Annotated in this window: 106 protein-coding genes and 4 pseudogenes (2 of these 110 only partly in view); 59 read left to right on the top strand and 51 right to left on the bottom strand. The window is 67.0% G+C overall.

Annotation, left to right across the window (positions count from 1 at the left end; all coding sequences use genetic code 11):
- Both R9B84_RS28990 and R9B84_RS28985 read right to left on the bottom strand, forming a co-directional pair.
- Positions 1–378, bottom strand: partial view of a phytoene desaturase family protein gene (locus tag R9B84_RS28990; RefSeq protein ID WP_423763389.1) — the 5' portion only. 1,137 nt of this gene lie to the left of the window's left edge; the window shows 378 of its 1,515 coding nt (coding positions 1–378); its start codon is at positions 376–378; its stop codon lies beyond the left edge, outside the window.
- A gap of 152 nt (positions 379–530) precedes the next feature.
- A complete protein-coding gene (locus tag R9B84_RS28985) occupies positions 531–1,040 on the bottom strand; it encodes a pyridoxamine 5'-phosphate oxidase family protein (protein WP_423763388.1) in 510 nt (169 codons plus the stop codon).
- Positions 1,041–1,154: 114 nt separating this feature from the next.
- On the opposite strand from R9B84_RS28985, the gene R9B84_RS28980 reads away from it, so the two are divergent.
- Positions 1,155–2,060 (top strand): HAD family hydrolase, encoded by a 906-nt coding sequence (locus R9B84_RS28980; protein WP_423763387.1) that lies wholly within the window; start codon positions 1,155–1,157, stop codon positions 2,058–2,060.
- Positions 2,061–2,145: 85 nt separating this feature from the next.
- Positions 2,146–3,300: an alpha/beta hydrolase gene (locus R9B84_RS28975; protein WP_423763386.1), complete on the top strand. Its 1,155-nt coding sequence runs from the start codon at positions 2,146–2,148 to the stop codon at positions 3,298–3,300.
- A gap of 39 nt (positions 3,301–3,339) precedes the next feature.
- Here the strand turns inward: R9B84_RS28975 and R9B84_RS28970 are convergent, their stop codons facing one another.
- The 4 genes from R9B84_RS28970 to R9B84_RS28955 all read right to left on the bottom strand — a co-directional run bounded on the left by R9B84_RS28970 (position 3,340) and on the right by R9B84_RS28955 (position 6,461).
- Positions 3,340–4,479, bottom strand: coding sequence for a patatin-like phospholipase family protein (locus tag R9B84_RS28970; protein ID WP_423763385.1), 1,140 nt, complete (start codon positions 4,477–4,479; stop codon positions 3,340–3,342).
- A 120-nt stretch (positions 4,480–4,599) separates the two neighbouring features.
- Complete coding sequence (locus tag R9B84_RS28965; protein WP_423763384.1) at positions 4,600–5,061, bottom strand: cupin domain-containing protein; 462 nt, start codon at positions 5,059–5,061, stop codon at positions 4,600–4,602.
- A gap of 94 nt (positions 5,062–5,155) precedes the next feature.
- Positions 5,156–5,497: a cupredoxin domain-containing protein gene (locus tag R9B84_RS28960; RefSeq protein WP_423763383.1), complete on the bottom strand. Its 342-nt coding sequence runs from the start codon at positions 5,495–5,497 to the stop codon at positions 5,156–5,158.
- A gap of 19 nt (positions 5,498–5,516) precedes the next feature.
- Entirely contained in the window at positions 5,517–6,461 is a 945-nt protein-coding gene (locus R9B84_RS28955) for a metallophosphoesterase family protein (RefSeq protein ID WP_423763382.1), read from the bottom strand.
- A 253-nt stretch (positions 6,462–6,714) separates the two neighbouring features.
- Here R9B84_RS28955 and R9B84_RS28950 point away from each other — a divergent pair, with 253 nt between their 5' ends.
- The 3 genes from R9B84_RS28950 to R9B84_RS28940 all read left to right on the top strand — a co-directional run bounded on the left by R9B84_RS28950 (position 6,715) and on the right by R9B84_RS28940 (position 11,498).
- Positions 6,715–8,304: an inorganic phosphate transporter gene (locus R9B84_RS28950; RefSeq protein WP_423763381.1), complete on the top strand. Its 1,590-nt coding sequence runs from the start codon at positions 6,715–6,717 to the stop codon at positions 8,302–8,304.
- An 81-nt stretch (positions 8,305–8,385) separates the two neighbouring features.
- The gene (locus R9B84_RS28945; RefSeq protein ID WP_423763380.1) at positions 8,386–10,140 is read left to right on the top strand and encodes an ABC transporter permease; all 1,755 of its coding nucleotides are present in this window, start codon (positions 8,386–8,388) and stop codon (positions 10,138–10,140) included.
- 11 nt (positions 10,141–10,151) lie between these two features.
- A complete protein-coding gene (locus R9B84_RS28940) occupies positions 10,152–11,498 on the top strand; it encodes an AAA-associated domain-containing protein (RefSeq protein ID WP_423763379.1) in 1,347 nt (448 codons plus the stop codon).
- Positions 11,499–11,525: 27 nt separating this feature from the next.
- On the opposite strand, the gene R9B84_RS28935 is transcribed toward R9B84_RS28940, so the two are convergent.
- A complete protein-coding gene (locus R9B84_RS28935; protein WP_423763378.1) occupies positions 11,526–12,404 on the bottom strand; it encodes a MurR/RpiR family transcriptional regulator in 879 nt (292 codons plus the stop codon).
- 360 nt (positions 12,405–12,764) lie between these two features.
- Between R9B84_RS28935 and ggt the strand changes: the two genes are divergently transcribed.
- Positions 12,765–14,516, top strand: coding sequence for a gamma-glutamyltransferase (ggt, locus tag R9B84_RS28930; RefSeq protein ID WP_423763377.1), 1,752 nt, complete (start codon positions 12,765–12,767; stop codon positions 14,514–14,516).
- Between the two features lie 223 nt (positions 14,517–14,739).
- Positions 14,740–16,068 (top strand): dicarboxylate/amino acid:cation symporter, encoded by a 1,329-nt coding sequence (locus R9B84_RS28925; protein ID WP_423763376.1) that lies wholly within the window; start codon positions 14,740–14,742, stop codon positions 16,066–16,068.
- A 2-nt stretch (positions 16,069–16,070) separates the two neighbouring features.
- Here the strand turns inward: R9B84_RS28925 and R9B84_RS28920 are convergent, their stop codons facing one another.
- Both R9B84_RS28920 and R9B84_RS28915 read right to left on the bottom strand, forming a co-directional pair.
- On the bottom strand, positions 16,071–16,460 hold the full coding sequence (locus tag R9B84_RS28920; RefSeq protein WP_423763375.1) for a DUF3331 domain-containing protein: 390 nt from the start codon (positions 16,458–16,460) through the stop codon (positions 16,071–16,073).
- Positions 16,461–16,504: 44 nt separating this feature from the next.
- Complete coding sequence (locus R9B84_RS28915; RefSeq protein WP_423763374.1) at positions 16,505–17,797, bottom strand: NAD(P)/FAD-dependent oxidoreductase; 1,293 nt, start codon at positions 17,795–17,797, stop codon at positions 16,505–16,507.
- Positions 17,798–17,945: 148 nt separating this feature from the next.
- On the opposite strand from R9B84_RS28915, the gene R9B84_RS28910 reads away from it, so the two are divergent.
- Positions 17,946–18,599: a TetR/AcrR family transcriptional regulator gene (locus R9B84_RS28910; RefSeq protein WP_423763373.1), complete on the top strand. Its 654-nt coding sequence runs from the start codon at positions 17,946–17,948 to the stop codon at positions 18,597–18,599.
- Positions 18,600–18,623: 24 nt separating this feature from the next.
- Here the strand turns inward: R9B84_RS28910 and R9B84_RS28905 are convergent.
- Positions 18,624–18,875 (bottom strand): annotated as a pseudogene (locus R9B84_RS28905) (LysR family transcriptional regulator); the annotation flags it as partial.
- Here R9B84_RS28905 and R9B84_RS28900 point away from each other — a divergent pair.
- A pseudogene (locus tag R9B84_RS28900) lies at positions 18,870–18,968 on the top strand (3-oxoacyl-ACP reductase); the annotation flags it as partial. The pseudogenes R9B84_RS28905 and R9B84_RS28900 sit on opposite strands and share 6 nt — an antisense overlap.
- Positions 18,969–19,004: 36 nt before the next feature.
- On the opposite strand, the gene soxR reads toward R9B84_RS28900, so the two are convergent.
- The gene (gene soxR, locus R9B84_RS28895) at positions 19,005–19,484 is read right to left on the bottom strand and encodes a redox-sensitive transcriptional activator SoxR (RefSeq protein WP_423763372.1); all 480 of its coding nucleotides are present in this window, start codon (positions 19,482–19,484) and stop codon (positions 19,005–19,007) included.
- Positions 19,485–19,564: 80 nt separating this feature from the next.
- Between soxR and R9B84_RS28890 the strand changes: the two genes are divergently transcribed.
- Genes R9B84_RS28890 through R9B84_RS28880 form a run of 3 tightly spaced genes read left to right on the top strand, consistent with a single transcriptional unit; the run spans position 19,565 to position 25,492 of the window.
- Positions 19,565–20,785: an efflux RND transporter periplasmic adaptor subunit gene (locus R9B84_RS28890; protein ID WP_423763371.1), complete on the top strand. Its 1,221-nt coding sequence runs from the start codon at positions 19,565–19,567 to the stop codon at positions 20,783–20,785.
- A gap of 13 nt (positions 20,786–20,798) precedes the next feature.
- Complete coding sequence (locus tag R9B84_RS28885) at positions 20,799–23,972, top strand: efflux RND transporter permease subunit (RefSeq protein WP_423763370.1); 3,174 nt, start codon at positions 20,799–20,801, stop codon at positions 23,970–23,972.
- A complete protein-coding gene (locus tag R9B84_RS28880; RefSeq protein WP_423763369.1) occupies positions 23,969–25,492 on the top strand; it encodes an efflux transporter outer membrane subunit in 1,524 nt (507 codons plus the stop codon). Before R9B84_RS28885 ends, R9B84_RS28880 begins: the two co-directional genes overlap by 4 nt.
- A 52-nt stretch (positions 25,493–25,544) precedes the next feature.
- Here R9B84_RS28880 and R9B84_RS28875 read toward each other — a convergent pair.
- A pseudogene (locus R9B84_RS28875) lies at positions 25,545–25,772 on the bottom strand (hypothetical protein); the annotation flags it as partial.
- Positions 25,773–25,880: 108 nt separating this feature from the next.
- Here R9B84_RS28875 and R9B84_RS28870 point away from each other — a divergent pair.
- From R9B84_RS28870 to R9B84_RS28860, 3 genes are all read left to right on the top strand, one after another.
- A complete protein-coding gene (locus tag R9B84_RS28870) occupies positions 25,881–26,336 on the top strand; it encodes a MarR family winged helix-turn-helix transcriptional regulator (protein ID WP_423763368.1) in 456 nt (151 codons plus the stop codon).
- Between the two features lie 424 nt (positions 26,337–26,760).
- Complete coding sequence (locus R9B84_RS28865) at positions 26,761–27,408, top strand: glutathione S-transferase family protein (protein ID WP_423763367.1); 648 nt, start codon at positions 26,761–26,763, stop codon at positions 27,406–27,408.
- 202 nt (positions 27,409–27,610) lie between these two features.
- Positions 27,611–29,125, top strand: a complete 1,515-nt coding sequence (locus R9B84_RS28860) for a purine-cytosine permease family protein (protein WP_423763366.1) — start codon at positions 27,611–27,613, stop codon at positions 29,123–29,125.
- A 107-nt stretch (positions 29,126–29,232) separates the two neighbouring features.
- On the opposite strand, the gene R9B84_RS28855 is transcribed toward R9B84_RS28860, so the two are convergent.
- From R9B84_RS28855 to R9B84_RS28845, 3 genes are all read right to left on the bottom strand, one after another.
- Positions 29,233–29,988, bottom strand: coding sequence for a glucose 1-dehydrogenase (locus tag R9B84_RS28855; protein ID WP_423763365.1), 756 nt, complete (start codon positions 29,986–29,988; stop codon positions 29,233–29,235).
- Positions 29,989–30,029: 41 nt separating this feature from the next.
- Complete coding sequence (locus R9B84_RS28850) at positions 30,030–30,566, bottom strand: VOC family protein (RefSeq protein ID WP_423763364.1); 537 nt, start codon at positions 30,564–30,566, stop codon at positions 30,030–30,032.
- 234 nt (positions 30,567–30,800) lie between these two features.
- Entirely contained in the window at positions 30,801–31,718 is a 918-nt protein-coding gene (locus R9B84_RS28845) for a LysR family transcriptional regulator (RefSeq protein ID WP_423763363.1), read from the bottom strand.
- Between the two features lie 317 nt (positions 31,719–32,035).
- Between R9B84_RS28845 and R9B84_RS28840 the strand changes: the two genes are divergently transcribed.
- From R9B84_RS28840 to R9B84_RS28830, 3 genes are all read left to right on the top strand, one after another.
- Entirely contained in the window at positions 32,036–33,352 is a 1,317-nt protein-coding gene (locus R9B84_RS28840; protein ID WP_423763362.1) for an MFS transporter, read from the top strand.
- Between the two features lie 157 nt (positions 33,353–33,509).
- Positions 33,510–34,760, top strand: a complete 1,251-nt coding sequence (locus R9B84_RS28835) for an MFS transporter (RefSeq protein ID WP_423763361.1) — start codon at positions 33,510–33,512, stop codon at positions 34,758–34,760.
- 177 nt (positions 34,761–34,937) lie between these two features.
- The gene (locus tag R9B84_RS28830; protein WP_423763360.1) at positions 34,938–35,549 is read left to right on the top strand and encodes a cysteine hydrolase family protein; all 612 of its coding nucleotides are present in this window, start codon (positions 34,938–34,940) and stop codon (positions 35,547–35,549) included.
- A 19-nt stretch (positions 35,550–35,568) separates the two neighbouring features.
- Here R9B84_RS28830 and R9B84_RS28825 read toward each other — a convergent pair whose 3' ends face one another.
- The 3 genes from R9B84_RS28825 to R9B84_RS28815 form a co-directional block, all read right to left on the bottom strand.
- Positions 35,569–37,194, bottom strand: coding sequence for an amidohydrolase (locus R9B84_RS28825; protein ID WP_423763359.1), 1,626 nt, complete (start codon positions 37,192–37,194; stop codon positions 35,569–35,571).
- 418 nt (positions 37,195–37,612) lie between these two features.
- On the bottom strand, positions 37,613–38,428 hold the full coding sequence (locus R9B84_RS28820; RefSeq protein ID WP_423763358.1) for a helix-turn-helix transcriptional regulator: 816 nt from the start codon (positions 38,426–38,428) through the stop codon (positions 37,613–37,615).
- Positions 38,429–38,661: 233 nt separating this feature from the next.
- The gene (locus R9B84_RS28815; protein ID WP_423763357.1) at positions 38,662–39,138 is read right to left on the bottom strand and encodes a nuclear transport factor 2 family protein; all 477 of its coding nucleotides are present in this window, start codon (positions 39,136–39,138) and stop codon (positions 38,662–38,664) included.
- A gap of 335 nt (positions 39,139–39,473) precedes the next feature.
- Here R9B84_RS28815 and R9B84_RS28810 point away from each other — a divergent pair, with 335 nt between their 5' ends.
- Positions 39,474–39,860 carry a winged helix-turn-helix transcriptional regulator gene (locus R9B84_RS28810; RefSeq protein ID WP_423763356.1) on the top strand — a complete coding sequence of 129 codons (387 nt, stop codon included), beginning with the start codon at positions 39,474–39,476 and terminating at the stop codon, positions 39,858–39,860.
- Positions 39,861–40,352: 492 nt separating this feature from the next.
- On the opposite strand, the gene R9B84_RS28805 is transcribed toward R9B84_RS28810, so the two are convergent.
- Positions 40,353–40,724: a hypothetical protein gene (locus R9B84_RS28805; RefSeq protein WP_423763355.1), complete on the bottom strand. Its 372-nt coding sequence runs from the start codon at positions 40,722–40,724 to the stop codon at positions 40,353–40,355.
- Positions 40,725–41,331: 607 nt separating this feature from the next.
- On the opposite strand from R9B84_RS28805, the gene R9B84_RS28800 reads away from it, so the two are divergent.
- Positions 41,332–42,426 carry a porin gene (locus R9B84_RS28800; protein WP_423763354.1) on the top strand — a complete coding sequence of 365 codons (1,095 nt, stop codon included), beginning with the start codon at positions 41,332–41,334 and terminating at the stop codon, positions 42,424–42,426.
- A 185-nt stretch (positions 42,427–42,611) separates the two neighbouring features.
- Here R9B84_RS28800 and R9B84_RS28795 read toward each other — a convergent pair whose 3' ends face one another.
- A complete protein-coding gene (locus R9B84_RS28795; protein ID WP_006486027.1) occupies positions 42,612–43,010 on the bottom strand; it encodes a GreA/GreB family elongation factor in 399 nt (132 codons plus the stop codon).
- 513 nt (positions 43,011–43,523) lie between these two features.
- Here R9B84_RS28795 and R9B84_RS28790 point away from each other — a divergent pair.
- Complete coding sequence (locus R9B84_RS28790; RefSeq protein ID WP_423763353.1) at positions 43,524–43,853, top strand: DUF4148 domain-containing protein; 330 nt, start codon at positions 43,524–43,526, stop codon at positions 43,851–43,853.
- A 157-nt stretch (positions 43,854–44,010) separates the two neighbouring features.
- On the opposite strand, the gene R9B84_RS28785 is transcribed toward R9B84_RS28790, so the two are convergent.
- The gene (locus tag R9B84_RS28785) at positions 44,011–44,472 is read right to left on the bottom strand and encodes a CBS domain-containing protein (RefSeq protein WP_423763352.1); all 462 of its coding nucleotides are present in this window, start codon (positions 44,470–44,472) and stop codon (positions 44,011–44,013) included.
- Positions 44,473–44,648: 176 nt separating this feature from the next.
- Between R9B84_RS28785 and ribA the strand changes: the two genes are divergently transcribed.
- Positions 44,649–45,299: a GTP cyclohydrolase II gene (gene ribA, locus R9B84_RS28780; protein ID WP_006480964.1), complete on the top strand. Its 651-nt coding sequence runs from the start codon at positions 44,649–44,651 to the stop codon at positions 45,297–45,299.
- Positions 45,300–45,451: 152 nt separating this feature from the next.
- Positions 45,452–46,018 (top strand): GNAT family N-acetyltransferase, encoded by a 567-nt coding sequence (locus tag R9B84_RS28775; RefSeq protein WP_423763351.1) that lies wholly within the window; start codon positions 45,452–45,454, stop codon positions 46,016–46,018.
- Between the two features lie 21 nt (positions 46,019–46,039).
- Here the strand turns inward: R9B84_RS28775 and R9B84_RS28770 are convergent, their stop codons facing one another.
- The 4 genes from R9B84_RS28770 to R9B84_RS28755 all read right to left on the bottom strand — a co-directional run bounded on the left by R9B84_RS28770 (position 46,040) and on the right by R9B84_RS28755 (position 48,795).
- Entirely contained in the window at positions 46,040–46,426 is a 387-nt protein-coding gene (locus R9B84_RS28770; RefSeq protein ID WP_338640184.1) for a VOC family protein, read from the bottom strand.
- Positions 46,427–46,716: 290 nt separating this feature from the next.
- A complete protein-coding gene (locus tag R9B84_RS28765; protein ID WP_423763350.1) occupies positions 46,717–47,481 on the bottom strand; it encodes a hypothetical protein in 765 nt (254 codons plus the stop codon).
- Positions 47,482–47,532: 51 nt separating this feature from the next.
- A complete protein-coding gene (locus tag R9B84_RS28760; RefSeq protein WP_096473950.1) occupies positions 47,533–48,141 on the bottom strand; it encodes an acyl-homoserine-lactone synthase in 609 nt (202 codons plus the stop codon).
- Positions 48,142–48,351: 210 nt separating this feature from the next.
- Positions 48,352–48,795, bottom strand: a complete 444-nt coding sequence (locus R9B84_RS28755) for a DUF4902 domain-containing protein (RefSeq protein ID WP_423763349.1) — start codon at positions 48,793–48,795, stop codon at positions 48,352–48,354.
- Between the two features lie 73 nt (positions 48,796–48,868).
- Here R9B84_RS28755 and R9B84_RS28750 point away from each other — a divergent pair, with 73 nt between their 5' ends.
- Positions 48,869–49,588 (top strand): autoinducer binding domain-containing protein, encoded by a 720-nt coding sequence (locus tag R9B84_RS28750; RefSeq protein WP_065501629.1) that lies wholly within the window; start codon positions 48,869–48,871, stop codon positions 49,586–49,588.
- A gap of 42 nt (positions 49,589–49,630) precedes the next feature.
- On the opposite strand, the gene R9B84_RS28745 is transcribed toward R9B84_RS28750, so the two are convergent.
- The 6 genes from R9B84_RS28745 to R9B84_RS28720 all read right to left on the bottom strand — a co-directional run bounded on the left by R9B84_RS28745 (position 49,631) and on the right by R9B84_RS28720 (position 56,140).
- Positions 49,631–50,338: an MgtC/SapB family protein gene (locus R9B84_RS28745; protein WP_060236863.1), complete on the bottom strand. Its 708-nt coding sequence runs from the start codon at positions 50,336–50,338 to the stop codon at positions 49,631–49,633.
- Between the two features lie 309 nt (positions 50,339–50,647).
- Positions 50,648–52,192, bottom strand: coding sequence for a TolC family protein (locus R9B84_RS28740; RefSeq protein ID WP_423763348.1), 1,545 nt, complete (start codon positions 52,190–52,192; stop codon positions 50,648–50,650).
- Complete coding sequence (locus tag R9B84_RS28735; RefSeq protein ID WP_423763347.1) at positions 52,179–54,248, bottom strand: FUSC family protein; 2,070 nt, start codon at positions 54,246–54,248, stop codon at positions 52,179–52,181. The genes R9B84_RS28740 and R9B84_RS28735 overlap by 14 nt, the downstream gene beginning before the upstream one ends.
- The gene (gene mdtN / locus R9B84_RS28730) at positions 54,229–55,278 is read right to left on the bottom strand and encodes a multidrug transporter subunit MdtN (RefSeq protein WP_423763346.1); all 1,050 of its coding nucleotides are present in this window, start codon (positions 55,276–55,278) and stop codon (positions 54,229–54,231) included. The genes R9B84_RS28735 and mdtN overlap by 20 nt, the downstream gene beginning before the upstream one ends.
- A complete protein-coding gene (locus R9B84_RS28725; protein WP_060268182.1) occupies positions 55,275–55,568 on the bottom strand; it encodes a hypothetical protein in 294 nt (97 codons plus the stop codon). The genes mdtN and R9B84_RS28725 overlap by 4 nt, the downstream gene beginning before the upstream one ends.
- A 368-nt stretch (positions 55,569–55,936) precedes the next feature.
- The gene (locus tag R9B84_RS28720; RefSeq protein WP_423763345.1) at positions 55,937–56,140 is read right to left on the bottom strand and encodes a hypothetical protein; all 204 of its coding nucleotides are present in this window, start codon (positions 56,138–56,140) and stop codon (positions 55,937–55,939) included.
- Positions 56,141–56,455: 315 nt separating this feature from the next.
- Between R9B84_RS28720 and R9B84_RS28715 the strand changes: the two genes are divergently transcribed.
- Positions 56,456–57,604: a metallophosphoesterase gene (locus R9B84_RS28715; protein WP_423763344.1), complete on the top strand. Its 1,149-nt coding sequence runs from the start codon at positions 56,456–56,458 to the stop codon at positions 57,602–57,604.
- 7 nt (positions 57,605–57,611) lie between these two features.
- Here R9B84_RS28715 and R9B84_RS28710 read toward each other — a convergent pair whose 3' ends face one another.
- Entirely contained in the window at positions 57,612–58,199 is a 588-nt protein-coding gene (locus tag R9B84_RS28710; protein WP_423763343.1) for a malonic semialdehyde reductase, read from the bottom strand.
- A 238-nt stretch (positions 58,200–58,437) separates the two neighbouring features.
- Here R9B84_RS28710 and R9B84_RS28705 point away from each other — a divergent pair, with 238 nt between their 5' ends.
- The 5 genes and pseudogenes from R9B84_RS28705 to R9B84_RS28685 all read left to right on the top strand — a co-directional run bounded on the left by R9B84_RS28705 (position 58,438) and on the right by R9B84_RS28685 (position 61,741).
- The gene (locus R9B84_RS28705) at positions 58,438–59,043 is read left to right on the top strand and encodes an alpha-ketoglutarate-dependent dioxygenase AlkB family protein (RefSeq protein ID WP_423763509.1); all 606 of its coding nucleotides are present in this window, start codon (positions 58,438–58,440) and stop codon (positions 59,041–59,043) included.
- Between the two features lie 344 nt (positions 59,044–59,387).
- A complete protein-coding gene (locus R9B84_RS28700; protein WP_423763342.1) occupies positions 59,388–59,594 on the top strand; it encodes a hypothetical protein in 207 nt (68 codons plus the stop codon).
- Between the two features lie 136 nt (positions 59,595–59,730).
- Positions 59,731–59,982: pseudogene (locus tag R9B84_RS28695) on the top strand (YbaB/EbfC family DNA-binding protein); the annotation flags it as partial.
- Positions 59,983–60,079: 97 nt separating this feature from the next.
- Positions 60,080–60,559 (top strand): type 6 secretion system effector deamidase TecA, encoded by a 480-nt coding sequence (gene tecA / locus R9B84_RS28690; protein ID WP_423763341.1) that lies wholly within the window; start codon positions 60,080–60,082, stop codon positions 60,557–60,559.
- Positions 60,560–60,847: 288 nt separating this feature from the next.
- Positions 60,848–61,741, top strand: coding sequence for an IclR family transcriptional regulator (locus R9B84_RS28685; RefSeq protein WP_423763340.1), 894 nt, complete (start codon positions 60,848–60,850; stop codon positions 61,739–61,741).
- Between the two features lie 88 nt (positions 61,742–61,829).
- Here the strand turns inward: R9B84_RS28685 and R9B84_RS28680 are convergent, their stop codons facing one another.
- Entirely contained in the window at positions 61,830–62,909 is a 1,080-nt protein-coding gene (locus R9B84_RS28680; RefSeq protein WP_423763339.1) for a porin, read from the bottom strand.
- 446 nt (positions 62,910–63,355) lie between these two features.
- Here R9B84_RS28680 and R9B84_RS28675 point away from each other — a divergent pair, with 446 nt between their 5' ends.
- From R9B84_RS28675 to R9B84_RS28605, 15 genes are all read left to right on the top strand, one after another.
- Entirely contained in the window at positions 63,356–63,673 is a 318-nt protein-coding gene (locus tag R9B84_RS28675) for a non-heme iron oxygenase ferredoxin subunit (protein ID WP_027789384.1), read from the top strand.
- Positions 63,674–63,676: 3 nt separating this feature from the next.
- The gene (locus R9B84_RS28670) at positions 63,677–63,988 is read left to right on the top strand and encodes a recombinase-like helix-turn-helix domain-containing protein (RefSeq protein ID WP_175996230.1); all 312 of its coding nucleotides are present in this window, start codon (positions 63,677–63,679) and stop codon (positions 63,986–63,988) included.
- Positions 63,989–64,043: 55 nt separating this feature from the next.
- Complete coding sequence (locus R9B84_RS28665) at positions 64,044–65,114, top strand: Rieske 2Fe-2S domain-containing protein (protein WP_423763338.1); 1,071 nt, start codon at positions 64,044–64,046, stop codon at positions 65,112–65,114.
- Entirely contained in the window at positions 65,107–65,877 is a 771-nt protein-coding gene (locus tag R9B84_RS28660; protein ID WP_423763337.1) for an SDR family oxidoreductase, read from the top strand. The genes R9B84_RS28665 and R9B84_RS28660 overlap by 8 nt, the downstream gene beginning before the upstream one ends.
- A 29-nt stretch (positions 65,878–65,906) precedes the next feature.
- On the top strand, positions 65,907–66,434 hold the full coding sequence (locus R9B84_RS28655; RefSeq protein WP_006489904.1) for a cupin domain-containing protein: 528 nt from the start codon (positions 65,907–65,909) through the stop codon (positions 66,432–66,434).
- A gap of 18 nt (positions 66,435–66,452) precedes the next feature.
- Positions 66,453–67,349 (top strand): alpha/beta fold hydrolase, encoded by an 897-nt coding sequence (locus R9B84_RS28650; protein ID WP_423763336.1) that lies wholly within the window; start codon positions 66,453–66,455, stop codon positions 67,347–67,349.
- Positions 67,346–68,203: an IclR family transcriptional regulator gene (locus R9B84_RS28645; protein ID WP_423763335.1), complete on the top strand. Its 858-nt coding sequence runs from the start codon at positions 67,346–67,348 to the stop codon at positions 68,201–68,203. The genes R9B84_RS28650 and R9B84_RS28645 overlap by 4 nt, the downstream gene beginning before the upstream one ends.
- Positions 68,200–68,997, top strand: coding sequence for an SDR family oxidoreductase (locus tag R9B84_RS28640; protein ID WP_423763334.1), 798 nt, complete (start codon positions 68,200–68,202; stop codon positions 68,995–68,997). The genes R9B84_RS28645 and R9B84_RS28640 overlap by 4 nt, the downstream gene beginning before the upstream one ends.
- The gene (locus R9B84_RS28635) at positions 68,990–70,657 is read left to right on the top strand and encodes a thiamine pyrophosphate-binding protein (RefSeq protein ID WP_423763333.1); all 1,668 of its coding nucleotides are present in this window, start codon (positions 68,990–68,992) and stop codon (positions 70,655–70,657) included. Before R9B84_RS28640 ends, R9B84_RS28635 begins: the two co-directional genes overlap by 8 nt.
- Entirely contained in the window at positions 70,650–71,465 is an 816-nt protein-coding gene (locus tag R9B84_RS28630; RefSeq protein ID WP_423763332.1) for an aspartate dehydrogenase, read from the top strand. The genes R9B84_RS28635 and R9B84_RS28630 overlap by 8 nt, the downstream gene beginning before the upstream one ends.
- An 89-nt stretch (positions 71,466–71,554) precedes the next feature.
- Positions 71,555–73,045: an aldehyde dehydrogenase gene (locus R9B84_RS28625; protein WP_423763331.1), complete on the top strand. Its 1,491-nt coding sequence runs from the start codon at positions 71,555–71,557 to the stop codon at positions 73,043–73,045.
- A gap of 18 nt (positions 73,046–73,063) precedes the next feature.
- Complete coding sequence (locus R9B84_RS28620) at positions 73,064–74,026, top strand: VOC family protein (protein ID WP_423763330.1); 963 nt, start codon at positions 73,064–73,066, stop codon at positions 74,024–74,026.
- Entirely contained in the window at positions 74,023–75,267 is a 1,245-nt protein-coding gene (locus tag R9B84_RS28615) for an NAD(P)/FAD-dependent oxidoreductase (RefSeq protein WP_423763329.1), read from the top strand. The genes R9B84_RS28620 and R9B84_RS28615 overlap by 4 nt, the downstream gene beginning before the upstream one ends.
- Positions 75,268–75,297: 30 nt before the next feature.
- Positions 75,298–76,698 carry an MFS transporter gene (locus tag R9B84_RS28610; protein WP_423763328.1) on the top strand — a complete coding sequence of 467 codons (1,401 nt, stop codon included), beginning with the start codon at positions 75,298–75,300 and terminating at the stop codon, positions 76,696–76,698.
- A 168-nt stretch (positions 76,699–76,866) separates the two neighbouring features.
- On the top strand, positions 76,867–77,418 hold the full coding sequence (locus R9B84_RS28605; protein ID WP_423763508.1) for a GNAT family N-acetyltransferase: 552 nt from the start codon (positions 76,867–76,869) through the stop codon (positions 77,416–77,418).
- A 15-nt stretch (positions 77,419–77,433) separates the two neighbouring features.
- Here R9B84_RS28605 and R9B84_RS28600 read toward each other — a convergent pair whose 3' ends face one another.
- A complete protein-coding gene (locus R9B84_RS28600) occupies positions 77,434–77,568 on the bottom strand; it encodes a RidA family protein (RefSeq protein WP_423763507.1) in 135 nt (44 codons plus the stop codon).
- 168 nt (positions 77,569–77,736) lie between these two features.
- On the opposite strand from R9B84_RS28600, the gene R9B84_RS28595 reads away from it, so the two are divergent.
- The 4 genes from R9B84_RS28595 (at position 77,737) to R9B84_RS28580 (ending at position 81,391) form a co-directional block, all read left to right on the top strand.
- A complete protein-coding gene (locus R9B84_RS28595; protein WP_423763327.1) occupies positions 77,737–77,949 on the top strand; it encodes a DUF3079 domain-containing protein in 213 nt (70 codons plus the stop codon).
- 196 nt (positions 77,950–78,145) lie between these two features.
- Positions 78,146–79,813, top strand: a complete 1,668-nt coding sequence (hcp, locus tag R9B84_RS28590) for a hydroxylamine reductase (RefSeq protein WP_423763326.1) — start codon at positions 78,146–78,148, stop codon at positions 79,811–79,813.
- A gap of 13 nt (positions 79,814–79,826) precedes the next feature.
- On the top strand, positions 79,827–80,849 hold the full coding sequence (locus R9B84_RS28585; protein WP_423763325.1) for a 2Fe-2S iron-sulfur cluster-binding protein: 1,023 nt from the start codon (positions 79,827–79,829) through the stop codon (positions 80,847–80,849).
- A 128-nt stretch (positions 80,850–80,977) separates the two neighbouring features.
- Complete coding sequence (locus R9B84_RS28580) at positions 80,978–81,391, top strand: PPC domain-containing DNA-binding protein (protein WP_423763324.1); 414 nt, start codon at positions 80,978–80,980, stop codon at positions 81,389–81,391.
- A 117-nt stretch (positions 81,392–81,508) separates the two neighbouring features.
- Here the strand turns inward: R9B84_RS28580 and acnB are convergent, their stop codons facing one another.
- A complete protein-coding gene (acnB, locus tag R9B84_RS28575) occupies positions 81,509–84,094 on the bottom strand; it encodes a bifunctional aconitate hydratase 2/2-methylisocitrate dehydratase (RefSeq protein WP_423763323.1) in 2,586 nt (861 codons plus the stop codon).
- A gap of 392 nt (positions 84,095–84,486) precedes the next feature.
- Between acnB and R9B84_RS28570 the strand changes: the two genes are divergently transcribed.
- Positions 84,487–84,759, top strand: a complete 273-nt coding sequence (locus R9B84_RS28570) for a hypothetical protein (protein WP_423763322.1) — start codon at positions 84,487–84,489, stop codon at positions 84,757–84,759.
- Positions 84,760–84,845: 86 nt separating this feature from the next.
- Here R9B84_RS28570 and R9B84_RS28565 read toward each other — a convergent pair whose 3' ends face one another.
- Positions 84,846–85,319 carry a nuclear transport factor 2 family protein gene (locus R9B84_RS28565; RefSeq protein ID WP_423763506.1) on the bottom strand — a complete coding sequence of 158 codons (474 nt, stop codon included), beginning with the start codon at positions 85,317–85,319 and terminating at the stop codon, positions 84,846–84,848.
- 191 nt (positions 85,320–85,510) lie between these two features.
- Between R9B84_RS28565 and R9B84_RS28560 the strand changes: the two genes are divergently transcribed.
- Positions 85,511–85,753, top strand: coding sequence for a hypothetical protein (locus tag R9B84_RS28560; protein WP_423763321.1), 243 nt, complete (start codon positions 85,511–85,513; stop codon positions 85,751–85,753).
- Between the two features lie 68 nt (positions 85,754–85,821).
- On the opposite strand, the gene R9B84_RS28555 is transcribed toward R9B84_RS28560, so the two are convergent.
- Together R9B84_RS28555 and R9B84_RS28550 are read right to left on the bottom strand one after the other, a co-directional pair.
- Entirely contained in the window at positions 85,822–86,070 is a 249-nt protein-coding gene (locus R9B84_RS28555; protein ID WP_423763320.1) for an adhesin, read from the bottom strand.
- A gap of 650 nt (positions 86,071–86,720) precedes the next feature.
- Positions 86,721–87,155 (bottom strand): universal stress protein, encoded by a 435-nt coding sequence (locus tag R9B84_RS28550; protein WP_423763319.1) that lies wholly within the window; start codon positions 87,153–87,155, stop codon positions 86,721–86,723.
- Positions 87,156–87,526: 371 nt separating this feature from the next.
- Between R9B84_RS28550 and R9B84_RS28545 the strand changes: the two genes are divergently transcribed.
- From R9B84_RS28545 to R9B84_RS28530, 4 genes are all read left to right on the top strand, one after another.
- Positions 87,527–89,011 (top strand): amidase, encoded by a 1,485-nt coding sequence (locus R9B84_RS28545; protein WP_423763318.1) that lies wholly within the window; start codon positions 87,527–87,529, stop codon positions 89,009–89,011.
- Between the two features lie 486 nt (positions 89,012–89,497).
- Positions 89,498–90,184: a hypothetical protein gene (locus tag R9B84_RS28540; RefSeq protein WP_423763317.1), complete on the top strand. Its 687-nt coding sequence runs from the start codon at positions 89,498–89,500 to the stop codon at positions 90,182–90,184.
- 123 nt (positions 90,185–90,307) lie between these two features.
- Positions 90,308–91,177 (top strand): arylamine N-acetyltransferase family protein, encoded by an 870-nt coding sequence (locus tag R9B84_RS28535; RefSeq protein ID WP_423763316.1) that lies wholly within the window; start codon positions 90,308–90,310, stop codon positions 91,175–91,177.
- A gap of 65 nt (positions 91,178–91,242) precedes the next feature.
- Positions 91,243–92,109, top strand: a complete 867-nt coding sequence (locus R9B84_RS28530; protein ID WP_423763315.1) for a class I SAM-dependent methyltransferase — start codon at positions 91,243–91,245, stop codon at positions 92,107–92,109.
- A gap of 93 nt (positions 92,110–92,202) precedes the next feature.
- Here R9B84_RS28530 and R9B84_RS28525 read toward each other — a convergent pair whose 3' ends face one another.
- The 4 genes from R9B84_RS28525 to R9B84_RS28510 all read right to left on the bottom strand — a co-directional run bounded on the left by R9B84_RS28525 (position 92,203) and on the right by R9B84_RS28510 (position 99,127).
- Positions 92,203–97,044: an NAD-glutamate dehydrogenase gene (locus R9B84_RS28525; RefSeq protein ID WP_423763314.1), complete on the bottom strand. Its 4,842-nt coding sequence runs from the start codon at positions 97,042–97,044 to the stop codon at positions 92,203–92,205.
- Between the two features lie 190 nt (positions 97,045–97,234).
- Positions 97,235–97,423, bottom strand: a complete 189-nt coding sequence (locus tag R9B84_RS28520) for a 4-oxalocrotonate tautomerase (protein ID WP_011354745.1) — start codon at positions 97,421–97,423, stop codon at positions 97,235–97,237.
- A 59-nt stretch (positions 97,424–97,482) separates the two neighbouring features.
- Positions 97,483–98,259 carry a class II aldolase/adducin family protein gene (locus R9B84_RS28515; protein WP_423763313.1) on the bottom strand — a complete coding sequence of 259 codons (777 nt, stop codon included), beginning with the start codon at positions 98,257–98,259 and terminating at the stop codon, positions 97,483–97,485.
- Positions 98,234–99,127, bottom strand: coding sequence for an urea transporter (locus R9B84_RS28510; RefSeq protein WP_423763312.1), 894 nt, complete (start codon positions 99,125–99,127; stop codon positions 98,234–98,236). Before R9B84_RS28510 ends, R9B84_RS28515 begins: the two co-directional genes overlap by 26 nt.
- A gap of 272 nt (positions 99,128–99,399) precedes the next feature.
- Between R9B84_RS28510 and R9B84_RS28505 the strand changes: the two genes are divergently transcribed.
- Complete coding sequence (locus R9B84_RS28505; protein ID WP_423763311.1) at positions 99,400–99,960, top strand: putative glycolipid-binding domain-containing protein; 561 nt, start codon at positions 99,400–99,402, stop codon at positions 99,958–99,960.
- On the opposite strand, the gene R9B84_RS28500 is transcribed toward R9B84_RS28505, so the two are convergent.
- From R9B84_RS28500 to R9B84_RS28480, 5 genes are all read right to left on the bottom strand, one after another.
- The gene (locus R9B84_RS28500; RefSeq protein ID WP_423763310.1) at positions 99,915–100,826 is read right to left on the bottom strand and encodes an alpha/beta fold hydrolase; all 912 of its coding nucleotides are present in this window, start codon (positions 100,824–100,826) and stop codon (positions 99,915–99,917) included. The genes R9B84_RS28505 and R9B84_RS28500 overlap by 46 nt on opposite strands.
- Before the next feature lie 4 nt (positions 100,827–100,830).
- Complete coding sequence (locus R9B84_RS28495; RefSeq protein WP_174416939.1) at positions 100,831–101,736, bottom strand: metal-dependent hydrolase; 906 nt, start codon at positions 101,734–101,736, stop codon at positions 100,831–100,833.
- Positions 101,733–102,668: an SDR family NAD(P)-dependent oxidoreductase gene (locus R9B84_RS28490; protein ID WP_423763309.1), complete on the bottom strand. Its 936-nt coding sequence runs from the start codon at positions 102,666–102,668 to the stop codon at positions 101,733–101,735. Before R9B84_RS28490 ends, R9B84_RS28495 begins: the two co-directional genes overlap by 4 nt.
- Before the next feature lie 21 nt (positions 102,669–102,689).
- Positions 102,690–104,273 (bottom strand): flavin-containing monooxygenase, encoded by a 1,584-nt coding sequence (locus R9B84_RS28485; protein ID WP_423763308.1) that lies wholly within the window; start codon positions 104,271–104,273, stop codon positions 102,690–102,692.
- A 246-nt stretch (positions 104,274–104,519) separates the two neighbouring features.
- Positions 104,520–105,191: a lysoplasmalogenase gene (locus R9B84_RS28480; RefSeq protein WP_423763307.1), complete on the bottom strand. Its 672-nt coding sequence runs from the start codon at positions 105,189–105,191 to the stop codon at positions 104,520–104,522.
- A gap of 409 nt (positions 105,192–105,600) precedes the next feature.
- Between R9B84_RS28480 and speB the strand changes: the two genes are divergently transcribed.
- From speB to R9B84_RS28465, 3 genes are all read left to right on the top strand, one after another.
- The gene (speB, locus tag R9B84_RS28475) at positions 105,601–106,569 is read left to right on the top strand and encodes an agmatinase (RefSeq protein ID WP_423763306.1); all 969 of its coding nucleotides are present in this window, start codon (positions 105,601–105,603) and stop codon (positions 106,567–106,569) included.
- A 296-nt stretch (positions 106,570–106,865) separates the two neighbouring features.
- Positions 106,866–107,789 (top strand): recombination-associated protein RdgC, encoded by a 924-nt coding sequence (locus R9B84_RS28470; protein ID WP_423763305.1) that lies wholly within the window; start codon positions 106,866–106,868, stop codon positions 107,787–107,789.
- A 249-nt stretch (positions 107,790–108,038) separates the two neighbouring features.
- Positions 108,039–108,608, top strand: a complete 570-nt coding sequence (locus R9B84_RS28465; protein ID WP_423763304.1) for a YdeI/OmpD-associated family protein — start codon at positions 108,039–108,041, stop codon at positions 108,606–108,608.
- Between the two features lie 299 nt (positions 108,609–108,907).
- On the opposite strand, the gene R9B84_RS28460 is transcribed toward R9B84_RS28465, so the two are convergent.
- The 4 genes from R9B84_RS28460 to R9B84_RS28445 all read right to left on the bottom strand — a co-directional run.
- Complete coding sequence (locus tag R9B84_RS28460) at positions 108,908–109,120, bottom strand: DUF1059 domain-containing protein (RefSeq protein WP_423763303.1); 213 nt, start codon at positions 109,118–109,120, stop codon at positions 108,908–108,910.
- Positions 109,121–109,579: 459 nt separating this feature from the next.
- Positions 109,580–110,560, bottom strand: coding sequence for a sulfonate ABC transporter substrate-binding protein (locus tag R9B84_RS28455; protein ID WP_423763302.1), 981 nt, complete (start codon positions 110,558–110,560; stop codon positions 109,580–109,582).
- Between the two features lie 124 nt (positions 110,561–110,684).
- Entirely contained in the window at positions 110,685–111,524 is an 840-nt protein-coding gene (locus tag R9B84_RS28450; RefSeq protein ID WP_423763301.1) for a MerR family transcriptional regulator, read from the bottom strand.
- A 9-nt stretch (positions 111,525–111,533) separates the two neighbouring features.
- Positions 111,534–111,741 carry the 3' portion of a GNAT family N-acetyltransferase gene (locus R9B84_RS28445; RefSeq protein ID WP_423763300.1) on the bottom strand. It continues 356 nt past the right edge of the window, so 208 of the gene's 564 nt are visible here — the last part of the coding sequence; the start codon falls outside the window, past its right edge; it ends in the stop codon at positions 111,534–111,536.

The raw sequence follows: 111,741 nt of genomic DNA, 5'->3' as shown, positions 1-111,741 counted from the left end.
GTCACGCAGTTGCTGTGTCCGTGAAGCCTCCCTGTCGCCTTCCACATATGACGTGCCGGCACTGGACAGATGGACGGCCGTTCCATTCTCCAGATGCGTCACGTGAGGCCGTTCGATGGCCACCATCGGAACCTCGCGATCGAAGTCGAGACCAAGGCGCCGGAACGACGCACGAATGAGCGAGGGCACCGCGACATACATCGCGCCGTTATTGAAGGTGAACCCGTTGGCCGTCGTGGTGGAACAGCAGCCGCCGGCTTCGTCCGAGGCCTCCAGTACGACGACGGGTCGGTCATTGCGCGCCAGCGTCAGCGCGGCAGCCAGGCCGGCCAGGCCTGCGCCGATCACGACGACGGGTTCCTCGCCATTGCTCGTCATACGATCCCTCATTATTTGCACGATGAGCAATATTGCGTATCGTGCATAAAAGGTGAATTCGTGACAAGTCTCGACCGCATCGCATGCCGGCGAACAAGACTTGCCATCACAGGGCAGCGCTCGACGCGTAGCTCGCCGCGTCGAGCGGGCGGTCAAGGATGCAATGGTTCGCCATTGGCCGGGAACGTATGCCGGGCGTGCCAGTCGCCATCCTTCCGAGTCAGCCGAACCGAGTTGAGGCCCAGCGGATCAGGCGCAATCCCCCGCATCTGCGACCACAGTTCAACCCACGCGGGCTCACAGGTAACGGTCACCACATAAGGATCGTCCGGCCCGTTCGGGAACCAGGTGCGCAGCGATTCTTTCCAGACGCGTTGCTTCAGCGCAGTTTCCGCGGAGACTGTCGGGATGGTCCCGATCGTCACGTATCCTCGGTCAGCCATGCTGAGGAAGGAAAGACTGATCGCCTGCCCCTGGCGAATCTCCAGCGCCTTGCGCGTTCTCGAATCGGTCATGAAACGAATCGTGAGGTCCTCCCCGATCTCCAGCACCTCGACGACCCTGGAGTTGATCTGACCGGACGCATCGTTCGAAGCTACAAAACAGAAGGCGCAATTGCTGACGATTTCAGTTGCTTGTTGAAAGAGTTGGCTTGCAGTCATGATGATGTGCGATAGCGTTTCAGTGGTGAGCCTTGAACATCGAAGGCTTCGCGTGACGTCAGGCCTGCCGTAGACGTCAAATTGCTCGGGAGACAATGCTATTTAATGCACTAAATGCAACTGTATACGTCGTGCATTATTTTGACAACATGCGCTGGAGGTGTCCACGTGATGTTCCGCACGTGCTGCAGTACGGACGTCTGCACCTCGATATGCACCGTTCGATGCCTTCTTTGCCTATGCTGTGAAACGGTCTGCGCGTCGCGCACGGGCCTGTCTTGTTTGAGGAGATCTTTCATGTCTGTTCGGGCCGTCATATTCGACTTCGATCTGACGCTGGCGGATTCGTCCGCCGCGATCATCGAATGCACGGACTACGCGCTGCATCGGCTTGGCACCGCCGGCGCGACGCCTGCGCGGATCGGCGCCGTGATCGGGCTGCCGCTGCACGAGATGTTCCGTTCGTTGACAGGCGAACCCGACCCGGCGCGGGCCGACGCGTTCGCGCGGCACTTCGTGGCGCGGGCCGACGAGATCATGGTGCACGGCACGCGCATTTATCCCGAAGTGCCGCCGCTGCTCGCGCGTCTGCGCGAGCAGGGTCTCGCAGTCGCGATCGTTTCGTCGAAGTTTCGTTACCGGATCGACGCGATCCTAGCGTTGAACGGATTGCAGTCGCTGGTCGACGTGCTGATCGGCGGAGAAGACGTGCAGCGTCACAAACCGGATCCGGAAGGGCTCGAGCTGGCGCTGGCGCGGCTTGGCTTGCCGGCCGCCGCGGCGATCTACGTGGGCGACCATGCGGTGGACGCGCAGGCGGCCGAGCGCGCCGGCGTGCCGTTCGTCGGCGCGGTGAGCGGGATGACGTCGTTCGACGCATGGGCGCGCGCGGGCAAGCAGGCGGTGACCGCGCATATCGGCGAACTGGCCGCGATCGTGCGGCGGATGCAGCGTGCTTCGGGTGAAGCCCGCGTCGATGCCGAACGTGGTGCCGAACCGGCCGACCGAACCGCAGACTGAACCGCTTTCCGCAACCGGCCGGCAGTGCGCGACGGATTCTGCGACCATCGCCGTTAAAGTCATACCCGCAACCCGGTCCGTCGCCATGTCACTCATTTCCTTCGCCTTTGCAAGAAACCGGCTGTCGCGCGTGCTGCCGACCGCCCGAACCCTGTCATACGCGATTCCGTTCGCGGCAGCGTGTACCGCAATCGGTGTACTGGGCGGCGCGCGTCCGGCCGATGCCGCCACGCAGCGCGAACGTCTCGAGGCACCGGTCAAGGCCGTCGCCGACCAGCGCGTGGCCGTCGCTACGCCGCAGGGCAGCGCGATGCTGCCCGTCTACGCCGACCATCCGCTCGACAAGGCCGCGCCCGACGTCACGCGCGTCTTCATCGTGATTCACGGCACGCTCCGGAATGCCGACGCGTACTATGCGTCGGGGCTCAAGGTCGTCGGGAAGGCCGGCGCGGCCGGGCAGGGCACGATGGTCGTCGCCCCGCAGTTCCTGACGCGCGCCGATACGCGTGCGTTCTCGCTGCCCGCGCAAACGCTGGCCTGGACCCAGGAAGGATGGAAGGGCGGCGAACCGGCGCGCCAGCCGGGCCCGGTCAGTTCGTTCGCCGCGCTCGACGCGTTGCTCGCGCATTTCGCCGATCGCAGCCTGTACCCGGCGTTGTCGACCGTGGTCGTGATCGGTCATTCCGCCGGCGCGCAGTTGCTGCAGCGCTACGCGGTGGCCGGGCACGAAGGCGACGCGCTGGCGCAGGCCGGCATTGCCGTGCGCTACGTGGTCGCGAACCCGTCGAGCTACCTGTATTTCGACGACGAACGGCCGGACGCCGGCGCAATCGCGGGCGGTGCCTGCCCGCGCGCGACGGAATGGAAATACGGGCTGAAGTCGGCGCCGCCTTACGTCGCGTCGCAGGACGTGCGCGACCTCGAAACGCGCTACGCCGCGCGCCATGTCGTGTACCTGCTCGGGCAGGCCGACACGAACCCTTACACGCATTTCATCGACCGCTCGTGCGCGGCGATGGCGCAGGGCCCGTACCGGCTCGCACGCGGGCTCGCGTATTTCGATTACCTGAAGAAGCGGCATCCGGACGATCTCGCGCAGCAGGTCGTCGAAGTGCCGGGCGTCGGACACGACAATCTCGGCATGTTCACGTCGGCTTGCGGGCTGGCCGTGCTGTTCGGCCAGGCGTTGCCGCAGTCGTGTCCGGTCGTTGCCGGAACCGCGCCGGCCGCGCCCACCTGATCGCACAGGTACGATCGGCGCACGATGCGCCGCCGCGCATCACGCCGGTTTTTCAGCGACCGGCGGTGCATCCGGGTCGAATACCGTCAATCCTTCCGTCGGGTCCGTCGGCCTGTCCCACGGACGTGCGGCGATGGCCCGTTTCGCGGCGTCGTAGCCGGCCTGCCGGCGGGCCGCGATGCCGGCCGGCGTGAAATCGATGTCCTTCAACTGATTGTCGCCGTCGAGTCGCGGTGCCGCGAGCTTGATCAGGTGCATCGTGGTCTCGCATCCCCATGCGGCGAGCCGGCGCACGGCAGGCGACGCACGTTCGGCTTCCGGCACGTGCCGGGCCAGTTCGCGGATCACGTGGCGCAGCCGGTGGATCTGCTGCTGGCGCGCGATATGGCTGTCGGTGCGGCTCGCGTACTGGATGTCCTTCTGCCGTTCCGACACCTGCCAGATGCTTTCGGGCTCGGGGCCGGCCGGATTCCACATCTGCACCGAGAAGATGATCGAACTCCGGCGCGGGTTGTCGTCGAGCACGACCTCGACCGGCGTATTCGAATACACGCCGCCGTCCCAGTACGGCTCGCCGTCGATCCGTATCGCCGGGAACGCGGGCGGCAGCGCGCCCGAACTCATGATGTGGTCGATGCCCAGATGCGTATCGCGCGAATCGAAATAGCGCATCGCGCCCGTGCACGCATTGACCGCACTGACGGTCAGGCGCGGGTGGCCCGCGTTCAGCAGGTCGGGATCGATGAGCGACGCGAGCGTGTCGCGCAGCGGCGCGATCCGGTAATACGATGCGCGATCGACGCCGAGGCGGACCATCGGCCCGAGCCACGACGCCGGATTGGGCTGGAAGAATCCCGTAATGCCGCCGCCGATGATCATCAGCTCGGCCAGCGTCTTGTCCCAGCCGGGCAGCAGCGGCGAGACGTCGAAACGGGTCCGTTCGGTCACGCGCTGCCAGAACGCCAGCAGCTTCTCGTAGCGCCGTTCCGGCGGATTTCCGGCGATCAGCGCCGCGTTGATCGCGCCGATCGACGTGCCGACCACCCAGTCGGGCCGGATACCGGCTTCGTCCATCGCCTGGAAGACGCCGAGCTGGTACGCGCCCAGCGCGCCGCCGCCCTGGAGCACGAGTACGACTTGCCCGGGGAGGTCCATTCGTGCCGGCTGGCTCGCGGTCATGGCTTGCCTCGCTGCGTGTGACGGTGGGTCGGATCCGAACAGTTCGATTCAGTGTAGGCGATCGGCGGCGCGGGATCGCCAGACGCGCGTCTGCAGGCATGCGCCGCCGGGCGGCCGGCGTTACGCGTCCGGGTACGGCGTACCGTCCTTGTGCAGGAACCGGCCGTCGCGGCTCGGGCTCATCATGTCGATGTCGGGGCAGGTGATCACATCGTCGGGCGAGCGCGACCCCACTTCGAGATAGACGGCAACCGCGTCCGACCGGTTGACGAGGTGATGGCCGTTGCCCGAGCCTTTCGGAAACGCCGCGCAGTCGCCCGCGCGCAGCACGGTCTCGCCGCCGTCCTCGATCATCACGAGTTCGCCTTCGAGCACATAGACGAATTCGTCTTCGTCGGAATGCCAGTGGCGCTGGCTCGACCAGCCGCCCGGCGGCACGCGCATCAGGTTGACGCCGAAATCGCGCAGCCCGCCGGCGTCGCCGAGGCGCTGGCGGATGCGCTGCGCGCACGGCGCGTCGAACGGCCGCGGATAGCCGCTGCCGCGGCGTTCGGGCACGGTGCTGAGGTCGATCCTGGGCATGGGCGGCTCCGTTTGCCACGCGGGCGAATGGGACGGTGGTCATTGTAGGCCGCCACCGCCCGCCGTTCGCCCGCGCGTTTCGTGGCGGGCCGCGTCATTCGACGGTGATCGTCTCCTTCATGTACGGATGAATCCCGCAGAACACCTTGTAGACGCCCGGCTTGTCGAAGCGGAACGAGTACGTCTCGTCCTGGTCGAGCGCCTTCGAATGAAAGATGCCGGCGTCGTTGACGACGGTGTGCGGTTCCCCGTCGAGGTTCTTCCACGTGACCGTCGTGCCGGCCTTGATCGTGGTCGACATCGGCGAAAACATGAAGTTGTGGATCGTGACCAGCGGGCCGTCCGGGCCCTGCGCGAACGCGGCGAGCGGCGTGCCGGCGGCGGCCGCGCACAGGATCAGCGCCGCGATGATTTTTGGTTGCTTGAAGCGGGTCATGTCGGTCTCCTTATGACTATCAGGCCAGCGTCGCGTCGTGCAGCGCCGACGCGGTCGGGTGGCCGGCGAACTCCACGGTCGTCACGCCGAGCATCTTCGGCAACTGGTCGCGCGGCACCGTGAGTGGCACGGGGCCCGGGCCGTTGCCGGCCGTCGGCTGCGGGAACGCGGTCGAGCGCGCCGTATGGAACGTGATGTTGCCCTCGACCTTCGACACGATCTGGTGGATGTGCCCGTTCAGCACGGTGACCGAGCCGAAACGGCGCAGCAGCGCCATCGTCTGCGGCGCGTCGCCGGTGCCCCAGCCCCACGGCTCGTAGATGGTCCACATCGGCATGTGCGAGAACACGACGATCGGCGTGCTCGACGAGCGGCCCTTCAGATCCTGCGCGAGCCACGCGAGCTGGTCGTCGCCGAAGCTGCCGAGCCCGTTCGGCTTGAAATGCATCACGTTGACGAGGCCGATGAAGTGCACGCCCGCGTGATCGAAGCTGTAATAACCGCGGTTGTCCGACGCCTTGCCGAACCGGCTGAAATATTCGGCGCCCGAACCGTCGGTGACGTCGTGCTCGCCGGGTACCGTGTGCAGTTCCGGCACGCGCAGCGCGGACAGCAGTTGCGACGCGTGGTCGAATTCCTCCGGCTTGGACAGGTGCGTGATGTCGCCGGTATGGATGGTGAGCGCGGGCATCGAGGACATTCCGTTGACGAGGTCGATCGTCTGCCGCAGCGTGGCCGACACGTCGGGATTCGCGTCCTTGTTGAAGCCGATGTGCGTGTCGCTGATCTGTACGAACAGCGGCCGGCCCGCATCGGCCGGGCGTGCGTCGCCGGTCTGCGCGAGCGCGAGGTCGAACGGCGTCAGGATGCCGCCCGACAGCGTAAACAGCGTGCCGAGGCCGCCGAAGGCCATGCACTGCAGTGCTTTGCGGCGCGACGGACGGGTGGGGTTTGAGGAAGACATGGGAGCCTCGCAATCGTATGACGAAACGGGACGGCCGGATCGTCCTGGAATAAACCGGCGCCTTCGTGTGCCATACCGGTGCAACGACGGTTTTATTCCCGCCATGTGCGAATTCGGGCACCGGTGGCGGCCCGCAAGGCGGCTGTCGGGATGCCGAACGATGACTTGTTAATGTCCTGTAATCGATACGTCATATTTGCGTCATGGCCGCCCGATAGCCTGCGACACCGAGTCACCTCTCCGGAGCCCCTTCATGCCGAATCTCGCGGCAACGGAAACCAGCGGCGCGGCAAGCCAGCGTACCCGCACCCTCAGCTTCGCGCTGTTTTTTCTGATCATTGCCTGCGGCATCGTCTATATCGCGATTCACCTGAGCGCCGACCTCAGCCCGGTCACGGAAAGTTCGGTCCTGCCGTTCGTGCTGCTCGTCGTCGCGCTGCTGATCGCGCTCGGCTTTGAATTCGTGAACGGCTTTCACGACACCGCGAACGCGGTCGCGACCGTCATCTACACGCATTCGCTCGACCCGCACCTGGCCGTCGTCTGGTCGGGCCTCTGGAACCTGTTCGGCGTGCTCGTGTCGAGCGGCGCCGTCGCATTCGGCATCGTGCAGTTGCTGCCCGTCGAGCTGATCCTGCAGGTCGGCAGCGGCGCCGGTTTCGCGATGGTGTTCGCGCTGCTGATCGCAGCCGTCACGTGGAACCTCGCGACCTGGTATTTCGGACTGCCGTCGTCGAGCTCGCACACGCTCGTCGGCTCGATCATCGGCGTCGGCCTGATGAACCAGATCGTCAGCGGCCCGTCGGGCACGAGCGGTGTCGACTGGAACCAGGCGCTCGGCGTCGGCAAGGCGCTGCTGCTGTCGCCGCTGATCGGCTTCGTGCTGTCCGCACTCGTGTTGCTGCTGCTGAAGGCGCTGGTGCGCGTGCCGGCGCTGTACCAGGAGCCGAAAGGCAACAAGCCGCCGCCGTTCTGGATCCGCCTGCTGCTGATCCTCACCTGCACGGGCGTGTCGTTCGCGCACGGCTCGAACGACGGGCAGAAGGGCATGGGGCTGATCATGCTGATCCTGATCGGCGTGATGCCCACCGCATACGCGCTGAACAAGGCCGTGACGCCCGACCAGACGAGCACGTTCGTCGCGGTCGCGCGCCACGCGTCGACGACGCTCGTCAAGTACGCGGATCCGGCCGCACAGTCCGCCGACCCGCGCGCCGACGTCGAGGCATACGTGCGCACGCACAAGCTGACGCCCGCGACGATTCCCGCGCTGGGCAAGCTTACCGACACGATCGCCGACCAGGTCGCGCAGGCCGGCGGTATCTCGAGCGTGCCGCAGAACCTCGTCGACAACGTGCGCAACAACATGTACGTCGCGTCCGAGGCGATCCGCCTGATGGAGAAAGCGAAGGCGCCGGCGTTCCCGGTCGAGGACGCGAGCGCGCTCGATGCGTTCAAGAAGCAGATGGACCGCGCGACGAAATTCATCCCGACGTGGGTCAAGGTTGCGGTCGCGATCGCGCTTGGCCTCGGCACGATGGTCGGCTGGAAGCGGATCGTCGTGACGGTCGGCGAGAAGATCGGCAAGTCGCATCTCACGTACGGGCAGGGCGCGTCGGCCGAGGCCGTCGCGATGCTGACGATCGGGATGGCCGACGCGTACGGGCTGCCGGTATCGACGACGCACGTGCTCGCGTCGGGCGTGGCCGGCACGATGACCGCGAGCGGCGCGGGCCTGCGCTGGGACACGGTGCGCAACCTCGTGCTCGCGTGGGTGCTGACGCTGCCCGCGTCGATCGCGCTGTCGGCCGCCCTGTACTGGGCGCTGCACGGGCTGTTCTGACCGGCGCCGACGGATGCGCCGCCCGGCCGCGCGGCATGCGGCCGGTCCCATCGATTTTCAATTCAACACAAGACGCTACCGATGGATATCAGGTTCTTCGATCCGAATCGCACCGCGAACGCTTCGGCGTGGCGCGTGCTCCCCAACCGCTGGGATGCCATCGCGTTTCCGCTGATCATCTGCCTGCTTGCCATGGCGATCGTCGGCTTCCATCAGACGATGGCGCCGATCGGCGTGCTGCAAACGCAGAAGATCGCGCTCGACCCGTCGAACCTGCCCGAATACGCGTTGCGGACCACGCTGCGGATGCTTGCCGCGATGGTCGCGTCGCTCGTGTTCACGCTCGTCTACGGCACGCTTGCGGCCAAGAGCCGTCGCGCGGGCATGGTGCTGATCCCGATCCTCGACATCCTGCAGTCGGTGCCGGTGCTCGGCTACATCTCGTTTACGGTCACGTTCTTCCTCGCGCTGTTCCCGGGCCGCGTGCTCGGCGCGGAGCTTGCGGCGATCTTCGCGATCTTCACGAGCCAGGCATGGAACATGACGTTCAGCTTCTACCAGTCGCTGCGCACGGTGCCGCGCGACCTGAGCGAAGTGTCGCGCGGCTTTCACCTGACGCCGTGGCAGCGCTTCTGGAAGCTCGAGGTGCCGTTCTCGATGCCGGGGCTGATCTGGAACATGATGATGTCGATGTCGGGCGGCTGGTTCTTCGTCGTCGCGTCGGAGGCGATCACCGTCGGCAACCAGACCATCACGCTGCCGGGGGTCGGCGCGTATCTCGCGCAGGCGATCTCGGACAAGAACATCGGCGCGATCGGCTGGGTGATCGTTGCAATGTCGGTCGTGATCCTGGCTTATGACCAGTTCCTGTTCCGCCCGCTCGTCGCGTGGGCCGACAAGTTCCGGATGGAGAACACCGCGTCGGGCGATGCGCCGCAATCCTGGCTGCTCGACATGATGCGCCGCACGCACCTGATCCATCAGTTGCTCGTGCCGGCCGGCTGGCTGCTGTCGCAGGCCGCGCGGATTCCGCTGCGCCTGCCGTCGCTGAAGGGCACGCGCTCGCGCGGCGCGTCGGCGCGCGCCTCGTCGCGCATCGGCGACATCGTGTGGGGCGCGTTCGTGATCCTGCTGACGGTGTACGTCGTGTGGCGCGTCGTCAGCTTCGTCGCGACCGGCGTGACGATGGCCGAGGTCGGCCACGTGCTGGTGCTCGGGCTCATTACGCTGCTGCGCGTGTTGGTGCTGATCGCGATCGCATCGGTGATCTGGGTGCCACTCGGCGTGCTGATCGGGCTGCGCCCGGCGCTCGCCGAGAAGATCCAGCCGCTCGCGCAGTTCCTCGCCGCGTTCCCGGCGAACCTGCTGTTCCCGGTGTTCGTGATCGTGATCGTCCACTTCCACCTGAATGCGGACATCTGGCTGTCGCCGCTGATCGTGCTCGGCACGCAGTGGTACATCCTGTTCAACGTGATCGCCGGTGCGATGTCCTATCCGAACGACTACAAGGAAGCGACGAAGAATTTCCGCATCCGCGGCTGGCAGTGGTGGCGGCAGGCGATCCTGCCCGGCATCTTCCCGTACTACGTGACTGGTGCCATCACCGCGTCGGGCGGCGCGTGGAACGCGAGCATCGTGTCCGAGTTCGTGCAGTGGGGCGACACCAAGGTCGTCGCGCACGGCCTCGGCGCGTACATCGCGCAGATGACCGCCGCCGGCGATTTCCCGAAGATCATCCTGGGCATCGCGGTGATGTCCCTGTTCGTTACCTTGTTCAACCGTCTGCTGTGGCGTCCGATGTACGCCTATGCGGAATCCCGGCTCCGTCTCGATTGAGAGTAAGCGCGATGCAAAATTCGACCGTTATCAACGCCCCTGTCAAGCCATCCCAGCCGCTGCAGCCGCCGCGCCTCGGCGAAGAAATCCTCCGCGTCGAGCATGTGAATCGCGGCTTCAACAAGTCGCAGGGCGAACTGCTCGTGCTCGACGACGCGAACCTGTCGCTGCGCGAAGGCGAGATCGTCGGGCTGCTCGGCCGTTCCGGCTCGGGCAAGTCGACGCTGCTGCGGATCATCGCCGGCCTGATCGAGCCGACCGGCGGTGAAGTGACCTACCTCGGCCAGCCGCTGCGCGGCCCGGCCGAAGGCGTCGCGATGGTGTTCCAGACCTTCGCGCTGTTCCCGTGGCTCACCGTGCTGCAGAACGTGGAGGCCGGCCTCGAAGCGCTTGGCGTCGGCGCGCGTGAGCGGCGCGAGCGTGCGCTCGCCGCGATCGACCTGATCGGTCTCGACGGTTTCGAGAACGCGTACCCGCGCGAGTTGTCGGGCGGCATGCGCCAGCGCGTGGGCTTTGCGCGCGCGCTCGTCGTCGATCCGACGATCCTGCTGATGGACGAGCCGTTCTCGGCGCTCGACGTGCTGACGGCCGAGACGCTGCGTACCGACCTGCTCGACCTGTGGACGCAAGGGCGGATGCCGATCAAGTCGGTGCTGATCGTCACGCACAACATCGAGGAAGCCGTGTTCATGTGCGACCGGATCCTCGTGCTGTCGTCGAATCCGGGCCGCGTGATCGCCGAGATCAAGGTGCCGTTCAAGCATCCGCGCAACCGGCTCGACACCGATTTCCGCAAGCTCGTCGACGACATCTACGCGAAGATGACGGCCCGCCAGACCAACGAGGCGACGAAGAAGGGGCTCGAGCTCGGCAGCTGGATGCCGCGCGTGTCGACCAACCTGATGGCCGGCCTGATCGAAACGCTCGCGATGGCGCCGTACCACGGCCGTGCCGACATGCCGGAAATCGCGCGCACGCTGCATCTGGAAGTCGACGAGTTGTTCCCGATCGCCGAAGTGCTGCAGCACCTCGGCTTCGCGGACGTGCGGGAAGGCGATGTGTTCCTGACGCCGCCCGCGCGCGTGTTTGCCGAGTTCGGCACGCAGGAGCGCAAGCTGATGTTCGCGGATCACCTGCTGAAGCACGTGCCGCTCGCCGCACGGATCAGGAAGGTGCTGAACGAGCGTCCGGGCCATCGTGCGCCGCGCGTGCGCTTCGAGCAGGAGCTGGAGGATTTCCTGTCGGACGAAGCGGCCGAGGAAACGCTTGACGCGGTGATCGACTGGGGGCGTTACGGCGAAGTGTTTTCGTATAACGACAAGACCGAGGTGTTCAGTCTCGAGGATGTCGAGAGCTGATGCCTGAGCCCGAATGGCGAGCGATCGTCATTCGGGCAAATCGCGCTGGTTGGCGTCCAGTTCGATCCCCCCGGTATTGAGATGCTCGATCTTCTCCATCCGCTGCCGCGCCAGTTCCGGCAACTGGTTCGTCACGCCGATCACGAGCGCTTCGGCGAGCGCCAGCGCCGGCACGTTGGTCTGCAGCATCGCGAAAGGGCGCCCCTGGATCCGCAGCACGATCTCCGCGAACTTGCCGATCGGCGACATCCATTCGTCGGTGATCAGCAGAATCCGCGTGCCGAGCCGGTGCGCGGCCTGCGCGAAGCGGATGCTGTCCTTCTGGTAGCGGCGAAAGTCGAAGATGACGAGCACGTCGTCGCGCCCCATGTCGGTCAGTGCGACCGACGCGAGATTCACGTTCGGTTCGACGTACTGCACGTTCGGACGCGCATAGGCCAGCGTGAACGAAAACAACGACGCGAGCGGTGCCGTGTAGCGCCCGCCGCCGCAGAAGATACGGACATCCGGATCGGCCAGCAGCGCCACGGCTGCGTCGAACGCGGCCGCGTCGAGCCCTTCGATCGTGGTCGCGAGCGACTCGGACAGCCGCTGGAAAATCGCCGAATGGCTGTCGCGCATGCCCGTTTCCGAATGGAACGCATCCATTCGCGCGAGCGGCGAATTCATCGCGGTGTCGATCTCGTCGTACAGCGCCTGCTGGAACGACGAGTAATTCGGAAAGCCGATCCGGACGACAAAGCGGAACACGGTCGGGTCGCTGACTTCAGCCTGCTTGGCGACGCTCGCGATCGGCCCGAGGCCGAGGCTCGGATAGCGATCCAGCAACGCATGCGCAACCTTCTGTTCCGACGGCGTGAAGCTATCCATCTGGGATAACAGCAACGCCCTGATGCTCGTCCCCATCGGGCACTCCAGCTCTCTTATCTGAATGACAAACGGCAGACGTGCGTCTGCCGGGACCCCACGCATGTTAGCCGATCGACGTGCGGCGGGCCGCGGATGCTCCGAAATTAGAGGGACGTATCACACAGTCCGATGTCCGCTCATCAATGTAATGAAACGAACATTTCTCGGGAAGTGTTTCCGCGGGCATTCGCTTGTATTTCAGTACTAACCCTAGGTTTTGGTGCAAAAAAGCGAGTGATATGATCGCGACCTCGCCGGAATGTACTGTTTATTACATGCCGGATTGGCAGCGTTGACCCGTGATGACGCGGCGGCGCATCCCGGCCTGGCCCGGTCATTTGTCTGGAGGATTCCGTCATGAGGCGGCTCGTCGTACTCACCCTGTTGTCGGCATTGAGCGTGTCCGCGTTCGCCGCTTCGGAACCCGCGGTAGAAGCGAAGAACGGTATGGTCGTGTCGTCGCAGCACTTCGCGTCGCAGATCGGCGTCGACATCCTGAAGGAAGGCGGCAACGCGGTGGACGCGGCGGTGGCGGTCGGTTACGCGCAGGCGGTGACCAATTCGTGCTGCGGCAACATCGGCGGCGGCGGCTTCATGACCGTGCACCTGGCCGACGGCCGCGACCGCTTCATCAATTTCCGCGAGACCGCGCCGGCCGCGGCGACGGCGAACATGTATCTCGACGCGTCGGGCAACGTGCGTCCGGGCGAAAGCCTGTACGGCTATCGCGCCGTCGGCGTGCCGGGCACGGTCGCCGGCCTCGATCTCGCGCAGCGCAAATACGGGAAGCTGACGCGCAAGCAGGTGATGGCGCCGGCGATCCGGCTCGCGCGCGACGGCTTCGTGCTGACGCGCGGCGATACGGACATCCTCGACACGACGATCGAGCGCTTCAAGAAGGACCCGGACGCGGCCCGCATCTTCCTGCGGCCGGACGGCACGCCGCTGCAGCCGGGCGACCGCCTGGTGCAGAAGGACCTGGCCCGTACGCTCGAGCGGATCGCGGAGCAGGGGCCCGACGCGTTCTATCACGGCGAGATTCCGAAGATCGTCGAGGCGGCCGCGAAGCGCGGCGGCGGGCTGATCACGGCGGCCGATTTCGCGTCGTATCGCGCGCAGGACACGGCGCCGCTGACCTGCACGTATCGCGGCTACGAGTTCGTGTCGGCGCCGCCGCCGAGCTCGGGCGGCGTGACGATGTGCGAGACGCTGAACGTCCTCGAAGGGTATGACCTGCGCAAGTTCGGCTACCAGTCGGCTTCGGTGGTCCACTACATGACCGAGGCGATGCGCCACGCGTACGAGGATCGCAACACGCTGCTGGGCGACCCGAACTTCATCGACAATCCGGTCGCGAAGCTGACGAGCAAGGAGTATGCGGCGGAGATCCGCAAGCAGATCAGCGGCGAGATGGCGACTGCGTCGGTCGACGTGCAGCCGGGTGTCGGCGTGCACGAGAAGCCGGAGACGACCCACTACTCGATCATCGACCGTGACGGCAACGCGGTGTCGACCACGTACACCGTCAACGGCCGCTTCGGCGCCGTGGTGATCGCGCCGGGCACGGGCTTCTTCCTGAACGACGAGATGGACGACTTCACGGTCAAGGTCGGCGCGCAGAACCTGTTCGGCCTCGTGCAGGGCACGCGCAACTCGATCGCGCCGGGCAAGCGTCCGCTGTCGTCGATGGCGCCGACGATCGTGAAGAAGGACGGCAAGGTGTTCATGGTGGTCGGTTCGCCGGGCGGCTCGCGCATCATCACGATCACGCTGCAGACCGTACTGAACGTGATCGACTACGGGATGACGCCGCAGGATGCGGTCAGTGCGCCGCGCGTCCATCATCAATGGCTGCCGGACGAGGTCTATTACGAGACCCGCGGCCTGTCGCCCGACACGCTCGCGATCCTGCGCAACATGGGTTACAAGATGGTCGAGCAGACGCCGTGGGGCGCCGCCGAGCTGATCATGGTCGGCCTGCCCGGCACCGAGGCGGTGAGCCGCCAGAGTTCCGGCAACGACTCGTCGGTGTCCGGCAACGTGCGCGTCGGCTACATCTATGGCGTCAACGATCCACGCCGCCCGGCCGGTTCGGCGATCGGCTACTGACCTGATCTGACTGGGTCGCACCAAGCTGAACGGCTGCCCCGGCGTTCGTCATCGCGCGAACGCCGGGGCAGCGACAGCGCGTCCGTTCGCGGACTTCCGCAGTATCGAGCGTGGCGGGTGCCCGGAATGCCGGGCACGGCCGGCCCGCAACGCGCACCGTGGCACGGCACCGGCGCGCGCGCATTTCCTTCTTCCATCCCTTCACCGTGCGTCGAGTTCCGTTATGAACAAACGAATGTCTGCGGCAGGCTGGATCCTGCTCGCGATGGCGGCCGGCATCTTCATCGGCTATATGATCTTCACGCAGCTTCCGGACAAGCAGTCGGCCGCGGAAATTGCCGGTTACATCTCGCTCGTGTCCGACGTGTTCCTGCGGCTGATCAAGATGGTGATCGGCCCGCTGGTGTTCTCGACGCTCGTCGTCGGCATTGCGCACATGGGCGATGCGTCGTCCGTCGGGCGCGTGTTCGTGAAGGCGTTCGGCTGGTTCGTCACCGCGTCGCTGATCTCGCTGCTGCTCGGGTTGCTGATGGCGAACCTGCTGCGCCCCGGCGAGAACCTCGGCCTGCCGCTGCCGGACATCGGCGCATCCGCGCATCTCGCGACCTCCAAGTTCACGCTGAAGGATTTCGTCAGTCACATGGTGCCGAAGTCGATCGCCGAGGCGATGGCGAACAACGAGATCCTGCAGATCGTCGTGTTCTCGATGTTCTTCGGCGTCGCGCTGTCGGCGCTCGGCGAGCGCGGCAAGATTCTCGTCGCCGCGATCGACCAGCTGGCGCATGTGATGCTGAAGATCACCGGCTACGTGATGAAGCTCGCGCCGCTCGCGGTGATGGCGGCGATGGCATCGACCGTCGCGATCAACGGGCTGTCGATCCTGCTGAAGTTCGCGGTGTTCATGGGCGACTTCTACGCGAGCCTCATGCTGCTGTGGGCCACGCTCGTCGCCGCCGGGCTGCTGTTCCTCGGTCGCCGGGTGTTCAAGCTGCTGGTGCTGATCAAGGAAGCGTTCATGCTGTCGTTCGCGACCGCAAGCTCCGAGGCCGCGTATCCGAAGATCCTCGACGCGCTCGATCGTTTCGGCGTGCGACGCAAGATTTCGAGCTTCGTGATGCCGATGGGCTATTCGTTCAACCTCGACGGCTCGATGATGTACTGCACGTTCGCGTCGCTGTTTATCGCGCAGGCCTACAACATCCACCTGTCGCTCGGCACGCAGGTCACGATGCTGCTGGTCCTGATGCTGACGTCGAAGGGGATGGCCGGCGTGCCGCGCGCATCGCTCGTCGTGATCGCGGCGACGCTGCACCAGTTCAACATCCCGGAAGCCGGGCTGCTGCTGATTCTCGGCGTCGACACGTTCCTCGACATGGGCCGCTCGGCCACGAACGCGGTGGGCAACTCGATCGCCAGCGCGGTGGTCGCGAAGTGGGAAGGCGAGCTGATGTCGGAAGCCGAGGCGAAGGTGCATGCCGCGCATCTCGATGCCGAACTGGAACGGCAGAACAACGATCCGGCCTACGGCGCCGGTCAGGCCACGTCGACCTGACGTCAGGCGGCCAGCGCCTCGTCGATGCACGCCGCCAGCACCATCGCGGCGGCGTTGCCCGGCGCCGAGCCGAGCAACTGCGGCGCATAGACGCTGTCGCCGATCCCGATCGGCCGTCCCGACAGCGCGCAGACGCCGCGCTTGCGTGTCGTGAACAGCCGCCACTTCTGGTAGCCGTAGTGCCCGGTGCATGCGTCGCACCACGAAATCATCACGGTGTCGGCCGTGGGCCGCTCGAGCACGCTGATGGTCGGCCGGCTCGACGCGTCCCACGACGGCAGCCGATCGCGCGTGACGCTGCGCCGCCGCGGCACGCCCCACGATACGGACGGCATGTCGAAGCTGCCGATCGCGGCAACGGTCATGAGCCAGGGCGCTGCACTGTCGTTCATGTCAGTTTTCCCAGAAACGTTACGCGACACCGCGACGCGCGGCATCACGACAGGCGGATGCGCGGCTGCACGCAGCCGTTGATCCGTTCGGCGATCCACAGCAGGGTCGCCTTGGAGAAACCGTGCAGCGCCTGCTGGTGCCGCCGGTAGAGCATCAGGTGGCTGAACTGCGCAAAGCGCCCCTGGATGAAGCCGCCGCGAAAAAACCCGAACTGCCCGAGCGTGCCGAACGCGTCGTAGTCGCTGATCGATACGAGCGCGCCGAAATCGTGGAACGCGAACGGCGGAATCGGCTGGCCGTCGAGCCATGCGGGCAGGTGCTTCGCGAGATGCTCGGCCTGCTGCGTCGCGACCTGCGCGGTCGGCGGCAGCGGCCGTTCGTGGCCGTCGGGCAACAGGCTCGCGCAATCGCCGATCGCGAACACGTGCTCGTCGCTCGTGGCCTGCAGCGTCGGCCCGACGACGATCTGGTTCGCGCGGTTCGTGTCGAGCCCGCCCAGCGCCTGCATGAAATCGGGCGCCTTCACGCCGGCCGCCCAGACCATCAGGTCTGCTTCGGCGTACGAACCGTCGCCGTAGTGAAAGCCGTTCGCGTCGGCCGACGTGACGCGCGTCGACGTCAGCACGTGAAAGCCGATCTGTTCGAGCCGCCGCTGCGCCGACGCGGAAATCCTCGGCGGAAACGCAGCGAGGATGCGCGGGCCGCTTTCGAGCAGCGTGAGCTGCAGCCGCTCGCGCACCGTCGCGTCGCCATACGCCTGCGCCACTTCGAGCAACCGGCTCAATTCCGCCGCAAGTTCCACGCCCGTCGCGCCCGCGCCGACGATCGCAACGCGAAACGGCTCGTCGCGCGCGATGCTGCGGAACACGCGCATCCGAAGCGCTTCGTTGAAGGTCTCGGCTTGCTGCTGGCTGTCGATGAAGTAGCAGTGCTCGCGCACGCCCGGCACGCCGAAATCGTTGGCCTGGCTGCCGAGCGCGACGATCAGCACGTCGTAGTCGAGTTCGCGGGCCTCGATCACCACGTCGCCTTCCTGCGAGCGAATCTCGCCGAGCTGCACGCGGCGGCGCGCACGATCGAGCCCCTTCAGTTCGCCGGGCTGGTACGTGTAGCCATGGTCGCGTGCATGGGCGAGAAAGATCACCTGTTGCTGCTGGACGTCGCGCGTGCCGGCCGCGATCGTGTGCAGCATCGGCTTCCAGATGTGGGTGGGACTGCGGTCGACGACGGTGACCTGCGCACGCCCGGACCGGCCGAGGCGCTCGCCCAGGCGGGTCGCGAGCTGCAATCCGGCGATCCCGCCGCCGACGATGACGATGCGTGTAGGGGTTGTCATGAATAAATCATCACGTGATGAATAATGTATGATCCTAGCGCTTCCCGGCTTCGCGTGTCAACGGAGCGGGGCAGGCAGCCCGGTTCCGGCGACATGGAACCGGGGCCCGAACACGGGCATTCGAACCATTCAAGGGGAGCAGGAAAACGTGGCTGAAGTCACTGAGCGCGCGCCGTCGAAGCGGCGTACGCGCGGGCGGCCGCTGGCGGATGCGTCCGTCGGTCCGGACGTGATATTGCGGGCCGCGCGCCGCACGTTCGCAAAGCGGGGCTACGACGCGACGAGCGTGCGCGAAGTCGCGCGCGAACTGGGCGTCGACGCGGCGCTGATCGCCCATCATTTCGGGGCGAAGGAAACGTTGTGGCTGGCCGTCGTCGAGCAGATCGTCGATCTCGCCAAGCCGATGTTCGACGCGCTGCGTGCGTTGCGCACGTCGTCATTGCCGCATCGCGATCGTGTGCGGCGCGCACTCGAGCTGTGCGTCGATCACGAGTTCGACGAGCCCGACATGGGCATGTTCTTCTCGACCGCGGCGACCGAAGTGGGCGCGCGGCTCGACCGGCTGCAGGAGCGGCTCGTGCGGCCGTATCACGACGTGATGTTCCCGCTGCTGTCGGACGCCGTGGAGGCCGGCGCGATTCGCGCGGTCGATCCGAACGTGCTGTTCTTCATGCTCGCGAGCGCGATCGGCACGACGGTGTCGTACAGCCACATGATGCTGGAGTTCACGTCGCTGCCGACGCAGCGGGACGCTTTCCGGCAGGCCGTGCTCGACGCAGCGCTCAACATCATCGGCGACTGAGTGCCGCGCGCGCGATGCGCACGGTCACGTCGCGGCAACCCGCCCCGGTTCGCTCTCCGCATTCCGCGCGGTTTCGCGCAGTGCGCCGACGAGCCGCGACGGTGTCCGGCATGCGATCGCCAGCTCGTACGCGAGCGGGCTGCCCGCGTCCGTCAGTTCGCAGAACGTAATGCCTTGCGGCTGCATCGGCACGACCAGGCGCGGCATCGGTGCGACGTCGATGCCACCCTCGACGAGCCCGGCTGCGCCGGGCATCAGGACGACATCGCGGACGACATCGCGGACGCGGCCGCGTGGCTCGCCGGGCCGCGCGCGTCGTTCGTCACGATCGCGACGATCGCGGTGAACGGCGGCTGGCGCGTCGGGTGATGCAATCCGCGCCGATGGCGGGCGCGGAGTCGCACATCATTCGACGTCCGTCGGCGGCTTGTCGCCGAGCCAGCGCCGTGCGCCGGGCCCGTTGCGGCCCGCGCGGTCTTCCGGATTGGTCAGCTTGCAGCGCTTCAGCGACAGGCAACCGCAGCCGATGCACTCGTCGAGGTTGATGTAGAGCCGCTGCAACTCCTCGATCCGGCTCGCGACGCGCTGCTTCCAGCCGCGCGACAGCCGCTGCCAGTCCTTGTTGCTCGGCGCGGTGTCCTCGGGCAGGCTGACGAGTTGCTCGGCGATCTCGTCGAGCGAATAGCCGATCTTCTGCGCGAACACGATGAACGCGATCAGCCGCAGCACCGCGCGCGAATAGTGACGATGGCTCGAGCCGTTCCGGTGCGACTTGATGAGCCCGCGCGTCTCGTAGAACCGCAGCGTCGACGCCGGCACGCCGCTGCGCGCGGCCACTTCGCGGATCGACATCAACGGCCAATTCGGTTCTTCCGGGGTACCCATGACGTTCTCCGGGAAAAGCTTGACTTGAAGTTAACTTCAACTTTTATGCTACGCGGCAGTTTAACCCGTCGCGAGGCATCATGTTCTCCTTATCCCTACGCAGGACGTCGCCTTTGGGCGCCGCCTGCGCACTGCTGCTGGCGTTGTCGGGCTGTCACGACGGCAAAGGCGCAGCGTCAGCCTATCCCCTTCCCGAAGTCGGCGTGGCAACCGTCGCGCCGCGCACGGTCCGCCTTGCCGACGAATTCAACGGACGCGTCGAAGCGGTCGACGCGGTCGAACTACGGCCGCGCGTGAGCGGCTATCTGCAGCGCGTCGCGTACAAGGAGGGCGATCTCGTCGCGCAGGGCACGCTGCTGTTCGAGATCGACCCGCGCCCGTACCGGATCGCGCTCGACCGCGCGAATGCGCAGCAGCAGCGGGCCCGCGCGGCCGCGAGCCTCGCGAACGTGCAGCTCAAGCGCGTGCAGACGCTGATCGATGCGCATGCGACGTCGCAGGAAGAGCTCGACAACGCCCGAGCCACCGCCGAGCAGGCGCGTGCGGACCTGCAGGCGGCCGACGCGGCCGTTGCCGATGCGAAGCTCAACCTCGGCTTCACCGGAGTGCGCGCCCCGATCGCGGGCCGCGTCGGCCGTGCGGTCGCGACCGTCGGCAATCTCGCGCGCGCGGACGACACGCTGCTGACGACCGTCGTGTCGCAGGATCCGGTCTACGTGTATTTCGACTGCGACGAGCAGAGCTACCTGCGCTACAACGCGCGTCGCGCCGATCCGAAGCATCGTGCGATCGGCGCCGATCCGGTGCGCGTGGGCCTCGCGAACGAGACGGGCTTCCCGCATGCAGGCACCGTCGATTTCCTCGACAACCGGCTCGACCCGCAAACCGGCACGATCCGCGCGCGTGTGCGGCTGCCGAACGCGGACCACACGTTCACGCCGGGGCTGTATGCGCGCGTGCAGCTCGTCAGCGGCCGCGACCAGGATGCGCTGCTCGTCGACGACAAGGCCGTGCTCACCGACCAGGACCGCAAGTACGTGTACGTGATCGGCCCCGGCGACAAGGCGCTGCGGCGCGACGTGACGATCGGCCGCGAACTCGAGGGCGAGCGGATCGTCGAGAAGGGGCTGCAGGCGGGCGACCGCGTGGTGGTCGACGGCGTACAGCGGATCTACTATCCGGGTGCGCAGGTGAAGCCGAAGGCGTTGCCCGTGCGTGCCGATACCGGTGCCGGCAATGGCAACGGCACGGGCGGCGGCACCCAGGCGGTAGCCGACGCCGGCGCGCCGGCCGCGCAATGACGGGAGACATGTGATGGATTTCTCCCGATTCTTCATCGACCGGCCGATCTTCGCGGTCGTGCTGTCGATCGTCATCTTCGCGATCGGCCTGATCTCGATTCCGATGCTGCCGGCCGGCGAATATCCGGAAGTCGTGCCGCCGAGCGTCGTCGTGCGTGCGACGTACCCGGGCGCGAACCCGAAGGAAATCGCCGAATCGGTCGCCGAACCGCTGGAAGAGGCGATCAACGGCGTCGAAGGCATCATGTACATGAAGTCGGTCGCCGGGTCGGACGGCAGCCTGCAGGTCGTCGTCACGTTCCTGCAGGGCGTCGATCCCGACACGGCCGCCGTGCGCGTGCAGAACCGCGTGAGCCAGGCGCTGTCGCGCCTGCCCGACGAGGTGCGCCAGTACGGCGTGACCACCCAGAAGCAGTCGCCGACACCGCTGATGTACGTGAGCCTCTACTCGCCGGACAACAGCCGCGATTCGCTGTATCTGCGCAACTACCTGACGCTGAACGTGAAGGACGAGCTGTCGCGGCTCACCGGCATCGGCGACGTCGGCGTGTACGGCTCGGGCGACTACGCGATGCGGCTGTGGCTCGACCCGAACCGGCTCGCATCGCGCGGGCTGACCGCGAGCGACGTGATCGCGGCCGTGCGCGAGCAGAACGTGCAGGTGTCGGCCGGCCAGCTCGGCGCGGAGCCGTCGCCGAAGGCGAACGACTTCCTCGTGTCGATCAACGTGCGCGGCCGCCTGCGCACGGTGCAGGAATTCAGCGACATCGTGCTGCGCAACGGCGACGACGGCCAGGTCGTGAAGCTGTCCGACGTCGCGCGCATCGAGCTCGGCGCGGGCGACTACACGCTGCGCTCGTATTTCAACGACAAGCATTCGGCCGTGGTCGGCATCTTCCTGTCGCCGGGCGCGAACGCGCTCGACGTCGCGAAGGCCGTGTATGCGAAGCTCGACGAACTGTCGAAGCGTTTCCCGCCCGGCGTCGCGTATCGCCCCGTGTGGGACCCGACCGTGTTCGTGCGCGAATCGATCCGCGCGGTGCAGCACACGCTGATCGAGGCCGTCGTGCTGGTCGTGCTCGTCGTGATCCTGTTCCTGCAGACCTGGCGCGCGTCGATCATTCCGCTCGTCGCGGTGCCCGTATCGGTGGTCGGCACGTTCGCGTTTCTCCATCTGCTCGGCTACTCGATCAACACGCTGACGCTGTTCGGGCTCGTGCTCGCGATCGGCATCGTCGTCGACGATGCGATCGTCGTCGTCGAGAACGTCGAGCGCAACATCGCGCAGGGGCTGAGCCCGCGCGATGCCGCGCACCAGGCGATGCGCGAGGTGTCGGGGCCGATCGTCGCGATCGCACTGGTGCTGTGCGCGGTGTTCGTGCCGATGGCGTTCATGTCGGGCGTCACGGGCCAGTTCTACCGGCAGTTCGCGGTGACGATCGCGATCTCGACGGTGATCTCCGCGATCAACTCGCTGACGCTGTCTCCCGCGCTCGCCGCGAAGCTGCTGCGCCCGCACGGCGCGCCGAAGGATGCGCTCACGCGCGCGCTCGACCGCGCATTCGGCTGGCTGTTCCGTCCGTTCAATCGCTTCTTCGAGCGCAGTTCCGACCGCTATCACGGTGTCGTCGCGCGCACGCTGAAACGGCGCGGCGTGGTGTTCGCGGTCTATGCGGCGCTGCTCGCGGCGACTGCGCTGCTGTTCAACGCGGTGCCGGGCGGCTTCATTCCCGTGCAGGACAAGCTGTACCTGTTCGCGGGCGCGAAGCTGCCGGAAGGCGCGTCGCTCTCGCGCACCAGCGCGGTGACCGAGCAGATGACGAAGATCGCGCTCGGCACCGACGGCGTCGAGATGGTGCCGGCGTTTGCGGGGCTGAATGCGCTGCAGGGCGTGAACACGCCGAACATCACGAACTCGTACGTGATCCTGAAGCCGTTCGACCAGCGTCACCGCAGCGCCGCGCAGATCAACGCGGACCTGAACGCGCGCTTCGCGGCCATCGGCGGCGGCATCACCTATGCGCTGATGCCGCCGCCGATCCAGGGCCTCGGCAACGGCTCGGGCTACTCGCTGTACCTGGAAGATCGCGGCGGGCTCGGCTACGGCGCATTGCAGAATGCGCTCACCGCGTTCCAGGCCGCGGTCGCGAAGACGCCGGGGATGAGCTATCCCGTCAGCTCGTACCAGGCGAACATCCCGCAGCTCGAGGTGAAGGTCGACCGGCTGAAGGCGAAGGCGCAGGGCGTTGCGCTGACCGACCTGTTCAACACGCTGCAGGTCTATCTCGGCTCGATGTACGTGAACGACTTCAACGTGTTCGGCCGCGTGTACCGCGTGATGGCGCAGGCCGATGCCGGTCACCGGCAGACGGCCGCCGACATCGCGAACCTGCGCACGCGCAACGCGAAGGGCGAGATGGTGCCGATCGGCTCGATGGTGACGGTGGGGCCCGCGTACGGGCCCGACCCGGTCGTCCGCTACAACGGCTATCCGGCCGCGGACCTGATCGGCGACGCCGATCCGAAAGCGATGTCGTCGTCGCAGGCGATCGCGAAGCTCCAGCAGATCGCGAAGGAGGTGCTGCCGCCCGGCATCACGCTCGAATGGACCGACCTCAGCTACCAGCAGGTCACGCAGAGCAACGCGGCGATCGTCGTGTTCCCGCTCGCGGTGATGCTCGTGTTTCTCGTGCTCGCGTCGCTGTACGAGAGCTGGACGCTGCCGCTCGCGGTGATCCTGATCGTGCCCGTGTGCATGTGCGCGGCGCTGTTCGGCGTGTGGCTGTCGGGCGGCGACAACAACGTGTTCGTGCAGGTCGGTCTCGTCGTGCTGATGGGGCTCGCGTGCAAGAACGCGATCCTGATCGTCGAGTTCGCGCGCGAGCTCGAAATCCAGGGCAAGGGCGTGATCGAGGCGGCGCTCGAGGCATGCAAGCTGCGGTTGCGCCCGATCGTGATGACGTCGGTCGCGTTCATCGCCGGTTCGGTGCCGTTGCTGATCGGCGGCGGCGCGGGCAGCGAAGTGCGCGCGGCCACCGGCGTCACCGTATTCGCGGGGATGCTGGGCGTCACGCTGTTCGGGCTGTTCCTGACACCCGTGTTCTATGTCGCGATCCGCAAGCTCGCGGGCGGCACGCCGGCCGTCTGGAGCGAACAGCACGGCACCCTTGAAGGAGAAAACCGATGAGCGCCGCTTTCCGTCTTTCCGCGCTCGCGATGTCGGTGACGCTGGCCGCGTGCGCGGTCGGCCCCGATTTCAAGCGGCCCGATACGGCCACGGCCGCGCGGTTCGCGCGCGACGCGCAGCCGGCCACGCAGCGCGATGCATTGCCGTCCAATACGCCGTCCGATATACCGCCCGACGCGTCGGCCGATGCCGATGCCGCGTTCTGGCGCGGCTTCGGCGATCCGGCGCTGACGCGGCTGATCGACACGGCGCTCGCGGCGAACCAGGACCTGCAGGTTGCGGTGTCGCGCTACGACGCGTCGAACGCGCTGCTGTCGCAGGCGACCTTCGACCGCTATCCGACGATCACCGCGAGCGGCCAGATCGGTCATCAACTGATGAGCAAGGACCAGGCGTTCGGCGCGCCGCGCAGCCAGCGCGATACGCCGACGTCCAGCATCGGGATCAATGCTGCGTGGGAGCTCGACCTGTTCGGCCGGGTGCGCCGCTCGATCGAGTCGCAGCGCGCGGAAACGGCCGCGAGCGCGGCGGACGTGCGCGCGGTGCGCGTCGCGATCGCCGGCGAGGTCGCGAGTACGTACGTCGATCTGCGCGGCGCGCAGGAGCGGTTGCGGATCGCGCGCGAAAACGCCGACAACCAGAAGCAGACGCTCGTGCTGATCAATGCGCGCGTCGGCGCGGGGCGCGGCTCCGAGCTCGATGCGGCGCGGGCGCGGGCGCAGTACGAATCGACGACGTCGCGGATTGCCGTGTACGAAGCCGCGATCGGCGTCGACGAGCACCGGCTCGCGGTGCTGACCGGGCAGACGCCGGATGCGCTGATCGGCCGGTTCGATCTCCCGACGGCCGTCGTTTCGGCGGGCACGCCCGTGCCGCTGCCGGCGCTTGCCGCCGATATCGATCCCGGCACGCCGGGCGACCTGCTGCGCCGGCGTCCCGATGTCGCGGCCGCCGAGGCGCGGCTGCACGCGGCGACCGCACGTGTCGGCGTCGCGACGGCCGACCTGTTTCCGCGCTTCACGCTGTCGGGGTTGCTCGGCAGCGCGACGAGCAGCTACGGGTTCTTTCGCGCGGGCAGCGACACGAACCTGATCGCGCTCGGCATCGACTGGTCGTTCCTCGACGTTGGCCGCGTGCGCGCACGGATCGCCGCGAGCGACGCGGAAGCGGCTGGCCAGCTCGCGCAGTATCGGCAGACCGTGCTCGGTGCGCTGGAGGAAACGGAGAACGCGCTGCTGCGCGTCGCACGCACGCGTGACGAGACAACGCACCTCGTGCGCGCGGCGGACGACAGCGCGCGTGCCGCGCAGCTCGCGCAGACGCGCTTCTCGGCCGGCGCGATCGACTACTACGAAGTGCTCGACGCGCAACGGACGCTGCTGCAGGCGCAGGATGCGGCGGCCGACGCGCGAACGCGCAGCGCGGCATCGACGGTCGCGTTGTACAAGGCGCTCGCGGGCGGCTGGCCGTCGGGAACGGCGCAGCGTGCGCAAGGCCCGCTCGCGCAGTCGGGGCAGTAGCGCGGGCGGTGCTGCGCGGCAGGCCGGAACGGCCGTGCCTGCCGCGCGACAACACGGTTGCGGGATCGACCTTGTCGACGTCGATGCTGTACCGCCGGATTGCTTCGCCGACTCGCGTGCACGGAATTGCACCGTCGTCGGCGAGCGCCTTCAACGCTGCGATCACGATGACGTGCCGATCGACCTCGAAGAACGTACGCAGCGCTTCACGGGTATCCGAGCCCCCGAGGCTGTCGGTGCCTGGCAACACAAAGTGCCGGGCATCGACGAACGCGCGGATATCCCGCCGATGGGCGAGGGCGCAATTGCAATTGCCACCCTATGGAAGGGAACTGTATCGAGGTAAGATTTAATTGCAACTGCAATTAAACGAAAGGAACGACCTGACATGAGCGTACCCGAACCCGATCTGTGGTTCTCGTTCGTCCGCGCGCACCGGACGATGATTCGCGAGATCGAGCGCCGCCTCGCGGATGCCGGCCTGCCCGCATATGCGTGGTACGACGCGTTGTGGGGGCTCGAAAGCGGGCCGGACGGCACGCGCCGCATGCACGAACTGGCCGACGTGCTCGCGATCGAGCGCTACAACCTCACGCGGCTCGTCGACCGGCTCGAGCAGGAGAGGCTCGTCACGCGTTCCCGTTCGGCAGACGACGGTCGCGCCGCTTATGCAAGCATCACCGACAAGGGGCGGACCCTGCGCAAGAAGATGTGGAAGGTGTACCAGTCGACGGTCACGGAGCTCTTTCTCGGCCAGTTCTCCGGCAAGGAGCAGGCGGCGATGGCCGCCGCGCTCGATCGCGCGACCGCCGCGGCGCGTGAAGCGTCGGCCGACGCGAAGTAGCGGCGGCCGATTCGCGCGTCGGCCGCGAGCATGCCGATGCATCGCCTGCGCGGCCCAGTCGGCCGGCGTGCGGCCGCTGGCGGTCGGCAGGGGATCGCTACCTCGGCGATCCAGCAGGCGTTTGACGCGCGTGTGCAGGGCGGGCCAAATCTGTGCCGGGCGCACTGAGGCGGGCCGGAACGACTGCGCCCGTATGCGCGGCGCCGTGCCGCGCCGCGCATGGTCCGTCACCGCGAGCGTGCTGTCCGCGCCGCTCAGCCGGATTTTCGCGATCATGCTCGCCATCGCGCGCCGGCCGGCCCGGATCGCGCAGCCTGCATGTCCCTCCTTCGAGTACTGGCATGTGACGGAGCGGTCCGTTTCGGCATAGGATTGCAATTGCAACGATTGTAGTTGCAACGATAACCGGATGAAAAGGACCGACATGACATCGACGCACTCCCTCACGTTCTATACGGCCGACACACCGAACGGCCACAAGATCGCGATCTATCTGGAAGAGGCCGGGCTCGCGCACGACCTGGTGCACGTGAACCTGTCCGCCGGCGAGCAGCGCAGCCCGGCGTTTCTCGCGATCAACCCGAACGGCAAGATTCCGGCCATCGTCGACCACGACACCGGGCTGGCCGTGTTCGAATCGGGCGCGATCCTCGGCTATCTCGCCGCGAAGACGGGCTGTCTGCATCCCGAAACGCTGGCCGAGCGCACGGCGGTCCAGCAATGGCTGCATTTCCAGATCGGCGGGATCGGGCCGATGCTCGGCCAGCTCTGGTGGTTCCTGCATGCATCGAAGACGGTCAATGCGGAAGCGATCGACCGCTATCGGAACGAAGCACGGCGTCTCTATGGGGTCGTGAACGGCCGATTGTCGGAATCGGTGTATCTCGCATCGTCGCGATACTCGATCGCCGATATCGCCGCGTTTCCGTGGCTGCGCTCGGCAGACGAGCTCGATCTTGACGTTGCCGACTACCCGCACGTCGAGCGCTGGCTCGCCGACATCGCCGCGCGGCCGGCCGTTCAGCGAGGCCTGGCCGCATGCCGCGCGCCGGCCGCAGCGCCGGCGCACTGACGATGCATCGCCCGCGTCGCACGGGCGGCGCGGGAACCGGCCGCTCGCCCGCCGGGAAACATTGTTCTCCTTCGTCGTAAACGTCTCGAATGCGTGATATTTGCGCCGCTCGATCCGGTTTAGAGTGGCCGTGAATCGAAGACGATGTGTCGTATAGCCGCAGCCCCGGGCCGTACAGGCGCACCAGAGGAGTTGGAGACAAATGGGTGAAGGCAGGATTACGCAGGTCGAGTCGTTCAGTTTCGAGCGCATTCCCGATGCATCGCGCCATGCGCGGCCGATCGATCTGTTCCGGTTGCTGTTCGGCGGCTGCAATACATTTTCCACATCGGTGCTCGGCAGCTTTCCCGTGCTGGTCGGGCTGTCGTTCAAGGCGGGCGTCGCCGCGATCGTGCTCGGCGTGCTCGCCGGTACCTGCATCCTCGCGCCGATGAGCCTGTTCGGCCCGCGCAACGGCACGAGCGACCCTGTGTCGTCCGGCGCGCATTTCGGCATCCACGGCCGGATCGTCGGCTCGTTCCTCGCGCTGCTCACATCGATCGCGTTCTTCTCGCTGGCCGTGTGGAGTTCGGGCGACGCGCTCGTCGGCGGCGCGCACAACATGGTCGGCGTGCCCGTCAACGGCTTCACGCTCGGCGCGGCGTACATGGTGTTCGCGGTGCTCGTGCTGATCGTCTGCATCTACGGCTTCCGCTTCATGCTGTGGGTCAACAAGATCGCCGTGTGGGCCGCGAGCGTACTGTTCGTCGCGGGCCTGTTCGCGTTCGCCGGCCTGTTCGACATGAACTACGCCGGTACGCTGCAGCAGGGCAGCGCAGGTTTCTGGGCCGCGTTCGTCGGCGCGGTGCTGGTTGCGCTGAGCAACCCGGTGTCGTTCGCATCGACGCTCGGCGACTGGGCGCGCTACATCCCGCAGCGCACGCCGAAGCATCGCGTGATAGGCGCCGTGTTCGCCGCGCAGATCGCGACCTTCGTACCGTTCTTCTTCGGCCTCGCGACCGCGACGATCATCGCGTCGAAGGCGCCCGCGTTCATCGCGTCGAACGACTACGTCGGCGGGCTGCTCGCGATCTCGCCGCGCTGGTTCCTGCTGCCGATGTGCCTGATCGCGATCATCGGCGGGATGTCGACCGGCACGACCGCGCTGTACGGCACGGGTCTCGACGTATCGAGCATGTTCCCGCGCCTCCTGAACCGCGTGCGTGCGACGCTGCTGATCGGCACGATCGCGATCGCGTTCATTTTCGTCGGTCGCTTCTGGTTCAACCTCGTCGAAAGCGTCGCGACGTTCTCGACGCTGATCGACACGTTCAGCTGCCCGTGGATGGCGATCATGGTGATCGGCTACGTGACGCGCCGCGGCTACTATCTCGCGGACGACCTGCAGGTATTCAACCGCGGTCTGCGCGGCGGCCACTACTGGTTCACGCATGGCTGGAACGTGCGCGCGATGGGCGCATGGCTGCCGGCCGCGTTCGTCGGGCTGTCGTTCGTGAACCTGCCGGGCCAGTTCGTCGGGCCGCTCGGCAACCTCGCGGGCGGGCTCGACCTGAGCGTGCCGCTGTCGCTGGCGGTCGGCGGGATGCTGTACTTCGTGCTGCTGACGCTGTATCCGGAACCGGACGGCGTGTACGGTCCGCATGGGCGCCGTTTCGTGCGCGGCGGCAAGCACGCGGCGCGCGGCGTCGGCGCACCGGCGATCCAGCCGAAGGGATAAGAGTCAGAGGCGCGTTGCGCCTGGCTTCGGAACGACAACGCCTCCGTGCGGGCATAGCCGCCGGCGGCGTTGTCGTTTCCGTTTGCGTTGCCGGCAGGAGCAGGGTGTCAGTGGAACGTGCTGCCCGCGAGCATCCCGCCGTCGACGATGAATTCCGATCCCGTGCAATACGCGGATTCGTCGGACGCGAGGAACAGCACGAGATTGGCCACTTCGTCGGGCTTGCCGATGCGTGCGATCGGCAGGCCGCTATAGATGGATGACGGATCGAAGTCCGCGAACTCGGGCGGGCGCGCCATCACCGTATCGATGCCGCCCGGATGCACCGAGTTCACGCGAATGCCGTGGCGGCCGAATTCGAGTGCGGCGGCCTTCGTCATCCCGCGCACCGCGAACTTGCTCGACACGTACGCGCTGCCGCCCGCGACGCCTTCCATCCCGGCCGTCGACGACACGTTGACGATCGAGCCGCCGCCCGCATCCTTCAGCGCGGCAAGTGCCGACTTCATGCCGAGCCAGCAGCCGACCTGGTTGACTTCGATCACCTTGCGATAGTCGTCGAGCGAACACGATTCGATCGGCACGAGTTTCAGGATCGCCGCGTTGTTCACGAGGATGTCCAGCCGGCCGAAATGCGCGAGCGTCGCTTGAACGGCCGCCTGCCAGTCGCCTTCGTTCGTCACGTCGAGATGCTGGAATCGCGCGGCGTCGCCGAGTTCGGCCGCGACGCGCCGGCCGGCTTCGTCCAGCACGTCGGCGATCACCACGCGTGCGCCTTCGGCGGCGAACCGGCGCGCTTCCGCTTCGCCCTGGCCGCGCGCACCGCCCGTGATCAGCGCCACCTTGCCTTCGAGTCGTTTCATGCTGCTTGCTCCTGTGAGTGAGAGGGGACGCGCGGGTCCGCTCACGCGGAGGCGGCCGGCGCGTCGATGATGCGAACCGGATCGGTGCCGTCCCAGGCGCGCGCTGCGGCGATGCCTTGCGCGATCATGTCGCGCATGCCGGTGCCTTCGATCACTTCGACGCGCACGCCGGGATCGTCGGCGTCGTCGAGATACGCGACGCGCGTCGCCGGGTTGCGCGCTTCGAACACGACGCGCAGGCCGCGGGCCGTGAGCCGTGCCACCGCGGTATCGAGATCGTCGACGACCCACGCGACGTGATGCAAGCCGACGAGCGGTTGCCCGCGCGCATCGCGGTACGGCGACGGCGTGTCGTTCGTCACGTGGATCAGTTCGATCTGCAGATCGCCGCGATACGCGAGCCCGACGTCCATCGTGACCGTTACCGGTTCGCCGAAATGACGGCCGTCGAGGCGTACGTTGCGGAACACGGTCCACGGGCCGACCTCGTGGCGTGCGCGCCAGCGCGCGATGCTGCGATCGAGGTCGGCGACCACGTAGCCGATCTGGTCGATGGGGCCGAGGACTGGGTCGTTCATGTCGCCTCCGTGGCGGGCGCACGCGTGCGTGCCGCGCATTGAATGACGGCCATGATCGCAACAAAGCGCGCGTTTCGTGCCGTCCGAACGGACTAGTACGCGTTGTTTGCATCGTTGAGAACCGCGGTTTTCACTGCCGCGTTACGCGGCGTTGCGACGACGCGGATGCGGATGTGGATCCGTGAGACGAAAAGGGGAGTGGGGGAAGGCGAGCGCTGCGGATCGACCCGCGCATCAGCGCGCGTTTGGCCCCTTGACCGTCAGCCGGCACACGGTCGCGAGCGCGAGCAGGTTCGGGTCGCGTTCGCGCCGGTGCAGGAAGCTCAGGCCGATCGTCTGGCGGATCGTGGGCCCGGCGAGCGGCACGAGCGCGATCTTGTGCGCGAACAGGTCGCGCACGCGTCCGGGCAACAGCGAACAGCCGACGCCGCCCGACACGAGGTTGATCAGCGAGAAGATGTCGCCCACCCGCATCACGATGTTCGGCGTGACGCCGGCCGCACGGAACGCCTCCGTGAAGCCGTGATGTGTCGCGAAGCCTTCGCCGAGCGACACGAGCGGCTCGTCGCGACACGCGCCAAGATCGATCGCGTCGCGTTGCGCATACGGCGAATCGATCGGCGCGGCGAAAAACATCTCGTCCTCGAACAGCGCGATCGACTCGATCTCGGCGTCCGGTTCGGGCAGCGCCATCAGCGTCGCGTCGATCGCGCCCTGCCTGAGCTTGTCGAGCAGGTCGGCGTTCGAGCCGAGCACGAGCTCGGCCTGCAGCTCGGGGCGCCGCGCCTTCAGTGCGATCACGACTTCGGGCACGGTGCGGATCGTCAGCGAATAGAGCGAACCGATCTTCAACTGGCCGGCGCCGTAGCCGGCCGCCTCGCGCGTCGCGTGGATCCCGTCCGTCATCGTCTTCAGCACTTCGCCCGCGACTTCGGCGAGCACTTGCGCGGCTTCGGTCGGAATCAGGTTGCGCCCCTCGTGGCGGAACAGCGCGCAGTGCATCCCTTCCTCGAGCGTATGCAGCGCGCGATGCACGCTGACCGTGCTGACGCCCAGCGCCTCGGCCGCCTTCGCGAGGCTGCCGGCTTCCATGAACGCGAGGAGCACCTCGAGCTTGCGGAACGTGATCTCTTCGTTGATGCGGTTGCGCATGATGCGGGCGACGAGAGGAGGCAGCCGACGATTCTGCCGCAGAACCCGGGCCGCAACAATGCGCGAATCACCGGGTTTGTCGCGCGGCGGGGCCGGTTCGGGAAACATTTAATCTCCGGCTAATCATCTACCGCCGGCATTAATTGATGCGGGTTTTCGGCGTCCCTATGATCGTTTCACGCCGGTCGTGCGCGCGGGGCGACAGGTTTCGTCGTTCCGCCGCGAACCGTCGACGATGCGAACGGCCGATTCGTCGATGCCTGCCACGGAACGCGGCACGCATGCGGCGCGGCACCATGGGACTGCAGGAGAAAAGCATGCACGACTCACGTCGGAACACGCGGCATCGGCAGGTGGTTGCCGCTGTCGTCGGCAATACCCTCGAGTGGTACGACTTCATCGTTTACGGGTTCTTCTCCGGCATCATCGCGCGGCTGTTCTTCCCCGCCGAGAGCCAGTACGCGTCGCTGCTGATGTCGCTCGCGACGTTCGGCGTCGGTTTCTTCATGCGTCCGGTGGGCGGCATCCTGCTCGGGCTCTATGCGGATCGCAAGGGCCGCAAGGCCGCGATGCAGCTCATCATCTTCCTGATGACGCTGTCGATCGCGCTGATCACGTTCGCGCCGTCGTACGCGGCGATCGGCCCGGCGGCGCCGATCCTGATCGTCGTCGCGCGGTTGCTGCAGGGGTTCGCGACGGGCGGCGAATATGCGAGCGCCACCGCGTTCCTCGTCGAGAGCGCGCCCGCGAACCGGCGCGGACTGTACGGGTCGTGGCAACTGATCGGCCAGTGCCTCGCGGTGTTCTCGGGCGCGGCGATGGGCGCGTGGGCCACGCAGTCGCTGTCGGATGCCGCGCTGCACAGCTGGGGCTGGCGCGTGCCGTTCGCGCTCGGGCTGCTGATCGGGCCGGTTGGCCTGTGGATCCGCCGGCACATGGAGGAGACCGAGGCGTTCCTCGACGCGAGCAAGTCGACGGTCGAGCCGCCGGCGAGCGTGTCGCGTGTGCTGCGCGACAACCTGCGCGGCGTGCTGGTGTCGATGGGGCAGACGATCACCGGAATGGCCGTGTTCTACGTGATGCTCGTCAACATGCCGACGTTCGTGCACAAGACCTTCGGGCTGCCGCTCGACCAGGTATTCAAGGTGCAGATGGCGGCGGTCGCGCTGCTGACGGTGACGATTCCGTTCGCCGCGATCGTGTCCGACCGCATCGGCCGGCGGCCCGTGCTGATCGCCGGCACGCTGGCACTGCTGACGGTCACCTATCCGCTGTTCTCGTGGCTGGCCGCGGCGCCGGGCATCGGGCGCCTGCTGGTGATGCAGCTCGTGATCTGCACGATCATCGGCATCTGCTACGGCCCCGCGCCGACCACGCTCGCCGAACAGTTCGCGACGCGCTCGCGTTCGACCGGCATCGCGCTCGCGTACAACGTCGCGGTGATGATCTTCGGCGGCTTCGCGCCGTTCATCGTCACGTGGCTGACGCACGCGAGCGGGTCGCCGGTCGCGCCCGCGTGGTACGTGCTGTTCGCGGCGTCGTTCGGGCTGCTCGCGAGCGTGTTCATGCACGACAGCGCGCCGTGCGTGCTCGCGCGCCGGCAGTTTCAGGGCGAGCCGCTGAGCGCCAGGTAGCGGCCGGCGGTCCGTTGCCCGCGCCGGCTAGCCATCGGCGCAGGCGGCATGCAGGGTATCGGCACAGCCGATGGTCAGCATCGCAGGCGGCGGCCTACCGCGGCCGCCGCGCGGTCATTACGCTTGGGCGATCATCCACTCTGTCCGGAAGGTCGCCATGTCCCGGCTCGACTACAAGCTGCTCGGCCCCTGCCTGCTCGCCATCGCGATCGACGCGATGGGGTTCGGGCTCGTCTATCCGATGATGTCCGCGATTTTCAGCGATCCGCACGCGGGCATCCTGCCGGCCGACGCCGGCGCGCATGCGCGCAATTTCTACCTCGGTCTCGGCTACGGGATCTACCCGCTGTGCATGTTCTTCGGCTCGTCGCTGATGGGCGAGCTGTCGGATCGCTACGGACGCCGCAGGATCCTGCTGCTGTGCGTGCTCGGGCTCGCGGCCGGCTACGCGATGATGGCGGCCGGCGCATGGCACGCGAGCGTCGCGCTGCTGCTGGCCGGCCGCGGGCTCACCGGCCTGATGGCCGGCTGCCAGGGCATCGCGCAGGCGGCGATCACCGACCTGAGCACGCCCGAGAACAAGGCGGTCAACATGAGCATCATGTCGCTCGCGTTCAGCGCGGGCGTGATCGTCGGCCCCGTACTCGGCGGCGTCACGTCCGACCGGACGATCTCGCCGCTGTTCGACTACGGCACGCCGTTCGTGCTGGTCGCCGCGCTGTCGCTTGCGTGCGCATGCTGGACCTGGGCGTCGTATCGCGACTCGGCCGCGCCGCGCGGCGACACGGGCATCGATCCGCTGCTGCCGCTGCGGATCATCGGGGAGGCCGCGCGCCAGCCCAACGTCGCGTTCCTGTCCGTGGTGTTCTTCCTGATGCAGGTCGGTTATGGCCTCTACCTGCAGACCATCATGCTGCTGCTGCAGGCGAAATTCGGCTACACGAGCGCGCGGCTCGGGCTGTTCAGCGGCGTGATCGGCATTTGCTTCGTGTTCGGCCTGCTGTGCGTCGTGCGGCTGATGCTGCGCGTGTGGCGGGTGATCGACATCGCGAAGACGGGCCTGCTCGTCGCCGGCATCGGCCAGATCCTGTCCGCGCTGTTCCCGCACGAGCCCGTGTTGTGGGCGCTCGCGATGGTCGTCGGCTGCTTCGACATGGTTGCGTACACGACGATGTATACGGCGTTCTCCGACGCAGTCAGCGAGGACCGGCAGGGCTGGGCACTCGGCGTCGCGGGGTCGGTGATGGCCGTCGCGTGGGTCGTCACGGGCGCGCTGACGAACCTGCTGCCCGTGTTCGGCGAGACCGGCCTGCTGCTGATCGGCGGCGCAGGCTTCCTGCTCAGCTTCGTGATGATGGTCGCGTACGGGCGTACGCGGCCGGGCGCGCGGGCGGCCGCGCTGTCGTAGGCGGTCGCGCGCACGTTGGCCCGATCCTGTCGGACGTTGTCCCATGGGCCGCTGTCGTGCAAAGCCGCGCGGCCCGACACTGGCGTCTCGCGGCCGGGGAGGCCCCAGGCCGCGTCCGGCGGCGCCGGCAGGCCCGGCACGCCGTTCCGTTCAATGTGCCAACCGAGAGAGCGATCCATGCAACATCCGACCATTCGTACCCTGGCCGGCGCAACGGCGCCGACGTCGATCGTCGCCGCCCGCACCGCGCTGCTGGTGATCGATTTCCAGAATGAATATTTCAGCGGCCGCCTGCCGATTCCGGAAGGGCCGCGCGCGCTGGGCAACGCGCAGCGCGTGATCGCGTTCGCCGATCGCGCTGGCATTCCGGTGTTTCATGTCCAGCACGTCGATACGGCCGACAGCCCGATCTTCGCCGACGGCAGCGATGGCTTCCGCTTTCACGCGGACCTGCAGCCGGCGCCGCACCACACGGTCGTGACGAAGACGTCGGTGAGCGTGTTCCCGACCACGGACATCGATGCGCGCCTGAAGGCGGCCGGTATCGATACGCTGATCGTCACGGGCCTGATGACGCATGCCTGTGTCGCCGGCGCGGCACGCGATGCGGTGCCGCTCGGCTATGCGGTGATCGTCGTCGACGACGCATGCGCGACGCGCGATCTCGACGTCGCGGACGGCGGCACGGTGCCGCACCGCGACCTCCATCGCGCGACGCTGGCTGCGCTGTCGGACACGTTCGGCGACGTGCTGACGACCGGGCAGGTGCTGGCGCTCGACGTCGCCTGACGGCCGCCCGGTTCGTGTTTCAGCCGGCCCAGCCCGGCGCGGCGTACACGACTTCGCCGCGGAAGCACGTCTCGATCACGCGGGTTTGCGCGAAGGTCTCGACCGGGTGCGCGAACGGATTGCGGTCGAGGATCGCGAAGCTCGCGTCCTTGCCCGCTTCGAGCGAACCCGTGCAGTCGTCGAAACGCAGCGCGTACGCGGTGTTCACCGTATAAGCCTCGAGCATCGTGAGCAGGTCGAGGCGTTCGTGCGGATTCCACGGCGGGCTGTCGGGCTGGTCGATCAGCCGGTGCGTGACGCCCGTCTGGATGATCTGCATCGGGTCCATCGTGCTGACCGACCAGTCGGAACCGGCCGCGAGCATCACGCCCGCATTGCGCATGCTGCGGAACGGGTAATTGCGCGCGGCGCGCTCGTCGCCGAGCAGGTCGCGGTAGAACTGTTGCTGCTCCTCGCGAGCGGCCGTCCACAGCGTCTGCACGCTCGCGATCGCGCCGAGCCGGTTGAAACGGCTCATGTCGGCCGGATCGACGAGCTGCAGGTGCGCGAGCTGCGCGCGCCGGTCGCGCATTCCGTTGCGGCGCTGCACGTGTTCGAGCGCGTCGAGCGTCATGCGCACCGCGCGGTCGGCGAGCGTATGGAAATGCAGGTCGAAGCCGGCCGTATCGGCGAGCAGGCAGATCTCGTTCAGCGCGTCCTGGCTCCACAGTGCGAGGCCGCAGTCGTCGGTGCCGGCGTACGGTTCGAGCAGTGCGGCAGTTTTCGATTCGGGTACGCCGTCGACGAAGATCTTCACCGTATGCAGGCGCAGGTTGTCGCGTTCGTATTCGCGACGCCATGCGACGAAGCGCTCGACCTGCTCGCGCGGATCGCGGCGCGGGTTCGCATAGAGGCCCGCGCTCATGTAGGCCTTCAGTTCGCCGGCGCGTTGCGCGTTGGCGTATGCGTTGAGCTCGGCTTCCTCGACGCGTGCGTCGAACCAGCCCGTGATGCCGAAGCCGTGCGCCATCGCGTGCGCCTTCGCGAGCGACTTCGGGTAGCCGGCCGGGCTCAGTTGCGGAATGATCGGGCAGATGCGGTAGAACGCCGCTTCGTGCACAACGCCGTTCGGCGCGCCCGACGCATCGCGCTCGTACACGCCGCCGGTCGGATCGGGCGTGTCGGCCTTGATGCCGGCCGCTTCGAGCCCCTTCGTGTTGAGGCAGCCGCTGTGCACGTCGAAGCCGACCACGAGCAGCGGCCGGTCGGGCACGATCCGGTCGAGCAGCTCGCGGGTCGGATACGCGCCGAACGCGGCGAGGTTGGCGCCGCCGAGATAGACCCACGGTTCGTTCGGCGTCGCATCGGCGCACGCGCGGATGCGCTGCAGGATCGCGTCGGGATCGTTGATGCCGGACAGGTCGAAGTCGCCGAGGATCTGATGGCCTTCGAGCGGGTGCACGTGACCGTCGATGAGGCCCGGCAGCATCAGCCTGCCGGCCAGGTCGACCGTGCGCGTCGCGGGGCCGGCCAGCGGGCGGATGTCGTCGTCGCGGCCGACCGCCACGATCTTGCCGTCCTTCGTGGCGAGCGCCTGGGCAAAGCGGCGCTGCGCGTCGCCCGTGTAAAGCAGGCCGTTCAGATAGACGGTATCGGCGTATTGCATGTGTCTCCTCCGGATAGGGGGCTTGTCGACGGGCGCACGTGTCCTGCGGGCGGGCCGACTGGCTCGTCCGGTCACGTGAACCCGGTCGGGTTGGAATGGTGTGGGCGTTATGTGCCGGCGCTGCGTGGCACGGGCGGCGACGCGTCGCGGCGAAGGCCGGGCGCCGCCGGCGGCGCGTCATGCCGAGTTCGCCGATCGGTTCGTATCGGCGACGCGATGGGCGACGCACTCGCGGCCGTGCGGGCCGGCGTCCATCCGGTATTGGGCATTCCGTGTCTCCGTGGCATCCGACGCGTTCCTGGCGTCGGGTGAGTCAGATACTAGGAGCGGGAGAGCCGGCTGTCTGTCATCGTTTTGAGGACAACGCGCGACAAAGGCGGTGGGGGCGGGCGCTGCTGCGGTGATGCGGTGGCGTCATCTAGCGACCGCGGTCATCCGGTGTTTCGTCTTCGGTCACGCACCACGCGAAGAGCCCGGCGCGGTTCGCGACGCCGAGCTTTGCGAGCGCGCGCCCGAGATAGGTGCGCACGCTGCTCGGCTTGAGCGCGAGCGTGTCGGCGATCTGCGGGACGGGCTGGCCTTGCAGCACGGCGCGGCACACGAGCCGTTCGCGTTGCGACAGCGCCGCGCCGCTGGCCGACAGCCGTTGTTCGAAGCGCTGCAGCAGCGCGCCGTCGTCCGAACGTGGCGTCAGGCGTGCGAGCCGCGCGTGCTGGATCAGCAGCGGCAGCACGAAATCGCCGAGTTGCCGCAGCAGCGCCAGTTCGGCCAGCGTGTACGAAGGCTGGCCGCGCCGGCGGAACAGCGAGAACGCATAGACATAGTCGCGCTCGCTGCCGAGCAGCGTGCAGTCCTCGCCGAGTTCGCCGAGCGCGAATTGGCGGCCGTATTCGGTCGCGGTGTCGATTTCCTCGTTGCACGAGAACACGAGCTGCGAATCGGTGACGCGTTCGATATGCGGAAGCAGCGTGTCCGTGCGCCAGTCGCCCTGTGTATACAGATCGAGCGCATGGCGCGTGCCGTCGGGATCGTCGCCGCCGGCGAAGAACAGCACGTCGACGCTGTCGATCGATTGCGACGGCGCATCGCGGCGGTAACGCGTCGCGACGCTGTAATGGGACTGCGGGTCGACGGTTTCGCGCAGCCACGCCCAAAGGCGGGCGGGAAACTGCGGACTGCCGAGGCTGGCGACCAGGTCGCCGGCGTTGCTCAGGGAAATATGGGCGGGGCTCATCGTTGACACCGTCTGCGCGAACGGCCGCCCGCGCCGGCCGTACGTCGCGTGCGGCGGCGCGCCGGCGGGGCGGCGGCTTGCGGTGCGGTCATGCGAGCCGGCGGCCGGCGTGGCGGCGAAGCTCGATTGTAGGGGACTTCGCCGGCGCGGGGCAGCCGTGCGTTCCGGTCGGGTGTCCGGTCGTCCATCGACGGGCGGCGCGCATCGTTGCGCGCCGCAGGCCGGCCCGCGCGTCAGAACATCGTGTTCTGGTTCGCGGTCGTTTCGGGCACCGGCTGGATCACGTCCCAGTGTTCGACGATCTTGCCGTTCTTCACGCGGAAGATGTCGACCACTGCTTCGCCGCGATCGCCCGAACGCTCGGTCGCATGCACGTGCAGGTAAACGAGATCGCCGTCGGTCGCGCTGCGGACGATGTGCGCACGCGATGCCGGGTTTTTCTGGAATGCGCCGACGAAGTACGACACGAATGGCTTCTTGCCGTCCGGCACGTGCGGGTTGTGCTGCTTGTAGTCGTCCGCGACGACGGTGGCGGCTTCGACCGCTTCGTGCTTGTTGAAGAAGCGGTCGTAGAACGTCAGCACGAGCTGGCGGTTGGCTTCCTCGGCGGGCAGGTCGCGCGTGGCCGGGCCGGCGGCGAGTGCGGCCGCCGATGCTGCCAGCAGGGCGAGCGCGGCAACGGCGCGAACGGGGGAGCGGAGCGATGACATGATGCGTTTTCCTTGTCTGGCGATTCGTCGGTTGGCGCGCGATGCGCGACTGCGGGTTGTGCCGATCGTGACGATCGGCGGGCGATGGGGGCGTGGCCGCAAGCACGCATGCCGTATCGACACGCAGGGTGCGACGCGAATCCGGTGCCGTCATGGCCGGCGACGTTGCGACGACGGGCTGCGTCGTCATGCTTCGTTGAACTGCCCAATTCGTACGTGCGGCTTCCGGGCCGATCGAATGGTACAGTTGCCGGGAACCCGTCACAAGAAGTCACCGCGGTGTGAACAGGTCACACCGCGGTGACCGTGCGTTGCCCGTGAAAGAGAGTCCAGTCATGCCGTTCCCGTCCGCCGACGAAATCGTCGAACTCGATCAGCCGTGCCCGATCCGCGATGTGCTCGACCGCATCGGCGACCAGTGGAGCCTGCTCGTGCTCGAAGTGCTGTCCGGAGGGACGATGCGCTTCAACGAACTCGGCCGCGCGATCGGCGATGTGTCGAACCAGATGCTGTCGCGCACGCTCAAGCGGCTCGAGCAGGACGGCTTCGTCAGCCGCACGCTGTTCGCCGAAGTGCCGCCGCGCGTCGAATATGCGCTGACCGACCTCGGGCGTTCATTCCTGACGCCGATGCAGGCGATGATCCGGTGGGCAGATGAGCATCATCGCGCGATCTGCGCCGCGCGCCGTCGGGCGCGGGAGCAGGAGGGCGGTGGGCGCTGAGGGGTACGCACCGGTCTGGCGATTGGCGGTGTGTTGCAGACGGAGAGAGGCTCGATGCGCAGCATCGGCATCACGTGATTTCGTTATCCGAAGGAACGCGTCAGGATGGAAGGCCTGACGATACGTTGCCGTGTTCGTTGCGAATGCGGCAATGTGCTTGCGACTCGACGTCCGAATCGCGGGCCTTGCATCCGCGCGAGCGAAACATGCAGTCTTCTGTGGGGTGGCGTGCAATGCGCAAGCCAGGAGACCGGAAGGAATCCGGTTGATGCACGATTACGCGCCGGAGATCGGCGGGTTGGTCGGTTATCGACGTTGGCAGATTGAACGCCCGGGCATCGGTTTGGCTGGTCGGGATCGTTCCCGAGCGGGGCAACCTGCGCAGCAGTCACAAGCGCACCTGCCGGGCACGATGATTCCGTACCCGAACGGCATCGGTTCGCACGCGTCGCCCGGCCCCGGGCCTGCCACGGGCCTGAGCCGGGCAACCGCCTATCGCCACGAACCGTCGACGTAGATCCACACCTGCCCCTGGCGACGCCAGTAGCCGGGCACCCAGCGCCGCCCGGGGCGCCGTGCGACCCAGCGGCCGGACACCCATATATAGCGGCCGCGCTGCCAGCGCCAGTAACCGTCCGTCCATATATAGCCGTGCGGCCGTGGCGGCGGCGGGCGGCGATCGTGCCGGGCCGCCGGCGGCCCGAAGCCCGGGCGGTCGGCATAAGGTGGCCCGCCGGGCACGCGGTGCGGGCCGGACGGCCGGTACACGGGCGGCGCGGGCTGGGCCGAGGCCGCGCGGAGCCAGCCGGTGCCGACAAAGGCGGCGGTCAATCCGATGGCGCGCAACAACGAGCGTCGATTCATGGCGTGTCCTGTTCTTAAATCGGGTTCGCCTTACATTAGCCTGCCGGTCGGCGGGCCGGGTTACGCAGGCGGTTAAGCCTGTTACCGCATGTCACGGCTGGTGGCCGGGCCGGCCGCTGCCGCCGCACGGGGCCGTTTGGGCATGCCGCGCAGCTGCGTGACGTTGGCTGTATCCGACCGACCGGATGTTTATCCGCTGGCCGACCCGTTTTAGGGATCGGGAACCCGGAATTCGAGGTTGGATTGGGTAACAATTACCGATTTATGGGGTTTGCGCGAACCCGTTTGTTGTTTCTATGCAACCGTCAAGACGATGACATGAAGGAATGGTGCGATGAATGCCTCCAAAAAGCCGTCGTCAAGAAGTCAAAAAAAGTCATCAAAACAAATACTTATAACGCGGCCCCACTTTCATTATTTCTAGTTCTGGAAAAGCTTATTTCTTTATTCGCGGATCGCGCCCCTAGGGTACACCCCTAAACTCACGGTTCCCAAACGGGCAACTATCCGGGCGCGGCCAGCAGGACCGATGGCGTTCCCGGGCGGTTGAGACCGTTTATGAAACAAGGTCGCGAGACCTGCCTCTTTTTAGAAGGGAGCTCCACGAATGAACAAGACTCTGATCGTTGCAGCAGCTGCAGCATCGTTCGCAACCGTCGCTCACGCGCAAAGCAGCGTCACGCTGTACGGCGTGCTGGACGCAGGCATCACCTATAAGAGCAACGTCGCAACCGCAAATGGTGGCAAGTCGCTGTTCTCGATGGGCAGCGGCGTCGACCAAAGCCGCTTCGGCCTGCGTGGTTCGGAAGACCTCGGTGGCGGCCTGAAGGCAGTCTTCACGTTGGAAAGCGGCTTCAACATCGGTAACGGCAAGTTCGCGAACGGCAACAACGGCATGTTCAACCGCCAAGCGTTCGTCGGCCTGTCGAGCCAGTACGGCACGGTTACGCTGGGCAAGCAGTACGATGCAACGCAAGACTACCTGGCGCCGCTGACGGCAACGGGTACGTGGGGCGGCACGTACTTCGCGCACCGCGGCAACAATGACCGCCTGAGCACGAACGGCGACGTCGCGCTGAACAACACGGTCAAGTTCACGAGCGCGAACTACGCGGGCCTGCAATTCGGCGGCACGTACTCGTTCTCGAACAACACGAACTTCGGCAACAACCGCGCGTACAGCGCTGGTGCAGCGTACCAGTTCCAAGGCCTGAAGCTGGCTGCGGCGTACTCGCAAGCGAACATCGGTGACAACACCGCAGGCGCAAGCTCGATCGGCGTTCAAGGTCGTAACCGTACGTACGGTGCTGCTGCTGGCTACGCATTCGGCCCGGCACAAGTCGGTGCTGCATGGACGCAGTCGCGCATTGACAACCAAGCCAGCGGCGCTCCGACGCAGCGCACCGATAACTACGAAGTCAACGCAAAGTACAACCTGACGCCGGCTCTCGGCCTGGGCGCAGCTTACACGTACACGAACACGAAGGTTGACGGTGGCAGCTCGCACTGGAACCAGTTCGGCGTGCAGGCTGATTACGCACTGTCGAAGCGCACGGACGTGTACGCACAAGCTGTGTACCAACGCGGCGCGAAGGGTAACAAGTTCGGCACGTCGATCTACGACGGTGACAACACCGGTAACGCAGCAAGCTCGTCGATCAACCAAACCGCAGCAACGGTTGGTCTGCGTCACCGCTTCTAAGCGTGACGGCGGGGTAACCCGCTTCGCAGCATCGAAAAAGGCGCCTTCGGGCGCCTTTTTTTCGTCGGCGAATTGCGATGACGACAATCCGGATTGTCCGGACGCAAAAAAGCGAGGCCTGTGCCTCGCTTTTTCCGTTCTGCGCTCGTTGCGACGCGGTGCCGGCGTGCTGGCCGGCCGGCGGCTCAGCGTGTGTATTCGCCGTTGGCTTCTGGCTGGAATACGATTGCGGCCACTTTCATCAGCTTTTCTGCACCGCTCGGCTGCATTACCTTGACCATCTGGCCGCGCTGCGTACCCAGCAGCGCCATGCCGACGGGCGAGAAGACGTTCAGGCGGCCGAGTTCGAGATTGGCGGCGTCCGGATAAACAATCGTCCAGGTGGCCTGTTCCTGGGTCGCTTCGTCGAGCAGCGTGATCTGCGAGTTCATCGTGACGACGTTCGCCTTGATGGCGTCGGGCTGAACGATGTCGGCGCGCTCGAGCAGCGTGTCGAGCATCGTCTGGAAGCGCGGGTTGTGCTCGGCGTGCTTCTCGAGGCGAGCGACGTCGAGTTCGGTCAACTGATAAAGGCGTTGTTTCATGGCAGTTCTCCAAATGATCGGCAGGGGGCAGGCGTGGCGTGCCTATGGGGATCGCCCGGAGCCTGTCTGACCTGGCTCCGGGAGGAGACCGAGCCGTCAGATCAGGCGCCGGGCAGGGGCGAGCGGCGCCTGGGCCGTGCGTCGTGCGAATGGGTGCGCCGGATGGCCGGCGCGCGCGCGCACGCCGGCCGGGCCGGACGGCGAAACCGAAAGGGGCGTGAGCGCGTACATGGTGGATGGAATATCGACTGGCGAATAAAACCTTACGATTTTACAACACAACCTTCGGGATATGTGATTCGGCTGTTGGCGTTTCGTCAGCGATTGTTGTGCGGATGAAGCAAGTGGTCGCAGCTCCATTCGGAAATGGTCGATGATTCTTTCCAAAATCACAACGCTGTATGTTTAAACTAAGGGTTTCCCCTTGGATGGACGAGAACTACACTGATCTCAATCGCTTCAGACAGTCCTGCCGAGGCGACGTCAAAACAGAACATATTCCGGAGGTAAATCATGAAGTCGATCGTCTACGCAGCCATCGCCGCATCCGTCCTTGCCGCTCCGATCGCATCGTTTGCACAGTCCGACCAAGGGCTGACCCGCGACCAGGTCAAGGCAGAACTCGTGCAACTCGAACAGAACGGCTACAAGCCGCTGGCGAGCGATTCGCAATATCCGAGCAATATCCAGGCGGCCGAACAACGGATCCAGCCGAACCAGCCGATGCTCGCGCAGGCCGATACCAGTGGTTACGGTGCGGTGGCAACGGGTGCCGGACAAGCGGGCCGACGCATGACGCGGGAAGCAGCGAATCCCGTGAACTCGGTCTACTTCGGCAACTAACCGAACGTCCCCGGTCTGCCCGAGCGCACCAGTTAATTGACGAGACGCACGCCATTTGCGCGCGTCGTTCGCCCGCAGGAGCAGAACCTCCGTCGCCGCAACCCGGCGGCTTTCAGCCCAGACGCTTACGCGTTTGGGCCTTTTTTGCTGGGGCGGGTCAGACGGACGTGACCGCAGGCGTGCCGTGGATATAGTGTTCGAGTTGGCTGATCGTGAACTGCTGATCGGCAATCACGCTCTTCACGAGGTCGCCGATCGAGATGAGGCCGATCAGCTTGCCGCCGTCGAGGACGGGCAGGTGGCGCATCCGGTGCTCGGTCATCAGCGCCATGCACTCGTCGGTGGTTTGCGACGGCTCGACGTAGCGCACCTTGGCCGTCATGATTTCCTCGACGCGGGTGGCTTTCGACGAACGGTCCTGCAGAACGATCTTGCGCGCGTAGTCGCGCTCGGTGACGATGCCCGCGATGTCGTCGCCTTCCACGACCAGCAGCGCGCCGATGCCTTTTTCCGCCATCAGCTTGATGGCGTCGTAGACGAGATCGGTCTTCTTGACGGTGTAGATGGTGCGGCCGGAATCTGGCTTGGCCTTGAGAATCTGCGCGACAGTCGTGCTCATTCGCTTTCTCCGTATGCAGGACGATGCAGGGAAGGCAGGCGTGATGCGCGTCACCCGATGAGCCCAGTATAGCCGGGCAGGCGGCGGCAGTCGCATGACGTTTCGAGATTAGCGGTAAACTCCCGTCACGCACTATCCACACAACTCCTATATTCCTGAACGTTTCGATTGAATTCATGATGTCTTCGCGTCCCCAATCGCCCACGCCGGGCAATGGCCAGGCCGACGAGTGCGTGACGCTCGTCGCCACCGCGTCGCTGCCTACGCGCTACGGTACGTTCACGTCGTACGCATTCCGCGTATCGGGCAGCGATGCCGAACATCTCGCGCTCGTGATGGGCGACGTGACCGGCGAGCAGTCCGTGCTGACTCGGCTGCATTCCGAATGCCTGACCGGCGACGTGTTCGGCTCGTACCGCTGCGATTGCGGCGAGCAACTCGATCTCGCATTGCGCTACATCGCGGCCGAAGACCGCGGCGTGCTGCTGTATCTGCGCGGCCATGAAGGGCGCGGGATCGGCCTGAGCAACAAGATCCGCGCATACGCGCTGCAGGAGCAGGGGCGCGACACCGTCGAGGCGAACCTCGACCTCGGCCTGCCGGACGACGCCCGCGAATACGACTCGGCCGCCGCGATCCTCCGGATCCTCGGCGTGACGTCGGTGCGCCTGATGAGCAACAATCCGAAGAAGTTCGATACGCTCGTGAAGCACGGTATTCCCGTCTGCGAGCGCGTGGCGCTCGCGGTGCCCGTGCGCGAGGAAAACGAGCGTTATATCCGCACGAAGCAGACGAAGTTCGGACATTACTTCGAAGAAAACGAGTAATCACAGCGGGCGCACTGGCGCCCGTTTCTCGCTGTTTGTTCTTCCGATCGTCGTCGGCCGACGCGACGATTGCGATTTCCCGTTCATCCATTCTGCATCCCGGTTCGTGACGTTACCTGCGTTGCGTCGCCGCCCGACGATCCGTATCACCCATGACCACGCGACAGCATATCGAAACCGAGCGCCTGACGCTGCGTCGCTGGCGACCGGCGGATGCGGAAGCGCTTGCGGCGATGCATGCGCATCCGGACGTGACCGCGTGGCTCGCGCGCGGTCCGATGTCCGTCGACGAAGCGGGCGACGTCATCGCGCGCTTCGAAACGCATTTCGATACGTACGGTTTCGGGACGTGGGCGGTCGAGCGTCGCGCCGACGCGATGCTGATCGGGCTTTGCGGCCTGTCGCACGAAGTGCGCGCAACGCATCCGATGGCGCCGTGCGTCGAGATCATGTGGCGGCAGGCGCGTCACGCGTGGGGGCATGGTTACGTTGCCGAAGCGGCCGCCGCGGCATTGGTCGATGGATTCGACCGGATCGCGCTCGGCGAGATCTTCGCGTGGACGGCCGACACCAACCTGCGATCGCAACATGTGATGCAGCGGCTCGGCATGCAGCGCCAAGCCGCGCGCGATTTCGATCATCCCGCGTTGCCGGAAGGGCATGCGCTGCGGCGACACGTCGTGCATGTCGCGCATCCCGGCGGCAACATAGGTGCGTAACGGCTCACGCGCATCGGCCCGTCAGCGCCACGTACCGTTCTGCAGCACGATCCGGTAGCCGTCGGCATCCTCGAATGTCTGGCCCGATATCTCCCAGTACGGATTGAACGACGTGACGGGCATGAAACCGTGCGCGGCCGCGCGCTCGCAGGCGGCCTCCCATTCCGGGCGATCAGGCAGGTAGAACACGATCAGGTCTTCGGGCGTCGGGGACGGTGCGATCGGATGGTCCGGACAGTGCGTGAATTCGAAGTGGTAGTCGAGTCCTTCGCGTCCGAGCATCACGCCGGAAAAGCCGTCGTGATCTTCGAAGCGCGCGAGTACCGACAATTCGAGGGCGTCGCGATACATGCGCTCGGTTCTGGCGAGGTTGCCAACCGGGCGGGCAATGCGCAGATGGGCGTGCAAGATGGCCTCGGGGGAGCGTTGCAGTCCCGCCGATGATAATCCGGTCGATCCGGATTGTGGCGCATCGGAATGGCCCGGGAGGCAGGGCGCGACGGCGGTGGGTGGTATGGCCCCGCAATCCGAGCAGGCAAGAAAAAGCCCGCTGCTTGAGCGGGCTGAATCCATGTTTGGAGACATGGAGGAGACAGACGTAAATTTAAGGGAAAACCCGAGGGTTGGCAAGCCCCCGTTGTATCGATGCAACTTGGCTGCGGCACCGACCGCCTCGCGCGACGCGGCCGGTGCTGCGCTCACATGCCGCCGGCCCGCGCGTGCGCCGCAAACGCGCCGAACCGCTCCTGTGCGACAGGCAGCGCGTACTTGTTGCGCATTTCCGTCTCGATCCACGCACAGGCTTCGCGCGCACAGTCGGTCAGCGCATGCCGTGTCGCGTGTCCGTCGATGTCGTAGACGAAGCGCACGCCGACCTCGTCGTCGGCAACCTGGCGCTCGAGCTGGTTGAGCTGCAGTTGCGGCCCGTGCTGTTGCGACAGCGCGCGCAACTCGTCGAAGTGATATTCGAGCCAGTCCGCGAAGAACAGCGCGTCGCTGTGGCACGGCACGCGGAAGGCCGCGCTGCGCGACGGGCGCGGCCCGGCTTCGCCGGCCGTTGCGTGCGGTTCACTGTCCGCGGCGAGGGACGCGTCGACGGGCGCGAGCGGGTGCTGAATCCGCTGGTACGGTGCGTGGTCGCGCAGCGCATGCCACAGCAATTCGTCGCCGGCGGCGCCGGACGGCTGCATCGTCAGGTCGTGGCGGCCGTCGCCGGCCGGGGCGATGTCGCGGATCACGAGGCGCAGCGAGCAGAGCGGCTCGTCCGCGACCTGCAGCGTCGCCGCGCGCGGCAGCCCGCAGACGAGCGGCGCGGTGCCGGCGGCACGAAACACGAGCCCGCGGCGGTCGAGCCGCACGAGCGGCAGCGGCCTGGGAAACGACGGATAGGCGACCGCGATGCGGGCGCCGTTGGCGCTCGTCAACCCGGGCATCATCGCGCGAAAGACCTGAGACTGGTCCACGTAGGTTCTCCTTCGTTACGATGCCGCCCGGACGGAAACGCGTGTTCCGGCTCAGGCGGCGATGGCTTGCCGGGCTGCCTGCCCCGGCTCGATTCCTAGCGCCGCAAACGTTTGCGGGTCGATGTCGATCCAGCACGCGACCACCAGACGCCCGTCCACCTGTTTCGGCGGGCCTGCGCGGTGCGCGTGTATGCCGATCCGGCGGAACAGCCGCTCCATGCTCGCGAACGTCACGCCGATCAACTGCCGCGCGCCAAGCTGCGCCGCGCATTCGACGACGGCTGCGAGCATCGGGCGCACGGCCCATTCGGCATTGCCCGGCCCGCCGTCGTCGTCGGTCGCCGCGAACCTGGACAGCTCCCAGACGGCCGCCGATTGCGGCAGCGGCATGTCTTCGGCGATCAGGTCGGCGAACAGCGATTTCAGCAGGTACGGGCGCGTCGTGGGCAGCAGACGCGCACATCCGCACATGTCGCCGCCGGCGTTTCGCGCGAACACGTAGACGGTATCGTCGCGATCGAACTGGTCGCGCTCGAAGCTTTCGTTCGCCGACGGGAGCGCCCACCCGAGTTGTTCGACGAACACGCGGCGCCGATAACGCCCGAGATCCGCTGCAAGTTCGTGTGGTAACCGCCCTTCTTCGTGAACGAAGGTCCGCATGGTGTCCTCGGATCTGTGCTTTTGTATGCATGCATTACATCGCGCGGCACGAGGGGGCGGTAACTGGTAACTCTTACAGGTTGGAGGCGTAAATACGCCATTTAGGACGTGGTAACGGTTTCTTGATCGACGGGATTGAAAACCGGGCCGCTTTTGCTTATAAAGAGCGCCAGCATCTCGAAAATGGTCAGAGGATTGCGCGACCGGTTGTCACTGGAGCGTCGGACCGGCATGATAGGCGTCGTTGCGACCGAGCAGGGTCGACGCGACGGCGGCGGGCCAGTCGATGCGGGCGAGCCGCGCGGCGAGCGCGGCGGCCGTATGGAACATGCCGATGTCGGCACCGGTGGCGTCGACGGCCATCACGTTGCTGCGGACGTCGGCGCCGGCGATCACGAACGTGCCGGTTGCGCGTTCGAGGTACCAGTCCCAGCCGATCGTCACGTAAGGGGCGCCGGCACCGGCTGTACGCTGCCATTCGGTATAGCCGGCAACGCGTGCGTCGATCGCGTTGTCGCGTAGTTCCGCGAGCAGCGATGCGTCGAGGCCGCTTGTGACATGGTCGAGCGCAAGCACGGCCAGTGCGCCTTCAGACAGGCGCACGTAGCCGTCCGGGGACGGGCCGGGGACCGGGTGCAGCAAAGGTGAAGTCATGCGCGGAATGTAGCAGCCCCGAACGGGAGCTGAAACCTGACAAGTATGACAGCGTGACGTTGTCGGAGAACGAATGGAACTGCGCTGGCAGGATGCCTATCAACAATTCAGCGCCGCGGAAGACGAGCAGCAGCTCTTCCAGCGGATCGCCGCCTATTCCAGACGGCTGGGATTCGAATATTGCTGTTACGGCATTCGCGTACCGCTGCCGGTGTCGAAGCCGTCGGTCGCGATCTTCGATACCTATCCGGACGGCTGGATGGCGCACTACCAGGCGCGGAATTACATCGAGATCGATTCGACGGTGCGCGACGGCGCGCACAGCACCAACATGATCGTCTGGCCGGATGTCGACCGGATCGACCCGAGCCCGCTTTGGCAGGACGCGCGCGAATTCGGGCTGTCGGTGGGTGTCGCGCAGTCGAGCTGGGCGGCCCGCGGTGCGTTCGGGCTACTGAGCATCGCGCGCCACGCTGACCGGCTCACGCCGGCCGAGATCAACATGCTGACGCTGCAGACGAACTGGCTTGCGAACCTGTCGCATTCGCTGATGAGCCGCTTCATGGTGCCGAAGCTGTCGCCCGCAGCGGGCGTCACGCTGACCGCGCGCGAGCGCGAGGTGCTGTGCTGGACGGCCGAAGGCAAGACCGCATGCGAAATCGGCCAGATCCTCAGCATCTCGGAGCGGACGGTCAACTTCCATGTCAACAACATCCTCGAGAAGCTCGGTGCGACGAACAAGGTCCAGGCGGTCGTCAAGGCGATCTCGGCCGGGCTCATCGAGGCACCCTGACGCGGGCGAGTGCGGCAGCGAATACGACTGCCGCCACGCCGCTCACTCCATCATCGGCTCCGCTTCCTTCGCGGTCCAGCTCACGCTGGAAATGCTCTTCTCCATGCTGATCCGGCTCGCGATCTGCTCGAGCTTCTGCTGATCCTTCGGATGCAGCTTCAGCGTCGCGGTCACTTTCAGGCGGTCCGGCTGGTCGGGCACGTCCTCGCTCGTCAGGCTCTGGAACGACAGCGGCTTCGCGTACATCGAGTTCGACAGCAGCGTGCGGATGTGCACTTCGTCGGCGGCCAGGCAGATCACGGTGATCTGGTATTCGCGCACGAGATCCGCGTTCGACACGGGCGTCGCGTTGATCGCCTGGCTGACGCCGCGCAGCACCGTGTTGGTGAGCAGCACGACGCCCGTGCCGGCGAGCGCGGGCACGTAATGGCCGGAGCCGGACAGCACGCCGACGGCGGCCGAGCACCACAGCGTCGCGGCGGTGTTGATGCCCTGGATCGAGCCCTTGTCGCGCATGATCACGCCGCCGCCGAGAAAGCCGACGCCCGACACGACGTACGCGGCGATCTGCGTGACGCCCGCGACGCCGTTACCGGTCAGCACGCCGAGCGTGACGAACAGGCACGCGCCGCTCGCGACGAGCGTGATCGTGCGCAGGCCGGCCGTGCGCTGGCGCATCTGGCGCTCGAGGCCAATCGCGACGCCGCAGGCGAACGCGGTGAAAAGACGGAGTGCGAAATCGAAAGTCATGGTTGTCCTGCCGTGCAAGGAGCGCATGCCGGCTCGCGTCGCTGCGGCGCAATGCCGAAGGCGACGCGACGATAGCCGTCAGCGCGCGGTACTGTACCGCGCGTATGCGTCATTGAGTGTGAAACGGTAGGCGTGCGGGCTCGCGGAACGCGAGCCGGGGCAGGAGAGAACTGCGTCGGACAGGCGTTCAGGCGGCAAGCGGCGCACGCAACGGAGTGCTGCAACTGTCCACGATGGTTCCTGAAGGAAGAATGGGCCGCATTCTAGTGGGCGGCGAGCGCACGCGTCAACCGCCGGGCGGCGGTTGCGCTACTGAGCGGAGCCGATCGTCCCGGTCGCGAGCGCGAGCGCGGCAGCCGCCGACAGCGCACCGGCATAGCTGTCGACCTCCGCGTTCCGCGCCGCGAGCAACTGGCTTTGCGCGATCGTCGCATCGGTGACCGAGCCGACGCCGTTCCGGTACGCGGTCAGCGACGCATCGTAGCTCGTCTGCGCGGCATCGACGAGCGCCTTCGCGGCGTCGTGCGACGCGAGGCTGGTCTGTACCGCGTTCTGCGCGGCGACGACCTGGCGAACCGCTTCCTCCTTGGTCCGCGTGAGGCGGGCGGATGCGCTTTCCGCATCGTTGCGCGCCTGCATCAGCACGGCCGAACGCAGGCCGCCGTCGTACAGCGGGATCGTCACGCCGAGGAACACGCCGCCGCCGTAGCGGCTGCCGTTCAGGTTGACGGTCGGCGCCTGGTCGCCGATCGCGGGCAGCGCGGAGATGGCCGTGCCGCCGCTTGCATAGGATGTCGAAGCGGACAGGAATATCTTCGGCATGAACGCGGCTTCGGCGGCCTTGATCTTCGCGCGATTGGCCTTTTCGAGCGCAAACGCGCCCTGCAGGTCGGGGCGGCGCGCGATCGCGTCCGACACGATCGCGTCGACCGACGAACCGAGCGTGGGCGGCAGCGGCCGTTTCGGTAGCGCGGCGATCGTCGGCTTCGACAGCGGCGAGATGCCGAGCGCTGACACCAGGGCGAGGTAACTGTCGCTTTCCGTGCCGCTCGCCTGCACGAGCGCGAGGTTCGCCTGCGCGCGGTTCTGCGTCGCCTGCGCAAGCTCGACGACCGTACCGACGCCATGCTTGAGCCGCGCGCGGGACGCCGCGAGGATCGCGTCCGCGTTCGCGAGGCCCTGCTGCGCGCTGAGTGCGCGCGATCGCGCGGCTTCGTACCGGTAGTACGCGACAGTCACGTCGTGGATCACTTGCTGGTGCACGGCCGTGAACGCGACGTTCGACGCGATCGACGCCTGTTCGGCCACTTCGACGCGCGCCGCGCGGCCGCCGAAATCGAACAGCAGCCATTGCAGCGACAGCGCCGAGATCGTGCCGTGCACGGTCGTGTCGCTCGATGAGTCGCCGAGTATCGTCGACGTCGAGCCGTGGCTCGCCTGGTACGCGCCCATGGCCGTCGCGGACAGCTTCGGCAGATAGGCGGATTTCGCGATGCCGACCGCGAGCGCCGCATTGCGCGCGTCGTTCCATGCGATGCGCGTGAGCGGATTCGCCGATTCGGCGAGGTCGATCAGCTCGGGCAGCGTGTACGCATGCGCGGCATCGAGCGCGGCAGGCGGCGATACCGACGCAAGCGCGGGCGTGGCCGGCAGCGTGTAGTCGTGCGGGCCTTGCGCGCTCGCGCGCGGCGGTGCGGGCACGATGTCGCCCGCGGCCGACGTTTGCGGCTGCCACGGGCGGTCGGACGCCTCCGGCGCCAGATCGATCGACGACGTCGCGCAACCGGCCAGCGCGACGGCTGTCGCGAGGGCGGCGGCGGCGATCGAGGCGGCCGGCGGTTCAGGTAGGCGCATGAGGGACAGGCTCCTTCGGTGTGGCTTGACGGGCGGCGTCGGCAATGTGCGCGAGCCGCGTGTCGATCAGGTTCAGCAGCGCGTCGCGTGCGGGGTCGGTGGGGGCGGCAGGGGCGGCGCTCGGCGGTGGGGCCGGCGGCGCGGCGGAATCCATTCGAGGCGCGGTTTCGTCGTCGCGCAGGTCGACCACGCGTGCGAGCCGATCGCCGATCGCCGCGTCGCCCGGCGTGCGTTCGGCGAGCAGGAACAGCGGGCCTTCGAGCGCGCCGAGTTCCGCGAGTGCGCGCCGTCGCGCGGCGAGCCACGTGGCGGCCGGCCGCACCCACGACGGTTCGTAATGGATCAGGCCGAGCTCCTGCGCGATCGCGCCGTGGCGTGCGAACGCTTCGGCGGCCAGTGCGCGCCGCTCGGCCGGCTGTGCGATTTGCGCGAGGCGCCGCCACTGGTCGAGCAGCGCCGCGAGCGCCGTGTCGATCTGCTTGCCGATGCTGACGGGCCAGATCCGCGTGAACACGAGATACACGACCACGTTGCCGAGCAGGATGCCGATCGTGCGATCGCGCGCGAGCGTCAGGTCGAAGCCGGGGCCCGCGCCCTGGATCACGCACAGGAAGAACGCGAATGCGACCTGGAGGCCCGCGTACGCGATGCGCGGCGACCCGAACGCGATCCACGCGGCGAGCCACGCGCCGGCGAACACGAGCGCCATCAGCTCGCCGATCGACGACAGCGACGGCACGACGAACACGAGCGCGGCCGTACCGATCAGCGCGCCGACGATGCAGCCGGCGATGCGCAGCGTGAGCTTCTCGACCGTTTCGGCCGTCGAGCCGAGCGACACCATGTAGCAGGTGATGAAGCAGGTGTGGATGCCCGACCAGTCGAGCTGCGAGTACAGCAGGTAGCAGAACATCGCGGCTACCGTCGTCTTCAGCGCATAGCGGACGTGGTCGGGATTGGTGCGCGCGTCGGGCAGGAAGAAGCCGCCGCTCGGGGCGGGCGGCGCAGGCGGTGCGGCGGGTTCGGCGGGCGTGTCGGCGGCGCGCGCGTGCGCTGTATCGGCCGATGCGTCGATCGCGGCGGGTTCCGCGAAGTGCGTGATCGCGGTGTGCAGATCCGTTGCGACGACGCGCGCGAGCGGCGGCAGCGTATCGGCTGCCGGCAGCGCGAGCGTCACGTCGACCGGATAGCCGCCGCGTTCGAGGATGGCAGCCATGTCGTCGAGCGTCGTTGCGATCGGCTCGGCAAACGTGTCGGGCAGCCTTGCGTCGGGTTCGCGGTCGGCGAGCGCGGCCGCGACGAGCAGCGCGGTGCTCGATGCGATGGCCTGCCGCAGCGCGACGACGTCGGCGGCCGTCGACGAGCCTTCGAGCTTCGACAGCTTGAGCCACGTGAGCAACTGCTTGTCGCCTTCGCGCAGGCTCGCGTCGAACGCGGCGCGCGCGTCGCCGCTGTCATCGCCGCGCAGCCGCCGCGCGGCGAGCCGCAGCCGCTTCGCGAGCTGCGCTTGCGCGAGCTTGCGCGGCGACGGTGCGATCAGCAGGTTGACGACGATCGCGACGCCGACCGGGATCGCGACCATCAGCCAGGCATAGAGCAGCGCGCGCGTCGCGGCTTCGCCGAACGGCGCCAGGCCGAGCTGGTCGAGCCCGAAGCCGACGATCATCGCGAGGATCGCGCCGACCGGGCGCAGCTTGCTCGCCGACGTCAGGTAGAGCAGGCCGACCGACAGCACGGCCATGCAGGCGACGCGGAGGATCGAATAGTCGATGCTGAAGATCGCGACGCCCATCACGAGCGCGATCACGACCGTGACCAGCAGCAGCATTGCGACCGCGAGCACGACGCTCGTCACGCGGTCCGCGCGGTTCAGGAAGAACACGACGTACACGGAGATCGCGGCCTCGGGCGTGCCGTACCCGCTCGTCACGAGCACGACCAGCGCGCAGATCAGCGCGACGCGCACGGCCATCGCCGCGCGCCCCGGAAACGGCGCGAGCAGTCGCAGGACTTCGCGCGGGCCCGGCGAGCGGACGTCAGCGGCAGGCTGAGCCATGCCGGACCTCGACGATCGCACTGGCGCCGACGCGCACGAGCTTGCCGTCGGGTTCGTCGAGCTTCACGCGCACCGGGAAGCGCTGCGCGACGTGCACCCAGTTCACCGAGTTCTGCACGATCGGCAGCGAGCGCGGCAGGTTGATGCGGGCGCTGTCCGCGATGCCCGCGCCGATGCCGACGACCTTGCCCGTCATCGGGCGGCTGCGGTCGATCATCGAATAGACGGTCGCGCAGTCGCCGACCTCGATGCGGTTCAGCGACGTCTCGCGGAAATTGCCGACGGCGAACCATTCGCTCGCGTCGATCAGCGTGAAGATCGACTGGTTCGGCGCGAGCGTTTCGCCGGCGAGCACGGTCAGGCCCGTCACGAGCCCGTCGTGCGGTGCGCGCACGACCGTATCGTCGAGCGCGTGCTGCGCGCGGGCCAGCGCGGCTTCGCGCGCATGCAGCGTCGCGATCGCGTCGGCTTCGTCGCCGATCGTCTGCGCGGACGCGCGCTGCTGTTCCTGCGCCTGCGCGAGCGACACGGCCGCGTCGCGCTGGCGGACCTTCGCCTGGTCGAACTGCTGCGCGCTGACATAGCCTTGCGCGGCGAGCGGCGCGAGCCGGTTCACGTCGCGCGTCGCGAGGTCGGCGTTCTGCGTCGCGCGCTTGACCTGCTCGGCGGCGACCGAGGCGTTCGAGCGTTCGCCGATCAGCGACCGGCGGCGCGTGTCGAGCGATGCGTGCGCGAGCTCGAGATCGGCCTGCGCCTGCGCAACCGTCAGCCGGTACGGCACCGGATCGATTTCGTACAGCAGGTCGCCCTTCGCGACGCGCTGGTTTTCATGCACGGCGAGCCGCACGATGCGCCCGCCGACCGGCGACGCGACGTGCACGACGTCCGCGTCGATCGACGCGTCGTCGGTGGACGGGTAGGCCGTCGTGCGGTGGTACGCGTACGCGAGTGCCGCGATACCGAGCGCGACGATCGCCAGCGCGATCACGCGGCCTTTGATGGAGGGGCGGGCGGTTCCGGCGGCCTTCATGCGAACGGCCCCGTGCCGGTGAGCCAGACGATCACGGCGACCACGAGCCCGATCGCGGTGCAGACGGCAAGCTGGTAAGGGACGGTGGCGGCCCAGCCGGTCGCGACGAACACGCGGTGCGCGACGATCGCGCCGACGATGCCGACGATCGCGCTGACGAGCCAGAGCGGGAAATACGCGCCGAACAGCACGTACGACGGTGCGCCGCGCGATGCGCAGCCCGCGAGCGGCAGGGCTGGCGCCAGGACGGCGGCGATGCGCAGGGGCGCGCGTGGCGTTGTTTTTCTCATGGTGTGACGAGCTCGACGATGGGGGGATGCCGGGCGCGGCGCAATGCGGTGCGTCGCCGCGACGACGATTCCGCGATACGGAGCCGATAATAAAGCAGCCCGATGCGGACCGCCAGCCGTTCGTCCCGCATGGGCAACAAGCCCCGTGGCCGGCTGCGAAAGGCCGGGCGGTCACGTCGGCCCGGCCGGCGTCGCGTTTCGGCAGCGGCGGCCGGATCGCGGCGATTCTGCCAGCGTAAGCTCGTGTAGGGTTGCTAACGGACTGTAAAGGATCGTCAGACGAAAGAAGGCTGGCGGAATTTGCCGCGCTGATGCGGCGGAATCGGTGTAGAAACGGCCGATTGCCGCGCGAACGCATGCGAATCCGGTCAGTCTGGCGCGAGCGCAACCTCGACGAGCGGGACGGCGAGATCGCGCGCGAAGCGCGGCAGCGTGCCGGAACCGGTGACACTGATCTGTCGTTGCTCGCGCTCGGCACGGTCGTTCTCGAGTGCCACGAGGCGCGGCGCAATCGTCTTCGCATCGCGGCGTGCGATGCCTTCGGGCAACGCGTCGACGTTCGCCTCGATCATTCGGCCGGCCGTCTCCAGGTTGGTGACCTGAATGCACCGGCACTGCGTGCGCTGCACGTCGCGGCGGCCGCGCGTTTCAGGACGTTGCGGATCGCACTCGCGTTCGATGGTTTGACGTCGACGCGAGCGAAACGCATGGCCGGGATCGCACGAGGATGGCCGATCGCCGCGCGAGCCTCCACCGGCGGCCGTGACCGGTCGTCGCAGCCGGGATCTGTGTACCATCGTGCGTATGGCGCGAGGCGCGGCACAGGGTGTCACAGCCCGGTGGGACGCGCATCGCGGAAGCCGTATCGCAACGAAGGTGAGTGCTCCATGCGAAGTTTCTTTGTCCGGTTCATTGCAATCGGCGTGTTGTTCCATCTGTACGTCGGGATGCGGATCATTCCCGATGCATTCGCGTCGCCGGTCGCGCGCACGATCGCGGCGCTCGTGCTGGCGAGCTTCGTCGTGCTGATTCCGGTCGGCATGTTCTCGCGCCGCTTCGACGAAGGCTGGGCCGCGACGCTGGTCGGCTGGGTCGGCTCGCTCGTGATGGGCTTCTTCTCGTCGCTGCTCGCGCTGACGTTCCTGCGCGAGTTCGTGCTGCTCGGCGTGTTCGCGTGGCGGCATCTCGGGCACGACGGCGCGTGGAGCGGCGCCGCGGCCGACACGGCGCTCGGCGTGCTGGCGGCCGCGGTGCTCGTCACCGCGATCGGGTTTGTCGGCGCGCGCCGCACGGCGGCGGTCAAGCGCGTGTCGATTCCGGTCGCGGGGCTGCCGGCCGCGCTCGACGGGCTGACGATCGTGCAACTGTCCGACATCCACGTCGGGCCGACGATCAAGCGGCCCTATATCGAACGGATCGTGCGCGCGGTCAATGCGCTCGATGCCGACCTCGTCGTCGTGACGGGCGACGTGGTCGACGGTTCGGTCAAGCGCCTGCGCGAGCACACCGCACCGCTCGGCCGCATGCAGTCGCGGCACGGCAGCTTTCTCGTGACGGGCAACCATGAGTATTACGCCGGCGCGCATGCGTGGATCGACGAATTCAGGCGCATCGGGCTGACGGTGCTGCTGAACGAGCACGTGCTGATCGAGCACGACGGCGCGCGCGCGGTGCTGGCCGGCGTGACCGACTTCACGGCGGGCGGGTTCGATCCCGCGCATCGCAGCGACCCCGAGCAGGCGCTGGCGGGCGCGCCGCGCGACGTCGGCACGAAGATCCTGCTCGCGCACCAGCCGCGCAGCGCGGAAGCGGCGAACCGCGCGGGTTTTACCGTGCAGTTGTCGGGGCATACGCACGGCGGCCAGTTCCTGCCGTGGCCGCCGTTCGTGCGGATGCAGCAGCCGGTGATCGGCGGGCTGAGCCGCTTCGGCGATCTGTGGCTCTATACGAGCCGCGGCACCGGATACTGGGGGCCGCCGAACCGCTTCGGCGTGCCGTCCGAGATCACGCTGATCCGGCTGGCGCGCGGCGGTTAGCGAGCCGTCACTCGATGCGGGCGATATCGTCGAAGTCGAAGCGCGGGCTGCGCGGAAACAGGCCCGCCGGATCGCCGTAGCCGAGATTCACGAGGAAGTTGCTCTTGACCGTGGTGCCCGCGAAGAATTCGGCATCGACCTTCGCGCCGTCGAAGCCCGACATCGGGCCTGCATCGAGGCCGAGCGCGCGCGCGGCGAGGATCAGGTACGCGCCTTGCAGCGACGCGTTGCGGAACGCGGTGGCCTCGATCAGCGCATCGTTGCCGGCGAACCAGCTCCGTGCGTCGGCGTGCGGGAACAGGCGCGGCAGGTGCTCGTAAAACGCGAAATCCATGCCGACGATCACGGTAACGGGCGCGGCCATCGTCTTCGCGAGATTGCCTTCGGACAATGCGGGCTTCAGGCGCGCCTTCGCTTTGGGCGACTTGACGAACACGAAGCGCGCAGGGCTCGAGTTTGCCGACGTCGGGCCGAATTTCGTTAGGTCGATCAGCCGGTGCAGCAGCGCGTCGTCGACGGGTTTGTCCTGCCACGCGTTGTGCGTGCGCGCGGTGCGGAACAGTTGATCGAGGGCGGAATCGGAAAGCGTCGTCATGATGGGATCCGGAAAGAAAGCGGCCGGGTTGCGGCGGCCGGCATGGCGGAAGAAAGCGGCACCCCTCGGCAGGGCGTACCGCAACACGCCGCGATGATAGCGTGATGCGCGACGGCGCATCGCGGTGCGCGGCGGTTTCCTTTCATCGGCGAATCACAGCGCATGGCAGTGCCCGGCGCCGTTGGCTAGTATGCAGACATGCATGGCTCGTCCCATCCATCGCCCGTTCCTTCCCGACATGTCGACACCCGATCTTTTCTCTGACACGCCCGCGCCCGACGTGGATTGGTACCCGGACTGGCTCGCGCAGGCCGACGCCGATCGCGCGCTGGCCGCGCTGATCGGCGAGGTCGCGTGGCGGCAGGACACGATCCGCACGCCGCGCGGGCGCATTCCGTTGCCGAGGCTCACGGCGTGGCAGGGCGAACCCGATGCCGTTTACGTGTATTCGGGGATCCGCAACGTGCCGGCGCCGTGGACGCCGACCGTGCTCGACCTGAAGCACGCGGTCGAGGCGACGTGCGGCGCTCGCTTCAACAGCGTGCTGCTCAATCGCTACCGCAACGGGCAGGACAGCCTGGGCTGGCATGCGGACAACGAGCCCGAACTCGGCGATGCGCCGGTGATCGCGTCGGTGAGCCTCGGTGCGATGCGCGTGTTCGATCTCCGTCATCGGGCGACCGGCGTCACGCATGCGTATCGCCTCGTGCACGGCAGCCTGCTCGTGATGCGCGGTCGCACGCAGTCCGAGTGGCAGCATCGCGTGCCGAAGGCGCCGGGCGTGCAGGGCGAGCGCGTCAACCTGACATTCCGGCGCGTGATGCCGGACGGTACGGGCCGGTAGCGGCCGGTCGTCACGCCAGCGGTGCCCGGGTGGCCGGGCGATTCCCGCCCCTTTTTCGCGACCCATGAACGAGCGATAGAAGCAATCGACGGCGCGTGCGGCACGTTGCCGCATGAGCGATTTACCGTGCTGCCTGGAACGGCTCTGAGGCTTGTCCCATATGGGCTTCAGGCATATTCGATCAACCGTCGGGTTCCGATAGATGAGTGAAACCTCTGATGGTGCGTCGCAACAATCATTGACTAGACTGTCGAATGGCTGAAACGCGTCGTATCCCGGCGCGACCCTTTCGACATGCCCCGTGCGTTGCCGATGCAATGCGCAAGGGGGCAGGAGCATAACGCGTGACCGTAATCGACCCTTCCTTCGAACCCTCGCTGCACGTCTTCGAACAAGACGGCGGATGGCAATGGGCGCTGACGGTGAAGCGGGCGACCGGCGTCGGGGTGAAAGTCGTTGCATTCAGTCGGGAAGGCTTTCGCGGCGAAGCCGAAGCTTACGCCGCCGGCCAGCTTGCCCGCGCCGAGTATGACGACACCGTGACGGCCTGACGCCGTCGCGTCGATCCCGCCCGAGGATCGTCTTCACCGCGTACCGTCCGCTGCCGGACGGTTTTTTCCGATCGTTTCCAGTTTCCAGTTTCCCGTCTGCCGCGATGCGCGCATCGCGCGATATCGCATGCGGTGCGCCGATGCACCGCCGCCCGCGATCGTCGTGCGCGCATGGATCGGCGCGAACGGCGCGGTCACGCGCGTCGAATGCGCGTCGCTGGGCGATCCCGACGCGGACGCGACGCTGCGGCAACTGCTCACGGCCGGCGGCCCGCTGGCCGAGCCGCCGCCGCCCGACATGCTGCAGCCGTTGCGCGTGCGCTTGCGGCTTGCGCCGAATCCTGACGCGGCGGCCGCCGCACCGTCGTCGGCGGCGCGCATGCCGTGACGCCCGCGCCGGCCGATATCGGCGGATATCGTAATAAGATATGAGGTTATTGCGTTGGCGGGGCGACGATGCCCTTTTTCCTCAAAAGGACCTACCCATGCAACTGACCCAGTTAGGCGGCCATGTCGCCCAATCCGGCTTCGCCGAAAAGCAGAAACATGCGCAAGCGCTGATGTACGGCATGGCCGATATCAACGAGTACGTGTCCGGCGGCGTCTGCTACGACGCCGCGGCCTATGTCAGATACCTGCTGCGCGGCGATGCGATGATCGCGCCCGGTGTGCTGCTCGACACGATCGGTCAGCACTGGAGGACGCGGTTCAACTTCGAGACCGGCGACCAGTGGGACGGGCGCGCCAGCATTCCGGCGGGAACCGCGGTCGGTTTCTCGCGCGGCGGCAATGTCTTTCATGCCGCGATCGCGGTCGGCGGCAGCCGGATCCGGGCCGTAAACGGCGGCCGTCTGGGCAGCGGATGGATGTATGCGGTCGACCTTGCGCGAGTGCTCGAGCAGGATGCGGCCGGCGGCTTTACGTACGACCGCGCGAACATCCGGGTCCACCTGTCGCGCCTGTAGGCGGCGCGGCGTCGAATACAGAGCCGGTCGCTTTCCTTCAGCGGCTCGTGGCGGGCAACGGCCGGGCCGCCGTGTTCCCGCCGTTCGGCCATTTCCGCATGGCGTCGCGCTGTCCATCGCTGCTATCCTCTCGACCGTGAATGACTCTGCATGGGGTCGCGGATGCGCATGCTGCATCGCGGCGCAGTGCGCGGGTGCGAGCCCGTGCGTGCGCGGGAGTAGCATGACTGAATATCCACGACGATCCATGACCTGTTTCGTGACTGATTTCCTTCCGTCCATGTCCACATGGTCAAGACAACGATGAGCGACGCCTCCGATCCTGCCGCGTCCGGCGACGACGAGTCGTCCGGCGGTGCTTCGTCCTATCTGGTGCCGGGGCTCGAACGCGGGCTGCGGATCCTTGCCGAATTCTCGGCGCGCGAGCCCGTGCTCGGCGCGCCCGAATTGTCGAAGCGCATCGGCATCCCGCGCACCACCACGTTCCGCCTGCTGCAGACGCTCGAGGCGCTCGGTTTTCTCGAGCGCGTGAATGGCGACCGCTATTTCCGGCTCGGCGTCGGCGTGCTGCGGCTCGGCTTCGAATACCTGAACTCGCTCGAACTGACCGATCTCGGCGCGCCCGTGCTCGAACGGCTGCGCGATTCCACCGGCTTTTCGACGCACCTGCTGATCCGCGACCAGCGCGACGTCGTGTTCGTCGCGAAGGCGCAGAGCAATGCGTCGATGTTCGGTTCGGTGAAGGTGCACGTCGGTACGCGCTTGCCCGCGCATGCGACCGTGCACGGCCACGTGCTGATGGGCGACCTGACGCGCGACGCGCTGCGCCAGCTCTATCCGGAAAAGCGGCTCGAGCAGTTCACCGAGCGCACGCCGGGCACCGTCGACGAACTGTACGAACGCGTGCGCCATTACGCACGGCTCGGTTATGCGGTCAGCGAGGCGGCGTTCGAAAGCGGCATCTCGGCCGTGACCGCGCCCGTGCGCGATCATTCGGGCTCGATCGTCGCGGCGATCACCGCGACGGTGCCGCGCTCGGAGATCGGCGAGGCCGGCGAGAAGGAGCGGCTTGTCGAAGCCGTGTGCGGTGCGGCGGTCGACCTGTCGCAGCGCCTGAACTATCGCCCGCTCGAAAGCGACCCGACGTTCGCGCACGCGCGCCACAAGGTCGCGATGTTCTGACACGCAGGCGACGCATCCGGCATCGCAAACGACAAGAGCGGCCCGCGGGCCGCTCTTGTCGTTTCGGACGCCGAACGCGCGAAACCGCTCAGAACGAGTGGTGGATCCCGGTGAGCACGATCACCTGGTTCGCGGTGCTCGATACGCCGGCCGTGAAGAACGCCGCCTTCGCGCCGCCCGAACCGTGCTCGTACAGCACGTTCGCATAGAGCTGCGTGCGCTTCGACAGCGCATAGATGTCGCCGAGCTCGACCTGCGTCCAGCGGCGGCCGGCCAGCGTCGTGGTCGCCGCGCCGCCCGCGATCGTGTTGAACGCGCTGCTGCGGTAGTTCACGCCCGCGTCATAGCTCTGGAACGTATCCGAAAAGCCGTTCGACTGCATCTTCGTGCGCGTGTAGAGGCCATGCACGAGGAAGTCGCCGAACTGGTACGACGCGCCCGCGCCGATGTTCTCGACCTTGTTCGCGATGTAGCCGTTCGCGGTGTTCTGCCCCTGGAATGAAGCGATGCCCGTCTGGCCGATCAGGATCGAGCGGTCGTGTTCGTTCGAGTAGACGGCCGACGCCTTGAACGGCCCGTTCGCATAGTTCAGTGCGACGCCGACCGACTTGCCGGTCGAGAAGTTCGTCGTGTTGCCGAGCGCCAGCATCGCCGCGGCCGAGAAGCCCGCGTAGGTCGGCGAGCGGTACTTCACCGAATTGTTGTACGGCACGTTGCCGGTTGCGGCGAGCCCGTCGATGTTGCCGGGGTGGAATGCGTACCAGCTCAGCGCCAGGTAGGCCGTGCTGAGCGGATCGAGATAGTCGAACGACAGCGGCGTCTGGCGGCCGAGCGTCAGCGTGCCGTAGCGGTCCGAACTGAGGCCGACGAATGCCGCGCGGTTCCAGATCGTGTTCGCGGTCGCGAACTGGCCGTTGTTCGTATAGAAGCCGTTTTCGAGCTGGAAGATCGCCGACAGGCCGTCGCCGAGGTCTTCCTTGCCCTTCAGGCCCCAGCGATCGGGCTGCGTGTTGCCCTGGATCATCGCCCACTTCGCATGGCCGCCGACGTTGTTCACGTACGCGACGCCCGCATCCAGGCTGCCGTACAGCACCACGCTGCTCTGCGCCCAGGCGCCCGACATGGCGCCCATCCCGATGACTGCTGCTGCTACCGCATGCTTGACCATTTGATCTCCTGACTCTCCAACCTGATGAAAACGTGCCGTGGCGGCATGCGCGGGGACGGCCGGCCGTCACGCGTGTTCCACCGCCGGATGGGCATTCGTATGTTCCATATAAGGAACAGTGTGCCTCTGATGGAATGGAGTATAGAGGCGTCGCGCAGGTGGTCAAAAATAATTTTTTCGGGACGGATGGGTTTCGACACGCTGCGCGGCAGCGGTGAGCAAAGCCCGCAAAAAGGGTATAACTCCCCGCCACCAAACAAAAAATTACATTCAATAGGGTAGGCGGAGACGATCGCCGACCCAACGGTCAGTGTTTTCCCTAGGGCATGCAGCTTTTTGTTTTACTCGTGGAAAGTCGCTCCTATAATCACCATCCATAAACTGATGTTCCTGATATGGAACAAACAAGGAACAAACCGAGAGTCGATCAGAAGGAAGGGTGTGAGATGTCTGAACAATGGATTTGCGCCGGACATGCCGGCGCGCTGTCGGAAGACACGCCGATCGAGTTCAAGCGGACCGACGGCGTCGAAATCGGGATCTACCGCGTCGGCGACGACGTGTATGCGCTCGAGAACGTGTGCCCGCATGCGTACGCGCTGCTGACGCAGGGGTTCGTCGACGAAGGCACGGTCGAATGCCCGCTGCACGAGGCCGTGTTCGACATCAGGACGGGCGAATGCCTGAAGGGTCCGGGCGGACGCGCGCTGAAGCAGTACGCGGTGCGCCTCGCCGGCGAGGAAATCCAGATCAAGGTGGAGTAACTGATGAAAGAAGCGACCGTCAACTTCAATCCCTTCCTGAAGCCGTGGGTGGCGCCGCAGCCGAACAACGTCGCCGGCAAGGGGCAGATCGAGATCCCCGGTCAGGTCGAGAACCGGATCTGGCAGAACCGCAAGGCCGAGCCGACCCAGTACGAGAACGACCTCGGCGATGCGCTCGAACGCGTGTTCGAAGCCGGCGCGACCGAGCTGGACGACGTCGTCGCGGGCCTGAACCGCATCGGCTTCCGCGCACCGGACGGCACGCCGTGGACGCCGGAGCGCTTCCGCGCCGAACTGGCCGCGCTCGCGGAATGACCGCGCCGAGCGCGCGATCCGCCGACCCGACGACAACCGTATCCGGAGCACACTGATGACGTCCCCCGCACAACACGCTTCCCAACGCGACCCGGTCCGTGACTATCTCGACCGCGGCATCAAGAACTACTGGTATCCCGTCGCGCCGAGCTGGCAGGTGTCGAACGCCCCCGTCGGCCTGACGCGCCTGTCCGAGCAGATCGTGTTGTGGCGCGATCACGAGGGCAAGGTCCACGCACTCGAAGATCGCTGCCCGCACCGCGGCGCGCGCCTGTCGCTCGGCTGGAATCTCGGCGGCAGCATCGCGTGCTGGTATCACGGCATCGAAGTCGACGGCGGCGGCACGGTCAACCGCGTGCCGGCCGTGTCGAACTGTCCGCTCGAAGGCACGCAGTGCGTGAAGTCCTATCCGGTCGAAGAGAAGGCCGGCGCGATCTTCCTGTGGTTCGGCGACGAAGCGCACGGCGAGCCGGCGCCGCTGAACCTGCCCGAGGAACTGGTCGCCGACGAGTACGGCCACTTCCTGTGCGTGTCGAACTGGAAGTGCAATTACCAGTACGCGATCGACAACGTGATGGACCCGATGCACGGCGCGTACCTGCATGCGACGTCGCACTCGATGGCCGAAGGCGACAAGCAGGCGGACATGCGCGTGCGCAAGACGGAAACGGGCCTGATGTTCGAGAAGATCGGCCAGCGCGACGTGAACTTCGACTGGGTCGAGCTCGGCGAAACCGGCTGCCTGTGGATGCGCCTTGCGATTCCGTACAAGCAGAAGTTCGGCCCGGGCGGCAACTTCGGGATCATCGGCTTCGCGACGCCGGTCGACGGCGACAACTGCCAGGTCTACTTCTGGCGCACGCGCAAGGTCAGCGGCTGGCAGCGCGACGTGTGGCGCTTCATGTACCGCAACCGCCTCGAAGGCCTGCACTGGGACGTGCTCGAGCAGGACCGCTACGTCCTCGAAAGCCTCGCGCCGCAGGCGCGCGATCACGAATACCTGTACCAGCACGACGTCGGCATCACGCGCGTGCGCCGGATGCTGCGCCAGCGCGCGCAGGAACACCTGTCCGCGCTCGACGCGCATCGTGCGGCGCAAGCTGCTGCGGAGCCCGCGAATGGCTGAGCTCGCACCGGTCGTGCCGCTCGCGGGGCGCCGCGTGCTCGTCACCGGCGGCGCGCGCGGTCTCGGCGCGGCGTTCGTGAAGGCGCTCGTCGCCGCGGGCGCGCAGGTCGCGTTCGGCGACGTGCTGGCCGACGAAGGCCGTGCGCTTGCCGCGCAACTGTCGGAAGCCGGCCATGTTGCGCATTTCTTCGCGCTCGACCTGGCCGATCCGGCGAGCGTCGACGCATTCGTCGCGCAGGGCGCGGCGGCGCTCGGCGGCATCGACGCGCTGATCAACAACGCGGCGATCACGAACTCGGGCGGCAAGCTGTCGACGGAGCTCGACGTCGCGACGTGGGACGCCGTGATGAACGTCAACGTGCGCGGCGTGTGGCTCGTCAGCAATGCGGCGCTGCCGCACCTCGCGAAGTCGGGCCGCGGCGCGATCGTGAACCTCGCATCGGACACCGCGCTGTGGGGTGCGCCGAAGCTGCTCGCGTACGTCGCGAGCAAGGGCGCGGTGATTGCGATGACGCATGCGCAGGCGCGCGAATTCGGTGCGCACGGCGTGACGGTCAACGCGATCGCGCCGGGGCTGACCGAAGTCGAGGCAACCGCCTACGTGCCGGCCGAGCGTCATGCGTTCTACATGCAGGGCCGCGCGCTGACGCGCGCGCAGGTGCCCGACGACGTGACGGGCCCCGTGCTGTTCCTGCTGTCGGACGGCGCGCGCTTCGTGACGGGCCAACTGCTGCCGGTGAACGGCGGCTTCGTAATGAATTGATGTTTTCACCCTTGATGAAGGAGTTGACGATGGCGGACGCCGATCTCGAACGCAAGTCGTGGGACCAGCCGGAAGGCGCAAGCTTCAACGACTGGATGGAAGGGCGCGTTGCGCGCTACGCGACGCGGCGCTACGACTGGGACGCACTGAAGTTCCAGGCCGACTACGACCCGAAGTACCGCCGTGCGCAGATGCGCTATGTCGGCACCGGCGGCACGGGCGTCGCGAAGGACGTCAACACGGTGCCGGCCGGCAACTTCACGTTCTCGACGATGGTCATCCCGGCCGGCAACATCGGCCCGAGCCACATCCATATCGACGTGGAAGAAATCTTCTTCGTGCTGCGCGGCAAGATGAAGGTGATCTGCGAGCGCGACGGCGAGACGTGGGAAGCGATCCTCGGCGAGCGCGACCTGATCTCGGTGCCGCCCGGCGTGTATCGCACGGAAATCAACATCGGCGAGGAAGACGCGCTGATGTGCGTGATGCTCGGCTCGTCGAAGCCGATCACGCCGACGTATCCGCCCGATTCGCCGCTCGCGAAGATCAAGCGTTGAGACGGAGCCGGTGAAGCAATGAGTGTCATCGACAAACGTGAACGCGACCGCACCGCGGCATTCGCCGCGCTGCTCGGGCAGTTTCCCGAGCAGCGTTGCGCGGCCGGCGCGGCGGGCACGATCGGTTATCGCGAGGCCGGCGCGCAGCATGCAGGCCGCGCGCTGCCCGTCGTGCTGCTGCACGGGATCGGCTCGGGCGCCGCATCGTGGGTGCGCCAGCTCGACGCGCTCGGCGCATCGCGGCGCGTGCTCGCGTGGGATGCGCCCGGTTATGGCGCGTCGACGCCGGTGCACGGCGCGTCGCCGGCCGCCGCCGATTACGCGGCGTCGCTGAACGCGTGGCTCGAGGCACTCGGCATCGAACGCTGCGTGCTGGTCGGGCATTCGCTCGGCGCGATCGTTGCGGGCGGTCTCGCCCGCGTGATGCCCGCGCGGATCGCCGGCCTGCTGCTGGTGTCGCCCGCGGGCGGCTACGGCAGCGCGCCCGCCGAAACGCGCGAATCGCGCCGCGACGCGCGGCTCGCGATGCTCGCGGAACTCGGCCCGGCCGGGCTCGCGGAGCAGCGCAGCGGCAACATGCTGTCCGGTTTCGCGAGCGAGGATGCGCGCGCGTGGGTGCGCTGGAACATGGCGCGCGTCGTGCCGGCCGGCTATGCGCAGGCCACGCATCTGCTCGCGAACGCCGATCTCGCGACCGATCTCGCCGGTTTTCGCGGCCGCACGGCCGTGGCCGTCGGCGCGAACGACGCGATCACGCCGCCCGCCGCATGCGAGCGGATCGCCGCGGCCGCGCACGTCGGGTTGCAGGTGATTCCGCAAGCCGGTCATGCCGGGTACGTGGAAGCACCGGCCGTTTATTCCGCACTGATCGACACGTTCTGCCGTCAGTGCGATACGCAGCGAGGGCTGGGATGAACGAACCGCTGCAACAACAAGAACCCGAGAACGCGAAGGCCGAAGCCAGCTACGTGGTGCCGGGCCTTGAACGCGGGCTGCGGATTCTCGCCGAATTCTCGCCGCGCGAGCCCGTGCTCGGCGCGCCCGAGTTGTCGAAGCGGCTCGGCATTCCGCGCACGACGGTGTTCCGTCTGCTGCAGACGCTCGAATCGCTCGGCTTCCTCGAGCGCGCGGACAAGGATCGCAACTACAGGCTCGGTATCGCCGTGCTGCGGCTCGGCTTCGAATACCTGAGCTCGCTAGAGCTGACCGATCTCGGCCTGCCGGTGATCGAGAGCCTGCGCGACGCGACCGGCTTCACGACGCACATCGTGATCCGCGACGGCCGCGACGTCGTGTTCGTCGCGAAGGCGCAGAGCCAGTCGCCGGTGTTCAGCTCGATCCGCGTGAACGTCGGCACCCGCTTGCCCGCGTATGCGACGACGCACGGCCACGTGCTGATGGGCGACCTGTCGCTGAAGGAGCTGCGCTCGCTGTATCCGGAAGGCACGCTGAACCGGATGACGAGCGCGACGCCGGAGACGGTCGATGCGTTGTACGAAGTGATTCGCGAGGATGCGCTGCGCGGCTACGGCGTCAGCAATTCGTCGTTCGAACGCGGCATCTCGGTGGTCACGGCGCCCGTGCGCAACGAGACGCAGAGGATCGTCGCGTGCATCACGGTGACGGTGCCGCGGCCGGAGATCGACGCGGCGCTGATTGCGGACGGGTTGATCGACAAGGTGCAGCGCGCGGCGGCGGAACTGTCGCGGCGGCTCAACTACCGCTCGGATGACGAGCACACGTTTTTGAAGGCATTGGGACTCCGATGATTGAGATCGATCTGACCGGTCAGGTTGCGGTGGTGACGGGCGGTTCGTCCGGCATCGGCCTCGCGACGGCCGTACGGTTCCTGCAGGCCGGTGCATCGGTCGCGATTTGCGGCCGCGACAGCGACCGCCTCGCCCGCGCCGCGGCGATGCTCGGCGAAAAATATCCGGGCGCGCAACTGCTCGCCGAGCGCTGCAACGTGCTCGACGAAGCCGACGTGGCTGCGTTCGCGCAAGCGGTGTCCGCGCGCTTCGGCCGTGCCGACATGCTGGTGAACAACGCAGGCCAGGGCCGCGTGTCGACCTTCGCCGATACGACCGACGACGCTTGGCGCGAAGAGCTCGAACTGAAGTACTTCAGCATCATCCGCCCGACGCGCGCGTTCCTGCCGCTGCTGCGCGACGCGCAGGCGCCCACGATCACCTGCGTGAATTCGCTGCTCGCGCTGCAGCCGGAGCCTCACATGGTCGCGACGTCGTCGGCGCGGGCGGGCGTGCTGAGCCTCGTGAAGTCGCTCGCGACCGAACTGGCGCCGCAGCGCATCCGCGTGAACTCGATCCTGATCGGCATCGTCGAGTCGGGCCAGTGGCGCCGGCGCTACGAAGCGCAGGCGCAAGCCGGCGAAAGCTGGGAGGCGTGGACGGGTGCGCTCGCGCGCAAGAAGAACATTCCGCTGAATCGCTTCGGCACGCCCGACGAGGCCGCCTGGGCACTTTTTTATCTCGCAACGCATCTGTCGTCCTATACGACGGGCAGCCATATCGACGTTTCTGGAGGGTTTGCACGCCATGTCTAAAAAAACCACGGTTGGCGAGCTGATTGCCGCCTTTCTCGAGCAGTGCGGCGTGAAAACCGCATTCGGTGTCATCTCGATCCACAACATGCCGATCCTCGACGCGATCAACTCGCGCGGCAACATCCGGTATGTCGGCGCGCGCGGCGAAGCCGGCGCGGTGAACATGGCCGACGGCCTGGCCCGTGTGTCGGGCGGCCTCGGCGTCGCGTTCACGAGCACGGGCACGGCAGCCGGTAACGCAGCCGGCGCGATGGTCGAGGCGCTGACGGCCGGCACCGCGATGCTGCACATCACGGGGCAGATCGAGACGCCGTACCTCGACCAGGATCTCGCGTACATCCACGAAGCGCCCGACCAGCTGTCGATGCTCGATGCGATCTCGAAGGCTGCGTTCCGCGTGCGCACGGTCGAAACCGTGTTGCCGACGATTCGCGAAGCCGTGCGTATCGCGCAGACCGCGCCGACGGGCCCCGTGTCGGTCGAGATTCCGATCGACATCCAGGCCGCCGAAATCGAATGGCCGGAAGATCTCGCGCCGGCGCACATCACGGTGCGCGAGCACGACGCTGCACGCGTCGCGAAGCTCGCCGATGCGCTCGCGGCCAAGCGCCGCCCGCTGCTGTGGCTCGGCGGCGGCGCGCGCCACGCCCGCGACGAAGTCGAACGCCTCGTGAAGCTCGGCTTCGGCGTCGTCACGAGCGTGCAGGGTCGCGGCGTGCTGCCGGAGGATCATCCGGCGACGCTCGGCGCGTTCAACGTGCACGCGTCCGTCGAAGCGTTCTACAAGACCTGCGATGCGCTCGTCGTGGTCGGCTCGCGCCTGCGCGGCAACGAGACGCTGAAGTACAAGCTCGCGCTGCCGCAGCCGCTGTTCCGCGTCGATGCCGACGCGCTTGCCGACAACCGTGGCTACCGCAACGAACTGTTCGTGCACGGCGATTCGAAGCGCGTGCTGGCCGAACTGGCCGACCGCCTCGAAGGCCGTCTGTCGGTCGATCCGCAGTTCGCCTCCGATCTCGCGGCGGCCCGCGATCAGGCAGTCGCCGATGTGGCGAAGGGCCTCGGGCCCTACAAGCAGCTCGTCGATACGTTGCAAGGCGCCGTCGGCCGCGACTACAACTGGGTGCGCGACGTGACGATCTCGAACAGCACGTGGGGCAACCGCTTGCTGAAGATCTTCGAGCCGCGCGCGGGCGTGCATGCGCTCGGCGGCGGCATCGGCCAGGGGATCCAGATGGGCATCGGCGCGGCGCTCGCGGGCGCTGCGGCGAAGACGGTGTGCCTCGTCGGCGACGGCGGCCTGATGGTCAATGTCGGCGAGCTGGTGACGGCCGTGCAGGAAAACGCGAACGTGATGATCGTGCTGATGAACGACCAGTGCTACGGCGTGATCCGCAACATCCAGGACGCGCATTACGGTGGCCGCCGCTGCTTCGTGCAGTTGCACCAGCCCGATTTCGCGCAGTTCTGCGCGAGCTTCGGTCTCACGCATTACCGGATCACGTCGCTCGATCAGGCCGAAGCGATCGTGCGCGACGGGCTCGCGAAGGAAGGGCCGGTGATGGTCGAGGTCGACATGCTGTCGGTCGGCTCGTTCGCATCGCAGTTCGCAGGCCCGCCGGTGAAGAAGGAAGCGCCGTCGGAGCGCCAGTATGCGTAACGCACACGCACCCGTCGACGTCGCGATGATCGGCTTCGGCGCGATCGGCGCGGCCGTGTACCACGCGGTCGAGCACGATGCGTCGCTGCGCATCGCGCACGTGATCGTGCCCGAACACCAGCGCGCCGAGGTGCAGGGCGTGCTGGGCGGCGCGGTGGAGGTCGTGTCGTCGGTCGACGCACTGGCCCGCCGCCCCGAGTTCGCGCTCGAATGCGCGGGCCACAGTGCGCTCGTCGATCACGTCGTGCCGCTGCTGAAGGCCGGCACCGATTGCGCGGTCGCATCGATCGGCGCGCTGTCCGATCTCGCGCTGCTCGACGTGCTGTCGCGGGCAGCCGACGAAGGCAACGCGACGCTGACGCTGCTGTCCGGCGCGATCGGCGGCATCGATGCGCTTGCTTCGGCGAAGCACGGCGGCCTCGACGAAGTGCTGTACGTCGGCCGCAAGCCGCCGCTCGGCTGGCTCGGCACGCCGGCCGAGGAACTGTGCGACCTGCGCGCGATGACCGAAGAGAAGGTGATCTTCGAAGGCACCGCACGCGACGCTGCGCGGCTGTATCCGAAGAACGCGAACGTCGCGGCGACCGTCGCGCTCGCTGGCCTCGGCCTCGATGCGACGCGCGTGCGATTGATCGCCGATCCGGCCGTCGCGCGCAACGTGCACCGCTTCACCGCGCGCGGCGCATTCGGCGAGATGTCGCTGGAAATGAGCGGCAAGCCGCTGCCCGACAACCCGAAGACGTCCGCGCTGACGGCGTTCAGCGCGATCCGAGCGCTGCGCAACCGCGCGGCCCGCTGCGTGATCTGAGCGGCGCTTCGAGAGATTCGGACTATTGAACGTCCGTCCGCGCCACGGCGAGGGCGGGTGCGCAGAGACAGATTTGTGGGACTTGTGAAATGACACCTTTCGATACGAGCCTGGTACCCGACGGCAACATCCTGATCGGCGGCGAGTGGCGGCGCGGCCGTGGCGCGCCCTACGCCAGCATCTATCCGGCCGACCAGTCGGTGAACATGGAAGTGTCGACGGCGAACGCGGAAGACGCGGCCGAAGCCGTCGAGGCCGCCGACGCTGCATGGCGCCGAGCCGACTGGGCCGGGCTGAAGCCGCACCAGCGCGCGCAGGTGCTGTACCGCATCGCGGATCTGATCATGCAGCGCCACGAGGCGCTCGCGAACCTGCAGCGTCGCGACAACGGCAAGCCGATCGGCGAGACGCGCGTGCTGGTGGCCAGCGCGGCGAACACGTTCCGCTATTTCGCGGCCTGCCTCGAAACGCTCGACGAGGAACTGACGCCGTCGCGCGGCGACTACCTGACGATGAGCGTGTACGAGCCGATCGGCGTGATCGCGGCGATCACGCCGTGGAATTCGCCGATCGCGTCCGACGCGCAGAAACTCGCACCGGCACTCGCCGGCGGCAACGCGGTGGTGCTCAAGCCGGCTGAAGTCACGCCGCTCGTGTCGCTTGCACTCGCGCGCATCTGCGAGGAAGCCGGCGTGCCGAAGGGCGTGCTGAGCGTGCTGCCGGGCAAGGGCTCGGTGATCGGCGACGTGCTCGTGCGTCATCCGCTGGTGAAGAAGGTGTCGTTCACGGGCGGCACCGAAGTGGGTCGCGGCATCGCTCGCATCGCCGCCGAGAAGCTGATGCCCGTGTCGCTCGAACTCGGCGGCAAGTCGCCGACGATCGTGTGCGACGACGCCGATCTCGATCACGCGGTCAACGGCGTGCTGTACGGCATTTTCAGCTCGTCGGGCGAAGCGTGCATCGCGGGTTCGCGGCTGTTCGTGCAGCGCGCGGTGTACGACGAATTCATGCAGCGCCTGGTTGCGGGCGCACGCAAGCTGCGCGTGGGCGACCCGACGCGGCCGGATACGCAGATGGGGCCGCTGATTACCGCGAAACACCGTGAATCGGTGGAGCGTTACGTTGCACTGGGCCTGGAAGAAGGCGGCCGGTTGCTGTGCGGTGGCGAACGGCCGTCGGGCGACGGGCGCGAGAACGGCTTCTTCTATCAGCCGACGATTCTCGAAGGCTTGCCGAACAGCGCGCGCATCTGTCAGGAAGAAATCTTCGGGCCCGTGCTCGTCGCGATGCCGTTCGACGATGAAGCGTCGCTGATCGCGCAGGCAAACGACAGCGTGTTCGGCCTTGCCGCCGGCATCTGGACGCGCGACTACAAGCGTGCCTGGCGCATCGCGCGCGCGCTCGAAACGGGCACCGTCTGGATCAACACGTACAAGCTGTTCTCGATCTCCACGCCGTTCTCGGGCTGGAAGGAGAGCGGGATGGGGCGCGAGAAGGGGCGTCTCGGCATCCGCGAGTACATGCAGCAGAAGAGCCTCTACTGGGGTTTGAACGACGCGCCGCTGCCGTGGGCGAACTGAGCGAAGGGGAAAAACGCAATGAGCATTTTGGGAATCGAGCAGATCACGTACGGCGTCGACGATCTCGCGACCTGCCGGCGCTTTTTCGCCGACTGGGGGCTGAAGGAGGTCGCGCACGACGACACGCAAGCACGCTTCGAGACGTTGAACGGCTGCACCGTGCTGGCCGTCAAGGCCGACGATCCGGCACTGCCACCCGCGTTCGAAGCGGGCCCGACGCTGCGCGAGGTCACGTGGGGCGTCGCGACGCAGCAGGAACTCGACGCGCTGCGCGGCAAGCTCGCCGGCCAGCCCGGCTTTTACGCACGGAAGGATGCGCTCGGCTGCACCGACCCGAACGGGATGGCGATCCGCGTCGAAGTCACGCGCAAGCGCGAACTCGACATCACGGGCTCGCCGTCGAACGTGTGGGGCCAGACGTTGCGCGTCGACCAGCCGAGCCCGATCTATGCACACGCGGAGCCGGTCGAGGTCGGGCATGTCGTGTTCTTCACGAACTGCCTCGACGCACAGGAAAAGTTCTATCACGAGCTGCTCGGCTTCGAGACGTCGGACCGCTACCCGGGCCGCGGCGCGTTCATGCGCTGCGCGCCGCACGGCGGCCACCACGACCTGTTCCTGCTCGCGCTGCCGAACGGCAAACGCGGACTGAACCACGTCGCGTTCACCGTGCGCGACATCCATGAAGTGTTCGGCGGCGGCATGCATATCGACCGCTGCGGCTGGGAAACGCAACTTGGCCCGGGCCGCCACCCCGTGTCGTCCGCGTACTTCTGGTATTTCCAGAATCCGGCCGGCGGGCTGATCGAGTACTACGCGGATGAGGACGTCCTGACGCCCGAATGGCAGCCGCGCGAATTCGAACCGGGCCCGACCGTGTTTGCCGAGTGGGCCGTCGACGGTGGCCTCGACGGCAACACGCGCCGGCAGAAGAACGCGAAGGCGCCGGAAGGCAAGTTCATGACGGAGCGCAAATCGTGAGCGAAGAGAACACACAGGAGCACGCCGCGCCCGGCACGGTCGTCGTGATCGGCGGCGGCCAGGCCGCCGGCTGGGTGCTGAAGACGCTGCGCGCCGAAGGCTACACGGGCCGCCTCGTGATGATCGCCGACGAGGCGCACCTGCCGTACGAACGGCCGCCGCTGTCGAAGGCCGTGCTGGCCGGCGACGCCGATATCGAAACCGTGCGCGTCGTGCGACCGGACGAATTCGACGCGCTGAATGTCGAAGCGTGGCAGCCGGAACGCGCGGCATCGATCGACCGCGCGCGCCGCGTGGTGACGACCGTCAGCGGCCGCGAGATCGAATACGACCGGCTCGTGATCGCGACCGGCGGCACGTCGCGCCGCCTGCCCGACACGATCGTGAAGACACCGAACCTGCACTATCTGCGTACGCTCGACGAAGCGGCCGCGCTCGGTGAGAAGCTGCGCGCCAGCCAACGTGTGCTCGTGATCGGCGGCGGCTGGATCGGCCTCGAAGTCGCGGCCACCGCGCGCAAGCTCGGCGTCGAGGCGGTCGTGGTCGAAGGCGCGCCGCGCCTGTGCGGGCGTTCGGTGCCGCAGATCGTGTCGGATTTCCTGCTCGACCTGCATCGCGCGAACGGCGTGGACGTGCGTCTCGGCGCGGCGCTCGCATCGCTCGACGCGCAGCCGGACGACGTATCGAAGGTACGTGCGACGCTCGCCGACGGCACGACGATCGACGCCGATTTCGCGGTGGCCGGCATCGGCCTCGCGCTGAACGCATCGCTCGCGAGCGATGCGGGGCTGGCCGTCGACGACGGCATCGTCGTCGACGAATTCGGCGCGACGAGCGACCCGGCGATCTTCGCGTGCGGCGACGTCGCGAACCATCACAACGGCTGGCTGAAGCGGCGCGTTCGGCTCGAATCGTGGGCCAATGCGCAGAACCAGGCGATTGCGGCCGCGAAAGCGGTGCTCGGCGTGCGTGCGCCGTACGCGGAGATTCCGTGGTTCTGGTCGGATCAATACGACGTGAACCTGCAGATCCTCGGGGATCTGCCGGCCGATGCGCAGCTTGTCGTGCGCGGCGATCTCGCCGCGCGCCGCGCGACGCTGTTTTTCGTGGGCGATGGGCATGTGAGAGGTGTCATCGCCGTGAACAACGCACGTGAGCTGAAGCTCGCGCGCAAGTGGATGAACCAGGGCCGGGCAGTGGATACGGAAGCCCTGGCAGACACGAGCAAGGCACTGGCCTGACCGGGCGACGAGACAAAGGAGACACCCCGCATGAGCACTTTCGACAACGTCGTGGCTGGTCGCGCCACGATGGAAGCTGCCGCCTCCACGCCCGGCGCGATCATCGCGCGGCTCGAGCGGCTTCCCGGCAACGCGATGCAGATCCGCGCGCGCGTGCTGATCGGCACCGCGACGTTCTTCGACGGCTTCGACGTGATCACGATCGCGGCGACGCTGCCGCTGCTGATTCACAAATGGGGGCTGTCGCCGACGCAGATCGGCATGCTGATCGCGTCCGGCGCGATCGGCCAGCTGATCGGCGCATTCCTGTTTCCCGCGCTGGCCGAGAAGCACGGCCGCGTGAAGGCGATCGCGTGGAGCTCGGCCGTGATCGGCGTCACGAGCATCGCGTGCGGCTTCGCGCCGACCTTCGAAGTGTTCGTGCTGCTGCGGATCCTGCAGGGGCTCGGGCTCGGCGGCGAACTGCCGGTCGCCGCGACGTACATCAACGAGATCACACGCGCGCATGGCCGCGGCCGTTTCGTGCTGCTGTACGAGATCGTGTTCCCGATCGGCCTGCTCGTGTCGATGGCGCTCGGTGCGTGGCTCGTGCCGCGGTTCGGCTGGGAGATCATGTACTTCGTCGGCGGGTTGCCGCTGATCCTGTCGTTCGTGCTCACGCGTCTCGTGCCGGAATCGCCGCGCTGGCTCGCATCGCGCGGGCGGCTCGCGGAAGCCGGGCGCGCGGTCGGCGTGTTCGAAGCGTCGGTGCGCGGCGAGCTGCCGCCGGTCACGCAGGCGGCCGCGTTCGACGAGATGGTGCGCCAGCATCCGAAGCGCAAGATGAGCGACCTGTTCAGCGCCGCGTATCGCAAGCGCACGCTCGCGGTAGCGACGTTGTGGGCGACCTGCGGGTTCATCCAGTACGGGTTGTCGACGTGGCTGCCGACGATCTACAAGAACTTCTATCACGCGCCGCTGCAACTCGCGCTGAACCTCGCGGTGATCGGTTCGGTGATGGGCGTGCTCGGGTCGCTGGCGTCGGCGCTGCTCGTCGACAAGCTCGGCCGGAAGCCGGTGATCGTATGGTCGTTCGTGCTGTGTGCGCTGTCGCTGGCGTTCGCCGGCATCTATCACGCATCGTCGGTGTATGTCGTCGCGATCTTCTGCTCGTTGTCGCTCGGGTTGATGGCGTCGGGGTTCATTACCGCGTACGTCTACACGCCGGAACAGTATCCGACCAGCATCCGCGCGTCGGGCTGCGGGCTCGGCAGCGCATGGCTGAAGATCGCGTCGTTCGTCGCGCCGATGGTCGTGCCGCACGCGATCATCGGCGGGAACCTCGCGCCGGCGTTCTACCTGATCGGCATCGTGCCGCTGATCGCGGCAGTGACCGTGCACTTCGTCGGGATCGAGACGAAGGGGAAGGTGCTCGAGGCGCTTGAGGCATAAGCGCAGCCGGCGGTGACGGATGAGGTGAAAAGAGGGGCCCGGGCGATGTCCGGGCCTATTTGTTTGGGGCGATCCGGTCGCATCGTCGGGCGGTGCGGACGCATGCAATTGTTGGCGTATGGCTTGCATGGTCTAATTCACGATCCCGATTTTCGTCCGATCGTCGCCATGCCCCTGTTCGAACCTGTCACGCTGAATACATCCCGCCTCGTCCTGCGGCCGCTTCGCGACGCAGACGCGCAGGCCTTCTTCGAGATCTGGTCGGATGCCGAAGCGATGCGCTATTTCTCGTTCTCGCCGATGACGCACATCGAGCAGGCAGCGGAGCGCGTTGCGCGCAACCTGAAGACATCCGCCAGCGGACAGGATTTCGTGTGCGTACTCGAATCGCGGGAAACCGGCGAAACGCTGGGCGAATGCTCGCTGTTCCATGTGCACGAGCAATGCCGCCGTGCCGAGATCGGCTTCAGCCTGCGGCGCAAGTACTGGAGCGGCGGATACATGCGCGAAGCGGCGTCGGCCGTGATCGATCATGCATTCGGCACGCTGCGCCTGAACCGGCTCGAAGCCGATATCGATCCGCGCAACGTGGCGTCGGCGCGGCTGCTTGAACGGCTGGGCTTCGCGCGGGAAGGGCTGCTGCGCGAACGCTGGATTGTCGGCGATGAAGTGTCGGACAGCGAGCTGTACGGATTGCTGGCGAGCGATCGCCGCGGGTGATGCGGCAGGGGCGGATCACGTCGCGGCAGGAACGATCGCGAACGCGTCCACTTCAACCAGCACGTCAGGGCGGAACAACGAGGAGACACCGACGAGGGCGCTCGCGGGCGGGCAGGCGGTATTGACCCAGCGATCGCGAACCTCGCGAATGTGCGGAAACAGGCTCGAATCGAAATCGCGGACAGACTAGACCAATCGCGTCGGCGTGCCTGGCTGATGCACTGCCGCCACTGCGAAACAATGCCGCATTGCCGGTGTGCATCGATGAACTAGAGTCGAACGGTAGCGAACGAAACGACGCCGGGAAGACAACGCGCGATGGCCAAGAAATTCCCCCTTCACCCCGTGCATCCGGAGAGGGTCTGCTGGGGATGCGACAACTACTGCCCCGCGCGCGCGATGCGTTGCGGCAACGGCTCCAGCCGCACGCAGCACCCGAGCGAGCTACTCGGCGACGACTGGTATCGATACGGCGACTGGGGCATCGAATGCGCGGATACCGAAAACGCAACCGAAGCCGGCGGGCAGTGATAGCGACAAGTTGCCTCACCGGCCAGCGCCCCGTTTCTTGATCTGCATCACGGTGGTGAAAGGCGTGCCGAAACATCATGAAAAAGATGCATGAAAAACGCATCTTGAAGCGGGCGGGATGCCCGGCGGCAAGGAACCCGCGTTCCGCCGTCGTTCGCACCGACCCGCGCCCCCATGATCGAGAAAGGAGAGCACCGTGTTTTGCTATCAATGCGAACAGACCGACCGGACCGGCGCGCGGCCCGGTTGCGCATCGGCGAAAGGCAACTGCGGCAAGGATGCAACGACGGCCGACCTGCAGGACCTGCTGGTCCATGCGGTGAAGGGCATTGCGCAATACGGCGCGGTCGCACGCGCATTGGGCGCACCCGATCGCGAAGCCGATCGGTTCGTGCTGTACGCGATGTTCACGACGCTGACCAACGTGAACTTCCATTCGGCGCGCTTCGTCGCGTTGCTGCGCGATGCGGCGCAGACACGCGACCGCGTGAAGGCCGCATGCGAAGCGAGGGCGCGGGCCATGGAAGCGGTCGTCCCCGTGCTGCACGGGCCCGCGATGTGGAAGCCCGCGGGCGATCTCGCCGGACTGCTGGAACAGGCCGCCGCCGTCGGCATCGACTCGGGTCTCGACAAGGTGGGCGCGGACATCGTCGGCCTGCGTGCGCTGGTGCTGTACGGGCTGAAGGGCGTGTGCGCTTACGCGCATCATGCGCGGGTGCTCGGCTACGAGCGCGACGATATCTACGAGGGCATCGAGGCGGCGCTCGCGTTTCTCGCAAGCGAGCCCGACGACGTCAATGCGCTGCTCACACAGGCGCTCGATCTCGGCCGGTTGAACCTGACGGTGATGGAACTGCTCGACAGCGCGAACACCGGCCGCTTCGGCGCGCAGCAGCCGACCGCGGTGCGCGTGTCGCCGGTGGCGGGCAAGGCGATCCTCGTGTCGGGCCACGATCTCGGCGATCTGCACGCGCTGCTCGAACAGACGGCCGGCACGGGCATCCATGTGTATACGCATGGCGAAATGCTGCCGGCCCACGCGTACCCGACGCTCAACGCATTTCCGCACCTGGCCGGCAACTACGGCGGGGCGTGGCAGGACCAGCAGAGCGACTTCGCGCATTTCCCCGGGCCGATCCTGATGACGTCCAACTGCATCATCGAGCCGATGCCGCAATACCGGCAGCGGATCTTCACGACGGGGCCGGTCGGCTGGCCCGGCGTGCGCCATCTCGAGCATCACGATTTCTCCACGCTGATGCGCGCCGCGCAGGCGCTGCCCGGTTTTCCGGCCACGGCGCCGGAAGAGACGATCACGGTCGGGTTCGGCCGGCATGCGGTGCTCGGCGTCGCGGACAAGGTCATCGACGCGGTCAAGGCCGGGCAGATCCGCCATTTCTTCCTGATCGGCGGCTGCGACGGCGCGGCGCCGGGCCGCAACTACTATACCGAGTTCGCGGAACAGGCACCCGACGATACGGTCGTGATGACGCTCGGCTGCAACAAGTACCGGTTCAACCGGCACGCGTTCGGCGATATCGGCGGCATTCCGCGGCTGCTCGACGTCGGGCAGTGCAACGACAGCTATTCGGCGATCCGGATCGCAACGGCGCTCGCCGACGCGTTCGATTGCGGCGTGAACGACTTGCCGCTGTCGCTCGTGATCTCGTGGTTCGAGCAGAAGGCGGCGGCCGTGCTGCTGACGCTGCTCGCGCTCGGCCTGCGCAACATCCGCCTCGGGCCGACGCTGCCGGCGTTCGTCACGCCGGGCGTGCTCGCGGTGCTGGTCGAGCAGTTCGGCATCCAGCCGATCGGCGACGCCGGTGCCGACCTTGCCGCGTCGCTGGCGCGCAAGGCCGCGTGAGCGGGATCGTTCGATGACTTATCGGATCGAGATCACGACGCGCGACGGCGAACGGTTCGGCTTCGGCTGCGACGTCGAACAGGATCTGCTCGCGGCGGCGGCCGAAGCCGGCATCACGCTGCCGTCGCAGTGCCGGCGCGGAAGCTGCGGCGCGTGCCAGGCGACCGTCGTCGACGGTGCGTACGAGATGCTGGCCGACAGCGCCGGTGTGCTGCCGGCCGACCAGCGCGGCGCGGTCCTGTTGTGCCGGACCACGCCGCGCGGCGATCTGCGGGTCGCCGCACCGTACGACCGGGCCAAGGTGCTGCTGCATTCGGTGCCCGTGCGCACCGCGCGGATCGCGACGCTCGACACGATCGCCGCCGACACGATGCGCGTCGAGTTGCAAGTCGAGCCCGACGACGCGTTCGGCTCGGCCGTGGAGTTCGAGCCGGGTCAGTTCGCCGAACTCGAGATGCCGGGCAGCGGTTTGCGCCGCCCGTATTCGCTCGCGAACACGAGCAACTGGGACGGCCGCCTCGAGTTCCTGATCCGGCTGCGGCCGGACGGCTGGTTCTCGACGTACCTGCGCGAGCGCGCGCGGCTGGGCGATCCGCTGACGGTCCGCGTGCCGATGGGCGGCTTCGGGCTGTTCGCGGACAGCCTGCGGCCGCGCTGGTTCGTCGCGGGCGGCACCGGGCTCGCGCCGATCCTGTCGATGCTGCGACGCATGGCCGAGTATCAGGAGATGATCGACGCGCGGCTGTTCTTCGGCGTCAATCAGGAAAGCGAACTGTTCATGCTCGAAGAGCTGACGCGCTTGCAGGCCGACCTGCCGCAGTTGCAGGTCGATCTGTGCGTATGGCGGCCGGACGCGGAGTGGGCCGGGTTTCGCGGCACGCCGGTCGACGCGTTGCGCGCGGCGCTCGCGCAGGCCGCTGCGCCGCCGGACATTTACGTGTGCGGGCCGCCGCCGCTCGTGCAGGGTGTGCGGGAAGTGGCCGTCGCGGCGGGCGTGCCGGATGCGCAGTTCGCGAGCGAGCGGTTTACCGGGTGATGCGTGCGGGCGTTGCCTGCGCGTTGCCGCGAGGCGAGGGCGGTTTTCCTGGGCGCGGGTGACTTGCCGGATTCACGGGTCGAACGTACTCTTTGTCGATACCACGGTCCACCAGAGGGTTCTCGACCATGCAAGCCCATCCTCTGCGTCTGTCCCCCGGCGACGATCTGCGCGCATCCATCGAGGAAGCATTGCGTCCGCACGGTGCGCACGCGGCATTCGTGATCCAGGGGATCGGCAGCCTGAGCGTCGCGCAGTTGCGCTTTGCCGGTGCCGATCTGCCGACCGAACTGCGTGGCGACCTCGAAATCCTGACGCTGGCCGGTTCGGTGTCGCCGGATGGCGCGCACCTGCACATGTCCATTTCCGATGCGGGCGGCCGCGTGACGGGCGGCCATGTGGCGAGCGGCTGCGTGGTGCGCACGACCGCCGAGATCCTGCTCGTGCTGCTTCCCGCGCATCGCTTTTCTCGCGAACCCGATGCGGGCACCGGCTTCAACGAACTGGTGATCCGTCGCGAGCCGGGCGGCGCTGCCGCGTAAGTGTCGCGAGGCGGCGCCGATAAGAGCCGCATAAAAAATGGCGCCGCAGGCATTCAGCCTGCGGCGCCATTGCGTGGCGCTGCGGCGGCAACAACCCGCCGCAGTCCGACAGCGTGCTTACAGCTGCACGGTGTCGGCCACTTCCTTGAAGTCTTCGATCTGGTCGAAGTTCATGTACTTGTAGATCTTGTCGCCGTTGGCAGTGAGCACGCCCATATCGGCCATGTACTCGTCCTTGGTCGGGATCTTGCCCAGGCGCGAGCAGATCGCCGCCAGTTCCGCCGAGCCGAGGTACACGTTCGTGTTCTTGCCGAGACGGTTCGGGAAGTTGCGGGTCGACGTCGACATGACCGTCGCGCCTTCGCGCACCTGTGCCTGGTTACCCATGCACAGCGAGCAGCCCGGCATTTCGGTACGCGCACCGGCCGTGCCGAACACGCCGTAGTGACCTTCTTCGGTCAGCTGCTTCTGGTCCATCTTGGTCGGCGGGGCAACCCACAGCTTGACCGGGATGTCGCGCTTGCCTTCGAGCAGCTTCGACGCCGCACGGAAGTGGCCGATGTTGGTCATGCACGAGCCGATGAACACTTCGTCGATCTTCGCACCGGCCACGTCGGACAGCGTCTTCACGTCGTCCGGGTCGTTCGGGCAGGCGACGATCGGCTCGTGGATGTCGGCGAGGTCGATCTCGATGACGGCCGCGTAGTCGGCGTCGGCATCCGGCGACAGCAGTTGCGGGTCGGCCAGCCATTGTTCCATCGCCGCGATACGGCGCTGCAGGCTGCGCGGATCCTGGTAGCCCTGCGCGATCATCCACTTCAGCAGCGTGACGTTGCTGTTCAGGTATTCGATGATCGGTTCCTTGTTCAGGTGGACCGTGCAACCGGCGGCCGAACGCTCGGCGGACGCATCCGACAGCTCGAACGCTTGCTCGACCTTCAGGTCGGGCAGGCCTTCGATTTCGAGAATGCGGCCCGAGAAGATGTTCTTCTTGCCTTGCTTCGCGACCGTCAGCATGCCTTGCTTGATCGCATACAGCGGAATCGCGTTGACGAGGTCGCGCAGCGTGACGCCCGGCTGCATCTTGCCCTTGAAGCGGACCAGCACCGATTCCGGCATGTCCAGCGGCATCGTGCCGGTGGCGGCCGCGAAGGCGACCAGGCCCGAGCCTGCCGGGAAGCTGATGCCGATCGGGAAGCGCGTGTGCGAGTCGCCGCCGGTGCCGACGGTGTCGGGCAGCAGCATGCGGTTCAGCCACGAGTGGATCACGCCGTCGCCCGGGCGCAGCGCGATACCGCCGCGCGTGCTGATGAAGTTCGGCAGCGTCTGGTGCGTCTTCACGTCGACCGGCTTCGGATAAGCGGCGGTGTGGCAGAACGATTGCATGACGAGGTCGGCCGAGAAGCCGAGGCACGCGAGATCCTTCAGTTCGTCGCGGGTCATCGGGCCCGTGGTGTCCTGCGAGCCGACCGAGGTCATTTTCGGTTCGCAGTACGTGCCCGGACGGACGCCCTGGCCTTCCGGCAGACCGCATGCGCGGCCGACCATCTTCTGCGCGAGCGAGAAGCCCTTGCCGCTGTCGGCCGGCTGGTGCGGCAGGCGGAACAGCGTCGACGGTGCGAGGCCCAGTGCTTCGCGTGCCTTCGCGGTCAGGCCGCGGCCGATGATCAGCGGAATGCGGCCGCCGGCGCGCACTTCGTCGAACAGCACGTCGGACTTGACCTGGAATTCGGCGATCACTTCGCCGTTCTTCAGCGCCTTGCCGTCATACGGGCGCAGTTCGACCACGTCGCCCATTTCCATCTGCGACACGTCGAGTTCGATCGGCAGCGCGCCCGCGTCTTCCATCGTGTTGTAGAAGATCGGGGCGATCTTGCTGCCGAGGCACACGCCGCCGAAACGCTTGTTCGGCACGAACGGGATGTCCTCGCCGGTGAACCACAGCACCGAGTTGGTGGCCGACTTGCGCGAGGAGCCGGTGCCGACCACGTCGCCCACGTAGGCGACCAGGTGGCCCTTTTCCTTCAGCGACTCGATGAACTTGACCGGGCCGCGCTTGCCGTCTTCTTCCGGCGTGATGCCCGGGCGCGCGTTCTTCAGCATCGCCAGCGCGTGCATCGGGATGTCCGGGCGGGTGGTGGCGTCCGGGGCCGGCGACAGATCGTCGGTGTTGGTTTCGCCCGTCACCTTGAAGACGGTGATGGTCAGGCTTTGCGGCACTTCCGGACGGCTCGTGAACCATTCGGCGTCGGCCCAGCTTTGCAGCACGGCCTTCGCGTGCGTGTTGCCCTTGTCGGCGAGTTCCTTCACGTCATGGAACTGGTCGAACATCAGCAGGGTTTTCTTCAGCGCGTCGGCGGCGACGGCCGCGACTGCATCGTCGGACAGCAGTTCGATCAGCGGCTGGATGTTGTAGCCGCCCAGCATCGTGCCGAGCAGTTCGGTGGCGCGCTCGCGCGAGATCAGCGGGCAGGCGGTCTCGCCCTTGGCCACGGCGGCCAGGAAGCCGGCCTTCACGCGGGCGGCTTCGTCGACGCCGGCGGGCACGCGGTAGGTGATCAGTTCGACCAGCGTCTGCTCTTCGCCGGCGGGCGGGTTCGTCAGCAGTTCCACCAGTTCGGCGGTTTGCTGAGCCGTCAGCGGCAGGGGAGGAATACCGAGCGCGGCGCGGGCGGCCACGTGAGCACGAAAGTTTTCAAGCATGGGGAGACCTGCTGATATGGCGTTTGAGGGGAAGGCCTTTCCGGCACTCCGAGGCTGTTCCAGGCACTGCTTTGAGCGGGATTCTAATCTCAATACCCTGTAACGTCAAATGTCTTATGTCTTATATAAGAGTTGGCGGGCGAAGCGCGGGGGAGCGTGGCGGCACGGGGGAGTCGGCCTTGCCGGGCGTGCGCCGGAGGTTGGCATGAGCGCCATTGCGGGCAAGGTATTCCGCGTGGTTCTTGCGGTTGTCGGCTTGAAGGGAGGCGATTGGCGGCGGGCTGCCTGGCTGCGATTTTGGGTCGTCCGCTGACGCCAGGTCGGCCCTGTCGGGGCTGGCTTTCGTGTTGCGGAACAGAGGCGGGCCGTACGAGGCCGCGTCGGACTACGGCATGTGCCCGGCCACGGAAGCCCTTGGTCTCGATTCCGGGATCGAGACCAAGGGCTCAACGATTCACGGTATCGCGGACGGGGTGACGCCGGCCGTATGGTGCGGCGAAAAGCGCTGGATCTACTTTCAGGACGGCGTGATGCTCCCTGCCGCCAAGGCGGGCTCCGGCGGCGTCACGCCGGCGACTTATCCGAACAACGAAATCGCGGTCGCGAGTTATCGCTATGGCAAAGGGCGCGTCGGGCTCGCCGGCTCGCACTCCCGAAGCCGCTGAGCGCTTGCATTGCCAGCGCCGTCTCACGAACCCGGACGGCATTCTGACCTGATCAACGCCACGATGAAGCAACAGCGGCGCGTGTTCTATCTCCGCTTCGCCCGATACGCGTCGAGATTCTTCCGCGCCTGCGCGCGGATCGCGCGTTGCACGAACGGCGTCCAGCCGAGCAGGGCGCCCTTCAGCCCAAGCGCCTGACGCGCCCAGCGCCACAGGTCGAAAGTGTCGCGATGCTCGGCGATGAGCCCGTCGCGAAACCGGAAGCGCGCGTCGATCCGGTTGACGACCATGCGGCCGGTCGCGGTGAACCTGTAGTGCGCGACCCACTGGGCGCGCCCGGTCTGTTCGTCCGCGTCGACCTCGCCGAACGTCAGCGAAAATTCCTGCGCGCGCGCCACCAGCATGCGCCACATGTCGCGCGCGAGTTCGCCGCGCAATTCGCCGAACGCGGGATCGCTGAAGACGACGTCGTCGGCATAGCAGGCGAGCATCGCGTCGATGTCGCGTTGCTGGAAGGCAGTGTAAAAGCGCTGGATCAAATCGGTGTTGGAGTGACTCATCTTTTGATTGGCTGTCGTTGTAGATGAAGTGGCGTCTCGACGCGACGGCCCGATGATATCGGGCAAGCCACTGTATCGGAAATCAAACGGGCGCTGCGCGACGTGAGCGACAGTACCGCACGCGATGCCGGTTTCGACCCGCCGGTGTGTCCGGTTCCGCCTTCGGTGCAAAGCGACGATACAGCGCGTACATGAACCACGACGCGTACGAAATCGTCGGCGACATGCCGGTTCATGTCGGCGGCGCGTGCTACATCGGCCGGCTGGTCGACTGGTTCGGCGATTACGGCAAGGATGGCCTGATGGCGCGGATGTCGATGTGTCTTCCCCGCAACGATACGGACCGCGAGCAGACGTTCGGCGCGAACGGTGTCCGGACCGTGGCATTCGTCGCAACGTCGATCGGGAAAATGGCGATGAACCGCGGGAACTGATGTGGGCGCTCGCGGCTTCGGTTCAGGCGTTTGGACTTGAACGCGACTGGAGCGTCACCGGATTCGCGTCAACGGTTCGCCATCGCGACGTCCTGATTGCCTCGCCCGGTCACCAGGCAACCCGACATGAACGCTTCGCCCTGGCTGCTGGCGGCTGCCTCGCCGAAGCCGCGGCCGAGCGCGTCGGACTTCACCTGCGCGGCACCCTGTTCGCATGCAAGCGGGCTGGCGTCGCGGCCCTGCGCATGCAGGATCGCGCGATCGGCAATGAGATACGCCAGCAGCGCGAAAACAGCGATATGTACGGCTCGTCTCATGGTTCGTCTCCTCGTCGCTCAAGCGTAACGCGGACACGTTCGGCGAAGCACTTGGGGGTTCCCCCGGTAAACGTCTGCTGAATCGGTGGCGGGGCGGCGTGATCCAGTCCCGTTTTTCGTGTTTCGTGTGCAAAAGGAAGGGCGCTTTCAGGCTGGCGGCAGGCAGACGAGGATTGGCACGCAGCGCGGCAATCGCGCGACGGGTTTCGGCACGACAGGCGGGTGATTCGCGCGAGTTTGACGAATGTCAGGGGACGGGCAGGCGGGGACGGTCGCGCTGCCGCTCAAAGCGATAGCATGAATGCATGATTTGACGGAATGCGATGACGGATGAATGCATCGGTTCCGGCAAGCTGGTGCGTGTTGAACATCGCTGTCGAAATAGTGAGGAATCCAAATGTTGAACGTCTCTTCCGTGCTGATCAGTCTCGCTCCGATGTGGGCAATCCTGCTGGTTGCGTCTTCGGCGGCCGCCTATTTCGTGTTCTGGCGCAAGGTCATCGAATAAGCGTTGCGCGACGGGCGGTACGCGTGCGATGCGCAACGCGCACACGCACTGCGCCGCTCATGCGTCCGTCGCCGGTGCAAGCCTGCGGCCTGTCATGCGACCTACCGTCGACGCGTCGAAGCACCGCCGCGCATCATCCTTGTCATTGCACGGCCGTCACCGGCACATTCGAAATCCGCACCAGCCGGCCCATCACGCTGCGGCGAAACACCGACATCAGCGCATGAAGTGGATCATGCCTCGGCGCGACGACGACGATCTCGTCGCATCCGGTCTCGGCCGCCACGGTCGCGATCGTATCGGCCACCGGGCCGACCTTCATCACGACGCTGTACTTGACGCCGGCTTCCCGCAGAATCCGTTCCGCCACGGCCAGATCGTCGGACGCGAACTTCTCCTCGATCGCGCGCAGCCGCGACAGCGGGTGATAGGCCTCGAGCCGCGTCGATTCGAGCGGCGCCTGAACATTGATCAGCACGATCTCCGACGCGCACCGCTCGCGATACAGGAATGTCGCGTGGCGAACCGCCTGAAGCGAGCGGGGCGAGTGACCGACCGGAACCAGCAGCTTGAGCATGAACGATGTCCAAGGGAACGAGATGCTTCCAGCGTAGCGCGCGGCCGGAACGCGCAATCTAAAGAGATCGGGCGGCCGCGTAAAAATGTCGTTAACGCACGCCGCCTCGTGTCGCGCCTATTAGAAATATAAGAAATTTAAGTTTATGCGCATAAACGATTTCATCGACCGGGGCGGCGTGGGCTACCCGGCACGCGTCGGATCGATTTAGTCGGATCCGCAATGAATCGCGGCGGAAAATATCGGAGGTCGCCGAATCGGCGTCGCGTAGAGTAGAACATCGGCCGCGGCGCGGCCCCTCCCGGCCGCTTCGGGAGCGACTGCCGCCGCCACGCGGCCCGCCAATCCATTCCGGTTCCAGGAGACCTCGCATGCCGCACGGCGCCCCGCAGCTTCTCGCTCCCGCTTCCATCCCCGTTGACCCGATCGTGCGCCTGTCGGCCGGCGAGCTCGCGTCGGCGATTCGCAGCAAGGCGGTTTCCTGCGTCGAGACGATGCGCGCGTATCTCGACCACGTCGAGCGCGTGAACGGCGCAGTCAACGCGATCGTCGCGCTGCGCGACCGCGATGCGCTGCTCGCCGAAGCCACGGAAAAGGATGCCGCGCTGGCGCGCGGCGAATACCACGGCTGGATGCACGGGATGCCGCAGGCGCCGAAGGATCTGGCGATGACGAAGGGGCTGCGGACGACCTACGGCTCGCCGATCTTCCGCGAGAACGTGCCGCAGGCCGATTCCGTCGGCGTCGCGCGGATGCGCGCGGCCGGCGCGATCTTCATCGGCAAGACCAATACGCCGGAGTTCGGGCTCGGTTCGCACACGTTCAACGAGGTTTATGGTGCGACGCGCAATCCATACGATCTGACGAAGAGCGCGGGCGGTAGCAGCGGCGGCACGGCAGCGGCGCTCGCGTCGCGGATGCTGCCGGTGGCGGACGGCAGCGATTTCGGCGGCTCGCTGCGCAATCCGGCCGCATTCTGCAACATCTACGGCTTCCGCCCGTCGCAGGGGCGCGTGCCGCGCTGGCCGGGCGTCGACGTGTTCGTGCAGCAGCTCGGCATCGAAGGTCCGATGGGCCGTACGGTCGGCGACGTCGCGCAGCTGCTCGCGATCCAGGCCGGCTACGACCGCAACGATCCGCTGTCGCTTGCGGAAGATCCGGCCGTGTTCGCGCAGCCGCTCGACGCGGACCTGCGCGGCAAGCGCATCGCGTGGGTCGGCGACTGGAACGGTTATCTCGCGACCGAGGCCGGCGTGCTCGCGCAGTGCGAGCAGGGGCTGGCGACGCTGCGCGAGATCGGCTGCGACGTCGATGCCGCGCTGCCGGCGTTCGCGCCCGACCGGATCTGGCGCCTGTGGCTCGCGCACCGGCACCTGCTGTCCGGCGGCGGGCTGCTCGCGCACTATCGCGACCCGGCGCGCCGCGCGCTGCTGAAGCCCGAGGCGATTTACGAGGTCGAAGGGCTGCTCGCGATGCAGGGCGCGGCCGTGTTCGACGCGAGCGTCGAGCGCACCGCGTGGCACCAGGCCGTGCTGAGTTTCTTCGACCGTTACGACTTCATCGCGGCGCCGACCGCGCAGGTGTTCCCGTTCGACGTCGACCAGCGCTGGCCGAAGGAGATCGCGGGCCGCGCGATGGACACCTATCACCGCTGGATGGAAACGGTCGTGCCGTGGACGCTGGCCGGCTGCCCGGTGATCAACGTGCCGGTCGGCTTCAACGACGCGGGGCTGCCGATGGGGATGCAACTGATCGGGCGTCCGCGCGCCGATCTCGCCGTGTTGCAGCTCGCACGCGGCTACGAGCAGGCGGCCGACTGGGTCGGCCAGCGGCTGCCGGCGTGGATGGCTACGTAAGATCGCTGGGTAGCGGGGTGGCGAAACGGGCGGCGGCGAGCCGCCCGTTTTGCTTCGATCTCTGAACGCGAAGTTTGTCGGCACCCGGCACCCGGCACCCGGCACCCGGCACCCAGCACCCAGCACCCAGCACCCAGCACCCAGCACCCAGCACCCAGCACCCAGCACCCAGCACCCAGCACCCAGCACCCAGCACCCAGCACCCGGCACGCCGGTGACGAACGCGTCTTCTGACCGCGATGCGTTTGCGGTACCGCTCGCGGAGCTCGAACCCCACCCGCATTGATGCCACCGGAGAACGAATTCCGGCACACGCGTGATATCGCGCAGCAACCGCGGACGAATCCGCTCGACGGTGTCCGTCGTTCGCGGAATTGCAAGCGGCCGCGCGGCGCGATTTCGTTTCGATGTGTTTCAGTCGTTGCGGCGGCGCGCGACGCGCTTCGACAATATCGGCCTCAATCATTCCGGCACGAGGGAAAACACATGAAGCACATTCGCGCGACGGGCAGGCACCTGGCCTCGGCAGGCATCGCATTCGGCATCCTGGTGAGCGGCGCCGCGCACGCGCAGCTCGACCTGCAGTCGCTCGGCGCGTCGCTGCTCGGCGGCGGCCAGCAGCAGGCGGCACCCGCGCAGGGCGTCGTCGCGCAGTTGCTGCAGGCGTATGTCGGTGCGAATCAGCAGGTGCTGTCCGGCCAGTCGTCGCTCGCGTCGGCGATGGGGCTCACCGGCGCGGCCGGGCAGGCGCAGCAGGCCGCGGGCCAGCTGGCCGGCGGTAACGCGCTGACGCCGGCCGCGCTGTCGCAGATGGGCGGCGCGCAGCAGTCGGTGTCGCAGGCGCTCGGCCAGGCATTCGCGAGCGGCGGCGCGTCGCACGGCCCGATCGACAAGCAGGCGTTCAGCAACGGCCTCGCGTCGCTCGGCCAGGGGCTCACGCAGTATTCGCAACTGCAGTCGGGGCTCGGCAATCTCGGTTCGACGAGCGCCGCTTCGCTGCTGCAGTCGGGCCTGAATCCGCAGAACATGCAGGCCGCGTCGTATATCGCGCAAAGCGCGCCGGGCCAGTTGCAGTCGCTCGCGGCGACGCTCAGCCAGGCCGTGCAGTTCGCGACGAGCCAGGGCATTTCGGTGCCGTCGGTCGCGTCGTCCGCGCTGAAGCTGCTGCCGTAACGTTGCGCGGGGCCGCGCGCGGTGCGGTGCCGGCATCGCGCGCGACGACGGGCAATTGCCCTGCACAACACGGGGATTTCGCACGATGCTATCGTGGCGTGTCCCTTTTATCGGTGCAGGTTCATGACTGACTCGTTCGACCTCTCGCGCTATTTCTCCCGCATCGGCTACGACGGCCCGGCCGAGCCGACGCTCGACGTGCTGCGCCGGCTGCATCTGCTGCACCCGCAGGCAATTCCGTTCGAAAACCTCAATCCGCTGACCGGCGCGCGCGTCGCCCTCGACCTGCCCGCGATCGTCGACAAGGTGATCGGGCACCGCCGCGGCGGCTACTGCTTCGAACTCAACAAGCTCTTCTACACCGCGCTCACGACGATCGGTTTTCGCGTGACGCCGCTGATCGCGCGCGTGCGCTGGATGCTGCCGCCCGAGATCGTCACCGCGCAGACGCACATGGTGCTGCGCATCGATCTCGACGGCGCGGTCTGGCTCGCGGACATCGGCTTCGGCAGCGCGACACTGACCGCGCCGCTGCGCTTCGTGCCGGGCGAGCGGCAACTGACGCCGCACGGCGCGTTTCGCGTGGTCGAAGCGCCGGTCGACGGCGAATTCGACATGCAGTTCGAGATCCCCGACGGCTGGCAGACGACCTACCGTTTCTCGCTGAAACCGGTCGAGTGGATCGATTACGACGTCGCGAACTGGTTCACGTCGACGTATCCCGAATCGATCTTCGTGAACGACCTGATCGCGTGCCGCGTGCTGCCGGACGGCCGCGCGGCGCTGCGCAACACCACACTGACGCTGCGCGACGCGGCGGGGGCCGGGCGCACCGTCACGTTCGACGACGCGGCGGAGTGGGGCGCGTGCCTGCGTGACACGATCGGCATCGATACGGCAGGGTTCGATCTCGACGCGCTGTTTGTGCGGCTGGCGGCGCGGGCCGCTGCCGTACCGCCGCGGGAAGCCGGACCGTCCACCAGGAAGGCGTGATATTTCATCCGGACGAGTTGACGCCGTCTAACCGACTACCCGCAACCAGCACGAGTGACGCCGACATGACCGATACCGAACCCCGCAAAGACGCCCCCGACAGCACCGCCGCACGTGTCGCGCTGTGGCGCGCGCTGCACGTCGAACTCGACGCGCTGCCGCACGTGCTTGCCGACGAAGTCGGGCTTCGACTGCTCGCGCCGGCGCCGGGCTGGCAGCAGCGCGGCGACATGGATCCGCAGTTCACGCGGCCGTTTCGCGCGTCGATCGTCGCGCGGGCGCGCTTCATCGAGGATCTCGTGGTCGAGCAGGCCGCGCGCGGCGTGAGCCAGTACGTGATCCTCGGCGCGGGCCTCGACAGTTTCGTGCAGCGCCGGCCCGACATGGCGTCGCGCGTGACCGTCTTCGAAGTCGATCCGCCAGCGCCGCAGGCATGGAAGCAGCGCCGCCTGGTCGAGCTCGGCTTCGGCGTGCCCGACTGGCTGCGTTTCGTGCCGGTCGATTTCGAGGCGAAGCAGTCGTGGCGCGATGCGCTCGTCGACGCGGGCTTCGATGCCGGCAAGCCGGCGGTCGTGGTGTCCACCGGCGTCAGCATGTACCTGACGCGCGAAGCGAACGCGGCCGCGCTGCGCGAAGTCGCGTCGCTCGCGCCGGGCTCGACGCTGGCGATGACGTTCCTGTTGCCGCTGGAGAACGCGGACCCGGACGTGCGCCCGGGGCTCGAAATGGCCGCGAAGGGCGCGCGCGCGAGCGGCACGCCGTTCATCAGCTTCTTCATGCCGGCGCAGATCCAGGCACTCGCGCTGGAGGTCGGCTTTGCGACAGCCGGACATGTGTCGGCTGCCGAACTGACGCGCCGCTATTTCGCCGATCGCACGGACGGTCTCAGGCCGCCGAACAACGCTGAGGAACTGCTGGTTGCGACGGTTTAGCGTCGCGGGCACGCAAGCAGGCAGGCACGCGCGTCGGTTCCGGCCACGCCGGACCGACGACGCAATTCCGCCGGACGTTCGACGCCAGCCCGGTCACGCGCGTTCGAGCACGGCCATCTCCCGCACGATCACGAGCAGCACCGCGAGACTGGCGCCGCCCGACGCGCGCAGGTCCGCGAGCAGGTGCTCGTAGCGCGCGAGCGCGGCTTCGCGGCGTTCGCGCCACGCGCCGACGATCGTCTCCGGCGTGGTCGAATCCGGCGACTCCGCGAGCGCGCTTGTCGCGAGCGTGCGCTTCAGGCGAGCAATTTCCGCGAGTGCGGCGGCACGCGCGAGCATGTCCCAGTGCGTCGGCGTCGGCAGCGTCGACGCGCGTTCGCCGATCCATCCGTAATTGAGCAGCGTGCCGAGCGAGAAATAGACGCCCGCGACGAGTTCGAGGCTGCGGTTGCAGGTCGCGGCCACTTCGGCGATGTCGAGCAGCGCGGCCGAGATGTCGCCGCTCGCGACACGCACCGCGAGCGCGCTGTCGACGCCGGCTTCGACCAGCACGCGCTGCCGCTCGGACAACGCATCGAGCGAGTCGGCCGGCAGCAGCGACGGCAGTTGCGGCGCGAGCCGCTGCGCGGCATCGCGGCAGCGCGCGATCAGCTCGGCAACGCCGCCGTCGGCCACCGCGCCGGACTGCAGGTGCCGCAGGAACCACAGCGCCGCGCGCTCCAGCAGCCGCGCGACGTCGACGAACATGCGCGCCTGCACGTCGTCGGCGACGCGGTTGTCGAGCGAATCGATGTCGCGCCATACCGCATCGAGGTCGAACACGTCACGCGCCATGATGCACGCGCGCACGATGTCGCCCGGCTTCGCGTCGGTTTCCTCCAGCAGCCGGTGTACGAACGCACAGCCGACGCGATTGACGAGCGCATTGGTCAGGTGCGTCGCGAGTATCTCGCGGCGCAGCGGATGGCGGCGCATCGGTTCGCTGAAGCGTTGCTGCAGCGGCGTCGGGAAGTAGTCGACGAGCATCGCGGCGACGAGCGGATCTTCCGGCACGTCGGATTCGAGCAGCGCGTCGTAGAGCCACATCTTGCTGTACGCGAGCAGCACCGCGCGCTCCGGCGACGTGAGGCCGAGCTTCGCGGCTTGCCGTTCGGCGACTTCGTCGTCGGTCGGCAGGAATTCGATCACGCGGTTCAGGCGGCCCGCGCGTTCGAGCCAGCGCATCAGGCGCGCCTCGGCGTCGAGCAATTCGACGGCATAACGTCCCGCGATCGACAGCGCCTGCGTCTGGTAGTAGTTGTCGCGCAGCACGAGCAGCCCGACTTCGTCGGTCATCTCCGCGAGCAGCGCGTTGCGTTGCTTCTCGGTCATCTCGCCGTCGGAGACGACGAGCCCGAGCAGGATCTTGATGTTGACTTCGTGATCCGAACAATCGACGCCGGCGGAGTTGTCGATCGCATCGGTGTTCATGCGGCCGCCGCGCTGCGCGAATTCGATGCGGCCGAACTGCGTGCAGCCGAGGTTGCCGCCTTCGCCGACGACCTTGCAGCGCAGGTCCGCGCCGTTCACGCGCACCGCATCGTTCGCGCGGTCGCCGACCTGCAGGTGGGTTTCGCGCGCGGCCTTCACGTAGGTGCCGATGCCGCCGTTGTACAGCAGGTCGACCGGCGCCTGCAGGATCGCGCGGATCAGCTCGGTCGGCGGCAGCGCGTGCGCGTCGATGCCGAGCGCGGCCTGCACGGCCGGCGACAGCGGAATCGTCTTCGCGGTGCGCGGATAGACGCCGCCCCCCGCCGAGATCGCGACCGGATCGTAGTCGGCCCAGCTCGACCGTTCGAGCGCGAACATGCGCTGGCGCTCCGCGAAGCTGATCGCCGGATCGGGGTTCGGGTCGAGGAATACGTGCCGGTGATCGAACGCGGCGACGAGCCGGATATGCGGCGACAGCAGCATCCCGTTGCCGAACACGTCGCCCGACATGTCGCCGACGCCGACCACCGTGAAGTCGGTCGTCTGCGTATCGATGCCCATCTCGCGGAAGTGCCGCTTCACCGATTCCCACGCGCCGCGCGCGGTGATCGCCATCTTCTTGTGGTCATAGCCGACCGAGCCGCCGGACGCGAACGCGTCGTCGAGCCAGAAGCCGTATTCGTGCGAGATCGCGTTCGCGTAGTCGGAGAAGGTGGCCGTGCCCTTGTCGGCGGCGACGACCAGATACGGATCGTCGGGGTCGTGGCGCACGATGTCGGGCGGCGGCACGATCGTATTGCCGGCCAGGTTGTCGGTCAGGTCGAGCAGGCCGCGCAGGAACGTCTGGTAGCACGCGATGCCTTCGCGCATCCACGCCTCGCGATCGCTCGGCGGCGGCGGGTTCTTCACGACGAAGCCGCCTTTCGAGCCGACCGGCACGATCACGACGTTCTTCACCATCTGCGCCTTCATCAGCCCGAGCACCTCGGTGCGGAAATCCTCGCGGCGATCCGACCAGCGCAGGCCGCCGCGCGCGACGCGCCCGCCGCGCAGGTGCACGCCCTCGACACGCGGCGAATACACCCAGATCTCGAACATCGGCTTCGGTTCGGGCAGGCCGGGCACTTTCGCCGGATTGAACTTGAACGACAGGTAGGGTTTCGATTCGCCGTTCGCGTCGAGCAGGAAGTAGTTCGTGCGCTCGGTCGCGTTGATCACGCCGAGGAACTGGCGCAGGATGCGGTCCTCGTCGAGGTTCGGCACCTGGTCGAGCGCAGCTTCGATCGCTTTCAGCAGCCGTTCGGCCTGCACGTCGCGCGTGTCGTCGATGCGCGGGTCGAAGCGCAGCAGGAACAACTCGACGAGTTGCCGGGCGATCGCCGGATTGCCGGTCAGCGCGCGTTCGATATACGCGTCGCTGAACGTCGAGCCGACCTGCCGCAGGTATTTTGCATACGCGCGCAGGATCGTCACTTCGCGCGCGCTCAGGTGCGCGCGCAGCACGAGGCGGTTGAAGTCGTCGTTCTCGATCCGGCCGCTCCAGATCAGGTCGAACGCATCCTCGAACAGGCCTTTCACGCGCTCGATGTCGAACTCGGTATCGTCGACGAGCTCGAGCCCGAAGTCGTGCACCCAAGCGTGCGCGGCGTCCTGCGTCTGGATCCGGTACGGCCGCTCCTCGTCGACGCGCACGCCGAGATGCTCGAGCATCGGCAGGCTGCGCGACAGCGCGATCGGGTCGCCCGCGCGATAGACCTTGAAGCGGAACGCGCGCGCCTCGGCCTCGATCGGCCGGTACAGGTTCATCGCGAGCTGGCCCGTATCCTTCACGTGCTCGATCAACTCGATGTCGCGCACGGCCGTGCGCGCCGGATAGTCGTCGCGATAGCCGGCCGGGAACGAGTCGGCATAGCGCTGCAGCAGGCGGTTGCCTTGCTCTTCGCCGAACGCGTCGAGCAGCGCGTCGGCGAGATCGTCCTGCCAGCGGCGCGCCACCTGCACGAGCCGCGTTTCGAGCTCGCGCGTGTCGACGTCGGGCATCGTGCCCGGTTCCGCATGCACGACGAAATGAATGCGCGCGATCGCCGATTCCGACAGCAGCGGCGTGAATTCGACGTTCACGCCGTTGTATGCGTCGACGAGCAGCTTCGCGATGCGGCGGCGCAGGTCGGTGTTGTACTTGTCGCGCGGCACGAACACGAGGCACGACACGAAGCGGTCGAACCGGTCGCGACGCACGAACAGGCGCGTGCGCTGGTGTTCCTGCAGCCGCAGGATGCCGAGCGCGATGTCGTAGAGCTGGTCTTCGTCGGCCTGGAACAGCTCGTCGCGCGGATAGGTTTCGAGCACCGTCACGAGCGACTTGCCGAGATGCCCCTTCGGCAGGAAGCCCGCGCGCCGCACGATGTTCGCGCACTTGCGGCGCACGATCGGGATCTCGGCGCTCGACACCATGTACGCGGTCGACGTGTAGAGCCCGATGAAGCGGCGCTCGCCGGTGACCTTGCCATCGGCGCCGATGAGCTTCACGCCCACGTAGTCGAGATAGCCGGGCCGGTGCACGGTCGCGCGCGAATTCGCCTTGGTCAGGAAGATCGGCCAGGAGCCGGTGATGATGTCGGCGGCGGCCGGCGGCAGCGGCGTGACGTCGGGCGCGCCCGACGTGCGCAGCGATTCGCGCAGGATGCCGAGGCCGGTGCCCTCGATGCCGCGCAGGCCGAAGCCGGTACCGTCCGACACGAGCGCGTAGTCGCGGTGGCCGAGGAACGTGAAGTGATCGGCGGACATCCATTCGAGGAACGCGCGCGCCTCGATGTCTTCCGCAGTCGATTCGCGCGCCTTCATGTCCTTGATCGTCGCGCGCGCGATGTCGACGATCTTCGGCCAGTCTTCCACCGATGCGCGCACGTCGCCGAGCACGTGCGCGATGTCGTTGCGCAAGGTGTTGAGCAGCGCGGCGTCGCCGCAGCGATCGACTTCGAAATGGATGAACGATGCGAGCTGCGATTGACCATCGCCGGGCGTCGCGCCGCCCGCGTCGACGCGCTCGATGCCGCCGTTGGCGCCGCGCCAGATGCGGAATACGGGGTGCAGTGCCGAATGGAGCGCGAGCCCGAGGCGGTTGACGGCCATCGTCACCGAGTCGACGAGGAACGGCATGTCGTCGTTGACGATCTCGATGACCGTGTGGTCGGAGTGCCAGCCGTGCTGTTCGAGGATCGGGTTGTACACGCGCAGCCGCTCGCTGCCGGGCACGTATTTCTGGGCGGTCTGCCAGTGCGCCATCGCGGCGCCGTACAGGTCGGCAATGCTGCGGTTCTCGAGATCGTCGGCGTCGACGAAATCGTAGTAATGACGCAGGAAAGGTTCGACGATCTGGAACGTGGCTTCGGGCAGGCGCCCGCGCGCGAATTCGACGACGTCGGAGAGCAGGTGTGCGACGACTTCCTCGTTCTTCGCTTCCATGGCGGTCTCCCGGGTGGCCATTGGCTGCTGCGTCTGTCCGGCATTATGCGCCGATTGCGTGACAAAGCGATGTGCGGGCGCACAACGGGAGGGCGCGTGAAGCGGGAGTCTGCAGCGCCCGCGGCGCGGCGCTGCAGGGGGGGGACTCAGCGCGCTGCTGGCGGCGCCGAAGCGACGCCGGTTGTCACGCTCAGCGCTCGTCGCTCCAAAGCTTCCCGGCCGTCGCCCAGTTCTCCTTCTTCACGTCGGTGAGGATGATGTCGACCGAGCCCGGCGCGCAGCCGAGCGTCTCGCACGTGACGCGCGTGATTGCTTCGACGAATTCGCGCTTCTGGTCGACGGTGCGGCCTTCGAAGAGCTGGATATTGAAAGTCGGCATGACAGGTGCTCCGGTTGCGTTTGAACGATTCGGCCGCGGTTGCGGCGAGGGTTGCGGCGTCAGTCGCGATACGACGGATCGATCCGGTCGAGCCGGCGCAGCAGCGCCGGCCATTCCAGTTCGCCTTCGATCGCGCCGCCGTCGCGCAGTTGTTCGGCGGTGCGGTCGGCGACGGCCGGGTCGGGCAGCACGAGCGGCCCGCCGCCTGCCTGCGCGCGGACCTGGATGTCGCACGCCTTGATCAGCGTATCCATCAGTACATAGGCTTCGGCAACGGTGCGGCCGACCGTCAGCGTGCCGTGATTGCGCAGCAGCATTGCGGATTTCGCGCCGAGGCTCGCGGTCAGACGCGCGCCTTCGGCCGGCGAGAACGCGAGCGCCTCGTAGTCGTGGTACGCGAGGTCGCCGTGAAAGCGCAGCGCGTGTTGCGATGCGGGCAACAGCCCGTCGCGCTGGATCGACACGGCGATGCCGGCCGTATTGTGCAGATGCATCACGCACACGGCGTCGGCACGCGCGGCATGGACGGCCGCGTGCAGTGCGAAGCCCGTCACGTTGACCGCGTGCTCGCTGTCGCCGATCCGGTTGCCGGCCAGGTCGATCTTCACGAGGTTCGATGCGCGGACCTCGTCGAACGTGAGGCCGAACGGGTTGATCAGGAAGTGGCCGGGCTCGCCGGGCACGGTTGCGGAAAGGTGCGTGTAGATCAGGTCGTCCCAGCCGTTCAGCGCGACGAGCCGATACGCGGCGGCGAGATCGACGCGCAGCCGGCGTTCGGTGTCCGAGATCGGGCCGCCGGGCTTCACGGCATCAGGACGGTGTGCGAATGACGACATCGGGTTCTCCGAGGGTGAAGCGGCGCGCGACGGCCACGGTGACCCACGACGCGAGCGCGAACGGAGCCGTGAATGCGGGGATGCCCGCACGCGTCGCGAGCCACTGGATCAGCGCGGCGAGTGCGGCGGCCGCGAACGCCGCGCGCGGGCCGCGCGACATCAACGCGAGCGCGGCGAGCGCGCCGTTGAAGCCGAGCAGGCCATCGGCGAACGACGTACCGTTCGCGCCGAGCGCGAGCAGCAGCACGGTCGACACGACTGCGCCGCCGAGCGCGTATGCGGCGGCGCGGCGCGACGCGACCGCGATGCCGGCGACAATCAGCATGCCGGGCCACGCGCCTTGCGCGAAGGTGGTCTGGGCGACGCCCGAGAGCAGCGCGTCGGCGGCGGAGGTAAGCGTCAGCGCCGCGTCGGCCGCGGCGCCGTTCGCATGCGGCAGCACGACAAACGGCAGCCACAGCGCGGTGACGGCGAGGCACGGGCTTGAATACGGGCACTGGCGCCAGCGGGCGAGCGGCGCGCGCATCGCGCGCTGCACGAGTGCCGCGCCGATCGCGACCAGCGGGATCAGCGCGAGGGCAGCGAGCGAATAGGGCGCGAACAGCACGGCGATCAGCGCGGCGAGCGCGCCGTTGAAGCCGTGCAGCCCCTGTTCGACGTCGCGCCGCTCGGCGCCCGTCAGCACGGCGGTCATGCTGGCGGCGGCCGAACCGATCAGCGCCGCGCACGCGAGCCGCACGTCGGTCACCGCCAGCGCGGCGAGCAGCATCGCGCCGGTGAACGCATTCGCCTGCAATACGATCTGCCCGATGCCGCGCAGCAGGATGCGCAGGTCGATCGACGGCGAAGCGGGGCGGGCGGTAGGCATGGCGGCGGCGTGACAGGACGAGCCGCGAGCATAGGACACAATTTCATGCACCGGAATAGGGAATTCTGGATAGTCAGGATTTGTCGGCGGTGCCCCGAATTGGGGTATGGCGATGCCGGTAGGATCGCGTTAACGTTTTTGGGCAGTTTTTCGGTTGCGGTAACGAATTTGGGCAATCGTTAGCCTTTCTGTGCAAGTACGTGTTTGTTGGCGTCTTCGTTCGGGAATGGGTGCGACGATGCCCTGCATTGGAGAAACCGGGAGGCGGAACGATGCGTGAAGTGCGTTGGGCGTCGCTGGAAGGCGACGGGGTCGAACATCTGACGTTCGACCGGAGCGGCGGCGGGATCGTCGTCGAAAGCGCGGTGGTCGGCCAGCGGTACGGCCGCGCATACGGGCTCGCGTATCGCGTCGAGTGCGATCCGCACTGGCGCGTGACATACGCGGTGCTCAAGGTGATGGGCGGCGGCACGCTGGAACTGCGCGGCGACGGCGCAGGCCACTGGCACGACGGCGCGGGCCGCCCGCTGCCCGAGCTCGACGGTTGCATCGACATCGACATCGCCGCGACGCCGTTCACGAATTCGCTGCCGATCGGCCGCCTCGGGCTTGCGCGCGGCGAGCGGCGGCCGATCGACGTCGCGTATGTCTCGACGCCGGACCTGAAGGTCACGCCGGTCAAGCAGGCCTACGCGTGCATCGAGCCGGGCCGGCGCTACCGCTACGAAGGCATCTTCCGGAATTTCACGGCCGAGATGGACATCGACGACGACGGGCTCGTCGTCGACTACGAGACGCTGTTCAGGCGCCTGCCTACGCCGACGGGGCGCTGAACCGCGGCGTTCGTGACCGGCGGCCGTTCCTGCGCGGACGCGAAGCGGTCGATCCGCGACGCGATCATGTCCGGGTGGCGCAGCACGATCCAGTGCGTGCCGTCGATTTCCTCGCGCACGTGGTCGCCGAGCCAGCGGTCGAGGTCGACCGACATTTCGGGCGTGACATACCGGTCGCGCACCGGCACCAGGATCTGCACGGGCGCCTGCGCATACCGTTCGCGCGGCTTGCGCGCCCGTGCGAGGAAGTTCGCACGGTAAAGCTGCAGGCCGTTCAGCGCGTTCTTCAACTGCACGGGATCGCGCTCGGCGCGCACGCGCTCGGTGAGCTGCAGCCAGCGCGGCCACAGCGCTGCACCGCCGAGCCGCCACACCAGCGACGGCACGAGCGGCAGGTGGAAGAACGCGATGTACCACGATTTCAGGCTCTGCTTGAGCCGTAGCTTCGCGCGGAACACGTGATCGAGGCACGGGCCCGAGATCGACGTGTACGACGCGATCCGGCCGCGGAACGCAGGGTCGGTCACGGCCTCCCAGCACTGGATCGACCCCCAGTCGTGGCCGACGAGGTGGAACGGCCGGCCGCCGCAGGTCGCGTCGGCCACCGCCTTCAGGTCGTCGGCGAGCCGCGCGAGCGTGTAGTCGGCGCGGCGGCGCGGCGCATCGGATGCGCCGGCGCCGCGCACGTCGTACGCGATCACGCGGTAGCGCTTCGACAGCCGCGCGCGGATCGGCGCCCACACGGCCGCCGAATCGGGGTAGCCGTGCACGAGGATCAGCGGCGGCGCGCGACGCGATCCGCTTACGTAGACGGCGAGCTTCACGCCGCCGGACTGGACGGTCAGCATCTCGTGTGCGCGCGCCATGGCGTCATGCCTGCGGAACCGGATGCAGCGGCACGCGGCGCGGGGCGGCCTGCGCCGCGTAGCGCGCGTTGGTCGCGTCGATGTTCTCGAGCAGCGTGTCGAGCCCCTGCAGGTACTGGTGGTTGTCGTGGTCCCACGGGTGGAAGCCCGGGCGGAAGTAGTCGAGCCATTCGCGCGCGATGCTCGGGAACACGCCGTGCTTCGGGCCGTACAGGTACTTCACGAGGCGCCACATGCCGCCGAACTTGCCGTGTTCGCGACGGTGCGCGCGCATCAGGCGCACGTGGAAGTCGAACACGATCGTCCAGAAGAACACGGTCGTCGTCAGCATCGTGCCCGTGCGCAGCAGGTAGCTGCCCAGGCCGGGCTTCATCACGGCGGTCCATACGTCGTAGGACACCGCCTTGTGCTCGGTTTCCTCCATCGCATGCCACATCCACATCTGCTGGTAGCCTTCGACCGACCCGTCGATCCGGTGCTCGTGGCCCGACAGCAGCTGGTTCGCGAGGATCGCCGTGTAGTGCTCGAGCGCGATCGTGATCGCGAGCTGCATCGAGTGCGGCAGCGCCTTCTTGAACCAGCCGAGGATCGTCCACAAGCGCTTGTCGAGCTTGTGCGCGGGCAGGCCCGACGCTTGCAGCAGGTCGTTGTATTCGATGTGTTCGCGCGTGTGCATCGCTTCCTGGCCGATGAAGCCGAGCACCTGCTTCTTCAGCTCGGGATCCTCGATCCGGTCGCGGTAGTTGCGCACCGAATCCATGAAGAAGCGTTCGCCGGCCGGGAACAGCAGCGACAGCGCGTTCATGAAGTGCGTGACCGGTACGCCCTGCACGTGCCAGTCGCGTGCGCGTTCGGGGGGCAGCGCGAAACGGATGTCGCGCCGCACCGGCATCATGTTCGGGGTCGTCATGATTGTTCTCCTCCCTGATTGCCTGCATTGTTGTACGTGGCGTGCAGCGGCGCGGGCGCCGGCGTGCCGTGTGCGGTTTGGCGGCGGGCCTTCGCGGCCTCGCGGCGCGTCGCCAGCACGACGAGTGCCTGATAGGCGGACGGCAGGACGCGCGCCATCCAGTCGCCGGCCTTCGCATCGCGGCCGATCAGCACGCGACGCTTGTTGCGGCGCACGCCGGCGAGGATCGTGCGCGCGGCGTCGTCGGCGGTCGTGATGAAGAACTTCTCGAACGTGTCCCGGCCTTGCTGCTCGCTCGCGACCATGAAGCCGACCATGTTCTTCGACACGCGGCTGGCCTGCGCGATGTTCGTGCGGATGCCGCCCGGATGCACGCAGGTCGCCGATACGCCGCACTTCATCATGTCGAGTTCCTGGCGCAGCGATTCGGTGAAGCCGCGCACCGCGAACTTGGTCGCGTTGTAGCCGCTCATGCCCGGTTGCGCGAAGATCCCGAACAGGCTCGACGTGTTGATCACGTGGCCGTCGCCCGATGCCTTCAGGTGCGGCAGGAATGCCTTCGTGCCGTGCACGACGCCCCAGAAGTTGATGTTCACGATCCACTCGAGATCGCTGTATTCCATCCCTTCGATCGTGCTCGACAGCGCGACGCCCGCGTTGTTGAAGATCAGGTTGACCTTGCCGTGTTCCTTCGCGGTGTCGTCGGCCCACGCGAACATCGCGTCGCGCTCGCCGACGTCGAGCACGCGCGTCGACACGCGCACGTTCGGCGCGATCGCGCGGACGATCCGTTCGGTTTCGGCGAGGCCGACGCCATTCTTGTCGGCGAGCGACACATGGCAGCCGGCCTGCGCGAGCTGGATCGCGAGCGAGCGGCCCATGCCCGAGCCGGCACCCGTGATCGCAGCGACCTTGTTGGCGAAATCTCTCATGTCGGTGGCTCCTTGTCTGGCTCAGGCCGCTTCGGCGGAAGTGGATGCGGAAGCGGCGGGCGCGGCGACGGGCCGCGCGATCGTGTCGTGCTGCGGCGCGCGATACGCGTGGTAGTCGGCGATCGAAAAGTGAGCGGTCGCCTGGCGGAAGCGCCACGTGAAGCCCGGCCACAGCGTCGTGTTCTTGCCCGTGCGCGGGTCGAGATACCAGCTCTTGCAGCCGCCCGTCGACCAGATCGCTTTCTTCAGCCTGCCTTGAAGGTCGCTGTTGAACTGCGCCTCGACGAGCGGGCGCACCTCGATCGCGTCCGCGCGCTCGCGGTGCATCGCCTGCAGCGCGCCGAGGATGTATTCGATCTGCGACTCGATCATGAACACCATCGAGTTGTGGCCGAGGCCCGTGTTCGGGCCGACGATCATGAAGAAGTTCGGGTAGCCGGGCAGCGTCGAGCCGAGATACGCGTGCGCGCCGTCGCGCCACGCATCGACGATGTCGAGACCGCCGCGGCCGACGATTGCGCCGCGCGGGAACGGATCGGCGACCTGGAAGCCGGTGCCGTAGATCAGGCAGTCGACTTCATGGCGCTTGCCGTCGGTCGTCACGACCGCGTCGGCTTCGATATGGTCGATGTCGGTCGTGATCACGTCGACGTTCTTGCGCGACAGCGCCGGGTAGTAGTCGTTCGAGATCAGCACGCGCTTGCAGCCGAGCGTGTAGTTCGGCGTGACGGTCTTGCGCAGCTCAGGGTCGGGAATCTGCTTGCGAATGTGGCGCAACGCGAGCTTCTGCACGTTCTTCATCAGCGACGGATGGATCGCGAAGCCGAGCACGCGCGATTCGAGCATCCAGTAGATGCCGCTGCGCACGATTTTCTGCGTGAACGGCAGCGTGCGGAACAGCCACTTCTCGAGCCCGGTCAGGTTGCGGTCGGGCTTCGGCATGATCCACGGCGGCGTGCGCTGGAACAGCGTGAGTTCCTTCACGCGCGGCGCGATCTGCGGCACGAACTGGATCGCGCTCGCGCCGGTGCCGATCACCGCGACGCGCTTGCCTTCGAGCGCGTAGTCGTGATCCCACTGCTGCGAATGGAACGCGCGGCCCTGGAAATGCTCGACGCCGGGAATCGCCGGCAGCGCGGCGCGCGACAGGCCGCCCATCCCCGACACCAGCACGCGCGCGGACAGCCGCTTGCCGTTCGCGAACGTGAGGCGCCAGCGCTGCGCGGCCTCGTCGTACTCGGCGCGCTGCAGCTCGTGGTTCAGGCGCAGGTGCGGGCCGACCCCGAAGCGCTGCACGCAGTCTTCCAGATACGCGCGGATCTCCGGCTGCGGCGCGAACATGCGCGTCCAGCGCGGGTTCGGCGCGAACGAGAACGAATAGACGTGCGATTGCACGTCGCATGCACACCCGGGGTAATGATTGTCGCGCCACGTGCCGCCGACCGACGCGGCCTTCTCGAGGACGACGAAGTCGGTCACGCCTGTTTGCCGCAGGCGGATCGCCATCCCGAGGCCGGCGAAGCCGGTGCCGATGATGGCGATGTCGATGGTTTCGTCCAGGCCGTCGTGGCCGGGCGGACCGAAAGGCAACGTGCGAGCATTCATCCGGGTGTCTCCGATTTGGCTCATTTTTGAATGTTACATTGTTTGATGTAACGATAGAGGGTGAGCCCGGAAACCGCAAGAGGCTAGAAGCGGCGCTCTAAGGGCCGGAAGCCAGACGGGAAAAGGCTGAGCGGGGTTTGGAACAGGTCGGTTTCCGCATGGCGGAATTCACGGAAAGGCCCGTCGATGGGGCAAGAGAAGCGGTGGACGAGACCGCCGGTGTGCGGCGGCCTGTTTGAAACGGAATCAGGGGCGGATCGATCGGGCGGCGGTCTCATGGAAAACCCCGGCCACGATCGTGACCTGCGCGAGCGCGTAGAGGCCCCAGATCAGGTAATCGATGCCCGGGAAGCCGCCGAGGAACCGGCCGACGCCGATCAGCGTATCGGAACCGACGAAGACCAGGCTGCCGACGGCCACCAGCGGGCCGTGCGTGCGGGCGGCGAGCGCGAAGCTCGCCATCGCGCACAGCACGAGCATGTACACGGCGACCGGCGCCAGCAGCTCGCCGAGGTGCGGCAGGAACGCGAGGTAGAACGCCGGCGCGGCGATCCAAAGCCCGACCAGCGCGGCGATGCGCCAGCCGTGCGGCCGCGCGCGCCAGCGGAAGAAAATCGCGGAATAGAAGAGATGCGTGAGCAGGAACGCGCCGAGGCCGAGGACGAACGACAGCGGCCAGTCGGATAGCGCGAGCAGCACGTCGCCGAGCACGGCTGTGGCGAGCGCCGCGCACAGCCACGCGCGTTCGCGCGGCGCGCCGCAGGTGCTGCCGGCCGCGAGCAGCAGGATGCCCATCGCGGCTTTCGCTGCGGCCTGGCCCGGATAGGGCGCGGCGGCGAGTGACAGCCCGTACAGCAGCGCGGCGGCGACGGCGAGCGGCCAGAGCCGGCGGTAGGTGGCGGGAAGCGTGGCGATCAAGGCGGGTGTCTCCGGTTTGTTGTTGTCTGCGGTGGACGGCGCGCTGTCGAGGGCGCGGCTGCGGCCATTATCCGGAAGAAAGGGGGCGCGAAAACCGGCGAATCCTTCTAGGGACGCGGTCGGGATGGCCGCGCAGGCGCGTGCCCGCCGTCGCATCGATCCGGCGTTGCCGGACTCCGATGCACGGGCGCTGCCACCGGATTTCTTCAACGCGTTGCCCCTGCTGAACCGGGGCAACGGCTCCAATTCGGCTTGCTATGATCGCCGCGGTATTGCCGATGTCGTTGTCCCGCCCGGCCGCGCGACTGGATGCGCAAGCCGGTGCGTGCCCGATGAATCCACGCCGTTCCCGGCCCGTGCGTCAATGCAAAGCGGGGCGGGGCCGGCTCCCACGAAAACAGGTCCGACCATGACCGAACTTCTCCACGGCGACGGCGCGATCCGTCGCACGACGCCGTACGGCTCGTCGATCGAAAACACCTATGCGGGCGTGCTGTCGTTCATGCGCCGCAACTATTCGCGCGTGCTCGACGGCGTCGACGTCGCGATTTCCGGCGTGCCGCTCGACCTCGCGACGACCTATCGCTCCGGCGCGCGACTCGGGCCGGCCGCGATCCGGGCGGCGAGCGTGCAACTCGCGGAGCTCAATCCGTATCCGTGGGGTTTCGATCCGTTCGACGATCTCGCCGCCGTCGACTACGGCGACTGCTGGTTCGACGCGCACAACCCGCTGTCGATCAAGCCCGCGATCGTCGAGCATGCGCGCACGATCCTGCGGTCGGGCGCGAAGATGCTGACGCTCGGCGGCGACCACTACATCACGTATCCGCTGCTGGTCGCGCACGCGGAGCGCTACGGCAAGCCGTTGTCGCTGATTCATTTCGACGCGCACTGCGATACGTGGGCGGATGACGATCCGGACAGCCTCAATCACGGCACGATGTTCTACAAGGCCGTGAAGGAAGGGCTGATCGATCCCGCGACGTCGGTGCAGGTCGGCATCCGCACGTGGAACGACGACTTTCTCGGGATCGAGCGACTCGACGCCGCGTGGGTGCACGACCACGGTTCGCGCGCGGCGGTCGAGCGGATCGTCGATATCGTCGGCGCGCGGCCCGCGTACCTGACGTTCGACATCGACTGCCTTGATCCGGCGTTCGCGCCCGGCACGGGCACGCCGGTCGCGGGCGGGCTGTCGTCAGCGCAGGCGCTCGCGATCGTGCGTGCGCTCGGGGCGGTGAATCTGGTTGGGGCGGATGTTGTTGAGGTGGCGCCTGCTTACGATCATGCGGACATTACCGCGATTGCGGCCGCGCATGTTGCGTGCGATTTGCTGTGTCTGTGGCGGCAGAAGAAGGTGGCGGGGGCGTTGAAGTAGGCCGGCGCGCATGGCTACCTAATGCAAAAGGCCGGCGGGCAGGGTGACTGCCGGCCTCTTTTCATGCGCTGCGCGTGACTTCGCCGGATCGATGGCCGGGTGCTGATTGCCCGCCGTGGGTCAAGCAAAAAGCGCTTCGCGGATTTCCGTGGATGGTGCTATCTGACGGCGGATTCAACCGGTCGATGCAACGCACTAGACGTTGTGTAAGCAGTGGAGGTGTTGCATCGACCGGTTGAATCCGCAGCCGGCAAGCGTCCCCGTCATATAGAATGGTGCGCTTTGCCCGTACTCCCATGTGGTTCAAAAATCTTCAGCTTCATCGTCTTCCGGCCCCTTGGGCCGTTACTCCCGATCAGATGGAAAAATGGCTGGCGCCCCACGCGTTTCAGCCGGGCAGCAGCGTCGAGATGCAGCGCCACGGATGGGCGTCGCCGCGTGACGACGGCGCGCTGGTGTATTCGATCAACCGGCAGATGCTGCTGGTGTTTCGTGCCGAAAAGAAGCTGCTCCCGGCGTCGGTCGTCAATCAGGTGACCAAGGCCCGGGCGCTCGAAGTCGAGGAGCAGCAGGGCTTCAAGGTAGGGCGAAAACAGCTGCGCGAACTCAAGGAGCAGGTTACCGACGAGCTGCTGCCGCGCGCGTTCAGCATTCGCCGCGATACCCGCGTGTGGATCGATACGGCGAACGGCTGGCTCGTCATCGACGCGGCTTCACAGGCGCTTGCCGACGACGTTCGCGGCCTGCTCGTCAAATCGATCGATCAGTTGCCGCTCGCCGGCGTTCACGTGGCGCATTCGCCGGTCGCCGCGATGACGGATTGGCTGCTGTCTGGCGAGGCGCCGGGCGGATTCACCGTGGACCAGGACGCCGAGTTGCGCTCGAGCGGCGAAGGCGGCGCCACGGTGCGATACGTCGGCCACGCGCTGGAAGCGAACGACATGCGCCGGCACATCGAGGCCGGCAAACAATGCATGCGCCTCGCGATGACCTGGAATGACCGGATCTCCTTCGTGCTGACACCGTCGCTGACGATCAAGCGAGTCACGCCGCTCGACGTGATCAAGGAGGCGACGGATCCCACCGCGCAGAACGACGATGAACGCTTCGACTCGGATGTCACGCTGATGACGGGTGAATTGGGGCGGATGTTGACCGATCTCGTCGATATCCTGGGTGGCGATCAGCACGACTCGATGCATAAGGCGGCAGCAGCCTGAACGCCGTCGGCTGTCGGGGATCATCGCCCCGCGACGGCGAGGCTTCGCACTGACGCGACATGTCGAGGAGGACCGTCGCCACCCTGGCGGCGGGTCGCGGCCGGACCCTCGCGACCCGAATCAGCCGACGGGCTAGTGGCGACGGAGCGACCGGTTTTTGGTCACACCACGGACATTGATGTCCGTATCAACACTGTTAGACTGCGGACGCCTTTCCCGCACATGTACTCAACCATTCAGGGTAGTGACATGACCGAATGCGCTCTAACATTTAGCAGTCAGACCGAATGGGAAAGCTGGTTAGGGCAAAACGGCAGCACGTCTACCGGAGCATGGTTGCGTCTAGCGAAAAAAGGCACCGGGCAGCGAACCGTAACCTACGAACAGGCGTTGGAAAGCGCCCTCTGTTATGGCTGGATTGATGGTCAAAAGCAGGCTGAGAGCGACAAATACTGGTTACAACGCTTCACCCCACGCTCCGCAAAAAGCATCTGGTCCAAACTCAACAAAGACAGGGCCGAAGCGCTGATCGCCGCAGGCAGAATGCGCCCGCCCGGTATGTGCGAAATCGAGAAGGCCAGGAAGGACGGCCGCTGGGAGGCGGCTTATACGTCGGCCAGCAACTCGACAGTGCCGGACGACCTACAGGTGGCTTTGGACGCTAATCCGGAAGCCAGGAAGTTTTTTGCAACACTGAACAGCCGTAACCGTTATGCCATCCTGTTTCGGGTACAGAATGCGAAAAAGCCGGAAACAAGGGCGCGTAAAATCGAGGAATTCGTCAACATGCTGAATCGTGGCGAAACCTTTTATCCATAGAACTTGCGCTTCTGACGGAGATCTTGCCAAACGAGGGCATATAACCCGTTATGGCCGCTTCGGCTCAGCAGCGGTCATGCGTGAGACACGCCCGAAAGGTTGTTACTGGCCGAACGCGGAAGTACGAGTTCGGCCCGGCAGCGAGGTATTCGCACGATAGCCGCACTTCGGTAGCCACCCCACTGGACCACGCGCAGAAGAAGATATCGGCACGATGTGCAGCGACGGTCAACACAAATCCGTTGTTAGCGGATGGCCGTCGTGAGCTGGTCGCTGCTCTTCAATCCGTCGCGCCGGCGTTATGCGTTACGCGGTGTTTCAACGGGCGGTGTGCCGTCATGAAATAGCGTTTTCAGCTGCGAACGCAGCTCCGGCGAATCGGTATGCTTGTGAACCGCGACCGCATGCTGTACGGCCGCCTCGAGCAATTCGTTTTCGGAATCCGCGGATAGCGCAACGGAACAATTCATTTCGCTCGGGAATTCCCGGCAATCGATGTATTTGCGCGTCATGATGCCTTCCTCATACGACAGTAGTCATGGGCCTTGCGTGAATGACCGCGCGGGATGCCGCGCGAAGTACATAGGGCACGATTGCGCCTCCTTATCGCGGACGAAATGGTTTTGAAAGTATAGGTCGGGTGCAATGAATGCGCGGTCACGCATCGAAATTCACGGCGTTCCGCGTGCGTCGCCCGCACGACGTGCCGCAGGCGCCGCCTGCGGCCAAGAATGAAACAGGGATGTAATTAACGGCCGACTACATGACTGCCGAAATCCGCACACGAAGGTCCATTGTCCGGGCGGAAGCGACGTTTGAATGGCAGTTCGAAAGTGCGGGTAGATGGCCGTAGATGGCCGAACGACGACAGTGCGCCCTACGTTCCCCGAAAAGGCGGAAAGAACCAAAAAAGGCCGACGGGCAGGGTGCCCGTCGGCCTTTTTTCGAACGCGTGCGCGCTGCGCCGTGCGTTATTTCGCGGCGAGCGCGGTCGCCACCCGCTTGTCGGTCCAAGCATTGTCCGCCACGCTCAGCTTCTGCGGAATCAGCTTCGCCGCATAAAACGCGTCGGCGACGCCCTGCTGAACCGCGACGATCTTCTCGTCGACCGGCACCGCACCGAACGGCACGCGCTTGATCCAGGTCTCGACGAGCGGCACCGGCAGGCCGACCTTCGGCGCGATCAGCGCGGCGGTCTCGGCCGGATGCCCGTTGACCCACAGGCCCGTCTCGCGTGCCTGCTTCAGGATCGCGCCGACCACGTCGGCATGCTGCTCCGCGAAATCGCGCGTCGCCTCGTAGAAGTTGTTCGCCGGCGTGAGGCCCGTGTAGTCGGACAGCGTGCGGATCTTCAGCGAATTCTGCGCGGCCGCGTAATACGGATCCCAGACGGCCCACGCGTCGACGTTGCCGCTTTCGAACGCGGCGCGCGCGTCGGCGGGCGGCAGGTACACGGGGCGGATCTCGTCGTAGCGCACGCCGGCCTTCTTCAGCGCTTCCAGCAGCAGGTAGTTCGCGCTCGAGCCTTTCTGCAGCGCGACCTTCTTGCCGCGCAGCTCGGCGAGCGAGCGGATCGGCGAATCGGCTTTCACGAACACGGCTTCGTTGTGCGGCGACGGCGGTTCCGCGCCGACGTACACGAAGCGCACGCCTGCGGCCTGCGCGAACACGGGCGGCGGCGCGCCCGTATAGCCGAAGTCGATGCTGTTCGCGTTCAGCGCTTCGAGCAGTTGCGGACCGGCCGGGAATTCGAACCACTGGACGTTGTAGCCGAGCGGCTTGAGCCGAGCTTCGAGCGAGCCTTGCGCCTTGATGATCGACAGCAGGCCGGCCTTTTGATAGCCGATGCGCACGACCTTGTCGGCGCCGCCCTGCGCGAAGGCCGACGCGGCGGACAGCGCGACGAGCGTGACGGCAGCGGTGCGGGTGATCCAGCGGGTGAAACGAATCATCGAACGGACTCCATGCGAAACGTCTTCGGGAGAGCGGCCGGTGCCGCTCGGTTGGAAGAATCGTCGCATGGGCGATCGCGCCCGCAAACGAAGCATTGCCGATAAGAATATGACGGCGGCGGCCCTATGCTTTGTCGCCGTCGCCTTGCGTATCGGGCGTGCCGGACTGGCGCGCCGCTTCGTCGCTGAGCTTCTTGTCGAGGATCGTCGCGACGCGTCCGCCAAGATACGCGCTCGCCGCGGTTTCGAGCGCGCGGTTCGTCTCGCCTTCGACGAACACGGTCGCGAGCGGGCGCAGGCGCCAGATCGCGTCGACCAGTTCGGGCACGTCGGTGACCGGCGGAAGCGTGTCGGCGTCGTAGCGGTCGAGCCGCTTCACGACGAGATCGACGAGCAGCCGCGCAATCGCGTCGAAGTGCGGTCGCGCGAGGCTGATCACGTCGAGCAGCTCGCGCGGCGGGATCCCTTCCTTCGTCATCGCGGCCGCCGCCTCGAGCAGCGCGGGGCTCTTCGCGACGAACGACAGGCCGCGCCGTTCGAGCAGCCCGAGCTCGGTCACGCGCGAAAGCTGCGTGGTCGCCTGCGGGCCGAACATCTGCGCGAGCGCGGCGAGCGAATAGGTTTTCGGCAGTTCATGCGACCAGCGGCCGCCGATCGCGTTTTCGAGGCCGAGGATCGAGCGCAGGTCGTGGCCTTCGTCGATCGCCTTGATCAGGTCCTGGATGTTCGACAGCGTGTAGCCGCGCGCGAGCAGGTGGTTGATCAGCTTCAGGCGCGCGACGTGCGTGTCGTCGTAGATGCCGACGCGCCCGCGCTTCTCGGGCGGCGCGAGCAAACCGCGATCCTGGTACGCGCGGACGTTGCGCACGGTCGTGTCGGACACGCGCGCCAGTTCGTCGACCGTGTATTCGTTGCGGGAATCCGCTGCGGCCTCGTCGGGGGTGGAATGAGTCTGTTTTGACATGCGGCCATTCTAGCGCGACGCGGCAGGCTCGGGCGAGGCGGGGAGCGTGCGTGCGCCGTCGCCGAGCGGGCGCTGCAGCAGCGCCGTGTCGATCCAGCGGCCGTGCTTGAAGCCGACCGCCTTCAGCGTGCCGGCCGGCTCGAAGCCGAACGCGCGATGCAGCGACGTCGAACCGCCCGTGCCGCCGTCGGCGATCACCGCGATCATCTGCCGCCAC

This window comes from Burkholderia sp. NLJ2, from assembly GCF_049487195.1.
Classification (GTDB): domain Bacteria; phylum Pseudomonadota; class Gammaproteobacteria; order Burkholderiales; family Burkholderiaceae; genus Burkholderia; species Burkholderia pyrrocinia.
The sequence above is the reverse complement of the archived record's forward strand: the minus strand, read 5'-3'. Positions and strand labels throughout refer to the sequence as shown.

Excerpts from the sequence above, each read along its gene's own strand:
- R9B84_RS28985 (WP_423763388.1), bottom strand. The coding sequence starts at position 1,040 with ATGACTGCAAGCCAACTCTTTCAACAAGCAACTGAAATCGTCAGCAAT.
- R9B84_RS28980 (WP_423763387.1), top strand. The coding sequence starts at position 1,155 with ATGCAACTGTATACGTCGTGCATTATTTTGACAACATGCGCTGGAGGT.
- R9B84_RS28975 (WP_423763386.1), top strand. The coding sequence starts at position 2,146 with ATGTCACTCATTTCCTTCGCCTTTGCAAGAAACCGGCTGTCGCGCGTG.
- R9B84_RS28970 (WP_423763385.1), bottom strand. The coding sequence starts at position 4,479 with ATGACCGCGAGCCAGCCGGCACGAATGGACCTCCCCGGGCAAGTCGTA.
- R9B84_RS28965 (WP_423763384.1), bottom strand. The coding sequence starts at position 5,061 with ATGCCCAGGATCGACCTCAGCACCGTGCCCGAACGCCGCGGCAGCGGC.
- R9B84_RS28960 (WP_423763383.1), bottom strand. The coding sequence starts at position 5,497 with ATGACCCGCTTCAAGCAACCAAAAATCATCGCGGCGCTGATCCTGTGC.
- R9B84_RS28955 (WP_423763382.1), bottom strand. The coding sequence starts at position 6,461 with ATGTCTTCCTCAAACCCCACCCGTCCGTCGCGCCGCAAAGCACTGCAG.
- R9B84_RS28950 (WP_423763381.1), top strand. The coding sequence starts at position 6,715 with ATGCCGAATCTCGCGGCAACGGAAACCAGCGGCGCGGCAAGCCAGCGT.
- R9B84_RS28945 (WP_423763380.1), top strand. The coding sequence starts at position 8,386 with ATGGATATCAGGTTCTTCGATCCGAATCGCACCGCGAACGCTTCGGCG.
- R9B84_RS28940 (WP_423763379.1), top strand. The coding sequence starts at position 10,152 with ATGCAAAATTCGACCGTTATCAACGCCCCTGTCAAGCCATCCCAGCCG.
- R9B84_RS28935 (WP_423763378.1), bottom strand. The coding sequence starts at position 12,404 with ATGGGGACGAGCATCAGGGCGTTGCTGTTATCCCAGATGGATAGCTTC.
- ggt (WP_423763377.1), top strand. The coding sequence starts at position 12,765 with ATGAGGCGGCTCGTCGTACTCACCCTGTTGTCGGCATTGAGCGTGTCC.
- R9B84_RS28925 (WP_423763376.1), top strand. The coding sequence starts at position 14,740 with ATGAACAAACGAATGTCTGCGGCAGGCTGGATCCTGCTCGCGATGGCG.
- R9B84_RS28920 (WP_423763375.1), bottom strand. The coding sequence starts at position 16,460 with ATGAACGACAGTGCAGCGCCCTGGCTCATGACCGTTGCCGCGATCGGC.
- R9B84_RS28915 (WP_423763374.1), bottom strand. The coding sequence starts at position 17,797 with ATGACAACCCCTACACGCATCGTCATCGTCGGCGGCGGGATCGCCGGA.
- soxR (WP_423763372.1), bottom strand. The coding sequence starts at position 19,484 with ATGGGTACCCCGGAAGAACCGAATTGGCCGTTGATGTCGATCCGCGAA.
- R9B84_RS28890 (WP_423763371.1), top strand. The coding sequence starts at position 19,565 with ATGTTCTCCTTATCCCTACGCAGGACGTCGCCTTTGGGCGCCGCCTGC.
- R9B84_RS28885 (WP_423763370.1), top strand. The coding sequence starts at position 20,799 with ATGGATTTCTCCCGATTCTTCATCGACCGGCCGATCTTCGCGGTCGTG.
- R9B84_RS28880 (WP_423763369.1), top strand. The coding sequence starts at position 23,969 with ATGAGCGCCGCTTTCCGTCTTTCCGCGCTCGCGATGTCGGTGACGCTG.
- R9B84_RS28870 (WP_423763368.1), top strand. The coding sequence starts at position 25,881 with ATGAGCGTACCCGAACCCGATCTGTGGTTCTCGTTCGTCCGCGCGCAC.
- R9B84_RS28865 (WP_423763367.1), top strand. The coding sequence starts at position 26,761 with ATGACATCGACGCACTCCCTCACGTTCTATACGGCCGACACACCGAAC.
- R9B84_RS28860 (WP_423763366.1), top strand. The coding sequence starts at position 27,611 with ATGGGTGAAGGCAGGATTACGCAGGTCGAGTCGTTCAGTTTCGAGCGC.
- R9B84_RS28855 (WP_423763365.1), bottom strand. The coding sequence starts at position 29,988 with ATGAAACGACTCGAAGGCAAGGTGGCGCTGATCACGGGCGGTGCGCGC.
- R9B84_RS28850 (WP_423763364.1), bottom strand. The coding sequence starts at position 30,566 with ATGAACGACCCAGTCCTCGGCCCCATCGACCAGATCGGCTACGTGGTC.
- R9B84_RS28845 (WP_423763363.1), bottom strand. The coding sequence starts at position 31,718 with ATGCGCAACCGCATCAACGAAGAGATCACGTTCCGCAAGCTCGAGGTG.
- R9B84_RS28840 (WP_423763362.1), top strand. The coding sequence starts at position 32,036 with ATGCACGACTCACGTCGGAACACGCGGCATCGGCAGGTGGTTGCCGCT.
- R9B84_RS28835 (WP_423763361.1), top strand. The coding sequence starts at position 33,510 with ATGTCCCGGCTCGACTACAAGCTGCTCGGCCCCTGCCTGCTCGCCATC.
- R9B84_RS28830 (WP_423763360.1), top strand. The coding sequence starts at position 34,938 with ATGCAACATCCGACCATTCGTACCCTGGCCGGCGCAACGGCGCCGACG.
- R9B84_RS28825 (WP_423763359.1), bottom strand. The coding sequence starts at position 37,194 with ATGCAATACGCCGATACCGTCTATCTGAACGGCCTGCTTTACACGGGC.
- R9B84_RS28820 (WP_423763358.1), bottom strand. The coding sequence starts at position 38,428 with ATGAGCCCCGCCCATATTTCCCTGAGCAACGCCGGCGACCTGGTCGCC.
- R9B84_RS28815 (WP_423763357.1), bottom strand. The coding sequence starts at position 39,138 with ATGTCATCGCTCCGCTCCCCCGTTCGCGCCGTTGCCGCGCTCGCCCTG.
- R9B84_RS28810 (WP_423763356.1), top strand. The coding sequence starts at position 39,474 with ATGCCGTTCCCGTCCGCCGACGAAATCGTCGAACTCGATCAGCCGTGC.
- R9B84_RS28805 (WP_423763355.1), bottom strand. The coding sequence starts at position 40,724 with ATGAATCGACGCTCGTTGTTGCGCGCCATCGGATTGACCGCCGCCTTT.
- R9B84_RS28800 (WP_423763354.1), top strand. The coding sequence starts at position 41,332 with ATGAACAAGACTCTGATCGTTGCAGCAGCTGCAGCATCGTTCGCAACC.
- R9B84_RS28795 (WP_006486027.1), bottom strand. The coding sequence starts at position 43,010 with ATGAAACAACGCCTTTATCAGTTGACCGAACTCGACGTCGCTCGCCTC.
- R9B84_RS28790 (WP_423763353.1), top strand. The coding sequence starts at position 43,524 with ATGAAGTCGATCGTCTACGCAGCCATCGCCGCATCCGTCCTTGCCGCT.
- R9B84_RS28785 (WP_423763352.1), bottom strand. The coding sequence starts at position 44,472 with ATGAGCACGACTGTCGCGCAGATTCTCAAGGCCAAGCCAGATTCCGGC.
- ribA (WP_006480964.1), top strand. The coding sequence starts at position 44,649 with ATGATGTCTTCGCGTCCCCAATCGCCCACGCCGGGCAATGGCCAGGCC.
- R9B84_RS28775 (WP_423763351.1), top strand. The coding sequence starts at position 45,452 with ATGACCACGCGACAGCATATCGAAACCGAGCGCCTGACGCTGCGTCGC.
- R9B84_RS28760 (WP_096473950.1), bottom strand. The coding sequence starts at position 48,141 with ATGCGGACCTTCGTTCACGAAGAAGGGCGGTTACCACACGAACTTGCA.
- R9B84_RS28755 (WP_423763349.1), bottom strand. The coding sequence starts at position 48,795 with ATGACTTCACCTTTGCTGCACCCGGTCCCCGGCCCGTCCCCGGACGGC.
- R9B84_RS28750 (WP_065501629.1), top strand. The coding sequence starts at position 48,869 with ATGGAACTGCGCTGGCAGGATGCCTATCAACAATTCAGCGCCGCGGAA.
- R9B84_RS28745 (WP_060236863.1), bottom strand. The coding sequence starts at position 50,338 with ATGACTTTCGATTTCGCACTCCGTCTTTTCACCGCGTTCGCCTGCGGC.
- R9B84_RS28740 (WP_423763348.1), bottom strand. The coding sequence starts at position 52,192 with ATGCGCCTACCTGAACCGCCGGCCGCCTCGATCGCCGCCGCCGCCCTC.
- R9B84_RS28735 (WP_423763347.1), bottom strand. The coding sequence starts at position 54,248 with ATGGCTCAGCCTGCCGCTGACGTCCGCTCGCCGGGCCCGCGCGAAGTC.
- mdtN (WP_423763346.1), bottom strand. The coding sequence starts at position 55,278 with ATGAAGGCCGCCGGAACCGCCCGCCCCTCCATCAAAGGCCGCGTGATC.
- R9B84_RS28725 (WP_060268182.1), bottom strand. The coding sequence starts at position 55,568 with ATGAGAAAAACAACGCCACGCGCGCCCCTGCGCATCGCCGCCGTCCTG.
- R9B84_RS28720 (WP_423763345.1), bottom strand. The coding sequence starts at position 56,140 with ATGATCGAGGCGAACGTCGACGCGTTGCCCGAAGGCATCGCACGCCGC.
- R9B84_RS28715 (WP_423763344.1), top strand. The coding sequence starts at position 56,456 with ATGCGAAGTTTCTTTGTCCGGTTCATTGCAATCGGCGTGTTGTTCCAT.
- R9B84_RS28710 (WP_423763343.1), bottom strand. The coding sequence starts at position 58,199 with ATGACGACGCTTTCCGATTCCGCCCTCGATCAACTGTTCCGCACCGCG.
- R9B84_RS28705 (WP_423763509.1), top strand. The coding sequence starts at position 58,438 with ATGTCGACACCCGATCTTTTCTCTGACACGCCCGCGCCCGACGTGGAT.
- tecA (WP_423763341.1), top strand. The coding sequence starts at position 60,080 with ATGCAACTGACCCAGTTAGGCGGCCATGTCGCCCAATCCGGCTTCGCC.
- R9B84_RS28685 (WP_423763340.1), top strand. The coding sequence starts at position 60,848 with ATGGTCAAGACAACGATGAGCGACGCCTCCGATCCTGCCGCGTCCGGC.
- R9B84_RS28680 (WP_423763339.1), bottom strand. The coding sequence starts at position 62,909 with ATGGTCAAGCATGCGGTAGCAGCAGCAGTCATCGGGATGGGCGCCATG.
- R9B84_RS28675 (WP_027789384.1), top strand. The coding sequence starts at position 63,356 with ATGTCTGAACAATGGATTTGCGCCGGACATGCCGGCGCGCTGTCGGAA.
- R9B84_RS28670 (WP_175996230.1), top strand. The coding sequence starts at position 63,677 with ATGAAAGAAGCGACCGTCAACTTCAATCCCTTCCTGAAGCCGTGGGTG.
- R9B84_RS28665 (WP_423763338.1), top strand. The coding sequence starts at position 64,044 with ATGACGTCCCCCGCACAACACGCTTCCCAACGCGACCCGGTCCGTGAC.
- R9B84_RS28660 (WP_423763337.1), top strand. The coding sequence starts at position 65,107 with ATGGCTGAGCTCGCACCGGTCGTGCCGCTCGCGGGGCGCCGCGTGCTC.
- R9B84_RS28655 (WP_006489904.1), top strand. The coding sequence starts at position 65,907 with ATGGCGGACGCCGATCTCGAACGCAAGTCGTGGGACCAGCCGGAAGGC.
- R9B84_RS28650 (WP_423763336.1), top strand. The coding sequence starts at position 66,453 with ATGAGTGTCATCGACAAACGTGAACGCGACCGCACCGCGGCATTCGCC.
- R9B84_RS28645 (WP_423763335.1), top strand. The coding sequence starts at position 67,346 with ATGAACGAACCGCTGCAACAACAAGAACCCGAGAACGCGAAGGCCGAA.
- R9B84_RS28640 (WP_423763334.1), top strand. The coding sequence starts at position 68,200 with ATGATTGAGATCGATCTGACCGGTCAGGTTGCGGTGGTGACGGGCGGT.
- R9B84_RS28635 (WP_423763333.1), top strand. The coding sequence starts at position 68,990 with ATGTCTAAAAAAACCACGGTTGGCGAGCTGATTGCCGCCTTTCTCGAG.
- R9B84_RS28630 (WP_423763332.1), top strand. The coding sequence starts at position 70,650 with ATGCGTAACGCACACGCACCCGTCGACGTCGCGATGATCGGCTTCGGC.
- R9B84_RS28625 (WP_423763331.1), top strand. The coding sequence starts at position 71,555 with ATGACACCTTTCGATACGAGCCTGGTACCCGACGGCAACATCCTGATC.
- R9B84_RS28620 (WP_423763330.1), top strand. The coding sequence starts at position 73,064 with ATGAGCATTTTGGGAATCGAGCAGATCACGTACGGCGTCGACGATCTC.
- R9B84_RS28610 (WP_423763328.1), top strand. The coding sequence starts at position 75,298 with ATGAGCACTTTCGACAACGTCGTGGCTGGTCGCGCCACGATGGAAGCT.
- R9B84_RS28605 (WP_423763508.1), top strand. The coding sequence starts at position 76,867 with ATGCCCCTGTTCGAACCTGTCACGCTGAATACATCCCGCCTCGTCCTG.
- R9B84_RS28595 (WP_423763327.1), top strand. The coding sequence starts at position 77,737 with ATGGCCAAGAAATTCCCCCTTCACCCCGTGCATCCGGAGAGGGTCTGC.
- R9B84_RS28585 (WP_423763325.1), top strand. The coding sequence starts at position 79,827 with ATGACTTATCGGATCGAGATCACGACGCGCGACGGCGAACGGTTCGGC.
- R9B84_RS28580 (WP_423763324.1), top strand. The coding sequence starts at position 80,978 with ATGCAAGCCCATCCTCTGCGTCTGTCCCCCGGCGACGATCTGCGCGCA.
- acnB (WP_423763323.1), bottom strand. The coding sequence starts at position 84,094 with ATGCTTGAAAACTTTCGTGCTCACGTGGCCGCCCGCGCCGCGCTCGGT.
- R9B84_RS28570 (WP_423763322.1), top strand. The coding sequence starts at position 84,487 with ATGTGCCCGGCCACGGAAGCCCTTGGTCTCGATTCCGGGATCGAGACC.
- R9B84_RS28565 (WP_423763506.1), bottom strand. The coding sequence starts at position 85,319 with ATGAGTCACTCCAACACCGATTTGATCCAGCGCTTTTACACTGCCTTC.
- R9B84_RS28560 (WP_423763321.1), top strand. The coding sequence starts at position 85,511 with ATGAACCACGACGCGTACGAAATCGTCGGCGACATGCCGGTTCATGTC.
- R9B84_RS28555 (WP_423763320.1), bottom strand. The coding sequence starts at position 86,070 with ATGAGACGAGCCGTACATATCGCTGTTTTCGCGCTGCTGGCGTATCTC.
- R9B84_RS28550 (WP_423763319.1), bottom strand. The coding sequence starts at position 87,155 with ATGCTCAAGCTGCTGGTTCCGGTCGGTCACTCGCCCCGCTCGCTTCAG.
- R9B84_RS28545 (WP_423763318.1), top strand. The coding sequence starts at position 87,527 with ATGCCGCACGGCGCCCCGCAGCTTCTCGCTCCCGCTTCCATCCCCGTT.
- R9B84_RS28540 (WP_423763317.1), top strand. The coding sequence starts at position 89,498 with ATGAAGCACATTCGCGCGACGGGCAGGCACCTGGCCTCGGCAGGCATC.
- R9B84_RS28535 (WP_423763316.1), top strand. The coding sequence starts at position 90,308 with ATGACTGACTCGTTCGACCTCTCGCGCTATTTCTCCCGCATCGGCTAC.
- R9B84_RS28530 (WP_423763315.1), top strand. The coding sequence starts at position 91,243 with ATGACCGATACCGAACCCCGCAAAGACGCCCCCGACAGCACCGCCGCA.
- R9B84_RS28525 (WP_423763314.1), bottom strand. The coding sequence starts at position 97,044 with ATGGAAGCGAAGAACGAGGAAGTCGTCGCACACCTGCTCTCCGACGTC.
- R9B84_RS28520 (WP_011354745.1), bottom strand. The coding sequence starts at position 97,423 with ATGCCGACTTTCAATATCCAGCTCTTCGAAGGCCGCACCGTCGACCAG.
- R9B84_RS28515 (WP_423763313.1), bottom strand. The coding sequence starts at position 98,259 with ATGTCGTCATTCGCACACCGTCCTGATGCCGTGAAGCCCGGCGGCCCG.
- R9B84_RS28510 (WP_423763312.1), bottom strand. The coding sequence starts at position 99,127 with ATGCCTACCGCCCGCCCCGCTTCGCCGTCGATCGACCTGCGCATCCTG.
- R9B84_RS28505 (WP_423763311.1), top strand. The coding sequence starts at position 99,400 with ATGCGTGAAGTGCGTTGGGCGTCGCTGGAAGGCGACGGGGTCGAACAT.
- R9B84_RS28500 (WP_423763310.1), bottom strand. The coding sequence starts at position 100,826 with ATGGCGCGCGCACACGAGATGCTGACCGTCCAGTCCGGCGGCGTGAAG.
- R9B84_RS28495 (WP_174416939.1), bottom strand. The coding sequence starts at position 101,736 with ATGACGACCCCGAACATGATGCCGGTGCGGCGCGACATCCGTTTCGCG.
- R9B84_RS28490 (WP_423763309.1), bottom strand. The coding sequence starts at position 102,668 with ATGAGAGATTTCGCCAACAAGGTCGCTGCGATCACGGGTGCCGGCTCG.
- R9B84_RS28485 (WP_423763308.1), bottom strand. The coding sequence starts at position 104,273 with ATGAATGCTCGCACGTTGCCTTTCGGTCCGCCCGGCCACGACGGCCTG.
- speB (WP_423763306.1), top strand. The coding sequence starts at position 105,601 with ATGACCGAACTTCTCCACGGCGACGGCGCGATCCGTCGCACGACGCCG.
- R9B84_RS28470 (WP_423763305.1), top strand. The coding sequence starts at position 106,866 with ATGTGGTTCAAAAATCTTCAGCTTCATCGTCTTCCGGCCCCTTGGGCC.
- R9B84_RS28465 (WP_423763304.1), top strand. The coding sequence starts at position 108,039 with ATGACCGAATGCGCTCTAACATTTAGCAGTCAGACCGAATGGGAAAGC.
- R9B84_RS28460 (WP_423763303.1), bottom strand. The coding sequence starts at position 109,120 with ATGACGCGCAAATACATCGATTGCCGGGAATTCCCGAGCGAAATGAAT.
- R9B84_RS28455 (WP_423763302.1), bottom strand. The coding sequence starts at position 110,560 with ATGATTCGTTTCACCCGCTGGATCACCCGCACCGCTGCCGTCACGCTC.
- R9B84_RS28450 (WP_423763301.1), bottom strand. The coding sequence starts at position 111,524 with ATGTCAAAACAGACTCATTCCACCCCCGACGAGGCCGCAGCGGATTCC.